The organism is Paenibacillus sp. N3.4 (assembly GCF_008017805.1).
Lineage (GTDB): Bacteria > Bacillota > Bacilli > Paenibacillales > NBRC-103111 > Paenibacillus_E.
Genome location: NZ_VRTT01000004.1, coordinates 57,672 through 158,708 on the forward strand (window position 1 = coordinate 57,672; position 101,037 = coordinate 158,708).

General features: G+C 44.3%; 94 protein-coding genes and 8 pseudogenes (1 of these 102 cut by a window edge). 77 read left to right on the top strand and 25 right to left on the bottom strand.

Going from position 1 to position 101,037, the window contains the following annotated elements; all coding sequences use genetic code 11:
- The 6 genes in view from FU659_RS03790 to pilO are tightly spaced (at most 41 nt apart) and all read left to right on the top strand, a layout consistent with a single transcriptional unit that may run on beyond the window.
- Nucleotides 1-46, top strand: partial view of a type IV pilus twitching motility protein PilT gene (locus tag FU659_RS03790; protein WP_147946332.1) — the final stretch only. It extends 1,007 nt beyond the left edge of the window; 46 of the gene's 1,053 nt are visible here — the last part of the coding sequence; its start codon lies beyond the left edge, outside the window; its stop codon occupies nt 44-46.
- Complete coding sequence (locus FU659_RS03795; RefSeq protein WP_147946333.1) at nt 46-1,254, top strand: type II secretion system F family protein; 1,209 nt, start codon at nt 46-48, stop codon at nt 1,252-1,254. The genes FU659_RS03790 and FU659_RS03795 overlap by 1 nt, the downstream gene beginning before the upstream one ends.
- A 41-nt stretch (nt 1,255-1,295) precedes the next feature.
- Nucleotides 1,296-1,793 (top strand): prepilin-type N-terminal cleavage/methylation domain-containing protein, encoded by a 498-nt coding sequence (locus tag FU659_RS03800; RefSeq protein ID WP_147946334.1) that lies wholly within the window; start codon nt 1,296-1,298, stop codon nt 1,791-1,793.
- A complete protein-coding gene (locus FU659_RS03805) occupies nt 1,765-2,622 on the top strand; it encodes a prepilin peptidase (RefSeq protein WP_483874501.1) in 858 nt (285 codons plus the stop codon). The genes FU659_RS03800 and FU659_RS03805 overlap by 29 nt, the downstream gene beginning before the upstream one ends.
- Before the next feature lie 12 nt (nt 2,623-2,634).
- Nucleotides 2,635-4,263 (top strand): pilus assembly protein PilM, encoded by a 1,629-nt coding sequence (gene pilM, locus FU659_RS03810; RefSeq protein WP_147946335.1) that lies wholly within the window; start codon nt 2,635-2,637, stop codon nt 4,261-4,263.
- A complete protein-coding gene (gene pilO, locus FU659_RS03815; protein WP_147946336.1) occupies nt 4,247-4,849 on the top strand; it encodes a type 4a pilus biogenesis protein PilO in 603 nt (200 codons plus the stop codon). The genes pilM and pilO overlap by 17 nt, the downstream gene beginning before the upstream one ends.
- A gap of 60 nt (nt 4,850-4,909) precedes the next feature.
- On the opposite strand, the gene FU659_RS03820 is transcribed toward pilO, so the two are convergent.
- Complete coding sequence (locus tag FU659_RS03820; RefSeq protein WP_147946337.1) at nt 4,910-5,512, bottom strand: nitroreductase family protein; 603 nt, start codon at nt 5,510-5,512, stop codon at nt 4,910-4,912.
- Between the two features lie 180 nt (nt 5,513-5,692).
- Between FU659_RS03820 and FU659_RS03825 the strand changes: the two genes are divergently transcribed.
- The 9 genes and pseudogenes from FU659_RS03825 to FU659_RS03865 all read left to right on the top strand — a co-directional run bounded on the left by FU659_RS03825 (nt 5,693) and on the right by FU659_RS03865 (nt 15,320).
- A complete protein-coding gene (locus FU659_RS03825; RefSeq protein ID WP_261807596.1) occupies nt 5,693-5,887 on the top strand; it encodes a hypothetical protein in 195 nt (64 codons plus the stop codon).
- A gap of 57 nt (nt 5,888-5,944) precedes the next feature.
- Nucleotides 5,945-8,232, top strand: a pseudogene (locus FU659_RS03830) (DEAD/DEAH box helicase).
- Nucleotides 8,229-9,515: a ribonuclease H-like domain-containing protein gene (locus FU659_RS03835; protein WP_147946339.1), complete on the top strand. Its 1,287-nt coding sequence runs from the start codon at nt 8,229-8,231 to the stop codon at nt 9,513-9,515. The pseudogene FU659_RS03830 and the gene FU659_RS03835 overlap by 4 nt, the downstream one beginning before the upstream one ends.
- A 162-nt stretch (nt 9,516-9,677) precedes the next feature.
- The gene (locus tag FU659_RS03840; protein ID WP_147946340.1) at nt 9,678-10,487 is read left to right on the top strand and encodes an Fpg/Nei family DNA glycosylase; all 810 of its coding nucleotides are present in this window, start codon (nt 9,678-9,680) and stop codon (nt 10,485-10,487) included.
- Between the two features lie 15 nt (nt 10,488-10,502).
- Nucleotides 10,503-11,336 carry a deoxyribonuclease IV gene (locus tag FU659_RS03845; protein WP_147946341.1) on the top strand — a complete coding sequence of 278 codons (834 nt, stop codon included), beginning with the start codon at nt 10,503-10,505 and terminating at the stop codon, nt 11,334-11,336.
- A gap of 20 nt (nt 11,337-11,356) precedes the next feature.
- Nucleotides 11,357-11,695 (top strand): cyclic-phosphate processing receiver domain-containing protein, encoded by a 339-nt coding sequence (locus tag FU659_RS03850; protein WP_147946342.1) that lies wholly within the window; start codon nt 11,357-11,359, stop codon nt 11,693-11,695.
- Between the two features lie 44 nt (nt 11,696-11,739).
- The gene (locus tag FU659_RS03855) at nt 11,740-12,516 is read left to right on the top strand and encodes an ABC transporter ATP-binding protein (RefSeq protein WP_147946420.1); all 777 of its coding nucleotides are present in this window, start codon (nt 11,740-11,742) and stop codon (nt 12,514-12,516) included.
- Entirely contained in the window at nt 12,486-13,574 is a 1,089-nt protein-coding gene (locus FU659_RS03860; RefSeq protein WP_315971268.1) for an SAM-dependent methyltransferase, read from the top strand. Before FU659_RS03855 ends, FU659_RS03860 begins: the two co-directional genes overlap by 31 nt.
- A gap of 84 nt (nt 13,575-13,658) precedes the next feature.
- Nucleotides 13,659-15,320, top strand: coding sequence for a serine/threonine-protein kinase (locus FU659_RS03865; RefSeq protein ID WP_187273883.1), 1,662 nt, complete (start codon nt 13,659-13,661; stop codon nt 15,318-15,320).
- Here the strand turns inward: FU659_RS03865 and FU659_RS03870 are convergent.
- On the bottom strand, nt 15,304-15,786 hold the full coding sequence (locus FU659_RS03870; protein ID WP_147946345.1) for a TspO/MBR family protein: 483 nt from the start codon (nt 15,784-15,786) through the stop codon (nt 15,304-15,306). The genes FU659_RS03865 and FU659_RS03870 overlap by 17 nt on opposite strands.
- 132 nt (nt 15,787-15,918) lie before the next feature.
- Here FU659_RS03870 and FU659_RS03875 point away from each other — a divergent pair, with 132 nt between their 5' ends.
- From FU659_RS03875 to FU659_RS03925, 11 genes are all read left to right on the top strand, one after another.
- Nucleotides 15,919-16,431 carry an acyl-CoA thioesterase gene (locus tag FU659_RS03875; RefSeq protein ID WP_147946346.1) on the top strand — a complete coding sequence of 171 codons (513 nt, stop codon included), beginning with the start codon at nt 15,919-15,921 and terminating at the stop codon, nt 16,429-16,431.
- A gap of 264 nt (nt 16,432-16,695) precedes the next feature.
- Nucleotides 16,696-17,814, top strand: a complete 1,119-nt coding sequence (locus FU659_RS03880; protein WP_147946347.1) for a nucleotide-binding protein — start codon at nt 16,696-16,698, stop codon at nt 17,812-17,814.
- The gene (locus FU659_RS03885; protein ID WP_147946348.1) at nt 17,811-19,073 is read left to right on the top strand and encodes a TadA family conjugal transfer-associated ATPase; all 1,263 of its coding nucleotides are present in this window, start codon (nt 17,811-17,813) and stop codon (nt 19,071-19,073) included. The genes FU659_RS03880 and FU659_RS03885 overlap by 4 nt, the downstream gene beginning before the upstream one ends.
- A gap of 11 nt (nt 19,074-19,084) precedes the next feature.
- Entirely contained in the window at nt 19,085-19,948 is an 864-nt protein-coding gene (locus FU659_RS03890; protein WP_147946349.1) for a type II secretion system F family protein, read from the top strand.
- Between the two features lie 2 nt (nt 19,949-19,950).
- Nucleotides 19,951-20,820 carry a type II secretion system F family protein gene (locus FU659_RS03895; protein ID WP_147946350.1) on the top strand — a complete coding sequence of 290 codons (870 nt, stop codon included), beginning with the start codon at nt 19,951-19,953 and terminating at the stop codon, nt 20,818-20,820.
- A 16-nt stretch (nt 20,821-20,836) separates the two neighbouring features.
- A complete protein-coding gene (locus FU659_RS03900; RefSeq protein ID WP_147946351.1) occupies nt 20,837-21,064 on the top strand; it encodes a Flp1 family type IVb pilin in 228 nt (75 codons plus the stop codon).
- The gene (locus tag FU659_RS03905) at nt 21,054-22,061 is read left to right on the top strand and encodes a TadE family protein (protein WP_222708474.1); all 1,008 of its coding nucleotides are present in this window, start codon (nt 21,054-21,056) and stop codon (nt 22,059-22,061) included. The genes FU659_RS03900 and FU659_RS03905 overlap by 11 nt, the downstream gene beginning before the upstream one ends.
- A 14-nt stretch (nt 22,062-22,075) precedes the next feature.
- The gene (locus tag FU659_RS03910; protein WP_147946353.1) at nt 22,076-24,343 is read left to right on the top strand and encodes a hypothetical protein; all 2,268 of its coding nucleotides are present in this window, start codon (nt 22,076-22,078) and stop codon (nt 24,341-24,343) included.
- 17 nt (nt 24,344-24,360) lie between these two features.
- Nucleotides 24,361-25,026, top strand: coding sequence for a TadE/TadG family type IV pilus assembly protein (locus FU659_RS03915; RefSeq protein ID WP_147946354.1), 666 nt, complete (start codon nt 24,361-24,363; stop codon nt 25,024-25,026).
- A 25-nt stretch (nt 25,027-25,051) separates the two neighbouring features.
- The gene (locus FU659_RS03920) at nt 25,052-25,564 is read left to right on the top strand and encodes an A24 family peptidase (protein ID WP_147946355.1); all 513 of its coding nucleotides are present in this window, start codon (nt 25,052-25,054) and stop codon (nt 25,562-25,564) included.
- A gap of 12 nt (nt 25,565-25,576) precedes the next feature.
- Nucleotides 25,577-27,064 carry a DUF6382 domain-containing protein gene (locus FU659_RS03925; protein WP_147946356.1) on the top strand — a complete coding sequence of 496 codons (1,488 nt, stop codon included), beginning with the start codon at nt 25,577-25,579 and terminating at the stop codon, nt 27,062-27,064.
- Between the two features lie 239 nt (nt 27,065-27,303).
- Here FU659_RS03925 and FU659_RS03930 read toward each other — a convergent pair whose 3' ends face one another.
- Both FU659_RS03930 and FU659_RS03935 read right to left on the bottom strand, forming a co-directional pair.
- Nucleotides 27,304-28,704: a sensor histidine kinase gene (locus FU659_RS03930; RefSeq protein WP_147946357.1), complete on the bottom strand. Its 1,401-nt coding sequence runs from the start codon at nt 28,702-28,704 to the stop codon at nt 27,304-27,306.
- On the bottom strand, nt 28,697-29,344 hold the full coding sequence (locus FU659_RS03935) for a response regulator transcription factor (protein ID WP_147946358.1): 648 nt from the start codon (nt 29,342-29,344) through the stop codon (nt 28,697-28,699). Before FU659_RS03935 ends, FU659_RS03930 begins: the two co-directional genes overlap by 8 nt.
- 205 nt (nt 29,345-29,549) lie before the next feature.
- Here FU659_RS03935 and FU659_RS38695 point away from each other — a divergent pair.
- From FU659_RS38695 to abc-f, 6 genes and pseudogenes are all read left to right on the top strand, one after another.
- A pseudogene (locus FU659_RS38695) lies at nt 29,550-31,888 on the top strand (glycoside hydrolase).
- A 332-nt stretch (nt 31,889-32,220) separates the two neighbouring features.
- Nucleotides 32,221-33,777: an ABC-F family ATP-binding cassette domain-containing protein gene (locus FU659_RS03945; protein ID WP_147946359.1), complete on the top strand. Its 1,557-nt coding sequence runs from the start codon at nt 32,221-32,223 to the stop codon at nt 33,775-33,777.
- A gap of 13 nt (nt 33,778-33,790) precedes the next feature.
- The gene (locus FU659_RS03950; RefSeq protein ID WP_147946360.1) at nt 33,791-34,081 is read left to right on the top strand and encodes a Dabb family protein; all 291 of its coding nucleotides are present in this window, start codon (nt 33,791-33,793) and stop codon (nt 34,079-34,081) included.
- A 151-nt stretch (nt 34,082-34,232) separates the two neighbouring features.
- Nucleotides 34,233-35,282, top strand: a complete 1,050-nt coding sequence (locus FU659_RS03955; RefSeq protein ID WP_261807597.1) for a M42 family metallopeptidase — start codon at nt 34,233-34,235, stop codon at nt 35,280-35,282.
- On the top strand, nt 35,279-37,264 hold the full coding sequence (locus FU659_RS03960; protein ID WP_147946361.1) for an ABC-F family ATP-binding cassette domain-containing protein: 1,986 nt from the start codon (nt 35,279-35,281) through the stop codon (nt 37,262-37,264). The genes FU659_RS03955 and FU659_RS03960 overlap by 4 nt, the downstream gene beginning before the upstream one ends.
- A 68-nt stretch (nt 37,265-37,332) precedes the next feature.
- Nucleotides 37,333-38,946 carry a ribosomal protection-like ABC-F family protein gene (abc-f, locus tag FU659_RS03965; RefSeq protein WP_147946362.1) on the top strand — a complete coding sequence of 538 codons (1,614 nt, stop codon included), beginning with the start codon at nt 37,333-37,335 and terminating at the stop codon, nt 38,944-38,946.
- A gap of 71 nt (nt 38,947-39,017) precedes the next feature.
- On the opposite strand, the gene FU659_RS03970 is transcribed toward abc-f, so the two are convergent.
- Nucleotides 39,018-39,230, bottom strand: coding sequence for a hypothetical protein (locus FU659_RS03970; RefSeq protein ID WP_147946363.1), 213 nt, complete (start codon nt 39,228-39,230; stop codon nt 39,018-39,020).
- A gap of 73 nt (nt 39,231-39,303) precedes the next feature.
- Here FU659_RS03970 and FU659_RS03975 point away from each other — a divergent pair, with 73 nt between their 5' ends.
- The 3 genes from FU659_RS03975 to kapB are packed head-to-tail and all read left to right on the top strand — an operon-like array spanning nt 39,304 to nt 40,561.
- Entirely contained in the window at nt 39,304-39,819 is a 516-nt protein-coding gene (locus FU659_RS03975) for a hypothetical protein (protein ID WP_147946364.1), read from the top strand.
- A 4-nt stretch (nt 39,820-39,823) separates the two neighbouring features.
- Nucleotides 39,824-40,144: a thioredoxin family protein gene (locus FU659_RS03980; protein ID WP_187273884.1), complete on the top strand. Its 321-nt coding sequence runs from the start codon at nt 39,824-39,826 to the stop codon at nt 40,142-40,144.
- A gap of 27 nt (nt 40,145-40,171) precedes the next feature.
- Nucleotides 40,172-40,561 carry a kinase-associated lipoprotein KapB gene (gene kapB / locus FU659_RS03985; protein WP_147946366.1) on the top strand — a complete coding sequence of 130 codons (390 nt, stop codon included), beginning with the start codon at nt 40,172-40,174 and terminating at the stop codon, nt 40,559-40,561.
- Here the strand turns inward: kapB and FU659_RS03990 are convergent.
- Nucleotides 40,558-40,779, bottom strand: coding sequence for a hypothetical protein (locus tag FU659_RS03990; RefSeq protein ID WP_147946367.1), 222 nt, complete (start codon nt 40,777-40,779; stop codon nt 40,558-40,560). The two genes, kapB and FU659_RS03990, sit on opposite strands and share 4 nt — an antisense overlap.
- Nucleotides 40,780-41,014: 235 nt before the next feature.
- On the opposite strand from FU659_RS03990, the pseudogene FU659_RS03995 reads away from it, so the two are divergent.
- The 11 genes and pseudogenes from FU659_RS03995 (at nt 41,015) to FU659_RS04035 (ending at nt 49,416) form a co-directional block, all read left to right on the top strand.
- Nucleotides 41,015-42,090 (top strand): annotated as a pseudogene (locus FU659_RS03995) (Gfo/Idh/MocA family protein).
- Between the two features lie 16 nt (nt 42,091-42,106).
- Nucleotides 42,107-42,742, top strand: a complete 636-nt coding sequence (locus FU659_RS04000) for a trimeric intracellular cation channel family protein (RefSeq protein ID WP_147946368.1) — start codon at nt 42,107-42,109, stop codon at nt 42,740-42,742.
- Nucleotides 42,743-42,810: 68 nt separating this feature from the next.
- A complete protein-coding gene (locus FU659_RS04005; RefSeq protein WP_147946369.1) occupies nt 42,811-43,293 on the top strand; it encodes a hypothetical protein in 483 nt (160 codons plus the stop codon).
- Between the two features lie 158 nt (nt 43,294-43,451).
- Entirely contained in the window at nt 43,452-43,622 is a 171-nt protein-coding gene (locus tag FU659_RS35100) for a hypothetical protein (protein ID WP_187273885.1), read from the top strand.
- Between the two features lie 24 nt (nt 43,623-43,646).
- Entirely contained in the window at nt 43,647-44,351 is a 705-nt protein-coding gene (locus FU659_RS04010) for a hypothetical protein (protein ID WP_147946370.1), read from the top strand.
- 152 nt (nt 44,352-44,503) lie between these two features.
- Nucleotides 44,504-44,713: a hypothetical protein gene (locus FU659_RS04015; RefSeq protein WP_187273886.1), complete on the top strand. Its 210-nt coding sequence runs from the start codon at nt 44,504-44,506 to the stop codon at nt 44,711-44,713.
- Between the two features lie 72 nt (nt 44,714-44,785).
- Nucleotides 44,786-45,670, top strand: a complete 885-nt coding sequence (locus tag FU659_RS04020) for an ATP-binding protein (RefSeq protein WP_147946372.1) — start codon at nt 44,786-44,788, stop codon at nt 45,668-45,670.
- A 4-nt stretch (nt 45,671-45,674) separates the two neighbouring features.
- A complete protein-coding gene (locus FU659_RS36805) occupies nt 45,675-46,262 on the top strand; it encodes a hypothetical protein (RefSeq protein ID WP_261807598.1) in 588 nt (195 codons plus the stop codon).
- A complete protein-coding gene (locus tag FU659_RS04025) occupies nt 46,246-47,589 on the top strand; it encodes a nitric oxide reductase activation protein NorD (RefSeq protein WP_261807599.1) in 1,344 nt (447 codons plus the stop codon). The genes FU659_RS36805 and FU659_RS04025 overlap by 17 nt, the downstream gene beginning before the upstream one ends.
- Before the next feature lie 137 nt (nt 47,590-47,726).
- Nucleotides 47,727-48,905: a formate-dependent phosphoribosylglycinamide formyltransferase gene (gene purT, locus FU659_RS04030; RefSeq protein ID WP_147946373.1), complete on the top strand. Its 1,179-nt coding sequence runs from the start codon at nt 47,727-47,729 to the stop codon at nt 48,903-48,905.
- A gap of 28 nt (nt 48,906-48,933) precedes the next feature.
- Nucleotides 48,934-49,416: an acyl-CoA thioesterase gene (locus tag FU659_RS04035; protein ID WP_147946374.1), complete on the top strand. Its 483-nt coding sequence runs from the start codon at nt 48,934-48,936 to the stop codon at nt 49,414-49,416.
- Nucleotides 49,417-49,485: 69 nt separating this feature from the next.
- On the opposite strand, the gene FU659_RS04040 is transcribed toward FU659_RS04035, so the two are convergent.
- The 5 genes from FU659_RS04040 to cysT are packed head-to-tail and all read right to left on the bottom strand — an operon-like array spanning nt 49,486 to nt 53,367.
- Complete coding sequence (locus tag FU659_RS04040) at nt 49,486-50,604, bottom strand: sulfate ABC transporter substrate-binding protein (protein ID WP_147946375.1); 1,119 nt, start codon at nt 50,602-50,604, stop codon at nt 49,486-49,488.
- 33 nt (nt 50,605-50,637) lie between these two features.
- Nucleotides 50,638-51,726 (bottom strand): ABC transporter ATP-binding protein, encoded by a 1,089-nt coding sequence (locus tag FU659_RS04045; RefSeq protein ID WP_147946376.1) that lies wholly within the window; start codon nt 51,724-51,726, stop codon nt 50,638-50,640.
- A gap of 35 nt (nt 51,727-51,761) precedes the next feature.
- Nucleotides 51,762-52,250 carry an ABC transporter permease subunit gene (locus tag FU659_RS38175; RefSeq protein WP_315971269.1) on the bottom strand — a complete coding sequence of 163 codons (489 nt, stop codon included), beginning with the start codon at nt 52,248-52,250 and terminating at the stop codon, nt 51,762-51,764.
- 5 nt (nt 52,251-52,255) lie between these two features.
- Nucleotides 52,256-52,564, bottom strand: coding sequence for a hypothetical protein (locus FU659_RS38180; RefSeq protein WP_315971270.1), 309 nt, complete (start codon nt 52,562-52,564; stop codon nt 52,256-52,258).
- Nucleotides 52,561-53,367 (bottom strand): sulfate ABC transporter permease subunit CysT, encoded by an 807-nt coding sequence (gene cysT / locus FU659_RS04055; RefSeq protein ID WP_261807600.1) that lies wholly within the window; start codon nt 53,365-53,367, stop codon nt 52,561-52,563. Before cysT ends, FU659_RS38180 begins: the two co-directional genes overlap by 4 nt.
- Nucleotides 53,368-53,920: 553 nt before the next feature.
- Here cysT and FU659_RS04060 point away from each other — a divergent pair.
- The 8 genes from FU659_RS04060 to FU659_RS04090 all read left to right on the top strand — a co-directional run bounded on the left by FU659_RS04060 (nt 53,921) and on the right by FU659_RS04090 (nt 59,502).
- Nucleotides 53,921-54,691: an ATP-binding cassette domain-containing protein gene (locus FU659_RS04060; protein WP_147946378.1), complete on the top strand. Its 771-nt coding sequence runs from the start codon at nt 53,921-53,923 to the stop codon at nt 54,689-54,691.
- Between the two features lie 38 nt (nt 54,692-54,729).
- Nucleotides 54,730-55,137 (top strand): DUF4395 domain-containing protein, encoded by a 408-nt coding sequence (locus FU659_RS04065; protein ID WP_147946379.1) that lies wholly within the window; start codon nt 54,730-54,732, stop codon nt 55,135-55,137.
- A gap of 64 nt (nt 55,138-55,201) precedes the next feature.
- On the top strand, nt 55,202-55,882 hold the full coding sequence (locus FU659_RS04070) for an HAD family hydrolase (RefSeq protein WP_147946380.1): 681 nt from the start codon (nt 55,202-55,204) through the stop codon (nt 55,880-55,882).
- A 294-nt stretch (nt 55,883-56,176) separates the two neighbouring features.
- Nucleotides 56,177-57,007, top strand: a complete 831-nt coding sequence (locus FU659_RS04075) for an alpha/beta hydrolase family protein (protein WP_147946381.1) — start codon at nt 56,177-56,179, stop codon at nt 57,005-57,007.
- An 18-nt stretch (nt 57,008-57,025) separates the two neighbouring features.
- The gene (locus FU659_RS04080; protein ID WP_147946382.1) at nt 57,026-57,235 is read left to right on the top strand and encodes a YezD family protein; all 210 of its coding nucleotides are present in this window, start codon (nt 57,026-57,028) and stop codon (nt 57,233-57,235) included.
- A gap of 130 nt (nt 57,236-57,365) precedes the next feature.
- A complete protein-coding gene (locus tag FU659_RS04085; protein WP_315971271.1) occupies nt 57,366-58,364 on the top strand; it encodes an alpha/beta hydrolase in 999 nt (332 codons plus the stop codon).
- Nucleotides 58,365-58,567: 203 nt separating this feature from the next.
- Complete coding sequence (locus FU659_RS35105; RefSeq protein ID WP_187273887.1) at nt 58,568-58,717, top strand: hypothetical protein; 150 nt, start codon at nt 58,568-58,570, stop codon at nt 58,715-58,717.
- Nucleotides 58,718-58,740: 23 nt separating this feature from the next.
- The gene (locus FU659_RS04090) at nt 58,741-59,502 is read left to right on the top strand and encodes a MerR family transcriptional regulator (protein ID WP_261807601.1); all 762 of its coding nucleotides are present in this window, start codon (nt 58,741-58,743) and stop codon (nt 59,500-59,502) included.
- A gap of 91 nt (nt 59,503-59,593) precedes the next feature.
- Here the strand turns inward: FU659_RS04090 and FU659_RS04095 are convergent, their stop codons facing one another.
- The 4 genes from FU659_RS04095 to FU659_RS04110 all read right to left on the bottom strand — a co-directional run bounded on the left by FU659_RS04095 (nt 59,594) and on the right by FU659_RS04110 (nt 62,629).
- Entirely contained in the window at nt 59,594-60,034 is a 441-nt protein-coding gene (locus tag FU659_RS04095) for an ester cyclase (protein ID WP_147946383.1), read from the bottom strand.
- Between the two features lie 204 nt (nt 60,035-60,238).
- A complete protein-coding gene (locus FU659_RS04100; protein ID WP_147946384.1) occupies nt 60,239-61,222 on the bottom strand; it encodes an electron transfer flavoprotein subunit alpha/FixB family protein in 984 nt (327 codons plus the stop codon).
- Between the two features lie 18 nt (nt 61,223-61,240).
- Complete coding sequence (locus tag FU659_RS04105; RefSeq protein WP_147946385.1) at nt 61,241-62,002, bottom strand: electron transfer flavoprotein subunit beta/FixA family protein; 762 nt, start codon at nt 62,000-62,002, stop codon at nt 61,241-61,243.
- A gap of 39 nt (nt 62,003-62,041) precedes the next feature.
- Complete coding sequence (locus tag FU659_RS04110) at nt 62,042-62,629, bottom strand: fatty acid metabolism transcriptional regulator FadR (RefSeq protein ID WP_261807602.1); 588 nt, start codon at nt 62,627-62,629, stop codon at nt 62,042-62,044.
- A gap of 273 nt (nt 62,630-62,902) precedes the next feature.
- Here FU659_RS04110 and FU659_RS04115 point away from each other — a divergent pair.
- From FU659_RS04115 to FU659_RS36815, 8 genes and pseudogenes are all read left to right on the top strand, one after another.
- Nucleotides 62,903-64,949 (top strand): annotated as a pseudogene (locus FU659_RS04115) ((Fe-S)-binding protein).
- Nucleotides 64,950-64,963: 14 nt separating this feature from the next.
- Complete coding sequence (locus tag FU659_RS04120) at nt 64,964-67,357, top strand: 3-hydroxyacyl-CoA dehydrogenase/enoyl-CoA hydratase family protein (RefSeq protein ID WP_147946386.1); 2,394 nt, start codon at nt 64,964-64,966, stop codon at nt 67,355-67,357.
- 21 nt (nt 67,358-67,378) lie between these two features.
- Entirely contained in the window at nt 67,379-68,563 is a 1,185-nt protein-coding gene (locus FU659_RS04125) for an acetyl-CoA C-acyltransferase (RefSeq protein ID WP_147946387.1), read from the top strand.
- A gap of 66 nt (nt 68,564-68,629) precedes the next feature.
- Nucleotides 68,630-70,402, top strand: a complete 1,773-nt coding sequence (locus tag FU659_RS04130; protein ID WP_147946388.1) for an acyl-CoA dehydrogenase family protein — start codon at nt 68,630-68,632, stop codon at nt 70,400-70,402.
- A gap of 34 nt (nt 70,403-70,436) precedes the next feature.
- Nucleotides 70,437-72,103 (top strand): annotated as a pseudogene (locus FU659_RS04135) (long-chain-fatty-acid--CoA ligase).
- A gap of 55 nt (nt 72,104-72,158) precedes the next feature.
- A complete protein-coding gene (locus FU659_RS04140; protein WP_315971272.1) occupies nt 72,159-72,584 on the top strand; it encodes a PaaI family thioesterase in 426 nt (141 codons plus the stop codon).
- Between the two features lie 255 nt (nt 72,585-72,839).
- Nucleotides 72,840-73,775 carry a PucR family transcriptional regulator ligand-binding domain-containing protein gene (locus FU659_RS36810; RefSeq protein WP_261807603.1) on the top strand — a complete coding sequence of 312 codons (936 nt, stop codon included), beginning with the start codon at nt 72,840-72,842 and terminating at the stop codon, nt 73,773-73,775.
- A 77-nt stretch (nt 73,776-73,852) separates the two neighbouring features.
- Nucleotides 73,853-74,512 (top strand): PucR family transcriptional regulator, encoded by a 660-nt coding sequence (locus FU659_RS36815; RefSeq protein WP_261807604.1) that lies wholly within the window; start codon nt 73,853-73,855, stop codon nt 74,510-74,512.
- On the opposite strand, the gene FU659_RS04150 is transcribed toward FU659_RS36815, so the two are convergent.
- The gene (locus FU659_RS04150) at nt 74,495-75,412 is read right to left on the bottom strand and encodes a metallophosphoesterase (RefSeq protein WP_147946389.1); all 918 of its coding nucleotides are present in this window, start codon (nt 75,410-75,412) and stop codon (nt 74,495-74,497) included. The genes FU659_RS36815 and FU659_RS04150 overlap by 18 nt on opposite strands.
- 140 nt (nt 75,413-75,552) lie before the next feature.
- Here FU659_RS04150 and ytxJ point away from each other — a divergent pair, with 140 nt between their 5' ends.
- On the top strand, nt 75,553-75,894 hold the full coding sequence (ytxJ, locus tag FU659_RS04155; RefSeq protein WP_147946390.1) for a bacillithiol system redox-active protein YtxJ: 342 nt from the start codon (nt 75,553-75,555) through the stop codon (nt 75,892-75,894).
- A gap of 60 nt (nt 75,895-75,954) precedes the next feature.
- Here the strand turns inward: ytxJ and FU659_RS04160 are convergent, their stop codons facing one another.
- Both FU659_RS04160 and FU659_RS04165 read right to left on the bottom strand, forming a co-directional pair.
- Nucleotides 75,955-77,241: a putative bifunctional diguanylate cyclase/phosphodiesterase gene (locus FU659_RS04160; RefSeq protein ID WP_147946391.1), complete on the bottom strand. Its 1,287-nt coding sequence runs from the start codon at nt 77,239-77,241 to the stop codon at nt 75,955-75,957.
- Between the two features lie 8 nt (nt 77,242-77,249).
- On the bottom strand, nt 77,250-78,029 hold the full coding sequence (locus FU659_RS04165) for a PAS domain-containing protein (protein ID WP_147946392.1): 780 nt from the start codon (nt 78,027-78,029) through the stop codon (nt 77,250-77,252).
- 228 nt (nt 78,030-78,257) lie between these two features.
- On the opposite strand from FU659_RS04165, the gene FU659_RS04170 reads away from it, so the two are divergent.
- On the top strand, nt 78,258-79,139 hold the full coding sequence (locus tag FU659_RS04170) for a DMT family transporter (RefSeq protein WP_147946393.1): 882 nt from the start codon (nt 78,258-78,260) through the stop codon (nt 79,137-79,139).
- A gap of 355 nt (nt 79,140-79,494) precedes the next feature.
- Here FU659_RS04170 and FU659_RS04175 read toward each other — a convergent pair.
- Nucleotides 79,495-80,660, bottom strand: a pseudogene (locus FU659_RS04175) (M20 family metallopeptidase).
- Between the two features lie 155 nt (nt 80,661-80,815).
- Here FU659_RS04175 and FU659_RS04180 point away from each other — a divergent pair.
- On the top strand, nt 80,816-81,097 hold the full coding sequence (locus tag FU659_RS04180) for a hypothetical protein (RefSeq protein ID WP_147946394.1): 282 nt from the start codon (nt 80,816-80,818) through the stop codon (nt 81,095-81,097).
- 92 nt (nt 81,098-81,189) lie between these two features.
- Nucleotides 81,190-81,858: a GDSL-type esterase/lipase family protein gene (locus FU659_RS04185; protein WP_187273888.1), complete on the top strand. Its 669-nt coding sequence runs from the start codon at nt 81,190-81,192 to the stop codon at nt 81,856-81,858.
- On the opposite strand, the pseudogene trhA reads toward FU659_RS04185, so the two are convergent.
- Nucleotides 81,845-82,478, bottom strand: a pseudogene (trhA, locus tag FU659_RS04190) (PAQR family membrane homeostasis protein TrhA). The gene FU659_RS04185 and the pseudogene trhA overlap by 14 nt on opposite strands.
- Before the next feature lie 193 nt (nt 82,479-82,671).
- Here trhA and FU659_RS04195 point away from each other — a divergent pair.
- Complete coding sequence (locus FU659_RS04195; RefSeq protein WP_147946396.1) at nt 82,672-83,514, top strand: DegV family protein; 843 nt, start codon at nt 82,672-82,674, stop codon at nt 83,512-83,514.
- A 59-nt stretch (nt 83,515-83,573) separates the two neighbouring features.
- Here the strand turns inward: FU659_RS04195 and FU659_RS04200 are convergent, their stop codons facing one another.
- Nucleotides 83,574-85,733 carry a HelD family protein gene (locus tag FU659_RS04200; protein WP_147946397.1) on the bottom strand — a complete coding sequence of 720 codons (2,160 nt, stop codon included), beginning with the start codon at nt 85,731-85,733 and terminating at the stop codon, nt 83,574-83,576.
- A 177-nt stretch (nt 85,734-85,910) separates the two neighbouring features.
- On the opposite strand from FU659_RS04200, the gene FU659_RS04205 reads away from it, so the two are divergent.
- From FU659_RS04205 to FU659_RS04215, 3 genes are all read left to right on the top strand, one after another.
- Nucleotides 85,911-86,390 carry a glutathione peroxidase gene (locus tag FU659_RS04205; RefSeq protein WP_147946398.1) on the top strand — a complete coding sequence of 160 codons (480 nt, stop codon included), beginning with the start codon at nt 85,911-85,913 and terminating at the stop codon, nt 86,388-86,390.
- 260 nt (nt 86,391-86,650) lie between these two features.
- The gene (locus FU659_RS04210) at nt 86,651-86,980 is read left to right on the top strand and encodes a His/Gly/Thr/Pro-type tRNA ligase C-terminal domain-containing protein (RefSeq protein WP_147946399.1); all 330 of its coding nucleotides are present in this window, start codon (nt 86,651-86,653) and stop codon (nt 86,978-86,980) included.
- A gap of 121 nt (nt 86,981-87,101) precedes the next feature.
- Nucleotides 87,102-87,800, top strand: coding sequence for a PIG-L deacetylase family protein (locus FU659_RS04215; protein ID WP_147946400.1), 699 nt, complete (start codon nt 87,102-87,104; stop codon nt 87,798-87,800).
- Nucleotides 87,801-88,245: 445 nt separating this feature from the next.
- On the opposite strand, the pseudogene FU659_RS04220 reads toward FU659_RS04215, so the two are convergent.
- Together FU659_RS04220 and FU659_RS04225 are read right to left on the bottom strand one after the other, a co-directional pair.
- A pseudogene (locus FU659_RS04220) lies at nt 88,246-89,954 on the bottom strand (vWA domain-containing protein).
- Between the two features lie 12 nt (nt 89,955-89,966).
- Nucleotides 89,967-91,268 (bottom strand): AAA family ATPase, encoded by a 1,302-nt coding sequence (locus tag FU659_RS04225; RefSeq protein ID WP_147946401.1) that lies wholly within the window; start codon nt 91,266-91,268, stop codon nt 89,967-89,969.
- Between the two features lie 118 nt (nt 91,269-91,386).
- On the opposite strand from FU659_RS04225, the gene FU659_RS04230 reads away from it, so the two are divergent.
- The 4 genes from FU659_RS04230 (at nt 91,387) to FU659_RS04245 (ending at nt 95,578) form a co-directional block, all read left to right on the top strand.
- Complete coding sequence (locus tag FU659_RS04230) at nt 91,387-91,884, top strand: metallophosphoesterase family protein (RefSeq protein WP_147946402.1); 498 nt, start codon at nt 91,387-91,389, stop codon at nt 91,882-91,884.
- Nucleotides 91,885-92,286: 402 nt separating this feature from the next.
- Nucleotides 92,287-94,536: a type IA DNA topoisomerase gene (locus FU659_RS04235; RefSeq protein ID WP_147946403.1), complete on the top strand. Its 2,250-nt coding sequence runs from the start codon at nt 92,287-92,289 to the stop codon at nt 94,534-94,536.
- A 12-nt stretch (nt 94,537-94,548) separates the two neighbouring features.
- Nucleotides 94,549-95,250: a uracil-DNA glycosylase gene (locus FU659_RS04240; protein WP_147946404.1), complete on the top strand. Its 702-nt coding sequence runs from the start codon at nt 94,549-94,551 to the stop codon at nt 95,248-95,250.
- Nucleotides 95,243-95,578 (top strand): YciI family protein, encoded by a 336-nt coding sequence (locus tag FU659_RS04245; protein ID WP_147946405.1) that lies wholly within the window; start codon nt 95,243-95,245, stop codon nt 95,576-95,578. The genes FU659_RS04240 and FU659_RS04245 overlap by 8 nt, the downstream gene beginning before the upstream one ends.
- A 239-nt stretch (nt 95,579-95,817) precedes the next feature.
- Here FU659_RS04245 and FU659_RS04250 read toward each other — a convergent pair whose 3' ends face one another.
- The gene (locus FU659_RS04250; protein ID WP_147946406.1) at nt 95,818-96,135 is read right to left on the bottom strand and encodes a hypothetical protein; all 318 of its coding nucleotides are present in this window, start codon (nt 96,133-96,135) and stop codon (nt 95,818-95,820) included.
- Nucleotides 96,136-96,355: 220 nt separating this feature from the next.
- Between FU659_RS04250 and FU659_RS04255 the strand changes: the two genes are divergently transcribed.
- Entirely contained in the window at nt 96,356-98,605 is a 2,250-nt protein-coding gene (locus tag FU659_RS04255; protein WP_147946407.1) for a PAS domain S-box protein, read from the top strand.
- Between the two features lie 59 nt (nt 98,606-98,664).
- On the opposite strand, the gene FU659_RS04260 is transcribed toward FU659_RS04255, so the two are convergent.
- Nucleotides 98,665-98,955 (bottom strand): hypothetical protein, encoded by a 291-nt coding sequence (locus FU659_RS04260; RefSeq protein WP_222708476.1) that lies wholly within the window; start codon nt 98,953-98,955, stop codon nt 98,665-98,667.
- A 112-nt stretch (nt 98,956-99,067) separates the two neighbouring features.
- Between FU659_RS04260 and FU659_RS04265 the strand changes: the two genes are divergently transcribed.
- Together FU659_RS04265 and FU659_RS04270 are read left to right on the top strand one after the other, a co-directional pair.
- The gene (locus FU659_RS04265; RefSeq protein ID WP_147946409.1) at nt 99,068-100,132 is read left to right on the top strand and encodes a DUF3900 domain-containing protein; all 1,065 of its coding nucleotides are present in this window, start codon (nt 99,068-99,070) and stop codon (nt 100,130-100,132) included.
- A 119-nt stretch (nt 100,133-100,251) separates the two neighbouring features.
- Nucleotides 100,252-100,911, top strand: a complete 660-nt coding sequence (locus tag FU659_RS04270) for a deoxynucleoside kinase (protein ID WP_147946410.1) — start codon at nt 100,252-100,254, stop codon at nt 100,909-100,911.
- The last annotated feature ends 126 nt before the right edge of the window (nt 100,912-101,037 follow it).

Below are 101,037 nucleotides of genomic sequence, written 5' to 3' on the forward strand. Positions count from 1 at the left end.
TCCTGTCGCAGCAAGAGCTTATCTTGCTGAAGGTGGTGGCCTGTAGTGGCTGAGTTTTTATATGAGGTTAGAGGAACTGCCGGTAAACAGATCAAGGGTAAAATATCCGCTTCAGATAAACCCACAGCCGTTGAGGAACTCCGGAAAAAAGGTTACGTTGTCCTTTCTGTTAAGGAAGAGCAGTTTAAAGCGCTAAAACAGGATATTTATATTGGGAATCCGGTAAAAACGATTCATTTTATCGTGTACTGTAGACAGTTTGCTACACTGATACGGGCTGGAGTCAATATTGTTGAGGCGACCAGTATTCTGGCTGCTCAAACAGAAAGCAAAGCTTTAAAAAAGGCTTTGATCCAAGTTGCTTCAAGCATATCGAAAGGTGTTTCCTTCTCTCAGTCGATTTCAGAGCATAAAAAGATATTTCCATCGATGTTTGTTAATATGGTTCGTGCTGGGGAAGAGACAGGGGATTTGGAAGGGACGCTTGATCAACTAGCTAATTTTTTTGAGAAAGAACATGTAACAACAGAGAAAATCAAGTCAGCAATGACTTATCCAACTGTAGTTGCTATCTTATCAGTAGCAGCGTGTGTTTTTTTGTTGAAATCAGTAGTTCCTCAGTTTGTACAAATTTTTGATTCTATGCATGCTGAATTACCACTAATAACAAGAATTGTTCTTAAATTGAGTGACAGCATCCAGAACCAGTGGTTGTTTTGGCTAATTGGTTTAATAGTATTGCTTTTGTTGTATTTTTTAGTAAAACGAACTGAGATCGGTGCTTATTATATTGACTATATTAATCTTAAAATACCTATTTTTGGTAAGTTGAAACAAAAAGGTGCGCTTGCGCAAATGACTAGGACGTTATCATCTTTATATTCAAGTGCAGTACCAATACTACAATCATTAACCATTGTAGAAGAAATTGTAAATAATAAAGTTATTGGGAGATTTATTAAAAGCGCGGCAGAATCATTAAGGCAAGGCAACCCATTGTCTGAACCATTGAAACAAGCTTGGGTTTTTCCACCGTTAGTAACACAAATGATTGCTATTGGTGAAGAAACTGGAGCACTAGATCAAATGCTTGAAAAGGTAGCTGATTTCTATGAAATGGATATAGAAAATACTGTTGATCGTCTTAAAGCATTGATTGAACCTCTATTGCTCGTATTTCTATCAGGATTAGTTGGTACCATAGTTGCAGCGATTATGATACCTATGTTTCAACTATATTCTAATTTTGGGTAAGTGGCGCTAGATCAATAGGATAAATTATAGGAGGAAAAAATATGCTTACTATTAAAAATTTAAAAAAACAAGAGGGATTTACTCTAATTGAATTATTGGCAGTTATTGTAATTATTGCAATTATTGCGGCGATTGCAATTCCATCGATCTTAGGTATTATCAACAAGTCAAGAAATAATGCCAATATTGCTACAGCTGTTACAGTTTATAAGGCTTCTCAATTATTTTTACAGGCAGAGAACGCAGGGGATTTCACATCCGAATTTGTTCCCGTTGTAGGTACAGGAACTGTTTATACACCAGAACGAACAACTGTTGCAACCGCCGGTGCTGGTTTAATGACAATGAATTATTTACCTAATACAACAATTATGCCAAGTAATCGTGCTCCTATTACAGGCGGACATGTTTTGTATGAGGCTGATGGTACATTACATGAAGTGGTGTTATCAAGTGCTGCTAATAGTTGGGTATTCTCTGCTGCTGTTATTAATACAGGGGCTGGTAACGTTGAAGCTGTTGCTAGAATTGCTGACTAAACTAACCAACAAAAAGGAATCGGTCCATTCCGATTCCTTTTTTAAAATCAAACGAAAGCGACCCTTACACATGACGATTCTAATCGCGGTTTATATCTTCATCATAGGTCTTGTTCTCGGTTCGTTCTTCAATGTCGTTGCGCTCCGAGTGCCGGAGAAGCAATCAATCATTCACCCTCCTTCGTCATGTCCAAAATGCGGAACGAGGCTCAAATCGAGAGATTTGATCCCTGTCCTTAGCTTCATTTTTACAAAAGGTCGTTGCCGTTATTGTAAAACTAAAGTTTCTGCTCTATATCCATTAGGAGAATTAGCAACTGGCTTACTTTTCGTTTGGATTTACTTGCATTTCGGTTTTACTTGGGAAACGATGATCGGACTTATGCTTGTTAGTCTTCTAGTAATTATTACGATTTCCGATCTATCTTATATGCTTATACCTGATAAAATCTTACTGTTTTTCTTTCCTTTTATTATCATGCTGCGTTTGGTTTTTCCCGGAGATCAGGCTTGGTGGAGTTATGTGCTGGGCGCTGTGATAGGTTATGGAATTGTCCTGTTGATTGCGATTGTATCCCGCGGCGGTATGGGAATGGGCGATGCCAAGCTCTTGTTAGTTTGCGGCTTTGCCGTAGGCTTGTCTCATATTGTTGTAGCATTTGTTTTAGCATGCTTGATTGGTAGTCTGATAGGCGGATTGCTGTTGCTGCTAAAAATCACCACAAGAAAACAACCGATACCATTTGGCCCGTATTTGGCTCTGGGCATTTTGATTTCTTATGCATATGGATCGGATATGATACATGCGTACCTGTCATTACTCGGATAGTAGGATGTGATTATGATGTTAGGAGTCATAGGTTCAAAGCGAATCGGGATTACGGTGGATCAATTAGGGGTCCGCTATGTAACAGTTAAGAAGAGAAAAACATGGGAAATCGGATCAAGCGGTTATTTGCCAATTCCATCGGGTATTATTGTTGAAGAACAAATAGTCAATGCGGAATCTTTGAGTTTGCAAGTTAAGCAGTGGGTGAAACAGCAGAACTTGAAGGGTGCCACGGCAACGATTGCTATTCCTACTTCTCAAATCATTATTCGTAAAATGAGAATCCCTAGTATAAAAACACAGGAGCTCCGGCAGCTTGTTGAATTAGAGGTGGAGACGGCACTTCGCCTGCCTTTTGAAGATCCAATTTATGATTTTATTCAAGTCAGTCATGACGATGAAAGTACCCAGGTTCTTGTATTTGCTGCTCCTAAGAAGCTGATCATGAGTTATGTCAGGGTATTTGAGGATGCGGGCGTCCATGTCCGAGCGGCAGAAATTTCAGCAACCGCTTTAACAAGGGCCATTGCTGCCCAGCAGGAAGAGTTTTTTGAAGAAACGATGCTCGTTTCCTTGGATCAAGGCGCTCTAGAAGTGTATATGTTGCAAAATGGAAATCCCATTTTTATGCGTACGATTACTTTATTTGAACATGATACCGATGATCATGAAGAGCTTACTTCGGATCAGGTTGGGGAAATTATAGCTGAAATTTCGAGAATGCTTAGTTTTTATCAATACAGTATTCAAGAGGGGACAAGCCGGATATCCCACATTGTTGTAACGGGAGCGAATAAAGGAAGAATCCAGCTGCATAAGGAGCTTCAACAGTCTTTGTCGGAGCTGAAGGTTGAAACGGTAGATTTCGACGTATTTTCGAAGGAACGTTCCAACGATTTTAATGCGAATGCCTATCGTGTGGCCGTCGGTGTGTCGATGTTTACGAAGAGAAATGCGCAAATTAATTTGCTTCCTCATCGGAAAACAGAGACAAAGGTTAAGTTATTCTTACTGATCCTATTTGTTTTTGCTTGGGTTGCAGGTATGGCACTTAGCGGAATGACATATGTCAATAATCAGAAAAGCATGACTCAAAATACGGCGAGAATCGCTCAACTGAATCAGACCAAGAAAGTCGCTGAAGCTAAAATAACTAAAAAACCGGAAAATCAAACAGATCCTGCTTCTTTTATTGCGGCGACAAGAGCGAATCGGAAAGATGTTGTTGCTATCGTGAACGAATTGAAAAAGCCATTGCCGATGGATGCGCAAATTAGTACAATGGCTTATTCAGCTGAATCTCAGATTACGTTAACTGTTCTTTTTGCCAAAATGGAGGATTCAGCTCGTTATTTATTTGATTTGCGCAGGCTGTCTTTTGGGGAGAACACCCTGCTTCAATCCATTACGGAGACTACAAGCGGGTCTTCGACCAATAATACGGGGACGAATAATAGCAATGCAGCTGCAGATCAAACAGGATCAACGAATTCAACGACTCCTACTAACAATTTGCAAACAACGAAGTACTATACGGTAAATTATACGATCTCGTTCAAAAAAGAAGCTGCCAAAGATACAAGTGCGAAGGCGAATACAGAAGTGAAAGGGGCGGATACGACGAATGTCCAGCAAAAATAATACGCAAACCTTACTTTTGTTCGTTGCTGTTCTTTTGTTTCTCGGTCTTTTCGCTTTTTATTACTTTTTGCAAATACCTTCAAGCAATAAAGTCAAGGCTCAGGAAAGTGAGATTGCGACATTAGACAAACAAGTGCAGCTTTTGAACAAAAAAATAAGCGACAAGCAGAAAGAGGACGTCGGTCCCTCGATTAAAGAAATTCAAGCTGCGCTTCCGCTTTGGGACAATACGGAGCAATTGACATTGGATTTAAATAAAATTAAAAATGATACCAAGGTTACGTTTAACTCCATCGCATATTCCGTAAGTGATAAAACAACCCAGCAAGGTGAAGCCAATAAAAAAAATGCTTATCCGAATGTCCGAGAAGTGAAAGTAACGACAGCGATAATGGGGACGTTCAAAGATATTACGGATGCTATCACGCAGCTCCAAGCTTTGCCTAGATTAGTCAATATAGATACAGTCAATTATGGTAATCTCCCTAAGGATTTAACACGAAGAATTACGGTTAATTTAACATTTACGGCTTATTTCGACCCCTCATACAAATCAAAAGTCGATAAAGTAGAGTTGCCCTATTAAAACAAAGACCACCTCAACAGCGATCCTATCGCAGTGAGGTGGTCTTTCTCAATACATTTATTACAGCTCTTTTCCAAATTCTCCACTAAATAAAGACTCGCTGATAGCGCGTCTGTCGGAAGGGATTTCGCGTGATTGGAATTTCTCAGCGAGAGCATCGAGAGGACCTTGATAACCGATAGCAATGACCGCATGCACGTCATAATCTTCAGGAACATGCAAATCCTTGCGAGCTTGTTCGCGGTCAAATCCGCCCATTGCGTGAGTAATGAGCCCTTGATTAGCTGCTTCTAATGCCAAGTAACCCCAAGCTGCACCAGCGTCAAATCCATGAGTAGGATTGTTGCCGCCATTTGCCGTTTTGGTATGTGAGATGATAAGTGCCAGTACAGGCGCTTTTTCACACCATTCTCTATTCATTGGGGCAATGAAATCATAGAACTTGGCCCGTTGTTCAGACGTGCGGGCGACTATAAAGCGCCAAGGCTGCAAGTTGCTTCCGGAGGGTGCCCATCTAGCTGCCTCAAAAAGACTGAACAATACATCTTCCGTCACTTCTTGTTCACTGAATGAACGTGGTGACCAGCGAGTTAGAAATTGAGGGTTGATTTCATAGTCAGGTTGACGACTGGCTTCGATTTCCGTGGGTAAAGATGCTGTCATTATGAATTCCTCCTTGATCTATTTTTGTTCATCTTAATTTTACCTGATTTTTCCTCATTATACGAATTTCTTAGAACAATCTAGTTTGTATGTTTCTACACATATTGGGTAAAACTAGTTTCTATGAAAGTAAAGTACCAAGAAAAGGTGCGGTGTGCTGTGAATTTTACTAGTCATGATGTGATAATCATTGAAAGAGCTTTAAAAACAGCGATGAAGCACGAGGGTGAAGAGCAGCGGACAAGGGATTATCAGGAAGTATTATACAAATTGCAGGAAAGTGCGAAGCAAGCCCTTTCTGTGAATCCTCAAATGGCAAAAGTAGATCATGATGGAATTCGTTATGATTATGATGATTCATCAGATCTTATGTAGACATGCGAACGTGTATTCTGTAAAATAGAAGAAACAACATGTGAGGAGATTCGGCTGATGAATCCTTTAACAGGTAAGGTTTCTTCCATTTTAGAGATGATAGACTGGTTGCGTAAATCATCAGAACTAATGTCGCAAGTGACATACTGGCATACGGTTCCCCCGCGTGACCCGAAGCTGGCTGAATTTCCAGATGGGTTGCACGAGGGTATTCGTACTGCTTTACAACATAAACACATTCAACGTTTATATACACACCAAGCGGAATCATTCCGTCATGTCACCTCAGGCCAACATGTGGTAACCGTAACGCCAACGGCTTCGGGTAAGACGTTATGTTACAATTTGCCCGTTCTCCAAAAGATTCTTGAGAATGATGCTTCTCGCGCCTTATATTTGTTTCCTACCAAGGCGCTTGCTCAAGATCAGGTCGCTGAATTGCAAGAAATGATTGATTTCATGGAAGTTGATATCAAAACGCACACCTATGACGGGGATACCCCGCCAACGGTGAGGCAAGCGATTCGCAATGCGGGGCACATTGTGGTGACCAATCCGGATATGCTGCATTCCGCTATTCTTCCGCATCATACGAAATGGGTCAAGCTTTTTGAAAACTTGAATTATATTGTCATTGACGAAGTGCATACGTATCGCGGTGTTTTTGGCAGTCATGTAGCGAATGTCATTCGCAGACTGAAGCGTATTTGTCGATTCTATGGCTCAAATCCCCAGTTTATTTGTGCGTCGGCAACAATTGATAATCCGAAGGAACACGCAGAACGGCTTATTGGCGAGAGCGTCACGCTGATCGACAATAACGGAGCGCCGGCAGGCGAGAAGCACTTTGTGTTTTATAATCCGCCGGTGGTAAACCAACAGCTGGGGATTCGTAAAAGCTCCGTCTTGGAGACGCGCAAGCTAGCAGGCTTGCTTCTGCGCAATGGCATCCAGACGATTGTTTTTGCTCGGAGCCGCGTGCGCGTGGAGATTTTGCTGACCTATCTGCAGGAGCTCGTGTCTCACGAGCTGGGCAGCAAATCGATCCGCGGCTACCGCGGAGGGTATCTCCCGAAGCTGCGCCGGGAGATTGAGAAAGGCTTACGCAGCGGAGAAATCCGCGGCGTAGTAAGCACGAACGCGCTGGAGCTGGGCATCGACATCGGCCAGCTGCAAGCGTGCGTGCTCAATGGCTATCCGGGTACGATTGCCAGTACTTGGCAGCAGTCCGGGCGTGCCGGACGGCGGCAGGAAACCTCGCTGACGATCCTCGTCGCAAGCAGTAATCCGCTGGATCAATATTTGATCCAGAACCCGCGGTATTTCTTCGAGCGACCGCCGGAGCAGGCGCGCATTCATCCTGACAATCTGATCATCCTCGTTGATCATGTGAAGTGTGCGGCCTATGAGCTGCCTTTCGAAGCGAATGAGAAATTCGGTGACGAATCGCTCACCGATATTCTTGAATACTTAACCGAAGAGCAGGTGCTCCATCAGGTGAAGGATCGTTGGTACTGGATGGAGCAGTCTTTTCCAGCGCATAACATTTCTTTGCGTTCTGCTGCGCAGGAAAATTTCATTATTATCGACATGACGAACGGACATAGAGTTATAGGAGAATGCGACAGATTCAGTGCGCCAACGCTAATTCATGAGGAAGCCATTTATATTCATGAAGGTATTCAATTTCAAGTGGAAAAGCTGGATTATGAAGAGAAGAAAGCTTTTGTCCGTCAAGTGAGTGTTGATTACTTTACGGATGCCAGTATGGCGGTTCAGCTTAAAGTCCTTCATGTTAACCGCGAAGGCCGTACAGGAGGGTTGCTTCGTCAACTTGGCGAAGTTACCGTTAACGCGCAGCCAACCATTTTCAAGAAAATCCGTTTACGAACACATGAAAATATAGGCTCCGGTCCGATCCGTTTGCCAGAAGAAGAGCTTCATACGAGCTCATATTGGTTTACTTTTGACGAGGAGATGTCGGCTGGCAAATCGGCTAATGACATGCAGCATGCGCTGCTTGGGATTGCCAACGTGCTGGCGCATCTTGCGCCGCTGTATTTGATGTGCGACCCGATGGATATTCGGTCGTTCCGCAGGTCCGCGCCGTGCATAACAAGCTGCCGACGGTGTTTTTCTACGACCGCTACCCGGGAGGCGTCGGTTTGAGTGATCGGCTGTACGAGGTACACGGACAGCTCATGGATCAGGCGCGCAGCCTGATTAAACATTGCACCTGTATCAGCGGCTGCCCGGCTTGCGTCGGACCGATCGAAGAGGTCGGCTTGCTTGGCAAGCAGCTCGCTCTGGAGCTGCTTGGGCAGCTCGAAGGCGGTGCCCGATGAGCGGGCTCCGCGAAAGACTCGGCCGCCTGAGAGGGCCTGCGGCGGCGCAGCCGATCGCGCAGCCTACTCCACGGGCGAGTGACGAGTGGGCGCAGCTCGGCGCCCATGTGGAAACAAGCCCGGCAGGCTCGTTTGTCATGCGGCGCCGGGTGTATGGCGCTGACAGCGTACACGGCTATTATCGGCTGCAAGATTTAGCAGATTTTGCGGAGAATCTTTCCTGCTTTCACGACCGTGCCGGCGCCGTGCAACTCGAAGAGCTGCTTTTCTTTGATACGGAAACGACCGGACTTGGTGTTGGTACTGGCAATGTACCGTTTATGGTCGGCATCGGCTTTTACACGGAGGAGAGTTTCACGGTAGAACAGTTATTTATTCGCAATCCGGCAGAAGAGCATGCTATGCTTATCTATTTGCAAGAGCTTATCATGCGCTTTACTCATATCGTATCGTATAATGGCCGCACCTTTGATTGGCCGATACTGAAAAATCGTTATGTGCTTAATAGACTTAAAATGGCAGATTCCAGGCTGCTTCATCTGGACCTTCTATACCCTTCAAGAAGCCTGTGGAGGAATAGTTTGCCTTCTTGTCGTTTAAGTAAGGTTGAAGAGAGCCGCCTAGGTTTTGAACGCGTAGATGATGTCCCCGGTTCTATGGCCCCTGTGCTCTATTTTCAATATTTGGCAGAGAAAAATCCTGCGATTCTTGAAGGTGTTTTCGTTCATAATGAACACGACATTGTCACCCTAGCTGCGCTCGCTATTCATTTTGGAAAGTTATTGCATGGAGAAGCTGCCGCACATACGTTAGAAATTGAACCGGAAGAAAAGTTTCGAACAGGCCTTTGGTTAGAGAAAATGGGACGTACGTCATTAGCCGAGGCTTATTTAGATGGCTTGTTTGAACAACTGACAAACGGAGAAATCAATGTATCCCAAGCCGAATTTGAATCCATTCTACTTCTAATGGCTGCTTTCTATAAGAAAAAATGCAGGTACCTTCGCGCTGTTGAGCTGTGGAAAAGATGGATTGCCGTTAAACCTGCGACTATAGCCCTTCAGCTAGATCCTTATTTAGAGTTAGCGATGTATTACGAGCATAAAGAGAAAAATTTGCATCAAGCGATATTTTACGCCGAGGAGGCATGGGCTAAGCTTTGGCGTCGCCGTGCCCTTCATCGTAATGACCGGAAGCAAACTGAAATTGAGGAAGCTCTGGAGAAGCGCATTCGTAGGCTGAAACAAAAGATGCAAAGAGTGAGACAGTTAACCGTCAACTGAACACAAGTGCCGCAAGTACAATCAAGCAGCCAAAGTTACGAAAAGTCAAACCTTCATATGTAAGTGAGGGGCTAATATAAGTGCATGGCGTTCTCACTACTCGTCGTTTATTTTTCCTTCCTTTTGGCTATACAAAGGATAAAATGGCAAGGAGTGAATGCGATGCCAGAACTTCCCGAGATTGAGACATATCGCCAGCAATTAGCACCACTAATTCAAGGAGTACCGATTACAGGGGCATTGGTCACCCGACCGAAATCATTGAATGTAGAACCGGAGCTGTTTATTCATCAACTAACCGGAAATCGCATTGTACGCATAGATCGAAAAGCCAAACATTTACTCTTTCATTTGGCATCTGGGGATGTTCTGCTGCTGCATTTGATGCTGGGAGGATGGCTGTTCTACGGTACCGAGGAAGAGAAACCAGATCGAACAACGCAAGTTGTGATTCATTTTGGAAATACGCATTTATATTTTATTGGACTGCGTTTAGGATATTTGCATGTGCATACGATGTCAGGAATTCATTCAAAGTTGAAGAATTTAGGTCCTGAACCTCTGGAACAGGCGTTTACTTTTTCACAATTTCAACAGGTTTTGCATCGCAAGCAAGGCAATCTTAAGGTTACACTCGTCGATCAAACGTTTCTGTCGGGTATCGGGAATTGTTATTCCGATGAAATCTGTTTTGTCGCAGGCATTCTTCCTACGCGTAAAATTCCTTCTCTTCACGAAGAAGAGCAATCTCGTTTGTATGTCTCGATCCGTACAGTTCTTCTTGAAGCGATTCAATTTGGCGGTTATATGGAATTTCCTCTATTCGTCGGTGACCGTCTAACGGGAGGATTCGATGCCAAGTGTCGGGTTTATGATCGAGAAGATGAGCCCTGTGTACGTTGCGGTCATCCGCTCATCAAGGTTGAACTTTCGAGTCGCAAATGTTTTTACTGCACGAATTGTCAAACGTGAGGGGGCAGATTCAGCATGTATATCGGTTCTCATGTGAGTACAAGAGGCAGCTATTTAAATGCGGCCAAAACAGCCTTTGCCATTGGAGCAAATGCTTTTCAATATTTTCCGATGAATCCTAGAAGCCTTCAGACCAAACCCGTCCATCAACGGGATACGGAGGCTTGTAAACAGTTTTGCAGTGAACAGGGCATTTTGTCGATCGGGCATGCTCCATACCCTCTGAATCCTGCAGCAGATGAAATGGATCGGGATGTGATGATCAAGCTTTTGAAAAATGGGCTATCCATTACGGACGCTTGCGGTTCAATGGGGCTTGTAGTTCATTTTGGGAAGTATATTGGAAAAGACCCGTTACAAGGCTACAAAAATATAATACAATGTTTAAATAGCGCAACTCGAGGCTATGAGGGGACATCCATTATTTTACTTGAAAATCAGGCGGGTGAAGGCTCTCAGCTTGGTTTAACGATGGAAGAAATGGTGCAGGTGCGCAAGCTTTGTGAATTTCCGGACAAAATCGGCTTTTGTTTTGATACGTGTCATGCTTTTGCCAGTGGCTTGTGGCACGGGGGTGATTGGCCGATGTTAGAGACCAGAGGTAAACAATTGGATTATCTTCCTCATCTAAAAGCAGTTCATTTGAATGATTCTGTACATCCGTATGGCTCTCGTAGAGACCGGCATGCCAATGTTGGGACAGGCCATATTGGACAGGCAAACATACAGATGTTGCTCGCTTCGCCTTTCGTGCAAAACATACCGATCGTTTTGGAAACACGAGCAGGCAAGGATGGCACACATCGTGAGGAAATTGCGCTAGTGAAATCGTTATCGCACTCATTGTAAATAGGGAAGGAAAGTCGACCATGATTCATGTATACTTGGATGATCTGCGTCCTTGTCCAAGAGGTTTTACACTAGCCAAAAATGTAACGGAATGCATTATGCTTCTTCAAGAATTTGAAATAGATACATTGTCTTTAGACCATGATCTTGGTTGGAATTCCAAGCAAACTGGCATGGATGTTGTCATCTGGCTAGTGCAGCAACAAAAATTTCCCAAAGCTATTTATATCCATACGTCCAGTCCTTCGGCTTGCACGGCCATGTATGAAATGCTCTATGCCGTTAAGCCTGATGAATTGCGTCTATATCCACATCCGATTCCTGACGATATTCTTGTACAGATTGCTCAAGGCCAGTAAACTAAATGGATGGTTTATGGTTGAATGAAAGGAAACGATACAGTATGATTCATTTATCCGGTATTCATTTTATAAGAGAAGAACGTCATATTTTACAAGATGTAAATTTGCATATTGAACAAGGCGAACACTGGGTGCTGCTCGGTCGTAATGGTTCCGGCAAGACAACGCTGCTCGAAATGATGAATGGTTATGAATTCCCAAGTCGGGGAACGGTAGATGTGCTTGGTAACCGGTACGGTCAATGTGATGTAAGGGAAGTTCGTAAGAAAATTGGCTACATCTCTCAGTCTTTATTTGAAAAATTAAATCTGAACGATCCTGTTTTAGAAGTTGTTGCTACTGGGGAATATGCATTCCTGCGGTTTTATCAAGAAATTCCGCAAGAGGTTAAGGATCGTGCATTTCAGATGCTGGAGCGAGTACGCCTTGCACATTTGGCACACCAACCTCTAGGAAAGCTTTCTCAAGGAGAACGCAAGAAGGTTATGCTGGCAAGATCACTCATGATGACGCCTTCTATCCTTGTCATGGATGAACCAGCGGCAGGCTTGGATTTATATGAGAGAGAACGTTTCTTGGCTGATGTCAATGATTTGAGTAAACAGGATATCACTGTTGTCTACGTCACGCATCATATTGAAGAAATTATCCCTTTATTTACACATGTGGCTATTATAGAGCAAGGGAAGTTAATTGCCTCCGGACGAAAGGAAGATGTCTTGACTCCTGAGCATATCTATCAAGCTTTTGGCATTGATATTACGTTAGAATGGTTTCAAGATCGTCCATGGATAAAAGTGATCGAAAACCGATCGTAGAAGACAAAAAGGATGCGGCTATGACTAATTTAAGAACTTATATTGGCACTTCTAATCATGGATTTGCCCAATACGCACAAGATGAAATTCGTAAATTGTTTCCTTTAACCAAATTTTGGTTATTGGTACCTACAGAAGTATTTATATTTGAGGTGCCTGAAGGAACTGAAAACCTGTTAACTACACTGAAAGAACAAGAGCCGATGTTTCTGAGACATATACAGCCTGTAGTGCAAGAATGGCAGCTAACCAGGTCGGAAACTGATTTGGATACGCTCAAGGCATGGTTGACAGATGCTCATAGAACAGGACTCATAGGCACAGGGGAGAAAGTCGCAGTTCAAGTACGCAAAGAAGATGGGGTAGATGTGCCTTACGCGCCTTTTGCGGTTAAAGCTGCTTTACAAGAGGTTATTGTGTCTGATCTGCTTTCTGAGCCCGTCGTTCGGTATGCGGACGTTACGATTTCCGTTTACATCAGTCCAGAAAAGCTGTATGTCGGGATTTCCAAGCCATCTGATAACTTATCGGATTGGTCTGGAGGAGCAATTCGCTTTATGAAGGAAGAAGATCAAATTTCACGCGCCAAATTCAAGCTGTTAGAGGCTGAACAGCGTTTTGGCATCGATTTTAGCGTAGCTCGCACAGCGCTTGATATTGGGGCGGCCCCTGGGGGCTGGACATCTTTATTGCTGGAACGTGGTTTGAAGGTGACTGCTATCGATCCTGCATCCATGAGCCCTAAGCTGCAAGGCAATCCGATGCTGAAGATTTACAAGAAGAATGCAAGCGATGTGAAGTTGAAACCCAATGAATTTGATTTGCTTGTATGTGATATGAGCTGGGATCCACGTCAGATGGGACGATTAGTGGCGGATTTACTGTACGCTTTACAAAGTGGAGGCACCGCAATTATTACAGTCAAATTAATGCACAAAAAACCATTCCAAACGGTGCGCGATCTGATGAAAATTCTTGAACCGTCTCTCTTCCTGATTAAAGCGAAGCAGTTGTTTCACAATCGCGAAGAACTGACCTTATATTTGCAAAAGACGTAGAATGTGGAAAAAAATGTAGATTTTTAAGGAATGTCCTCTTATAATCAAGGTAATTCATCCTTGAAAGGGGGCATTTTATTTATTGTGAGTAGTCAAAAGCGTTGGATTGGCACATGTATTGGGGGCAGATATCAGGTCGAGTCCCTGCTTGGGCAAGGCGGTATGGGAAATGTCTATTTGGCCGAAGATTTGAAGCTGAAAGGGAAAAAATGGGCAGTTAAGGAATGCCTGCCTTATGAGGATGACGTTGCGTCTTTTATGGAAGAAGCCGAGATGCTTGCCTGTTTGCAGCATCCTCAGCTGCCACAGCTTGTTGATTATTTTACGACTGATGAGGGAATTGGGTTCTTGGTCATGGATTACATCCACGGTCCCACACTTCAGGATATGTTTGATGCCCAACGTACTGTACTTTCTGTGAATGAAATTGTACATATTGCGCTTCAGCTGTGCGATTTGTTTCATTATCTACATACCTTCCAACCGCAACCGATCATATATCGGGATTTGAAGCCTTCCAATGTGATGATTAACGAGAATGATCAAGTCAGATTGATTGATTTTGGAGTCGCTCGACATTACACACAAGGCAAGCAGTCGGATACGATGCAAATGGGAACGATCGGCTTTGCCGCGCCTGAGCAGTTTCTGGGCTTCCAAACAGATGAACGATCTGACTTATATACGCTTGGTGCTAATCTATATTACCTGTTGTCAGGCGGTCAATATGCCTATATGACAAAAAAAACGCTTGATCAAATCTGTTCCAACCTCCCAGAGGGACTTACATCCACCGTAACCTTACTCCTGCAAGAGAATCCTCAAGATCGCTGCCAAACCGCTATGGAAGTGAAGCAGCGACTAAAAACACTCCTTCCAGACCTTTTACTCACCGATTCTTACAAACAGACAAAAAAACAAAACATGAATCATAAGCCGGACGTTCTCTCTTCCATCCCAGATCAGCTAATTATTGTTGGAGGGTTATATGCGGGGGTTGGGGCTACTTTCACGGCTATTTCATTGGCAAGAATTTTAAATGCGATGGAAATTCCAAACGCGCTAGTGGAGCATCCAACGATTGAACCTGACTTATATATGCTTTTATTCGGAGATCGTAAGGCCCCGCAGTCCTATTCTTTTGCCACCAAGAAATATACAGAACAGCAAGCAAGGTCTGATGAACCATGGACTAGCGGTCATACCACCTGGGTTCCTTTAGATCCCAATGGTTGGACTGGCGAGTGGCATTCTACGGATTCCTTCAAGCTTCTCTATACGATCAAAAAGCCGATCGTCCTCTGGGACGTATCGACTCGCTGGGAAGATCTTTCGGTTCGAGAGCTATGCCATAGCGCTGATCATATCCTTGTTGTTCTGGATACTTCGCCGGCCAAATGCAGCAGACCAAGTGCACGTGCATATTTGGAAATTTTAGATACCTACCGTAAAAGAGGAAAAAAAGTGCATTTTGTAGCTAATCGAAGTGATAGTGGGCAATTGCCAAAAGAATGGGTGAATGCACTTCCAGAAGCTCCTTTATGTACACTCCCTGAAATCCCTTACGAAGAAGTCATGCGCGCTGTTTGGAAAGGGGATTGTATTCAAGACCAAGCCAATCGGATGGAGCAGCTGTATATGTGCTTAACACCTTTGCTTAAAGCCATCTTACCCGAATCCATACATAAGAATAACCGAATTAAAACGAAAAAATCGTTGTTCTCAGGCTTTAGAAAGCACGGTTAAAATCTTTATTTAACTGATAAATCACCCAAGCAAGCAGTGTTGCAAAACAGGCCCATAACAAATAAGGCACTAGCAGCCAAGCAGCAAGCTTGGAATAAGGAATGGTTGCGTAGATCAATAGGTACGTCGTGATAGCAACAATGAGGGTGTCCAGAAACGCTAAACGTAAATTTTTCAGCTTAAATTCAAAAAATGTAAAGGCTTGATTAGCTACAAAATTAAGGAACAAAATAAGGACATAACCGGCAGAGGCTTCTTGAAACCCATCGGTTTGTGTGTACACAATGGCTACAGACGCCGAAATCAAGGCATACAAGATCCCCCATGCGATCCCAAATAATTGGGCAGGAGGATTCCAGGTCGGTTTTTTCAATTTCGCATAGAAAGAAAGATCTGTAGGAAACAAAACACCCGAAAGCGAAAATAAGGCAAACGTGACGAGAAATACAACAATAAAAGTTAGCATACAAACACCTCCGATTCTGATTGTCCACTTGCTATTACTATATTACACACGGCGGTCAAGTTATAACCAAAGAAGCAGGAAGTATGGTAAGATAGTTGCACAAAGTTGGTAAAGAAAGTAGGGTACAAGAACATGGAAGAACGATTTGCCAGAGAATCCCGATGTTTCAAAACGTCGCGCATTTTTCCTAGCGATGTAAATAATCACAACACACTTTTTGGTGGCAAATTGATGTCCTATATTGATGATATTGCTTCCATTGCCGCTCATAAGCATTGCCGGAAGTTGGTTGTGACAGCTTCAACAGATTCCGTCGATTTTCTGTACCCGATCCACACCTCAGATTCGGTCTGCCTGGAATCCTTCGTTACGTGGACAGGGAAGAGCTCGATGGAGGTTTTTGTAAAGGTAGTTACAGAAGATTTGAAAACAGGAGATAGAAAAATAGCTGCAACCTCTTTTCTGACTTTCGTGGCATTAGACGACAATAAAGTGCCGATTGAGGTGCCTCAAGTGATACCTGAGACTGAAGAAGAGATGAAGCTTCATGAATCAGCGCCGCAACGAGCCGAGATGCGCCGCATTCGGAGAGTGGAAAGCAAGAAGCTTGCAGGTTTTTTTACAATGAAATATCCATGGGAATAATTAAAGATTGATTTTTTGGTGAAATGTGGTATAATTTGGATAATTAAATCGGAAAAGCGGAAGCACCGCTGATCGTGGAGAATCATTCTTCACAATCGGCGCGTGCTTTTTTGTTTTTCTTTTGGGTAAGAAGGAGGTTGATGAGTGAACGAAGTAATGAAGGTCCGCATAGCCATTGTTCTGGCTGTCATCAGTTTGGTGTTAATCGGAAGCGGCATCTATATCCAATTATTTTGAGAAGAAAGTAAAGCAAAGGAGGATTTAATGGGTAAAATTCAGCTTTATGTATTAGACAATGATCTCGATTACTCGGAAAGGTTGGCTGCTTTCATTCGAACTTCTGAGTACGCGGAGAACATACAGGTAAGGCTTTTTTCAACATTGGAGCTTTTGCTGCAATTACTTGAAAGTAGTCCTTCAGAGGGCGTACTGCTGCTATCAGAGACCTATTTTCCAGAACTGATGAACCATAGATCAACCTTATGCAAGATGGTATTAAGTGAAACGATAGCCAATTCGAGAGAAATGGAGACGAAAATTCCATTTTTGTATCGGTTTCAATCGCTGCATCAATTGCTATCCCGCCTTCAAGCTTTTTACTTAGAAAAGCATCAATATCCGGTGTTTCCAACAACAGAGAATCGAACTCAGATTATTTCTGTCTACAGCAGTGTAGGAAATAGCGGCAAATCCATGACAGCCATTCATATGGCGAAGCAGCTATCCTTTCGCGGTAAGCGTGTATTTTATTTAAGCCTAGAATCTGTCAGCTCGGCATCGCTATGGCTGGAAGGAGATTCTGGTCGGTTTTCACAGCTTTTATATTATTTAAAAAGATCACCTGATTTACTCGGTCCGAAACTTCAACTCCTGAAGTCGCAGGATCTCAAGCTGCGATTGGATTATTTAACACCTAACGATCAAATTCGGGAAATGCAAGAGATGAATGGAGAAAATGTTCGTTTACTTATGGAATCGTTGTTATCACTTCAGATGTATGACTATATCATTGTCGATTTGGAGGCCTCCGTTCATCCCAGAATCGTGAAATCGCTTGAACTTAGCGACCATATCATTTGGATTGTTCTGGATGATTTGAATGATTTGTATAAAACGCAAGCTATGCGTAAACAAATGGGCTCCATGCAAAAAGTCCACTTCGTTTTGAATAAATATACAGGAAAACAAGCAAATGATTTTTCCACGCTTAATAATGAAATTGCATACAAGCTTCCATACATTCCTGAATGGAAAATAGTAAGCTCATCTGATCAGATTTGGCAATCCCTCCTATTTTCTGAACAAACGTATGACTTGTTCAAATTGTTAATTCAAGGGAAAGATTATCCCTCTGCCTTCACAGAAGGAGCTGCTGCTTCATGAATCAGCAATTGTTTCTTGAATTAAAGCAGCAAATTAAGGAGCGTCTAGATCTTTCTAGTACGGTTAGTGATAACCAGCTTATTGAACTGATCGAAGAGGTAGTCTTTCGTATATCCGCAGAGCAAAGTTGGGTATCTAGTGACATACAAGAAGCGGTTAAGCGAATTTTTAACTCCTTTCGAGGACTGGATGTGCTTCAACCGTTATTGGACGATCCAACAGTAACAGAGATTATGGTTAATGGTCATGACGTTATTTTTTATGAAAGAAAGGGAGCAATTGAACGTTATCCGTACACATTGGAGAGCGATGAGAAACTTGAAGATCTGATCCAGATGATCGTTTCAAAAGTAAATCGGATCGTGAATCAAGCAACGCCGATTGTTGATGCGCGCCTGCAGGATGGTTCAAGAGTGAATATTGTGCTCCCACCGGCCTCACTAAGCGGTCCAACATTGACGATTCGTAAATTTCCTGAAAAGCCTATATTGATGTCGGATTTGATTCAAATGGAGAGTATATCGGTGGAAGCTGCGGAACTGTTGAAGATTATGGTGGAATCAGGTTACAACGTTTTTATTGGCGGTGGAACAGGATCGGGAAAAACGACATTTCTGAATGCTTTAGGTGCATGGATACCCTCTCATGAGCGTGTAATTACGATTGAGGATTCTGCTGAGCTGCAAATTCAGACTGTACCCAACCTTGTTCGGATGGAGACGCGAAATGCGAATACAGAAGGGAAAGGCGAGATTACGATTCGGGATCTCATTCGTGCATCACTGCGTATGCGGCCTAATCGCATTATTGTTGGGGAAGTGCGCGGAGCTGAGGCTATTGATATGTTGGCTGCAATGAATACCGGACATGACGGAAGCCTCAGCACAGGGCATGCCAACACGTCGATAGACATGCTGAGCAGGCTAGAGACAATGGTTCTTGGTGCAGCTCCTTTGCCGGTAGAAGTAATTCGGAAGCAAATTGCATCCGCATTAGATATCATGGTCCACCTGAGCAGAATTCGTGATCGTACCCGCAAAGTAACGGAGATCCACGAAGTCATAGGCGTAAAGGATGGAGAGGTGCAGCTTCATCCATTATTCCTCTTTGAGGAAAGCGGTGAAACGGCAGCGTGCAAGGTTGTTGGGAAGCTGATATATACAGGGAATCGATTGCACAATATGCACAAAATTCAAATGGCCGGTAAGAAGCTGCCTGCTTGGTTTGCGAACACAAAGAAAGAACGTGAAGTCGGATGACGCTTTTCTTCATGCTTCTTTTTATCGGGGCATCCAGTTGGTTCTTACTCGTCTATGTAGAAAAAAGGAAAGGAAGTGGAGGTCATAAAGGTTCTAAACAAAAGATACAGAAACAGCCTTCTGTCATTAATCAACTCGTTGATTATGATGATTATCAGCTTACCTCCAAAGAAAAGATAACCGCAATTTGTATGCTGGCCTTACCTGCCTTCATCATTGGTTTCATTTTTTATAAAAGCTTCTTCCTTGCATTCATTTTCAGTATGATTGGCTTTTTATTCCCTCGAATTCGTCAGCAACAGCTTATCCAATTACGCAAAAATAAATTGCACATCCAGTTTAAACAAGCATTGAGCTGTTTATCTTCTTCTATGACAGCCGGAAAATCTATCGAAACAGCATTTAGAGAAGCTTTGGACGATTTGAAAGTGCTTTATCCTGATCCTGCTTGTTTAATTGTAGTCGAGTTTAGTGTGATTTGTCGAAAAATAGAGAACGGAGAACAGATCGAGTCTGCACTGAAAAATTTTGCCGACCGTTCCCATCTAGAGGATGTGAAAAGCTTTACGGATGTGTTCCTTACTTGTAAACGGACAGGCGGCAACCTCGTGGATGTCATGAAGCGGACCGCATCAGTCATTGGAGAAAAGCTTGAAATAACCCAAGATATTTCGGTCATGGTTGCGCAGAAACGTTTTGAATCCAGAGTGCTTTTGTTTGCTCCAATAATTATCGTGGCAGTGTTAGCCTTTTCTTCACCTGATTACATGGAACCGTTGTACTCAGGGCGAGGCATATTGATTATGACTGCGGCTTTGCTGCTGCTCGCAGCTTGCTATGCGCTCACTCAAAAAATCATGAATATCAAGGTGTAAACATGTGGATCACTATTGTATTTATTAGCGAAGTCCTTTCTTGTCTGATTATCTATTTCTATGGAAACAGAACGTATGCCACTTTGTTGAAGGATCATGACTATCCTTTTCAAATGAAACTGCTTCTGCCCTTCAGTTATGTTTTGGTAGATAAGCTGCAGCTTATGGATAAAATGCCTGATTTTACAGCAAGAATCCATTATAAACTGCTAACACTTTATGGAAGAAGCTTCGCGACATTTAATTCGAAAATGTTTTTCGCTGAATTACTTTCCGCTTCAACCTTTTGTTTACTAATTTGTACACTGCTATCCGTACTGGCAGGCGGAGATAGCACTCTTTTCGCACTTGGCATGCTCGCTATATTAGCGGTTCCTGCATTAATGGCTCGTGATCTGGACACGAAAATCCGTAAGAAACAACAGCTTATGATTCTTGAGTTACCAGAAGTACTGAGTACAATCGTGCTGCTCGTGAACGCAGGGGAAACAGTCAATCGTGCATGGGTACATTGTGTTAATGCCCGACCGCATAAAGCTCATACACCTCTTTACAAAGAGTTAGCTCAAGCCGTTCATGAGCTGGAGATGAACATTTCCTTTTCAAAAGTCATGGACGACTTCAGCAAACGATGTGCACTGCATGAGGTGTCGCTGTTTACTTCGACTCTCATGCTGAACTATAAGCGCGGGGGCAGCGATTTTGTAATCGCTCTGCAGTCTCTATCACTTGATCTCTGGCAAAGAAGAAAGTCAGTATCCCGAACACTAGGTGAAGAGGCATCTTCTAAGCTTGTCTTCCCTATGGTGCTTATATTCATTGTCGTTATGGTCATCGTCGCCGCGCCTGCCTTACTAATAATGAATCAATAAATGGAGGAATAATGCAATGAAGATGACGATAAACGGGCTTAAAAAATTCTGGCAGGATGAAGAAGGATTAGGAACATTGGAAATATTATTGATCGTCGCAGTATTGGTAGCTATAGCGATCATTTTCAGAAAGTGGATCGTGTCGTGGTTTCAAAAACTGATAGGTGATGCCAATTCAGATTTAAAAGACAACAGCGCTGTTGCTCCTTGTGCGCCTAGTCCGACTACAAGCTGTGCGCCGTAACCGCAGAGCGGCGGGCTTTCAATCGAATGAGCAGGGAAGTTTCACGCTTGAAGCCTCCCTTGTATTTCCAATGATCTTATTATGTACGATCACACTGCTTTTTGTAGGAATGTATGTGTATCAAAAAGCATATGTGCAGCACGTCGCCAGAACGATGGCAGAACGATTGGCTTTCACTTGGGACAACAGTCATAAAGACCTGGCAACTGGCAATTTCGATCCTAGCAAAACGGATGGTTTATATTGGCGGCTTACACACGATCATGTGACGGATTTGTTTGGATTGCTATTATCTGTTGGCACATCGGAAGTCGCTATCCCAACAGGTGTTGCCAAGGATCAAGTCGGGAGTAAACTGGCAAAAACGTCGTCTTATCTGCCCAAAGGAATGACGGGTACAGCTAAGTACTCCAACTTACTTTTGGATCACCGGGTTGAGGTTAAATTGAACAAGCCTTTTTTCTCTCCCCCCTGGCTACGAAAATGGTTTGATGCTGAGAAGTCGGATGGTCAAGCCATCTCACATGTGGTTGAACCTGTTGAAATGATACGTTTAACCGACATTACTCGAACGTATTTTAAGGCAATAAAAGATCGGATTTCTCCTCAAAAGGCTAAAGAAGCATTGATAGAACCCCTTCAAAATGATCTTTCCGGACCAAGTGTGACAATCAAATCGGAGCGACAAGCAGCTTCATATTTAAGATCACTTGTTGGGGGAAGGGAAGTCATCTTGAAAACACCTTCGGGGAAGAGCAGAACGATAGATGCGCTCGATGCGAATGGGATAGCCCACCAAGCCTATTATAGTATGACAGAATCACAGCTCAGGAAGGAGCAAATGCCAAAGGATATTGAACTACTCGAACAAGGTGTACAAGTGAAGGGAATTGTGTGGCATTTTTTTAAGAAGGATCCTAGCGGAAAAGGTGTGATTTCTGATTCATTTCGTAAAGAACTAGAGCGTAACGGTATTGTAGTTGTGATACATAATTAGAAAGGGGGAAGTTTTTGGGCAAGTTCATGTATTCGGAAAAAGGCGCTGTATCCGTGTATCTCATATTAATTATCGTTCCCATTTTTTTATTTCAAGCCGTGCTCATCGATTTCGCAAGAATCAAGTTTGCTGAGAAGGAAACCGAGTCAGCCGTGAAGGCAGCAACGCGTTCAGTTTTGTCTGCTTACGATAACGAACTCCAGGCAATGGGACTCTATGGGCTTGGTATATCACAGGATAAAGCTAAAGACATATTTCGTGACGTTTTTGGTAATAACTTATCTGCTCACGTATCAGCAGGCGGATTTCATTATGTAGATACCAAGGCGTTAAATGAAAGTATTCGCCTTACACCTGTATATTCATTAGCTAGTCATGTGGTATTTCAACAACAAATTCTTGAAGATATGAAAATCAAAGCACCAATTGAATATACACTTGAACTTACAGATAAGTTTCGTAAAAGTGGAACGAACGTTCCTTTTCAACAAGGTTCACAGTTTTCGAAAGAAGGAGCCGAGTTAGAGAAGCTGCTTGAGCAGAGAGAAGGTGCGTTAGATGAAGCATGGTCATATAGCGAGGAACTGCATTTGAAAATATCGACCTATCATTCTTATTATCAAGCACGCATCACTGAATTAGATCGATTGGCATCCGAAATTGGCATTCATACCATCGAAGAAGTGAGGAGCCAACTAACTGCAGTTAAGGATCAATTGAAATCGATTCATGAATCTTTAAAAAATCTGGATATGACCTTAGCAGCGTTAAGCCAAGCTGGTCCTGAAGCTGCTGCCAGCATGCAATCGATATTCGCATCCAAACAAGTAATGAACGAACAGGCTCAAGCGCTTGTACAAAAGCAAAATGAATTCGAAAGATTATTGACCTTGATTATCCAATATGCAGCTTTAATTGCTGAAACTAAAGTTGAAGTTCCATTAAATCAAAAAACCGTCCAGAAATTACAACAAACCATTGAATCCTCGCTTCGGATCGCAAAACAAAAAAATGAAGAGATTAGGATAAAGCTGAACGGGATTCATACAAGCATGACCAACTCTGCGCCAGAAGTATATGAGGTTTTTCAAAGTGTAAACGTGATAGGGGATGATTATTTCTACACGTATCAAACATCCGTTGCAAGTATAACGTCGTTGTTCACAGCGTATCAAGAAGTCATCGACTCTATATACCTTTTCACCCCGGATCAGACAAATCGGGCCAATTTGGCTAATAATGCGTATGGGTCCTTATCTGACGAGTTTTATGGGAAACAAGGTGCATTAGAGAAAACGAGAATGGATAAGCATGCACATATAACGGCGAACAAACAAGAACAGAAAAACAAAATTCAAACTATCCTGGATCAAGCCAAACAAGCTATAGGTGGTTGTCAAATCACCGGAGATTTGAATTTCTACAGTCAGCTGCAAGGTGTTGGGGGACAAGGATTAGGAAATAAAGGCTTTTATCAAAAATATCGGGAAGTAAATGCGCAGGAAGCCATGATAGGTAATGAAGTCAACTATGATCTGGAGAAAGCGGAACCTGTAAGCTTGAACGCAATGAGTATGCTGGAAGCCTTCAATCAAGCGGCTACCTCGCTGCGTAATGAGGTTTATGTGAACGAGTTCGCCTTATCGAAATTTAATTACCGTACATATGGGATGGAAAAAGATGCATCAGGTCAATCACGCAAATCAAATGAGCTAATAGACCCGGGAAACCATATGTTACTGAACCAAGAGGTTGAATATTTACTGTACGGATTTTCGTCTTGTGGGGCCAATATGTCATCGGCTTACGCGGAGATGTTTTCTTTTCGAATGGCTATCCGCACATTAGAAGCGTTGTTGGACCCCAAAAAAGAGCTGCTTAATTTGGGTTCACCGCTGCTTGTTCTTTTAACTGCTGCTGCAGAGGGTTCTATGAAAGCTTTTCAAGATATGAATAAATTAATAAAAGGAGAAGCCGTGGAATTATCTGCCAAAATTACAACCGCAGCTCTAAGCCTGACATACAAGGATTATTTGCGAATATTTTTGCTATTGCATAGTAATAATACGAAATTACTGGCTAGAATGCAGGCGCTGATAGAATTGCAAACAGGTAAAGATTTAGTTCTTGAAACGACCTATATCCAAGGGAATGCGACGAGTGACGTTAGATTATGGTTTATTCCTCAGATGATGAAGGTGATCGAAGGAACTGGTCTACTAGGCTGTAAAGTTTATGGCAACCGATGTCAGCTCAAGAGTACGGCAGCGTATGCCTATTGAAAGGCAGGAGGCTGTTTATGTTAAAGAAGTTTTACAGAGAGCAGAGAGGAAGTATGGTTATGGAGGCATCGTTGCTGCTGCCATTCTTTTTGGCTTTTGTTTTTGGTCTCATTATTTGTATTCGAATGGCTATTCTTGAAATGGCCTTGCAAGCGGGTGTATCTGAAGCAGCTAAAACCATTTCTGGTCAATTATACCCGATTCGACTTCTTATCCAGGAAGCTAAAACCAAATATGAACAGAGCAGCGCATCGGAAATGATGAATTCGGCCATCGAGCGTGTACAAGCTGCTAGGGAAAAGGTGACAACTTCCGAAGATTTGGCGGATGAATACGCGGCTTATATTCCAGACCCTTTACTTGAGCTCATAAAATGGGAGAAAGAAAAACGGGAATATGTGGAAGGAAAAGGTCAGGAAGAATGGGATTCCGTATACGAGCTGCAGGTAAAACCGCGCATAATGGCAGCTTTTACGCCAGTTGTATATGAGTTTTGTGATAAGGCTGCCATTGGGAAAAACACATTCAAAGTGATCGCGGTAACATTACCTAGTATGGAAAACGGAGGCAGTGCCTACTTTAGTGTGGAAGCTCAGATTTCTTACAAGCTACCTATTCCTTTTATGAGTCAAACTCTGATTTTAAAAAAGAAAGCTTTTGAAAGGGCTTGGGTAGGCGCATGATATTGAAAAGGAGTGAAGGAATGTATTGATTCATTTCGTTTTATTTATAGTTATAGGAATTGCATTCATAACAGATGCTCGTAAATCTATGATCCCTAATCGACTAACCGTTTGTGGAACACTGGTTGGAATCATGTTTCACTCCGTGAATGAAGGGTGGAGCGGTTTTCTGTTTGCCTTCACAGGTGCTGCTGTCGGTTTTATTGCACTATTGTTTCTCTATATGATTGGAGCGTTAGGTGCAGGCGATGTGAAACTATTTACTTCCATCGGAGCGATTATGGGTATGGCCTTTGTTATACAAGCTATGTTTTATGCATTAATATTTGCTGGTGTGATAGGTCTCATATTGCTTCTGGTTCGTAAGCAGATGATGACAACCGGTCATAGACTAACCAACTGGTTTATTTGCCTCCTTGCAAGCCGCGATCTGGACAGTTTCTTACATATAAAACAACAAAAGAATTTGAAATTCCCATTTATGTATGCCGTTTTACCAGGTGCATGTATGGCATGGTACTATTCGTTTCTAGGATGAGAGGTGACAACAATGAACCAGGAAGTTTTTGGACTTCGATATGATTTCATATACCGATATGGTCATTATATGGAGCTAACGAAATCAGAAGGTTTGACCATGAACGATCTATCCGCCTTGCAGCTGCGTATGCTCGAGGCCAATCAAGTTCATCATCTGCTTCCTTTAGAAATAAAAGAGGTTGATTTTCGTGTTAGCCTTTTGTATAACTTATCAGCCAAGCGGATGCTGTCGCATGTACTGAAAGTTGAGGGGCTGACGATTCTTCAATTTACAAAGCTTCTATATGCTATCGTATGTACTGTCGATGAAGGTAAAAATTACATGCTATATGAAACTGGCTACGTGTTGAAGGATAACTTTATTTTCCTAGGTCACGATTGGTCTGATGTTTATTTAACCTATGTGCCTCTGGATTGTTGCCAGAATGAGAATTCTGTTCTTGTATCCCTAGAGGCGCTTGTGAATTATCTTGCGCTCAAAGTAAAAGAGGATGATAGAAATAGGGCAAGTTCATGGCTTCAGTCATTGTTCCAATCGCAGAGTTTGCTTGACTACAAAGGAGCTCTGCTTGCTCAGTTGAATGATAGGGAACTTATAAAAGAACAGTCACTGGAAATAGTTTCACAATTAAATAAGCAAGAAGTGGAGCCAACGATTCCGAAAGAAGTCCAATCTACTTTGCCAAAGGCTGTATGGGGCAACAAAATCAAAAACAACTCTTTCCAAGTAACTGAGTCAGTGGAAGCTGTAACCGATCCTCCAGACATTTCTGACTGCATCGATGAAAACCAGTTTCGTTCATTGACTTTTGTGCCGATAAAACAGCGTTCAATAAACATCGCACTTGCTGTTACTTTTTTGTTGTCCGCCTTTGTATGGCAAAATTATTTCACTTATCCCTCAACCGCGACTCTCCGAATTACGTGTGGACTCACATTGCTGTTTATAGACAGTTGGTTTGTGATTCGCTTTCTTGGGCTACCTACGTGGCAAACAAAAAAGAGAGCGCTGCACCCTATCCTTATCCCCTCAAAGATCGAACGAGAAATAACAGAAGGGGAACCTTCCGAACCTTCCAATCATTCCTTGAATATCCAAGAGCATTATAAGAATTTGCACATGCATACAACCCTGCTCAGCCGTGAAAAGCCTAATGCGACCATATTCCTCGGAAATAGGAATCGGCCGCAACCTCTAGGTGCTCGCTTGGAAAGGAAGTTAGGGGATACGACTCAATTGATCGTCTTAGAGCATGATCCTTTTACGATAGGAAGAGGAGATGCGGAAACGGAAGTAGATTATAGGTTGGAGGAAGCGGGAGTTTCCCGTTTACATGCAGAAATCGTTAAGAATGATGACGGATATGGGATAAAAGATGTAGGTTCGATGAACGGAACTTTGCTGAATGGAGAGTCCATGGTTGCCTATCAGTCTTACCCATTGAAAGATGGAGATGAGATTACTATTGTTCGTATAGCATTGATATTTCGCCTATGAGATCAGTACAAGGGAGAGGCAAAAACTCGGTTTCTATCTTGTTTTCAACTCTGCAAATCGGACAATTACATCGAAATGCTGGAAATACATATCATTTGGATTTTCTAGTTTAGTCAACCTTTTCGTAGTTAGTGCCTGCAGTTTCTAGTGCAGAAGTAGCTGGAACTTATATCACGCATGTGAAAAATCCTAAAAAACTTTCCAATTGCTATAATTATCGCAACTACAGAAACCCTTGCTTATGTAATTGGTTCAATTGCACGGCGATGCAAGGGTATGGAAAAATAGAAAGTGACTGTCCCTTCCTGCACTGTAAGGCCGTAGGAAGCGTTGTGGTTTTCCAAAACAGTTCGGGCAATGGATAAGCCGAGACCTGTGCCACTGAATTTTTTACTGCGAGAGCTTTCCATTACGTAGAAGGGTTCCCAGATCTGTTCCCACTTAGAATCCTCTTCAATGTCTGTATCATTTTTGATGCAGAAATGAACGGAATCCTCTTTCGTTTCTGTCGTTATACTAACTTGCTTACCGGTCGTATACTTCATCGCATTGGTAACCCAATTATGCAGGACAGACTCCAGCTTTTGCCGATCTGCCATCACCCATGCTTCTGTGAGCCGCTCATTCGTATTTATTTCTAGGCCATGCTGTTGGAAGACAATTCGATAAGCGTCTAGCGTCTCCGTCATCAGCTGCCGAAAATCGATAGGTTCAAATTGATAGGATACAACTTGCAGCCGAGACAGCTCCAACAACCTGTCGATCATGTCGGCCATTTCTTCGCTCTTCTGCCGAATCACACTGGCATAGGTGCCGTCATCCAAACCATCTTGCAACCCGGATGCATATACTTGAATTAACGATAGAGGTGTCTTTAGCTCGTGTGAGATATCTGCGATAAACGTTCGCAGGTTAGCATTTTTCGATTCCAGCAACTGATGCGACTCCTCCAATTTTTCACTCATCCGGTTGATGCTGTGCGCCAAAGTCTCGATTTCATCACCTGTCCGTATGTCCACCTGAGTGAACGACAAATTGGAAATTGCCTTGGCCGTCTCATTCAGCTTAGCAAGCGGTTTGACAATCCGAATTGTATACAATGAGGACAATAGGATAAGCAGGATCAGCATGCCGATCCAAATATACGCATTGAAATGGTTGACGATTTGGATCGTTTCTGCTGAATGGGAGATGGATTCACCTACCACGAAGACTGATCCGTCGACTGCTAGGAAATTGGCTAGAAAGCTGGACTTCAGCTTGGACTGATCATAAATTTTATTAACTTTTCCTCCTTTGCGCAGTATCGCAATACTATCCTCGGTTAACCAAAATTTGCTGAGAGTAATCCCCTTGCGGTTTAGCTGCATCAGCAATTCTTGGTTCAGGTTATCGACCGTATCAGACAAGGAAGCGTGCGCAATCGTGACCTGGTATTGCTCTTCAATATGTTCAATTCGTCCCAATAAGGGACTATACTCCATGGGCGCAAGTTCAGAGACCAACTCAGTCAGCTTATGCTTTTTCTGATACAAAAAATATTTGGGGAGAAAGTATGTGTTCACCGCAAACGAGAGGACAAATACAACACACAGCGCGGCAGCGATTCTAACAATCAGCTTTCTAGTCAGTCTACTCATCAGAAACCTCGAGACAATAACCCATTCCCCGATACGTCTTGATTCGATGTTCTCCTATTTTTTCCCGAAGCCTGCGAATATGGGTATCAACCGTCCGTTCTTCACCAAAATAGTCGAATCCCCAAACCTGATCTAGCAGCATTTTACGCGTGACGATCTGCCCTTTGTTGACAACTAAATATTTCATCAATTGAAACTCTTTGTGTGTTGCAAGCACATCCTCCCCGCCGCGATAAACCTTTTGGCCTTCCAGATCAATTGTCAGATCGCCGATTGATATCTTCGCGGAAAGCTGCAGCAATTTTTTTGCACGAAGGATCAGAATACGAGGATCGAACGGTTTGCGAACGTAATCATCTGCACCTGACTTCAATGCAAGGAACTCGTCTTCTGGACTTCCCTTAGCCGTCAGCAGCAGAACCTTCGTCCTGCTGGTTTTCTTGATTTCTTGGCAAATCTCGACACCGCTGCGCTTCGGCATCATCCAATCCATAATCGCCAAATCTATATGATTGTTATAGAAGTGATCCAGCGCCTCCTCACCATCCTGTGCTAAGAGTGTCTGGAAACCTTCTTTTAAGAAATAGGCATTTAAAATTTGCAACATAAGCGGCTCATCGTCTGCCAGCAGCAGGTTCATATTCGCACCTCCTTTATGAGTAGTGTTGTAGTTTAATGACACAAGCCCATTCTAATATAATATCCTTTTGTTACACCAATATGAAAAGTCTGGTCGCATCTTCGGGTTTTTAAAAGCGCTAGGAGTTTCTTCGTTTTGGCACATTCCTGTAACAATACTTCCCTACAATGAGTGTTGTGTTTAAAAAAATGTTGGAGGAATACAAATGAACAAACGAATTGCTTGTATTTGCGCTGTCAGTCTTATAACCGTCGTATTAACCGGCTGTCGAGACGGCACAATGACTCAACCATTGACAACGAAGATGCAGCAAACAGAAGCGGCTGTACAATCTGTAGGTGAACCTTTTGATTTCGAAGTAGATCCAGAGACCTTTACCCTCATGATTATCAAAGACGGTGTTCGCGTACCAGCTTCAATTTCACTGCCTAAGACGCCAGTAACCAACTTGATCAAGAGCAAAGATTCGGTCCAATGGACATATCCGGGACAAGTTAGCGTCAGTATCGTAAAGAAAACCGATTATCTCGACATTCGCTTGAATTCTTTAGGTGCCGAGCAGTTCCAATGGCCATCCGTAAAAGCAGACAGCTACATGCTTCCCCTTGGCGAGGGGAAAGTAATTCCGGCTGGAGACGCGAACTGGCGAACATTCTTGAAGGATACGGACTACACCTGGAGCGAATCGTTCTCCATGGATTTCTTCGCTTTGCATGCCAATCCATTCTCTATCGTCTACGTGGTGACGAATAAGTTCAACGACGAGGTTCATTTCGATACGTCAGAGTCTGTGCAGTTTCAATTTACACATGCATTCCCTTCCATTAATACAGACAAAAGCTACGGTTTCCGCCTGTATGTAACCGGCAATGATCCGCAGGACGTCGTTCGACCCTACAAAAGTTATGTTAAGGAGAACGGGAATTACGTTACGCTGGAGGAGAAAGCTAAAGACAACCCGAATATCAGAAAACTGTATGGAGCGCCGCAGATCTATCTGTGGAGTGAGTCTATTCTTACGGACGCCGATGTAATTTGGCCAAAACTCCGAGCGTTACTGCCGAGCTCACTCGGCCCTTGGTTGGTTCAGCTTCTCTCTGGCACGGACGACGGTAGTGGCGAGTTCGCGCAGGTTCTAAAGCAAATCTCAAAGCAAGACTATATGGACAAGTATCAAAAAAAGGCCGTTCTCAATGCATTGAATCAGGGAATGAAGATGAAGGGCTTCTATTCTCCTTCTGTATTCCCAAATCCGGGCAATGAGGGGCAAAAGCTCATCGATCTGGGAATCGATAACCTAAGCGAGGAAAAGCTTTACGATTTGAATAAGTTACTGCTCAAAAGTGTGCTCCAAGACGTCGTAACTGCACTATCGGAGTGGGGACAATCGGATTCTACGGACCTAATTAAGGATATGAGCAGCTCCGGTATCAAGAACGCGTGGATTGGCCTTCCCAATTGGGCAGATGGATTGATGAATCCCCAAATGGTAAACAAAGCGAATCAAGTTGGCTATCTCATCGCCCCTTACGATTCCTATCACTCCATTCAGCAAACAGCGGACATCTCTTGGAACACGGCATTCTTCCCTGACTCTTCTCTATTTGAAAATTCGACGATCACACGTAAGGATGGAACTAAAGTTTCCGGATTTCTGCAGAGAGGACTTAAACTGAATCCTACCTTGGCGATGCCGAGCGTGGAAAAGCGTGTGGCGGGCATTCTTCAGGATGGAATTGGCTTCAACTCCTGGTTCGTGGATTGTGACGCGACAGGAGAAATTTATGACGACTACTCTCCGGCTCATCCTACGACGCAGCAGCAGGATCTGAAGGCCCGGATGGAACGGCTTAGCTATTTCGCCAAGGAAAAGAAGATGGTGGTAGGCTCGGAAGGAGGCAATGACTACGCAAGCGGCGTGATCGCCTTTGCTCATGGAATTGAGAGCCCGATTATTGCCTGGGGAGATCCTGATATGCGAAAAAATAAAGATAGCCAATATTATGTGGGCGGCTATTATTCTCCGAACGGTATTCCCGACAAATACAGCAAAGCAGTGCCCATCAAACCGCTGTATGAGAAGGTCTATAGCGATCCGACGTATTCGCTCCCTTTATACAAACTCGTCTACAACGACGCGATCATTACGACGAATCATTGGGAGTGGGGAAGCTATAAAATTAAAGGAGAAGAAGCTGACAGAATGCTTTACGGGCTTTTGTACAACGTTCCGCCTCTGTATCATTGAACCGTGAGACTTGGGAAAAAGAGAAAGCGAGTATCGTCGATTATTTGAAGGTATGGTCCCCCTTCAACCAGCAGGCCGTTTCTAGGCAGATGAGCCGATTCACCATTCTGACGGACGACAGGCTCGTTCAAAGTGCGAAGTATGGAGACGATCTAAAAGTCGTTGCTAATTTCTCCGATCATGAGGTGACGGTGGACGGCGAAGTTTTCCCAGCCAAATCGGCAGTCCTTTATGAAGGTAAGCAACGCCTGATTTTCGACGCAGCGGCCAACGTCAAGCTCCTTCCTAAGGAATGAATCAGCTATAAGCTACTTGTGATTGATGATTCATAAATCTATCAAAAGCAAATATTTTCACATGTAAGAACGATAGAAATAATGAAAAAACAACCTTAACTTTCTTCGGAAATTAAGGTTGTTTTTTGAGTTTCCAAGTGTGTTCATATAAATGTATAAACCACACCACATCGTTTTTGCCTGTTTGGGCAGGCTTATTTAGCAAGAAAAGTTAAATGAATGCGCTTACTACTGTATTTTAGCTATTTCCTGTCACGCATAAGCAGTGTTATAATAAGAAGTCGCGAAAAAGAGCGATTATCTTCTAACAGACAGGAGTTTGGGTTTACGATATGAGTCTTTTGACAGTTGAAGATTTAAGCCATAGCTTTGGGGATCGTACGTTATTTAAAAATGTGTCTTTCCGACTTCTCGCTGGTGAGCGTGTCGGTATTGTTGGAGCGAATGGCGTGGGTAAATCCACGATGATGAATATATTGACCGGAAAGCTTCTGAAGGATACGGGTAAAGTCGAATGGACGCCGCGCGTTCATTATGGTTATCTGGATCAGCATTCTGTCCTGACGCCAGGCAAAACAATTCGCGATATTCTTCGCGATGCTTTCTTGCCTTTATATGAAGAGGAAAAAGAAATGATGGCCATTACGGATAAAATGGCTGATGCAACACCTGAAGAGTTGGACGTATTGCTAGAACAAATGGGCGAGATTCAAGAGCGTTTGGAAATCGGCGGATTTTATATGTTGGACGTGAAAGTCGAAGAGATGGGGAACGGACTTGGTCTTAATGCGATAGGTTTGGACCGTGACGTGTCTTCCTTAAGCGGTGGGCAGCGGACGAAGGTTCTTCTGGCTAAGCTGCTTTTGGAGAAACCGACCGTACTGTTATTGGATGAGCCTACGAACTATTTGGACGTTGAGCATATCGAATGGCTGAAAATATATTTAAAAGACTATCCGTTTGCCTTCATGCTTATTTCCCATGATACGGAATTTATGAATGAAGTCGTTAACGTGGTCTATCACTTGGAATTTACGAAGCTTACTCGCTATACAGCAAACTATGAGAAGTTCCTGGACATGGCTGAGATGAATAAAACGCAGCATATTGATGCTTACGAGAAGCAGCAAGAATTTATTAAGCAGCAGGAGGATTTCATTCAGCGCAATAAAGCTCGCTATTCGACATCAGGGCGCGCGAAGAGTCGTCAGAAGCAGCTTGAGAAAATTGAGCGTATTGACCGTCCTGAAACGGCTATGAAACCTTCTTTCGTATTTAAAGAAAGCCGTTCTAGCGGAAGAATTGTGTTTGAAGCGGAAAATATGGAAATTGGTTATGACCGTCCGCTTCTTCCGACTATGAACGTGACGATCGAGCGTGGGGAGAAAATCGCGATTGTAGGTTGTAACGGTGTTGGTAAATCAACACTGCTCAAAACGATTCTTGGCAAGATCGAGGCCTACAGTGGCAAAACATATCGCGGTGATTTCTTGTTTCCAGCATATTTCGAACAAGAGGTCAAAGCACCTAATATGACGCCAATTGATGATGTTTGGAATGAATTCTCAAGCATGAATCAGAATGAGGTCAGAGGTGCATTGGCACGCTGTGGCTTGAAAAACGAGCATATCACTCGTTCCATGAATATGCTTAGCGGGGGCGAGCAGGCAAAAGTTCGTCTTTGCAAACTGTTGATGAGAGAAAGTAACTGGCTGCTGTTTGATGAGCCGACGAACCATTTGGACGTCGTAGCCAAAGAAGAATTGCAGAGAGCTTTAAAAGAGTACAAAGGAACTGTATTGCTCGTTTGTCACGAACCGGAATTTTATGAAGGTTGGGTCACGAGAGTTTGGGATGTTGAAGAATGGTCATCTAAAGTAGCCAAATAGGAGGAATTCATACATGTTAACTCATGTCGTATTTTTTAAACTTAAAGATCGCAGTCCTGAAGCTGTGCAGGTGACTAAAGCAGTATTAATCAATATGGAAGGTAAGATCCCGGTTTTACGGCATATTGAAGTAGGGACAGATATCTTACATCTCGAGCGTTCCTATGATATTGTTTTAATTACAAAGTTTGATTCACTAGACGATTTGAAGGTATATGACACTCATCCTTTGCATGAAGAAGTAAAGAAACATATGAAGACAGTCCTTGACGGAACATCGATCTGTGTAGATTTTGAAAGCTAATCTAGTTTGATAAACATTGTGAAACAGTGTAGTATCCTTAGGAGAGGCTAGGGGGTGAATTCGTCACCAGCTAGTCGATAGTTTTCCTAGGCTGCACTGTTTTTTGTGTGTTAGGAGTTAGTTATATCTTAAATAAAAGGGAGGAATCCCGTTGAAGAACAAGCTGAATCAAGCTTATATGACGGACATACTCGATTTACTGCTGCGGACTCCAAGCCCAACAGGGTACACCCATCACATTATGCAGAAGGTGCAGGCTGAAGTGGTCAAGCTTGGATATGAACTGGCTTTTACGAATAAAGGCTGCGGTATTGTCACGATACCGGGCGTTAAAAGCGATCGTGTCATAGGCATATCCGCACATGTGGATACGTTAGGCGCGATGGTTCGTTCGATCAAAGAGAATGGCACATTGAAAATCACCTCATTAGGCGGTTTTATGATGGGAGCCATTGAAAATGAATATGTGCAAATTCATACACGGGATGAGCGTATTTATGATGGCACGATTTTAACCTCACGGCCATCTGTGCATGTGTATGAAGATGCCAGAGAATTTAAACGTGATGAAGCCAACATGGAAGTGCGAATCGATGAGATTGTGAAGTCAAAAAAAGATGTTCAAGCGCTTGGTATACGGGTAGGCGATTATATCTCCTTTGATCCGCGTGTTCAAATCAAAGATAATGGCTTTGTGAAGTCGCGTCATTTGGATGATAAAGCAAGTGTGGCTTCCTTGTTCGGGCTTCTCCGGTTATTGAAAGATGTGAACTTGAAGCCATCCTATACGGTAAAAGTATTCTTTTCTAATTATGAAGAGGTGGGTCACGGTTCTTCATTCATTCCGGATGATATTACTGAGTTTATTGCCGTAGATATGGGCGCGCTTGGTGATGATTTGAGCGGGAGCGAACGTGATGTTTCGATTTGCGCAAAAGATTCCTCTGGACCTTACGATTATCAGATGACATCGAAAATGATAGAACTTGCTGAAAAACTAGAAATTGGATATGCGGTGGATATATTTCCGCGATACAGCTCGGATGCATCTGCTGCACTTAGAGGCGGGCGTGATATTCGCGCCGCATTGGTAGGTCCTGGCGTTCATGCGTCACATAGTATGGAGAGAACACATATGGATGCTGTTAGTCATACAGCAGCGCTTCTTGCCGCATATGTCATGGAGCCTGCTGAAGCATGAATATACTTAGCGCAGTCGGTGTAACCAAAACATATGGCGAGAAAATATTGTTCGATCAAATTTCGTTCACGGTGAACGAGAAGCAGCGCATCGGGCTTATTGGCGTGAACGGGACAGGGAAATCCACGCTGCTGAAGCTGCTGGCGGGGCTGGAAACAGCGGATAGCGGCAAGCTTGTGCATGCTAACCATTTCCGTGTGGAATACTTGCCGCAGAACCCGGAGTTCGATCCGAACTCCACGGTTCTGGAGCAAGTATTCCACGGCGACACGCCGCTCATGAAGGCGCTTCGCGACTATGAGCTTGCCCTTACCGAGTTGGAGTTAGATGCCTCCAACGAGAAGAAACAGACGCGACTCTACAATGCCCAGTCGCGAATGGATGAGCAGGGTGCTTGGGAAGCCAGCACCCTCGCCAAAACAGTGCTGACGAAGCTAGGCATCAGCGATTTCGACAAGCCCGTCGGCCAGCTATCCGGCGGTCAACGCAAACGCGTCGCAATGGCTCGCGTGCTCATACAATCCGCCGACCTGCTCATCCTGGATGAGCCGACGAACCATATTGATAACGAGACTGCGATATGGCTCGAGGAATTCCTAAGCAAATGGCGCGGAGCCTTGCTGCTCGTTACCCATGATCGATACTTCCTGGAGCGTGTAACGAACCGCATCCTGGAGCTGGATCGTGGAAAGATTTATAGCTACGAGGGCAACTATGAGGCGTTCCTCGAGAAGAAAGCGGAGCGGATGGATTCCGAAGCCGCCAGCGAAGACAAGCGGCAAAATTTACTTCGCCGCGAGCTTGCTTGGTTGCGTCGCGGCGCGAAAGCCCGAACGACCAAACAAAAGGCGCGCATTAATCGCGCCGAGGAGCTAAGGGATCGCAAGGTTGACGGTCCCGGGGATAAGCTTGACATGGCGCTGGCGGGAAGCCGTCTGGGCAAGAAGGTGATGGAGCTGGAAGCGATCTCCAAAGCTTACCCTGGCGGGAAGCCGCTTCTGAAGGACTTCAGCTACATTGTGATGCCGAATGATCGTCTTGGCATTATTGGCCCGAACGGCAGCGGCAAATCGACGCTGCTGAATATGCTCGCTGGGCGCTTGCAGCCCGACAGCGGGACCATCGAGACGGGCCAAACCGTGAAATTGGCCTACTATACGCAAGAAAATGTTGAGATGGATGAAAAAATGCGTGTCATTGACTATGTGAAAGAAGCCGCGGAGCAAATACGCACATCCGATGGGGAATTTATCTCGGCTTCGCAAATGCTGGAACGTTTTCTGTTCTCGCCAACGCTGCAATGGTCGCCAATCGGTAAGTTATCCGGTGGGGAAAGACGCAGACTTTATTTGCTTAGGACGCTAATGGGCGAACCCAATGTCCTGCTTCTTGATGAACCAACGAACGATTTGGACATCCAAACGTTGACGATATTGGAAGATTATTTGGATCAATTTCCGGGAGCCGTTATAACTGTTTCTCATGATCGGTACTTTTTGGATCGCACCGTAACCCATTTATTCGCTTTTACTGGGGAGGGTTTCATAGAACCATTCATCGGTAATTACTCTGATTATTTGGAAGAGAAACGAGAACAGGCTGACGCAGATCAAGCGCGTAAAGAAAGTTTACGCAGCGCGTCTGCGGCGAAGCCAAATACAAGTGCAGCATCCAGTATTTCGGCGCCAATGAATAACAATACCGGGACAGCAACCAGCTCCAATACTACGAATCGTCCCAAGAAGCTAACCTTCAAAGAGCAAAAAGAATGGGATGAAATCGAGAACACGATCGCCTCGCTGGAAGACAAAGCCGATAGCTTGAAAAAACAAATTGAAGTCGCAGGTAGTGACTTTGATAAAGTCAGAGATTTGTATGAAGAACAGCAGCAAACGGCAGCGGATTTGGAAGTGGCTATGGAAAGATGGACTTATTTATCGGAGTTGGTAGAAGAAATAGAGAGAAATAAGGAGAGACTTTAAACTTCGAATAAAGATCTCTATATGGTATGATAGACTCAAACTAAAACAAAGGCAGGTAAACATTCCACATGATTAATGTTAATAACGTGACGCTTCGTTACGGCAAAAGAGCCCTTTTCGAGGACGCTAATATTAAATTTACACCGGGAAATTGCTACGGACTAATTGGTGCAAACGGAGCCGGTAAATCAACTTTTATAAAAATTCTTGCCGGTGAGGTTGAACCTAATACAGGTGAAGTAAATATAACGCCAGGCGAAAGAATGGCTGTACTGAAACAAAATCATTATGAATTCGATGAAATTGAAGTACTGAAAACCGTTATGATGGGCCATGCGCGCTTATTTAAAATTATGGAAGAAAAAGACGCTTTGTATGCGAAGGCCGATTTCTCGGAAGAAGACGGCATGAGAGCGGCTGAACTTGAAGGAGAGTTTCAGGATCTGGATGGGTGGCAAGCGGAGTCCGATGCGGCTGAGCTATTGATTGGTCTTGGAATCCCAACGTCGCTCCATGATACGAAAATGAAAGATCTGGACGGAAATGAGAAAGTGCGCGTTCTCTTAGCTCAAGCATTATTCGGCAATCCGAATATCCTGCTGCTCGATGAGCCTACCAACCATTTGAACTTGGAATCCATTCGCTGGTTAGAAAATTTCCTTTCCCGATTCGAAGGAACTGTTATTGTAGTATCCCATGACCGTCACTTCCTGAATCAAGTGTGTACGCACATTGCGGATATCGATTTTGGTAAAATTCAAATGTATGTCGGTAACTATGATTGGTGGTATGAGTCCAGTCAGTTAGCTTTGCGACTTTCCCGTGATGCAAACAAGAAAACCGAAGAGAAACGCAAAGAATTGGAAGCCTTTATCGCTCGATTCAGTGCGAATGCCTCCAAATCCAAACAAGCTACGTCCCGGAAGAAACAACTCGAGAAGCTTACGCTTGAAGATATTCGACCTTCCAGTCGTAAATACCCGTTCATCCATTTCAAAGCCGAGCGTGAGGCTGGCAAGCAATTGCTTGCGGTTGAGAATCTTTCGAAAACGATTGATGGCGTAAAAGTATTGAATAACTTAACCTTTACGATAAATAAAGGTGATAAAATCGCCTTCGTAGGACCTGATGGAATTGCCAAAACGACGCTGTTCAAAATCCTGATGGGTGAAATGGAAGCGGATGAGGGAACATTTACATGGGGAATTACAACATCGCAAGCTTATTTCCCGAAAGATAGCCAAGATTATTTCGACTCTGACTTGACCTTGGTTGACTGGCTTCGTCAATATTCCAAAGATCAAGATGAATCTTTCCTTCGTGGTTTCTTGGGCCGTATGTTGTTCTCAGGCGAAGAAGCATTGAAAAAAGCAAGCGTCCTATCCGGTGGAGAGAAAGTGCGCTGTATGTTCTCTAAAATGATGCTCAGCGGATCCAACGTGCTCATTTTGGATGAGCCGACGAACCATCTCGATTTGGAATCCATTACTGCACTGAATAATGGGCTTGTAGATTTTGACGGCACCATTTTGTTCGTATCTCATGACCATCAGTTTATTCAAACCATTGCGACTCGCATTATGGAAATCACGCCTAAAGGCATGATCGACAAAATGTTTACGTATGATGAATACTTGGAAAGTGACGATGTGAAAAAACAACGCGAAATTCAGTACGCGTAAGCAGGTTCACAATAGCAAAGAGCCCTGACATTGAAACTCATCAGGGCTCTTTTGCCTATCAAAAATAGGATCTAGCTGCCGCCAGTACGACGACGTTGATTGTTTACTTTTTTGGTCATTTGGCTTTTACCGCTTTGGTTAAAGCCACCGCTTTGTTGAGGATTTGCTTTTTGAGCGGCTTGGTCTGCTTTCTTTTGGGCAAGTTTTTGTTTAATGGCATCAGCTAAACTTACTTTTTTGAGACCTTCTTGTTGAACCTGTTGATCTTCAGGCTTGTCTGACATAGGGAACACCTTCTTTACGTGATATAACTTTAGTATAATCGAATCAAAGGAAAGATGAAAGAAGGTATGGTAGATGTTTGATCCAACCATTTATGATAATGTAAAGGTCGTGCTCGAAGGAGCTGTCTACGACTTGGATTTGGATGGAGAAATCCTGATTACTCGTCGAGAGGATTTGGTGGATTTATCAGCGATGTCTCGGACCTATGCGATTGAATTTGTTCGCAAAGTTGATTTTCCAAGCAAGGCAGAAATTCACTTGTATGTGCATCTAAGCGATTTGGCAGCAGAAATATTGGAGAATCCATCAGCCAAACCCGGCTGTACGCTTTCTGTTAAGTTCTATACGGAAGTGAAGGAGCCTGAATTAGATTGCAAACGCATTGCGGAGGAGTTGAGCGTAATCTGGGAGTATCGTCCACTCATAACCCAGGTGCTCTCGTATGAATATGGTGTTACACCAATAACGTATCAGAATGTAATCACCATTTCCTTTGGACGTAAAATTGATGAAAGTCAAATCGATGATTTTCCTCATCTGATTGATTCTGCGCTAAAAAGCTTGGCTTGGTTAGATGAAAGGGGGTAGTCATATGCAGGAATTAACCCAACAAGAGCTGTTGACCCGAGCCAACGATTCATCATTAGCGCCATTTGCCTTATTTTTGTATACGCCTTTTTGTGGGACATGCAAAGTGACCGAACAAATGCTGGATGTGATCATGGAGATGCAGCCGACTATGCCACTGATAAAAAGTAATATAAATTTTCTGCCACAAATCAGTCGTGACTGGCAAATCACAAGTGTTCCGTGTATAGTCATCTTTGAGCAAGAAAAAGAGAAGCAATTTTTGTATCGCATGCAATCGGTAGGGGATTTATATCAACATTTGAAGCCACTGCTTCCGAAGTAAATTAAATAAGAGTGGAGTTGTTGTAAGATGAGTGATTTTCAAGTAGGAGATCGCGTTACGGCTGAATATAAAACTGGGGCTTACTATGGTGAAATTGTTGAATTGACCAGCTCAATGAAAGCAGCGGTTCGGATTTTGGCTGTTAAGGAGCATCCGACACAGGGGGATTTACATCATCCAATGGATCCGAGTGTGCCGTTCTTTCATCAACGACGAGCCTTATCGTTTCAAGAGATCGCATTAATGCCTGTTTCGACAATCCGTCCCTTTGGAGGGGTGATTCCCGAGTATCCCGATTCCCTGAAGAGAGCGCTATTGTCACAAATCAGTAAGTTGACGGAGATGGAAGCATGGGCTCGACGCTCTCTGCAGGAGCTAAATCAGCTTAATGTGGAATATTTTGGGGATTCCAATTAAGAAACTTCTAAATACAATTTTGTGCCATCATTATATTTAAAAATGGCTACATCGCCAATGATCTCGATCATCGAGATCATTTTTAATTTTTTGCGAAATTCAAAGTGAAGCTCAAGTTCCTTGAGCTTGCTCGAGAGTAAATCCATGTGTGAAAGTCTATGTGTGTAATTAAGGACGGGAATGGATTTATTTTTGAATTTAATGGTTATTGCTTGCATGTGAATCACTCCTTTGATTAAGGATACATTTCAAATGTTAGATATGTTTGAGTCAAATTATTAGAAAAGTTTTAGTATCTCATTATATGTAAAGAACTGCCCTTTGTGGGCTAGTTCCGTAAAGATTAATTACAGGAACTGGTTGCTCCTACTTTTCGTTCAGCTATTGCGAGGATGGTTTCTCACATTTATAATAAGAAAGATTGCAAGCCAACAACTTTCGGAGGTATGTAAAATGACAACGGGAAAACCCATTCGAATAGGCATCATAGGTTCCGGTAATATCGGGAATGTACATATGGAAGTTCTTAAGCAAATACCGGAGGCGCAGGTCGCGGCCGTTACTGACGCTTACTTGCCGCTAGCAGAAGCAAGGGCTAAAGAACATCAGATTGAACGCGTATATGAGACGACGGACAAGCTGTTAGCCGATCATTCCATTGATGCGGTTATCATCGCGGTATCCAATGAATGGCATGCGCCTATCGCTGTGCAGGCATTAAATGCCGGTAAGCATGTCATGTTAGAAAAGCCAATGGCGCTTAATTTGGAGTCTGCCAAAGAAATTGTCGCTGCAGAACGCAAAGCAGGAAAAGTATTAATGATTCCTCATCAGCTTCGATGGGAAGCCCTCTCGATGTCTGTGAAACAACAGGTAGAAAAAGGTGCACTAGGGCACATTTATCATGCAAAGCTGGCTGGCTGAGACGCAAAGGGATTCCTGGCTGGGGGACTTGGTTTACGCAAATGGGGAAATCAGGCGGGGGTCCGCTTATTGATCTTGGGGTTCACATGTTGGATTTATCGCTTTATTTGATGGGCAATCCAAAACCAGTGTCTGTTTATGGAGCTACGTATGCTGAATTCGGACCACGCAAGAAAGGGATAGGTACCTGGGGCGCTCCCAATTGGAATGGTCACTATGATGTGGAAGATCTGGCTACTGCTTTGATCAAGTTTGATAATGGAGCCACGCTTTCATTAGACGTAAGCTGGGCGGCCCTAATCGAAACGGATAACCAGCCCTACGTGCAGCTTCTAGGATCGGAAGGCGGAGCTTCCATCCGCGGGACAAAAGGGAAATTGTTCGCTGAAATGTTCGACCGTGAAGCGGATGTGGATATTACAATTCCTGAGTTTGATGAGGGGCCGCGCGTAAGAATGGCCAGACACTTTCTAGCCTGTATCGAAGGTGGCGTTCAGCCTATTACTTCAGTCATGACTGGCTATACGAATAATCTGATTCTGGACGCGATTTACCGTTCATCGCAAACAGGACATGAAGTTGAATTGAACTGGGACATCGAGTAGACAGGGGATGCCGTAAGTGAATTGGGAGTTATTTAGTATCATAGGAACGATTGCTTTCGCAGTGAGTGGAGCTATTGTTGCGATGGAAGAGGAATATGATATATTAGGCGTCTATGTGCTTGGGCTTGTGACGGCTTTCGGAGGCGGTATTATTCGAAATCTATTGATTGGGAAGCCGATCGTGCTGCTGTGGGAACAAGGCGTATACTTCCAAATCGCATTATTTGCGATGACACTTGTATTCTTTATGCCTGTTCGATTCATCCGGTTATGGAAAACGTGGGAAGCTTTCTTTGATGCCATTGGATTGGCCGCATTCTCCATTCAAGGTGCCCTTTACGCAACCAATATGGGACACCCGCTTAGTGCCATTATCGTAGCTGCCGTCTTAACAGGGATTGGCGGAGGGATGGTACGCGATGTCCTCGCTGGTCGCAAACCCCTTGTTCTCAAAGATGAAATTTATGCTGTCTGGGGCATGCTGGCAGGCGCTTTAATTGGGCTCGGTTGGACCCAAGGCGTTTGGCAGTTGGCTATTCTTTTTGCGCTTATCGTAGTACTAAGAATGCTATCTGTATTTTATAAATGGAAACTGCCTAAGCGATCCTTGCGAAATACAATTTCGGAAGCCTCGCATCGATCTGAACTTTAAACTGTCAAGCAGACATAGCATAAACGATGGAGACAGTCGCTTTGCAAACTCTAAGGAGGAGGATTAGGATGGAATCATCATTTTCTCAGCTACAAAAAATTTCTTCGGAGATGATCGCTTCGCGTATCCAATCTGTGAAGGAATTGCTGCAGACAGAAATGGATATGTATGAGGTATCCAAAGACGTTGAAACCGGTGAACATTACCTTCATTATGCGTATATGCATCGAGACTTCACGAATACAGGCGAGCCTGAATCGTTTCATTATTTGCTGCCGATAGACAGTGATGATGTATTAGGCTTTATTTTTGGGGAACAGGGATATGCTTATCCCGAGCATTGGCAAAAAGCCTTTCTTCGTAATGGTCCCGAAGGATTTTATATTTGGTTCGATCCCTCACACGAAGCTAGACAAATTGAGGATGAGGCGATCGCAGCCGATCTTTTGCAAAAGCTGAAAGCTTTCCGCGAAAATGGCTCAGTCGATCCTGAGCAAGTTCGCAAGCTGCTGGAAGAGTTGGATCAGACGGGGAAAAAAGAGGATCAATAAGGTTGCTTATGGATTTGTGTCAGGGCAACAGAATGAGTATTAGGTAAAGTAGGCAAAAGAGTTTTGGGAAGAATTACTTCTCAAGACTCTTTTTTTGTTTGGTAAAAATCAGGTTATTTGTCCATATTAACTCTAACGTAATTGGTACAGAGAGGGGGATGAAAGATGTGAAGAGTGCGGAGTCGTATCAATTCGCGAATTTGAGCCATCGGGAAGATTTGCTGAATGATTTGCGCAGTTTGGAATCCCGGATGAAAACGGAGTTAGGTCACGAAGTTGCTCTGATTGCTTATGCGCAAGGAGAACAAGAGGATAAGCAGGGGAAATAAATTGCTGGGAAAGAAGGCGAGATCATGATAAAAGGAATGGCAATATTAGGACTTTCCGTTATGATAGCGGGTGTAATGACAGCTTGTTCCATGTCAAGTCCAGGGAATCAAGCGGGGGCCAGCTCATCAAATCCTCGTGCAGGAAGCTGGGATGCCGGATTAAGAAATAATGAAAATCCATCGTTGGGTGTAAAGAGTGTTAACCAATCGCCACAGCCTACTGTGCTGCAACCTACCATCGACAATGTAAAGGCGCACGCAAACACGCATTTAACTTTAAATAGGGATTTGGCTGATCAAATCATTCAAACTGCTCACGTGGGTTCCACAGCTGTTGCAGTGACAGATCATAACATATATGTGGCTGTTGATTCAGGCGGGATACAAACGCTTGGAAAAGAGGATACCTTGACGATGTTGAGCAAGAATAACGATTCGGTCGCCGGTGCGGGTTTATTCGGTTCCGGTATCGGTGGGTCAATGGATTGGTTATCCGCCAAGCCCTTATCTCCGGAAAGCAGCCAAGCTGTTCGACATTTATTAACACGGGTTTATCCCGAGGCTAATATCTTCATTTCGACCAATCCGCATTATGTGAATCGGATGATGTATTATGATGGGCAGCAGCGTCAGAGTAAACCTATGGATACATTTTTGAATGAATTTAATACGATGGTCCAATATGCCTTTCCATCTTATTCGACGGGGCAAATAGGCAAGTTACCTTGATGTTGGCCGGTTGATCGATAGATGGCTTCAAATCCCTCAGTCTCTCCAGTGAGCTGGGGGTTTTACATGCTTTTTGTTGGCACTATTCGTAAAAGGGAGAATGACGATGAATGAGAGTCGTTTAAGAAATGCTCGGATCGTTTTCAGGAATCATGAGCCGATATAAAGTTCGTGCTTATTGTCAATCGCGCAGCTGCGCCTATGTCCATAAGGAAGATGTGATTGAAGCCATTAATCACGAAACCGCCTATGGATTAGCTTTATTGTATAATGAGTCTTCATCGAGGCCGCAGTGTCCGTTATGTGGAGAATCTATGGCATTTTATTCTCATTCGATCATCGATGAGCCGTGGCTGCCTTGAATGGCTTGACAAGCTAGGCTTCCTGATAAATAGTAAGATCATATGGGATCAGGAAAGGAATGCGATAGAGAAATGGGAGAGCAATTACCGGTTGACATACAAGCACATTTAAATCAGATTCATCAACATAGACAAACGGAATTAAACCCGGAGGATCGTAAACTGATTGGAACTGCTGAATTTGCAGCACCTAGTGAGGATCTGCTTTCTGATACAATTATAGCTTTATTCTTAGGCAAAAATGTGCTGCTGAAGGGTCCGACAGGCTCTGGGAAGACGAAGCTGGCTGAACATGTTTCTGCGCTGTTTGATCAGCCTATGCATGTGGTAAACTGTTCAACGGATCTTGATGCTGAGGCACTGCTCGGATTTAAGACGTTAACGCACAATGCTCAGGGAAGCGCGCAAATCGAATTCATTCCGGGGCCGATCATGAAGGCTATGACCAAAGGCCATTTTCTTTACATAGACGAAATTAACATGGCGAAACCGGAGACGCTGCCTTTAATTAATGGCGTGCTTGATCATCGCCGGTCGATCACGAATCCTTTTACAGGGGAAGTAATTACAGCCCACCCTAATTTTAGAGTTGTAGCCGCTATTAATGAAGGCTACATGGGAACAGTTCCTCTGAATGAGGCATTGAAAAATCGTTTCGTGACCATTGAGGTGCCTTACCTTCAGGGTGAAATGCTGTATCTGCTGCTTCATCGTAAATCGATTTTACGAAATGAATCCCTGTTGCGAACCTTTGTACAGCTATCTGCTGATTTGTTAGCACTTATAGAAATGGGGCAATTACCGGATGAGGCAGGTTCAATTCGAGCTTTGCTGGATGCTTGCGATTTGACGACGTATATCCCGCCGCTGCGAGCAGTCAAGCGAGCAATTGCCGATAAATTAGAGGATGAAAGGGAACGTGCAGCCGTTATCAATGCGGCCGAAACGTTGTTTTAAGACCATGTTCGTTGGCAAATTGAGTTTATTGGATGATAAAATCGATTCGATGCTGCACATGCAGCTTGTTGATTTGGCAAGGATGCTGACAAGAAATAAAAAGATGGAGGTTGAAGCTGCATTTCATGCTCACTATGAAGAAGCTGCAGGATTGATCGCTGTAAGTCAGTTCTGGTGGGACTATTCGCTGTTGGATAAGACAGCGGGGATGAAAAGCGATGTGTACTTGCGAGGGATTGGCAGTGCTTGGTATACGGACGCCGCGGCCGTTAATGCCTATTTACTTTTCTGTCAAACGGCTGTATTGCCGAAGTTGGCTAATTCGCTTTTTGCGCTTTGTGAGGAGAGGCGCTTAGAACGCATTTGCAGGAAACGCAGACCCGGAACTTCTCGCGTTTTTGCGCACAGGCATCGGTTGTATACCGCTTTTTTTAAGCACAAGCTGCGGGCGCATCTAACGAAAAATGAGTTTGCTGACGCTGCTCTTTTGTTGATATATGGTTGGTTTGTTGGGGGGGGATTGGAGCGGGGAAGAAAGGAAAACATTCATATTCCGTTTAGACGCTTTATACCCAATGCTGGAGCAAATTGAAGAGGCTGAGCATACGAGCGAAGTTGCAACTTTATGTGAATCCATGATAGAGATGTTATCCTTTTGGTTAGAAGGAGATGCGCAAGCTGCCTACTTCTGGACGCAGCCCGGCAGCGGAACTGCGGAGCCTCTGCCTGGGGGGTATAAGGGCGAGCTGAAACGGGCGAAGCGGCTCGCCAATGATGATGTGCTCCCCGAGCAAGAGGGGGAGCGTCAACTGCCGGGCCAGGAGCGTATGCCGACCTGGCACCGCGAGAGCAGCGACCGCAGCCCAGGGCTGCTGCGGTTCGAGCTTGAGCGCGGCTCGCGCACAGCCGCGCCTGGTTCTGCGCCGCGCGAGGGCGACGCGGCCGATCAGGCGCTCGCCATCGCCCAGGGGCGCTCACGGCGCGCCAAGCGCTCCGGCGCCGCCGCAAGCGAGCGGCGCCAGAACCTGGCCGTGCCCGCTGCCGCGGGGCACGGGGAGAGCGCCGTCAGCGCGTACGCGACGGCGACATGGCTGGCGCCTGCGCGTCCTACTGCTGCGCAGGAGGACGCCTACAGGCGCCTGAGCGAGCGCGCAGCGCCGCTCGCAAAGCCTTTGCAGCGCGCCATCAGGCGCACGCTGGAACAGAAGCGGATCGCCCCGCGCGGCGATCGGCTGTTCGGGCGGCTCGACAAGCGGCTGACGCGAGCCGTGACCCAAGAAGCGCCGCGCCTCTTCTACAAGAAGCGCGCGCCGGTGCCCGAACTCGATGCAGCGTTCGCGCTGCTCGTTGATTGCTCCGCATCTATGTATGATAAGATGGATGAAACGAAGCTTGGTCTTGTTTTGTTTCACGAGACTCTCCACCAGCTCCGAATCCCCCATGAAATCGTCGGATTCTGGGAGGACGCGGACCGTGTTACTGATCAGGAGGCACCTAACCTGTTTCAGGTTGCCGTAGATTTCAGAACTTCCTTAGCCGCTGGAAGCGGCGCAGCGCTGATGCAGCTGGAGCCGCAGCAAGATAACCGTGACGGCTTTGCGATCAGGCAGATGAGTGTTCGCTTACTGCGGCGTATGGAGCGACAGCGCATCCTGCTCGTGTTCTCGGATGGAGAACCATCCGCAGCCAATTACAACGATGTGGGCATCCTAGACACTTATGAAGCCGTTCTGCAGGCTCGCCGTCAAGGCATTGAGGTTATTAGCATCTTTCTAGCAAGCGGTACCGTGCACGAAACACAGCGAATTACGATGCGCAATATGTATGGACGCAGCAGCATCGTTGTACCGGATGTGAAGGAGCTTGCTGAGCATTTGGTTCCTATTTTACGCAAACTTTTGTTGAAATCTATCATTTAATGACGAAATCCTTTACAATAATACAGGGCATTTCTAACAAGTTGTTGGATGTACCTCCCGCTATCCCCTTATACATCCATTTTTTTACATAAAACAAACGAGAAAACTTGCGTAGACGTTTAGGAGGATATTCATTCATGTACGGAGCACCATTAACAAACAAGGCAAAAAAGATTATGCTGCTTGGATCCGGTGAGCTTGGCAAAGAGGTTGTAATTGAAGCACAGCGATTAGGAATTGAAACGATTGCCGTAGATCGTTATGCGAATGCGCCAGCCATGCAGGTTGCCCATCGCAGCCATGTGATTAATATGCTGGATGACCAAGAACTCAGAGCCTTGATCGAACAAGAGCGCCCGGATCTGATAGTCCCGGAAATTGAAGCGATTGCTACGCCGGTTCTTGTTGAGCTAGAGAAGGAAGGGTATCATGTCATACCTACCGCAACGGCATCTCGATTAACGATGGATCGGGAAGGCATTCGTCGTCTTGCATCAGAGACGCTGGAACTAAGGACAGCCAAGTATGCTTTTGCCAATAGCTTGGAAGAATTGCATGCGGCTGTCGGAGAAATTGGAACACCCTGCGTGATTAAACCGATCATGAGTTCTTCCGGTAAAGGTCAAAGCGTATGCCGCACACCGGAAGATGTAGAACAATCGTGGAACATGGCGATGGAAGGCGGACGCGCCAAAAACGCGCGTGTCATTGTTGAGGAGTTTATTCATTTTGAATCGGAAATTACGCTGCTAACCATCCGATCTGTTTCAGGGACGACGTATTGCCAACCGATTGGACATATTCAAAAGGATGGAGATTACATAGAGTCATGGCAGCCGCATGCAATGAGTGAGCAACAGATTAGCGATGCACAGCATATGGCTAAAAGGATCACGGATGCCCTAGGCGGTTACGGTCTTTATGGTGTGGAGCTATTCTTAACCAAAGATGGCGTTTATTTCAGTGAAGTGTCACCTCGACCTCATGACACAGGGATGGTCACGATGGCTACTCAGGATTTGAGCGAATTTGCCCTTCATGCCAGAGCGATACTTGGCTTGCCGATTACCGGTATCCGACTGTTGACACCGGGAGCGAGTTACACATTGAAAGCTGACCGAGAGCAAGTGGCTTACACAATTAGCGGATTGGAAGAAGCGTTAGCCGTACCGAATACACAGGTTCGCGTTTTTGGTAAACCAGAAACGAAAGTAGGACGTAGAATGGCTGTAGCGCTAAGCAGCGCTGATACGGTGGAAGAAGCGCGCAGTTTGGCGAAACAAGCAGCAAGCTTACTTAAGCTGAACTACGAATAACCCAAGTCAACATCAGGAGGCATACATAGTGGAAGATAAACCAGCAAGATTCTCCCGAACCATTTTGACAGAGATTATTTTACCGGCAGACACAAACTATCATCATACTGTTTTTGGCGGACGCGTGATGCAATACATTGATAAAGTCGCAACAATCGCCTCGATGCGGCATTCGCGCAGAGGGGTTGTGACGGCTTCCAGCGATAGCTTGGATTTTTTTGCTCCTGTTAAATTGGGAGAGGCAATTCAACTCGAGGCTTTCGTTACCTGGACGCACCGCAGCTCCATGGAGGTATTCGTGAAGGTGGAGTCCGAAAATCTCTTAACCGGCGAAAGAAAAAGGACAGCCTCGGCCTACCTCACTTTTGTTGCTTTAGATGAGCAGGGTCAACCCTGCCCGGTACCGGGCATTATTCCTGAAACAGAAGAAGAGAAACGGCTATTCGAAACAGCCGAGATTAGGTTTGCAGCGAGGAAGCTTCGGAAGGAAGAACGGAACGCTATGCTCTAGCCTAGGTAATGCTTTTACAATTGGAAAGCCCGGTCGCGAAGGGATTCGCACCGGGCTTTTCGTTTTAACTTATTTGCTTCCGCCTTCAGCGAGTACAGTCTCCCAAATAGCGCCCTTACCATACAACTCTTTGTTTACTTTATCCCAACCGCCTAAGTAGTCGATGTTGAAAATACCGGCAGGTGTTGTATAGTTTTTCTCGTATTGTTTGGCAATTTCCGGAACGACAGAACGAAAGCCTTTGTCAGCGAATACTTTTTGTGCTTCAGGCGTCCAAAGATAATCAAGGAACGCTTGAACCGCATCACGGTTACCATGTTTGTCAACGTATTTATCGATAAGAGCAACCGGATTTTCAATCGTTGTTGTGTATTGTGGAATCACTTCAACATATTTCTTACCACTTTGAATACGAGCAACAAGCTCATTCTCATAGGTTACGATGGCATCGCCAACGCCTTTGTCAAACGTAGTAAGGGAATCGGCACCGCTTTTATCAAGCACTTTAATGTTTTTGTATACTTTCGTTAAAAGATCCTTCGCTTGGGCTGGATCTTGTTTACCGGCGGCCTCGGATGCTTTCAAACCTGCGCCATAAATCGCATTAATATCCCATTTTGCTCCGCCTGACGTACTTGGGTTAGGGATCAGAACTTCAACGCCCGGTTTCGTCAAATCAGCGAAATCTTTGATCCCTTTGGGATTGCCTTCACGAACGCCGATAGCTGCGATGGAGGAGGTAATATTGCCTTTGTGCGGTTTGCTTTTCCAATCATTCGTGATTAAGCCTTTTTCGACGATTTTTTGAATATCCCCTTCTAAGGATAGAGGAGCAATATCGGCTTCAAAGCCTTGAATAATGGCAGTCGCTTGCGAACCGGATGCTTGATAGGATTCTTGGAACTCAACGGTTTTGCCGGTTTTCTTTTTGTATTCTTCTTTAAATTTCGGGAGAATCTGGTCGAAGGAATCTTTTAATATCGAGTAAGCTCCGATCGTAATCGTTACTTTACCCCCATCCGCTACTGGAGCCGCGCTTGCAGCAGTCGTAGCAGCAGGTTTTGCTGCCGTGGTAGCAACGGGTGCTGAGGTGCTGGCTGTTTTGGTGCCAGATCCGCAAGCTGTAAGTGCAAGGCTTGCTGTAAATAAGGTTACTGTAATGAGACCAAACGATTTGATGTTTTTCATTTTTCATAACTCCCCTTCATATGTGTATAGTTATTATATAAAAACAGGCATCGGGTCTTGTTTAGCCTGATTTTCTAAAATTTTATTTTCTGTTTGTGTGAAAACAGATATTTGATGGATGAGAATGTTGACTTCATCACCGGGCTGATAAATTTTGTTTTCTTTTACGGATTGGTAAGCAAAAAGTGTAAGAGAGCCGGTATCGATTTCCAAATACCAAGAATCGCCGCGGAAATGAACGTGAGTGACTTTGCCTTTTTCTCCGGCAGTAGCCAAATGGGCGACGTCCTTCGAACGCACTTCAATAGATTCTGGCCGTATGAGGACATGAACCTCAGGCAGCCATTTGCCATCTTGTTGAATTTCCCCCAAATAAGGATAGCCATTAAGCGGTGTATATTGTGAAATCACATTGGATTCCCCAATGAAGGAGGCCACGAAGGAGGAGGCAGGTTTCGTATATATTTCCCAAGGCGTGCCTTGCTGTTCAATCTTGCCTCCTTGGACTAAGATGATCTCGTCTGCAACCTCAATCGCTTCATCTTGATCATGAGTAACAAACAAGGTTGTGATTTTGAATTCATCGATGAGATTTCTTAGCCAAACACGCAGTTCTTTGCGAATCTTAGCATCAATCGCAGCAAAAGGTTCATCAAGCAAAAGCAGCTGGGGTGCAGGAGCTAATGCTCTGGCGAAAGCAACCCGTTGGCGCTGCCCACCTGAAAGTTGGTGGGGATATTTGCGTTCGCTGCCGGCAAGACCCATTAAACCAAGTAAATAAGTGACGCGGTCATGGATGAAGTCCTTTGGCTTTTTCAATACTTTTAAGCCGTAAGCGACATTATCGAACACTGTCATATGCTTGAACAGGGCGTAATTCTGAAAAACGAATCCAATCCCCCGTTCCTGAACGGAGAGATGCGTTGCTAATTTGCCATCGAAATAAATATCGCCTGAGCTCGGGCTTTCGAGTCCCGATAACATGCGGAGAATGGACGTTTTACCGCCGCCGCTCGGTCCGATCAGACCGACCAGGTGACCTTTGGTAATTGAAAAATTTACGTCTTTAATCGCATGGAATTGTCCAAAATGCTTATTTATATGTTTAACCTCAATATGCATGTAAGTGTGCCTCCTTTAATATCCTTTTTGGAAAACTAGTGGCGTAATTTTTCGCTTTTTCTTTTTAACCATTCCAACGCTAGTAAGATGGAGATCGATACAAGTCCAAGCACGAAAGCAAGACTGTTCGCGGCTACCATTTGGAACTGCTCGGCATCTTGATAAACAAGTGTTGTTGTCGTTTGTGTTTGATTAATAATGTTGCCTGAAACGACAAGAATGGAACCGAATTCTCCAAGTGCCCTCGCAATTGTCAGGATAAGACCATAGAGCACACCCCAGCGAATACCCGGCCAAGTGATTTGAATGAAAGTGCGCCATGCCCCGGCGCCAAGCGTTGATGAAGCCTCTTCAGATTGTGTTCCGATTTCTTCAAGAAGCGGAACAACTTCGCGAACCATAAGAGGAAATGTGATGAACATTGTAGCTAAGATCATACCTGGCAGGGCGTAAACGATTTTCATATTATGGGCTTCTAAAAAAGTACCTAATGCGGTATTCGGTCCAAAAATCAGAATGACCATTAAACCTACGATGATCGGCGATACGGCAATGGTAGATCGATAAGAGCATTAATGACAGGTTTTAACCAACGGGAAATCCAGGAGCCTCTAACAATTTCTAAGGAAACATAAATACCGATAATGGCATTAAGAATCGTTACGACAGCTACGATAATAAAGGAAATCTTCATTGCATGTATAGCTTCAGGACGAACAAGGGAAGCAAAGAAAGCATGCAATCCTCCTTCAAAAGCACCGAAGGCAATGCCTAGAAAAGGCAGTATAATTAGAAGGAATATAACGAGAAAGGAAATACCTATCAGTAATCTTCTCATGCAAGGCGCCCCTTTCCGCGTGTCAATACATTGATAATCCAGAGAATAAGGACTGACAATGTAAGAAGTACGATAGAGATGGCTGCTGCGCCTTCAGGATTGTAGTTTTGCGTTTCTCCATATATATAGACCGATGCGACCATCGTCTTTCCCGGTAAATTACCTGAAATTAAGGAGATAGCTCCAAATTCGGCTAACGATCGAGAAAAGGCGAGCATGCTGCCGGCAATAATGCCGGGAAAAATAGCAGGGAAAACAATTTTCCAGAAGGTGTAGAACCTTCCGGCGCCAAGCGTGAAGCTAGCTTGTTCTTCGGCTGGATCGAGCTGTTCTAGTAAGGGTTGAACGGTACGAATAACAAAAGGAAAGGTTACGAAGACGAGTCCAAGCACAATAGCAAACTGATTGTACAAGAGTTTAATCCCAAAATGCTCCAGCCAACTGCCTAGTGGGCTTGCCGGTCCTAGTAAGGTCAGGAACATCAGTCCTGCTACTGAGGTTGGAAGCGAGAAAGGAAGATCAACCATACTGTTCAATAGGCTTTTGCCACGAAATGTGTAACGTACAAGAACGTAAGCAATAATGGTGCCGACAATTGCTTCAACAACTGTAGAAATTATGCTGAGCTTGATTGTAAGCAAAATGGATTTCCAGGCTAATGGACCTGTAACTTCTTTCCAGAATGGATCCCATCCTAGCGAAAAACCTTTTAAATAGATGGAACCTATTGGCACAAGAAGCAGAACAATCAAATAGCCAATAAGCACAGATCGAACCGTAGCTTTGAATACTTTATTACCCACGTTACACCACCTAATTGTATTAATCATAGCACTTTACTCGGAATAATAAATTGAATATAACAGCGCAGGCCTATCTTTGTCAATCACCAAATCCCATTTTTATACTTGAATGTGGAAGAAATTTTTGAATTAAAAAAAGTTTCAACAAAGATCGGAGTTCTTTCTATTAAGCTCATTAATGAAGGCTTTTTAAGCATGACTTTACGTAGTTTGGAAATAGCTAGGGATTATAATGGGGATTGCATTACATGGGTTCGATCTTGTTTGAATCCCTGTCTGAGAGAATACTCAATATGGACGTCAGGCCGTTAGCGGCAGCTTTGAATGGTATATAGGCGAACATATTTCAAATAATGAATGAAAAAATCGTTGACGCATGGCTTATGTGGTGATAATATAAAATCATTAATTATTCCGACTAAATATATGTGAATTATAAGTTTAAGGATGAGGTGTCGACCAGATAGCTGGAGACTTCCCCGTATGGTGAGCAGGACTAATCATACGGGGAGGTCTTCTTGTTTTTATGGCGAATAATAAGGAGGAAGCTGTTATGAGTAAACATGATGGAGGCGTTCAGCTTCATATTCGAAACGTGAATAAGTCATTCGGAAGTACGATGGTGTTATCTGGGATCGACCTAAATATTAAACAAGGCGAATTCGTTGCCATCGTGGGGCGAAGCGGATGTGGCAAAAGTACACTTCTGCGCTTGATTGCCGGTCTTGACGAGGCTTCAAGCGGTGCTATTATTTTGGATGCGCAGTCTATTAACGGAATTCATGCGGACACCCGCGTGTTATTTCAAGAACATCGGTTGTTACCTTGGAAAAAGAACATTGACAACGTTCGCATTGGCGTGAAGTCTGGTGATAAAGAACTCGCTCGCAAAGCGCTGCAGCAAGTAGGTCTAGAGCATAAGCAGGATGACTGGCCTTCTGTGCTGTCTGGCGGACAGCGACAACGTGTCGCTTTGGCAAGAGCGTTAGCGGGCAACCCACGGTTGCTGCTGCTAGATGAACCGCTTGGGGCATTGGATGCCTTAACTCGCATAGAGATGCAGCAGTTGATTGAACAGTTGTGGTTAGAAAAGCAATTTACGGTACTCCTTGTCACTCATGATGTTAGTGAAGCTGTCGCTCTGGCAGATCGGGTTATCGTGATTGAAGATGGGAAGATCGGTTTGGATATCCGCATTTCGCTTCCTAGACCCAGAGAACATGATAGCGGATTTGCCTATTTCGAGAAAACGATTTTGGATCGATTGCTTGTGAAGCAGCCCTACGAACATGTTAAAAATACCGCAGATGCATTTTCCATATAAGGAAGAGTTTAGTATTAATTTAGAGAGGAGGGACTAGGTTGAAAGAAGTTCCTATTTCCTATGTGAAGGCAAATCAAGCCGGTATTGTAATTGTTGTGCTGCTTTCCTTTGCGTTACAGTTGCCATGGCTTATTGGTATATTATGGCTTATTCAAGTGGTTGGTTTGGTATTTGGCGGGAAATGGAATCTATTCGTAGCCATCACCAGAAGATTTATTCGTGTGAAAGCGGGTTATACGCAAGCCGCGGAGCTAACGCGTTTTAACAATGTTTTAGCTGTTCTTTTCCTGACATTATCGCTTCTTTCATTTGCAGTTGGGTGGCAAGTTCTGGGATATATATTCACAGTGTTTCTACTGGCGGCGGCAGGAGCAGCTTTACTTGGATATTGTATCGGATGCACCATTTATTATCAGTATAAACAGTTACGGATTAGACGTGGATGATCAGAAAGACTCCCCCTTTTTCATAGAGGCGGGAGTTTTCTGCTACATACTGGAGGTTAGTTGAATGGATTTACGTCAAATAACTTGGATTTTTTTCGATGTAGGGGATACCCTTGTCGATGAAACGAAACCAATGAACAGCACCTTTGAGCAATTTGTGCACTATGCATCGGAACTGGGTTATTCATTAGATACGCAAACTGTTCGTGAATCATTCATGACTGCGTATCGTACTTATCAAGATCGACCCATGCAGTACGTCACAGAAACGTTGGTTTCTAAAGAAGAAGATCGAGCTCTTATCCGCAGTAAAATGAAGTATGAGAAACAGCTGGAAGAACCATTTCCTGATGCTGAACGGGTCCTCGAACGTATTGCTGAGCGCTACAAAATTGGGATTATTGCTAATCAGAGTGTGGGCACCACAGCTCGTTTAGAGACGTATGGGCTGATGAAACATATCTCCATGGTTTGTGCCTCAGCAGAGGCGGGTTTGTCCAAACCCGATGTAAAATTTTATGAATTAGCTCTACATGAAGCTGGTTGTAGACCTGAAGAAGCGGTGATGGTCGGTGATCGTTTGGATAATGACATTGTTCCTGCGCAGTTTTTAGGAATGGGTACGATATGGGTCAGGCAAGGTCTTGCCCGTGAACAGCCTGTTCCTTATGCAGGGGTAACGCCAGATGCCATTATCGATCAGCTTGCTGATATCGTACATGTGTTGCTCAAAGACTTCACTTAATGATTGACATAGGATATAACATGAGCAGATGGATACATCTTAAGTAAATGTGTAGAATAATGGAGGTCTGCCTTGACCAAAGGAGGCTTCTTTATGTCTCGTTGCAGCAGGCTGAAAATTTCTCCGAAAATATGTTAATAACAGGATTGACACCAATTCTAGGTGATGCTAATATGGGTTTATGAATAAAACACACTAAGCACATCGGAATTATTTATTATCAATTACCGGATAACCGGACAACTAAGATAACACGTCGTATACGAATTAACAAGACGAAAGGAAGTCTGCATCATGGAGCACGCAATCACCATACAAAGCGACGACGCTGAATTGGCTGCAACGTTACATTACCCGACAAATCAAACTGGAGCCACGAAGGCAGATTGTCAGCGTTGGCCGCTCATTATCATCTGTCACGGCTTTATTGGAAGCCGTATCGGGGTAGATCGGCTATTTGTGAAGGCAGCTCGGGAATTTAGTTCACAAGGATTTTTGGTTCTTCGATTCGATTACGGAGGATGTGGCGAAAGCACCGGCAATTATGGAAAAGGTGGTCTTCATGTTCTTATCGAGCAGACGCGAAGCGTCATTGATTATGCCTTAACCATAGATTGTGTGGATTTGAGTCAAGTTATTTTAGTTGGACATAGCTTGGGCGGCGCTGCTGCGGTCTTAACAGCTGCTAGGGATAATCGTGTGAAAACATTGGTCCTATGGTCTGCCGTAGCCCATCCTCATAATGATATTGTGCGGATTGTAGGAAAGAGCGAATACGAGAAACTACCGCTTGGTGGTGCGATTGATCATCATGGATATTCACTTACTAGCGAATTTTTTGATTCCCTCTCCCGGCATCAACCGTTCGAACAATTGCGTAAATTCAATGGCGATGTACTCGTCATTCATGGTACGGCGGATGATATGGTTCCTGTCGACTATGCGCCCTTGTATCAGAAAATGTTTTGGATGCGAAAAGAAGGGCAATGTGATATTGAGCTTATTTATCAAGCGGATCATACGTATTCATCATCCAGCTCGACAACGGACTTGTTGGAAAAAACGGGGAACTGGCTCTCATTTATTCAGAAGCGCAAAAAGGATTGGAATGATTGGACGATATAATAGAGCGGAGGAATCGATATGGCGAAACCATTGGAATTAGATGATGTATGGGTGGATAGAATTAAACAGATGTTGAACGGCTTGGAATACGGTTCCGTACAAATCGTCGTGCATGATGGGAAAATAGCGCAAATTGATAAAACAGAAAGAAAACGTTTTGATACGAGCAATCAAGCGCCAGGACAATTGCAGGCTTTGAAATCCGTTAAACAATCGAGTAAAGCCTAGCTCGAATAGATATTAAAGTAGTAGAAGTTTGATAGTTATTAAATAATGTCTTATTCGCAGCCCTCTTTCTTCCGAAAGAGGGCTGTTTTCACGATTAATAAAACGTATACTAGAAGGAGTGAGTCATTCATTGGATCGCAAATGGGAAGTAATTATTGGGGGGGATTGTATGAAGCAGCAGCACTTCGTCTGGAAAGATGCCAAACAGATCGATCATTATGTTTATTCGTGGCTGCCTGATGAGTCAACGCCTATTGAAGGAATTGTACAAATCTCGCATGGCATGTCGGAAACGGCAGCCCGCTATGAAAGACTTGCCGCGCTGCTGACTCGCCATGGTTATGCTGTTTATGCGAATGATCATCTCGGACATGGACGAACAGCCGGAACACCGGACAAGGTGGGCAAGTTCGATAAGCATAGTTTTCTGCGAATGGTTCAAAATATGGGAGGGCTTACGACTCATATTCGTACGCTTTATCCGCAGTCAACGCCAATGTTTGTACTCGGGCATAGCATGGGGTCCTTTTTAACTCAGCATTACATGGTTTCCTATTTGAACGAACATCCAGAACACATCCAAGGCATCGTACTGTCGGGTTCGAATGGGAAAGAAGGCTTGGCCTTGCAAGCAGGCATCGCTGTCGCTACAATGGAAGCTGCTTTTCGCGGAGATCATCATCGCAGTAAACTATTAACCTCGTTGTCATTTGGAACTTTTAATAAAAAATATGCACCGAACAGAACCTCATTCGATTGGTTAAGTCGTGATACAACGGAAGTAGACGCATATATAGCTGATCCCTACTGTGGGGTTACCTTTACATCCGGTTATTTCCGGGATTTCTTTAAAGGTTTGAAAGATATTCACCGCCCTGAGCATGTGAAGCTTATCCGCAAAGAATTACCTATACTTGTATTATCAGGTGATGAAGATCCGGTCGGGGGTCACGGCAAAGGCATACGCAAGCTGTTAACGATGTACCAATCGTTAGGCATTCACAATGTGAGCAGCAAGCTTTACCCTGGAGGACGACATGAAATGCTGAACGAGCTGAATCGGGAAGAAGTGATGCAGGATATATGCCAATGGCTGGATCAACAAAAAAATCAGGTTAAGAGAGATTAAAGGCGACGAGAGGTCGTCTTTTTTTAGAATTTATATGTTTGGTTTGGGTTCAGTGGAAGTTTAATCCATATTTGATTTTTTGAAAAGTAGAGGGGGAAAATTTAATTAAGATGATGTTGTCTGATGAACGTTATCATGGGGATGCGTTTGTGAAAAATCATTAGGAACATATAAGGCCAAATGTTTGCAAGGTAGTATCAAAATTGAAGTCTGTGAAGGATGTCAGTGTTACAGCAGTCAGTCCAAGCGACAACTCTACATTAACGCGGAAAATCGTGCTTACAGAAGGATCGTCAGGATTTTCTGGCGGTTTTTCTTTCTATCCGATAGGTATTGACTCTCACGCCGCGTGATCCTTTAAAGTGGACTTTAGGAGGTGATAACACTGACTTACACGGTAAAAGAAGTTGCTCAACTAACAGGGATTAGCATTAGAACACTGCATTATTATGACGAAATCGGTCTTTTAAAGCCTGCGTTCTATGGGGGGAATGGATATCGGTATTATGAAAAAGCGCAAATGCTGCGGCTTCAGCAAATTCTATTTTACCGAGAGTTGGATTTTGGGTTGAATGATATTATCCGAGTTATGAATAGCGATACGTTCGATCAGCTAGAGGCACTTCAGACGCATAAAAAGCAGATTAGCCAACAAAGAAACCGAATGAGTCAATTGCTAGACACCATCGACAAAACCATCGAGCATTTGAAAGGAGAAGCAGCTATGAAGAGTGAAGATTTATATTTGGGGTTTGATTCGGAAAAGCAAGCGAAATATGAGAACGAAATTACCGAGAAATACGGCAGTGAAATCGTAGAAGAAAGTAAGCGCAGCACGAAGAACTGGAAAAAGGAAGATTACGCTGCCATAAAAGCCGGATTTGAGGATTTGAATAAGCAGCTTGCCGAAGAAATCGTTAAAGGAGCCCATGTTAGTGATCGTGCGGTGCAAGTCTTAATTGGGAAGCATTTTGCGCTGGTTAGTCAATCCTATAAACCGACTAAAGTGATTTATTCAGGGCTTGGACACATGTACGTCGAGCATCCTGAATTCAGAAGCATGTATGATGCTCATCAGCCAGCCTTGGCTGAGTTTCTGCGTGATGCCATGCAAGTTTATGCGGATGAACACTTATAACTGTTGGTGTGAATAGCCCTCCCTGGGAGAAATTCGGGGGAGGGCTTCATTCACTTGCGATTTACGGGAGAATTCCTCAAATGTGATGAAGCTAAGATGTTAATGAAGTCGCGTTTCTTTGCAACTGAAGACGGATACCTTCGCGGTCTATTTGAATCCAATACTCAACAATTCGGTTATGTTCCACTCGATAAACGGCGCTGGCGAGCTCGATGACAGTCTTCCCTATTGGGGCAAATCCGTCCACTTCGCCTATATGTATGCCAGTTTGCTTCCAACGGACATAGACGCGATCCTCCTGAGCAATGAGTTCTAGAATTTCCAACTGAAAATCTCCATAAGCTTGCTTCATTTCTCTCACGTGATCAGCATAATTGCTCGGTGTCCGATGAACCGTAGTTTCCATCTCTGCCGTTACTTGATGAGCAAGAACTTGATCAGACATCCAACTGTGAGCGGAATCAGGGTCGAGACCGGATCGAACTTGTTGGAAAAATTGCTGGACTATAGCAGTAGGCGTTAATGTCGTCATAGGTATGTAAGCTCCGATCAGGATGAAGGAAATCTGGCCTAGATAAGGGAATGTAGCCAGCGATTGTTCATAAGTTTTATAACTTATCATAAAGGATACATTAGTAATTAACAACGATCAAAATGTGTGGAAAAACAAACAACACCAGTTACTCAAGAAAACCACCCTTCCAAGTTGTTGAAGGAAGGGTGGTTACGTATGCTGTTAGTTCAGTATGCGGCGGAATTCCTCGGTCAGCAGCGGCACGACCTCGAACAGATCGCCCACAATGCCGTAGTCCGCGACTTTGAAGATCGGTGCCTCGACATCCTTGTTGATGGCGATGATGACGCGCGATGCGCTCATCCCCGCAAGATGCTGGATGGCTCCGCTAATGCCGCATGCGATGTAGATCTCTGGCGTTACGACCTTGCCGGTCTGACCGATTTGCATCGCGTATTCGCAGTAGCCCGCGTCGCAGGCTCCGCGGGAAGCCCCGACAGCTCCGCCAAGGACGGCAGCCAGCTCTTCGAGCGGCTGGAAGCCTTCGGCGCTGCGCACCCCCCGTCCGCCGGAGACGACGATCTTGGCTTCTGCCAAGTCGATCGCGCCGGACGTCTTCTTCACAACCTCCCGAATAACGCTGCGCAGGGAGGGAGAGGGATAAGCAACATCGATTACGTTAGCTTGACGCGAAGCGTCAGGCTCAGCGGCTGCGATGTTGTTAGGTCTAATGGTTACGATCCATGGATCGGCAGCATCTGTAAACGCTTTCTTTTCGATCGCTTTACCGGCGTAAAGCGGGCGCGTGAATAACAGCGTATCGCGCTCTGATTCGATAGCCGTGACATCCGAGATCTGCCCTGCCGAGAGTTGTGCTGCAATCTGCGGAGCCAAGTCTCGACCAATCGCGGTATGCCCAAAGTAGATGCCATTGGGTTTGACCGTTTCTATTACGGTCGTCAAAGCGTGTCTATAAGCTTCCGAGCTGTAGCTTTCTAGTGCGCTGTTTGCTACTGCATAGACGGGGTCCGCGCCATAAGCCGCGAGCAATCCGGCAAGTGCTCTACTTTCAGAGCCGCCTATTAACACAGCTGAGATCGTATCACCCTCTGTGGCAGACAGCTGCGCAGCGCGTAATGTTTCAAAGGATACTTGACGAAGCTTGCCGTCGCGAGCTTCTGCAACAACGAGAAATGTTTTCGACATGGCTGCAGCCTCCTTGGATTAAATCACTTTGGATTCGTTGCGTAAGGCTTGCACAAGCTCCGCGACTTGCTCTGAAAGCGTGCCTTTGAGCAGGCGACCTGCTTGACGTTCCGGAGGTAAAGCTAATTCAGCGCGTATGGTTTTGGGGACGATAGCCGAAACATTCAGATCGTCGAGAGATAGATGCTTAAAAGGCTTTTTCTTCGCTTTCATAATACCTGGCAAAGAAGGATAACGCGGCTCATTTAACCCTTGCTGTGCGGTGAACATGGCAGGGAGGGGAACCTCGATGATTTCCACATCGCCTTCCGCATCACGATGGGCAATGGCCTTGCCGTCGATCAGTTCCAGCTTTGTGACTGAAGCCACATGCGGAATATTCAGTAAAGCAGCTACACGAATGGCAACCTGGCCGGCCCCATGGTCAACGGAAAAATTACCGCCCAGCAGCAGGTCAAGGGGCTGTTCGCGCAAATAAGATGCCAGAATTTCGGCAACTTCGAACTCGTCGCCGTGAATGCGCTCATCGGAGATGAGTACGGCTTCATCTGCCCCCATGGCTAGTGCGGTGCGCAAAGCTTCGGCTGTCCGTTCCGGACCGACGGAAAGTAGTGTTATTTTGCCGCCAAACGCTTCGCGAATGAGAATGGCTTGCTCCACAGCATATTCATCGTAAGGATTGATAACAAATTTCACACCATCTTCTTGGACGGCATGGTCTAAGAGTGTAATTTTCTCCTCGGTATCAAACGTTTGCTTGACTAAAACAAAAATGTCCATAACCAAGCTCCTTTCTGAATATACATGCTACATAGGGATTTAAGCCTCAATGCCTCGGATGAAAAAATCAATGGTGGGGCCGGCCTGAGCGGCGAGGGAATACTTTTGTCCGGCGATAAGCCAAGAGGTTACCACTTCATCCATCGCCCCGAAAATAAGCAGTCTGACCAGTTTCACATCCAAGTCGGCACGGAAGCTGCCTTCTTGTTTGCCCTTTTCCAGTATATTTTCGATCAGGCTAATATATCTCTTTAGCGCCAGACCAATCTTTTTACGAATTTCAAAATCGCTTTGCCTGAGTTCAATTTGAGTGACATAAGCTAGAGGAATGTTTGCTTCCAACTCACTGAAATGAATGTCGCATACCTTCTGAAGAGCTTCTCTGGCGCTCATCCCTTCATGAAGTCCAAGTGTAAACTTCTCTACGAGTTGGCCTAATTTTTCCTCGAATAGACTGGTTAAAATATCCTCTTTCTTTTTAAAATACAGATAGATCGTCCCATCTGCGACGCCGGCTTCCTTGGCAATGCGAGATACTTGCGATTTATGGAAGCCATGCTCGGCAAATACGTGCAAAGCGCCTTCAAGAATAGCGTAATATTTGTCTGGTTTATTGCTACTTGTCAAGTGGATCACCTCGGTGTTAGAATACAACTATCGATGAATGAATCGTCATTCATTTTGTAATTTCATCATAAAATACATGATACGCCTTGTCAACGACTTATTCGACTTCAAGAAATAAGTCGTTGACAAGCTGATGCAGTCATCGAAGAAGCATGTTTCAACTCTGGGAATAGGGTTACAGAAAACTTGCTTTTTTACGAAACCAATTTGATAACGCTTTCATTTTGGCTTTGGATTCGATGTCCACTTACTTCATGCTAAGGAGGGCTTCCCATGACCCGTTCACTCGTACTATTTATTTTGTTTTTCGGGGTGACTGTATATGCCTTATATTTGTTTGGGAAGGTCGTATATGCCCGTTATTTGTACATCAGACTTGGCAAATCAGTGAATATGAAGAAGGAAATAAGAGCGCGCCTGAAGCTATTCGCTATTCAAGTGTTTGGGCAAACAAAGCTGTTAAAGGATAAAAAAAGCGGCATTATGCATATCATTATTTTTTATGGCTTTCTTATTTTGCAGCTTGGTGCGCTTGATCTTATAATAACCGGATTAATTGGCCATCGGTTATCCATACCGGGATATGCATATTTCACTTGGCTGCAAGAGGTCACAATTTTACTGATTGTTATGGCTATGGTCTACGCGACTTATCGACGTTACATTGAGAAATTAAAACGTTTGAAGCGAGGTTGGAAGCCAAGCATCGTCCTTTTCTTCATTTTTTTTCTTATGCTGTCTGTCGTGGTAAGCGGAGGTTTTGAACGTCTTCGTGAAGGAGGGGGTTGGTCAGCATTGGCCCCTTTGACTTCTTCGTTTGCAGTTGCATTCAATGACATATCGCCTGCCTCGGCTGCCGTTGGTTTTTATACAAGCTGGTGGGTACATCTACTTATTCTTTTGTCGTTTCTGGTCTGTGTGCCGCAATCGAAGCATTTTCATATTATTACAGCGCCGATCAACATTTTGCTTCGTCGTACGGGGCCAACCGGTAAACTAACGTCTTTAGATTTGGAAGATGAGGAAGCGGAGTCCTTTGGCGTCGGGAAAATTGAGGATTTTACGCAAAAGCAAATGCTTGATTTCTACTCCTGTGTGGAATGTGGCCGCTGCACCAGTATGTGCCCTGCTCATGTTACAGGGAAAATGCTGTCTCCCATGCACCTCATTACGAAGCTGCGCGATCATTTGACGGAAAAAGGTTCGGTTATTACGTCCAAATCACCTTGGGTACCGGCCTTTGCCTTCGCCAATCGATCGGGACAACATGCATTTGAGGTAGAACTTATTGGGGATGTCATCACCGAAGAAGAGCTTTGGGCGTGCACGACTTGCCGAAATTGTGAAGATCAATGTCCTGTTGGCAATGAGCATGTGGATAAAATTATCGATTTGCGTAGGCATCTCGTGTTGACGCAAGGAAGTATGCCTCACGATGGGCAGCGTGCCCTCCAAAATATTGAAAGACAAGGAAATCCATGGGGAATTAATCGGAATGAGCGAGCCAAATGGGTGAAAGAAATCGATCCTGAGGATAGGCTTCATATCCAAACGGTGAAAGAAAATCCCGCTTTTGAATATTTGTTTTTCGTTGGCTCAATGGGCTCTTACGATAACCGCAGCCGTAAAATTACGCATGCTTTTGTTAAATTGATGAACGAAGCCGGTATCTCCTTTGCCATATTAGGCAATGAGGAGAAAAACTCCGGTGATACGCCTCGGCGCATGGGGAATGAATTCCTATTCCAGCAGCTGTGTAACGACAATATCGCGACTTTTCAGAAGTACAAGGTTAAAAAAATAGTCACCGTGTGTCCGCATACGTATCATACCTTCAAAAATGAATACCCTGAACTTTGGTTTAGAAGCAGACGTGTATCACCACACAGAATTGTTGGATATATGGGTGAAGGAAGGAAGATTAAATCCCCAACATGAAGTTCGGGAGCGCATTACGTATCACGATTCGTGCTATCTAGGACGCTACAACGGCGTGTATGAAGAACCGCGCAATGTCCTAAGAGCTATTCCGGGTGTTGTCTTGGTTGAGCAGCCTCGCTCCCGTGAAAATAGCATGTGCTGTGGCGCAGGAGGAGGCCTGATGTGGATGGAAGAGACAGCAGGCACACGCGTGAATATCGCACGGACAGAGCAACTGATTAGGGTGAATCCGACGGTGATCAGCTCCGCATGTCCGTATTGTTTGACAATGGTAGAGGATGGCACGAAGCAGAAGGAGGTCGAGGAACACATTAAAGCTAGGGATATCGCTGAAATTCTTGCCTTGTCTGTCTTCGGAACGACTGAAAAACTTATGTAGGAGGAACTTTCTGTATGACAAAAATCCGCACAGCTGCCGTTATCGGATCTGGTATTATGGGCTCCGGAATCGCTGCTCATTTGGCCAATGCAGGCATTCCGGTTTTGTTGCTTGACGTAGTGCCTCGACAGTTATTGCCGCAAGAAGAAGCATCAGGATTAACGCTTAACCAACCGAGCGTAAGGAGTCGGCTCGCTATTGAAGCGATTGAGAAACTGAAGAAAACAAACCCGGCGCCCCTTTATTCCGAAGCCTTTGCGCAGCGTATTACGCCTGGAAATCTGGATGATGATTTGGCTAAACTTGCTCATGTCGATTGGATTATTGAAGTTGTTGTTGAAGATTTACACATCAAGCAGCAGCTGCTTAGTCGTATAGAGACTGTATGGAAACCTGGCATAATTGTATCTTCGAATACGTCGGGAATTTCGATTAATAAGATGGTCGAGAACAGCAGTCTTGCCTTTAAACAAAGCTTTCTAGGTACCCATTTTTTTAATCCTCCCCGATATATGAAATTGCTTGAAGTGATTCAGGGCGAGCAGACGGATCCCGCCATTGTCGCTTTTATGAAAGACTTTTGTGAAAAGAAGCTGGGAAAAGGCATTGTGGAAGCCAAAGATACGCCTAATTTTATCGGGAATCGAATTGGAACTTACGGTCTGCTCGTCACGTTACGTGAGATGGAGAAGAATGGCTATTCCGTGGAGGAAGTGGATGCTGTTACAGGTCCTGCGATGGGACGACCAAAGAGCGCAACCTTCCGCACTTTGGATTTGGTTGGTCTCGATACCTTCGTTCATGTGGCAAACAATGTATTCCATCACGTGATAGACCGAGCGGAAAAAGAAATATTCGAACCCCCAGCGATTTTACGCACGATGGTGGAAAAAGGCTGGATGGGAGAGAAGATGGGGCAAGGCTTTTATAAAAAAGTAAAGTCAGAGGCAGGGAGCGACATCCAAGCCTTAGATTTGCAAACCTTGACCTATCAGAGTAGTCGTAAAGTGAATTCTGCATCTTTGGAAGCTGCCAAACAAGCAAAAGGACCAGCTGGAAAATTAAAAGCCTTGTTAGGCACCAAAGATCGATATTCGGATATGGCATGGCAGATTCTTAAACCTGTGCTGCTGTATTCAGCCGAAAAACTGGGCGAAATAGCAGATTCCATTGTTGAAATCGATCGTGCTCTTCGTTGGGGGTTCAATTGGGAGCTAGGACCTTTCGAGACATGGGATGCAATCGGCTTAAGACCATCAATTGAACGAATGGAGGCAGAAGGTAGCGTCGTGCCTGCTTGGATCAAAGAATGGATTGCCGCAGGTCATGACCATTTCTACGAAAACATCGAGGGGCACACCTTTTATTATTTGAAAAATAACAATCAGCGGTTGGAGACGCGGCCGGAAATTATTTCTTTGCACGCTATGAAGCAGCAAAATAAAGTGATTCGCTCGAATAGCGGCGCTAGCTTATTCGATATCGGCGATGGGGTAGCTTGTCTGGAATTTCATTCCCCGAACAATGCAATTGGTTCAGACATCCTCACCATGATCGAGCAAAGCGTAGATGAGGTTCGCAGCAATTATCGCGGGCTGGTTATTGCTAATGAAGGCAAGAACTTCTGCGTCGGCGCTAATTTGATGCTGCTTCTGATGGAAGCGCAAGATGGAGAGTGGGATGAGGTAGACGGCATTATTCGCTTATTTCAAAATGCGATGATGAAGCTGAAAAGATTGGAACTTCCGGTTGTCGCTGCCCCGCATAAGATGACATTAGGCGGCGGGGTTGAAGCTTGTATGCCCGCTGATCAAATCGTATTTGCCGCTGAAACGTATTTCGGACTCGTAGAGGTTGGTGTAGGTCTCATACCGGCGGGTGGAGGATGCAAGGAATTAGCGCTTAGAGCAAGTGACCACATTCAGGATGCTGCTGTTGATCTCCAGCCATGGATCAATGCAATATTCGAGACTGTAGCGATGGCTAAAGTGTCAACTAGTGGACATGATGCGAAACGACTTGGGTATATGCGCGCTGCGGATTCCGTCATTATGAATCCAGATCATCGGATTTACGAAGCGAAGCAAGCGGTGCTGCGTCTAGATGCGGTTGGCAAAAAACCGCAGACAGATGGGAAGATCCGTGTCGTTGGTGAGAATGGCAAGGCTGTCATGCAAATAGCCGCATACTCGATGCGTCAAGGCGGTTACATCAGCGAGCATGATCACAAGATTGCGAATAAGCTTGCGCATGTCCTGGCAGGCGGTAATGTGCCTGCGGATTCATGGGTAACCGAACAATACATGCTTGATTTGGAACGTGAAGCTTTCTTAAGTCTTTGTGGGGAGCTGAAAACACAACAGCGAATGCAATATATGTTAGCCAAGGGAAAAGCGCTTAGGAATTGATCGAAGGGTGTGGTGAAAACGATGAAGGAAGCCGTAATTGTAGCTATAACACGCACGGCCGTCGGTCGCGCGAAGAAAGGCAGCTTCGCACAAACAAGGACCGAAGATTTGGGCAAGGCAGTCCTGGAGGAAGCGATCAGACGTGTTCCCGGACTGGATAAAGGCGAAGTCGAGGATATTATCATCGGATGTGCGATGCCTGAAGGCGAGCAGGGCTTGAACTTCGCCCGCACGATGTCGCTTTATGCGGGCTTTCCGGTGACCGTGCCGGCGATCACGGTCAACCGCTTCTGCTCCTCCGGGCTGCAAGCCATCGCATATGCGGCGGAGCGCATTATGCTGGGCCACGCGGAGGTGATCATCGCCGGAGGCGTAGAGAGCATGAGCCACGTCCCTATGACGGGCTTCAAGCTCTCGCCGCATCCGCAGCTTGTTGCTGACATGCCCGAGGTGTACATGGGCATGGGGCATACGGCCGAAGCCGTCGCGCAGCGATTCGGAATTACGCGCGAGGAGCAGGATGATTTCGCGACGCGCAGTCATCGGAAGGCGGCAGCAGCGATAGCGGCCGGCAAGTTCGTGGATGAGATCGTGCCGGTGAGCACGAGCGTGAAGGGATTCGACGAACGCGGCAAAGCGTTCGAGCGGAAGTTCGTGTTTGCCATGGATGAGGGCGTACGCCCCGATACATCCGTGGAAGGGCTTGCCAAGCTGAAGCCTGCATTCAGCTTGGGGGGTACTGTGACGGCCGGCAACGCGTCGCAGACGTCGGACGGCGCAGCGGCAGCGGTGCTGATGAGCCGTGAGCGTGCGGAAGCGCTAGGCCTGAATCCGCTCGCAACGTTCCGATCTTTTGCTCTGTCTGGCGTGGAGCCGGAGCTGATGGGCGTAGGGCCGGTCAAAGCCATTCCGAAGGCGCTGAAGCTGGCTGGTATTACTCAGGATCAAGTGAAGCTGTACGAGATCAACGAAGCTTTTGCCTCACAATGCGTGCATATCATTCGTGAGCTTGGATTAGACAACGAACGGGTGAATGTGAATGGCGGGGCTATTGCACTTGGTCATCCGCTTGGTTGCACAGGGGCCAAATTGACGACCAGTTTAATTCATGAGCTGCAGCGGCGAGGCGGAGGATACGGTGTGGTTTCGATGTGTATTGGAGGCGGAATGGGAGCTGCCGGTGTGTTTGAAGTTCATCCGGCATAAGTACTGCAGCGAAACGCAATGTGGATGTGCCCTCAACGGGTTAACTGAGATAAGGAGAGGTCAACGATGACGGATAAAGTAATTGGCGGAAGCTTTATTATTTCGGAATCAGATTTTCATCATATCGTGACACCTGAGGACTTTACGGAAGAGCACCGCATGATCGCGGAAACAACGAAGGACTTTGTAGCAGGAGAAGTGCTGCCCCATGACGAGCATTTGGAGAAACTTGATTATGATTTAACTGTAAAATTAATGCGCAGTGCGGGTGAATTAGGTCTGCTGGGTGCAGATGTGCCGGAGATCTACGGGGGATTAGGCTTGGATAAAATGAGCTCGACGGTCATTAGTGAAAACTTGGCTAGAGCTTCTTCATTTGCTTTATCAATTGGTGCGCATGTGGGGATTGGCACACTGCCGATTGTGTTCTTCGGTACGCCGGAACAGAAGAAAAAGTACTTGCCTGATCTGGCCTCGGGGAGCAAAATTGCAGCCTATTGCTTGACGGAGCCGTCTTCGGGATCGGATGCCTTGGGCGCCAAGACGACTGCTTTCTTGTCAGAAGATGGTCAGCATTATCTCTTAAATGGTTCTAAACTTTATATTACCAACGCTGGATTTGCAGATATTTTCATCGTCTATGCCAAGGTAAATGGGACTGATTTCAGCGCGTTTATTGTGGAGAAAGGGCACCCCGGCTTTACGCTGGGGCTGGAAGAGAAGAAAATGGGCATTAAAGGTTCTTCGACGCGTCCGCTCTTTTTTGACAATGTGCCAGTCCCCGTTGAGAACTTGCTTGGTGAAATTGGCAAAGGGCACCTGATTGCCTTTAACATCCTGAACATTGGACGCTTTAAACTGGCTACCGGTTGCGTTGGCGCCGCCAAAGAAACCATCGAGCTGTCCGTTAAATATGCGAACACGCGTCAACAATTTCAAAAGCCGATTTCTCATTTTCCATTAGTAGGCAAGAAATTGGCTGAGATGAACATTCAAACGTATGTATTAGAAAGCATGGTGTATAGAACGTCCGGACTGTTTGATCAGATTCTGAGTGATATTGATCATACGAGCACAGAGGCAGGCAAACATAGTGCCAAAGGAATTTCAGAGTATGCCTTGGAATGTTCCATTAATAAAGTGTTTGCTTCCGAGGTGCTGGATGCTGTAGCTGATGAAGGCGTGCAAATTCACGGCGGTTACGGTTACATTCAAGAATATAAAGTGGAACGTATTTATCGAGACTCGCGGATCAATCGTATTTTCGAAGGCACGAATGAAATCAACCGCCTGCTTATTCCAGGAACACTCGTTAAGAAGGCGATGAAGGGTGAACTGCCTTTATTGCAAAAAGCGCAAGCCTTGCAGTCGGAGCTGCTTTCATTTGTTCCGGGTCAAGTCTTTGAAGGCGCTCTTGGAGAAGAAAAGCATTTGGTATCGATGGCTAAAAATATATTTCTAATGGTGGGTGGGCTTGCAGTTCAGAAATATGGTGTGGCACTTGAGAAAAATCAAGAAGTTTTGAGCAATATGGCTGATATCATGATTCAAATTTTTGCCGCGGAAAGTGCACTTTTGCGGACATTGAAGCAGGTTGAGAAGATCGGCGAAGATAAGGCGAAAAATGCCATGCAAATAACGACGGTGTTCGTGTATGAAGCCTTTGCTAGCATTGAGGCCTACGCCAAGGAAGCGCTTAGTACAATGGAAGAAGGAGACGTTTTGCGGACACAGCTTTCCATTCTGAAGAAGCTCGCCAGACGCAGCTCAATTAACTCCGTTTATTTGAAAAGGGACATCGCCGCTCGGGTGATTCAGGGTGAAAAATACATCGTATAGCCATTGACGAAAGAACCTGAAGGGATGGTTTTGTATGAGTGAGACAAAGCCTTGGTTACGTCATTATCCGCGCGAAGTGGCACCGACTTACGAGTATCCCAAACATAATCTTGCGCGAATGTTGGTAGATTCAGCTCAGAAGTTTCCGAACAAACCTGCTTTGTATTTCTTGGGAAAAACGATTCGATACCATGAGCTTTTGGAGGCTTCTTACCGATTTGCCAATGCTCTCAAAAAGATGGGCGTGCATGCCGGTGACCGTGTTGCGATTATGCTTCCCAACTGTCCCTCGGCTGTTATTGCTTACTTTGGAACGCTGATGATGGGGGGCATTGTGGTTCAGACGAATCCGCTGTATATGGAACGAGAGCTGAAACACCAGCTCTCGGATGCGGAAGCTACAGTCATTGTGACCCTGGATTTATTGCTAAATCGTGTGCAAAAAGTAAAAGAGAAAACACACATTCGCTCCATTATTGTCACTTCGATCAAAGATTTTTTGCCATTTCCCAAAAATATCCTTTATCCCGTGAAAATGAAAAAAGAAGGCGTAAGTCTTAAAGTGAATTATGGGGATGGTGTATACAGGTTCAAAAAAATGCTGCAAACAGCCTCCGGAACTCCGATTTGTGTGGAAGTGAATGCAGACGAGGATATTGCCCTGTTGCAATATACGGGTGGAACTACAGGCATATCCAAGGGGGTTATGTTGACTCACAGCAATTTGATTGCTAATACTTATCAAACGAGTCACTGGTGTTACCAAATTCGAGAAGGGGAAGAGCGTTTTTAGGAGCAATTCCCTGTTTCCATGTATTCGGCATAACGGTGTTGTTGAATCAAACCATGTTTCGGGCTGGCATGCTAATCCTTATACCCAAGTTTGATATTGACTTGATTATAAGTTCTATTCAATCTTTGAAACCAACCGTATTTCCAGGTGCCCCAACGATGTATATTGCTTTAATTAATCATAAACGGACGAAAGATGTGAATATTTCTTCTATTAAAATTTGTGTAAGCGGTTCAGCGCCACTTCCCTTGGAGGTGCAAGAACGATTCGAGGCTTTGACCGGCGGCAAATTAATCGAAGGTTACGGCTTAACGGAATCCTCTCCCGTCACCCATGTGAATCCCATTTGGGGCTACCGCAAAATAGGTACAATTGGTATTCCTATTCCAGACACTGAGGCTAAAGTGGTCGATTCGGACGGGGAGGAGCTGCCGATTGGTCAAATTGGCGAAATTCTTGTTAAAGGACCACAAGTCATGAAGGGGTATTGGCGCCGTGATCTAGAAACAGATTCGACGATTAAAGATGGTTGGCTTTACACCGGGGATATGGGACGAATGGATGAAGATGGTTTTTTTGTTGTTGTAGATCGGAAGAAAGATTTGATTATCGCCGGTGGATTTAATATTTATCCGCGTGAAATCGAGGAAATTCTTTTTGAACATCCTGCCATACGGGAGGCGGTTGTTATTGGGGTTCCCGATGCATACCGCGGAGAAACGGTCAAAGCATTTGTCGTACGAAAAGAGGGGATGTCGCTTACCGAGAAAGAGTTGGAATTATGGTGCCGTGAACGACTGGCTGCATTCAAAGTGCCTCGAAAGGTTGAGTTTCGTGATTCTTTGCCAAAAACCATTGTTGGGAAAGTATTGCGTCGACAATTGCTGGAGGAAGAGAAAAAGGAGTAAGCGATCACCCCTGATGAGGGATGTTCGTTAACTATTACAAAGTGGAGGGAAACCTATGGATGATTCTAACGACCAAGCAAAAAGGAGGTTGCAACTGTTAGCTGCGGCGGCGGAGCCCACTTTCTGGGGCTTTCTTGGCTGTGAATTCGTAAGTTTGGCAGAAGATGGCGTTATTACGATTTCTCTGGATGCCAAATCACATCATTTGAATCTGATTGGGATCGTTCATGGCGGAGTACTTTCATCCTTACTGGATAATGCCATGGGAATCGTCGTTATGATGGCGCGGCCTGAAGAAAAAGCTGTGACGACCAATTTGAATGTTCATTTCGTATCGCCGCTACATGAGGGTCGATTGCAAGTGACTGCTGAAATTGTTCACCAATCCCGCAAAATGATAACTGCCCAGGGACGGATTACCGACAGCAACGGTGTTTTGGGTGACCATCGGAACAGGGACATTTCGGGTTATTTAGGCTAATAGTTGAATAGTATTTCGTAGTTTGAAGGTGAATAGGAGTGAGGAAGAGGTATGCGAAAGCATGTCTCTTTTTTTATTGGGGTTAATCCAAGGGGAGGAAATGACGTTAATGTTATATAATATAACATATGAATGAGGGATGAGACGTTAAGTATACATATTTCAAACTATTTGTTAATATATCTAACATAAAAACATTGACTTGATTGCACTTATCATCCTATAATCGTTTAAAAGGCATAAGGGGGAAGCGTTATGCATCTTACGATACGTGAGGCGTTATCGATTTATCCGTTAACTGAAGCAAAATTGGTGGCTGGTAAGCAAGGAGAATCTCGAATCGTCAAGTCCGTTAATGTGATGGACGCTCCTGATATTGCAGATTGGACGAAGTCGGGTGAAATGCTCTTTACCACTGCGTTCGCGATGAAGGATAGTCCACAGGAAACTGTTAACTTATTGCGAAAGTTAAATGAGCGCGGAGCTGCAGGATTGGGAATTAAACTTGGACGTTTCTGGACGGAATTACCGCAGGTGGTCATGGAAGAAGCGGATCGGCTCCATTTTCCTATTATCGAAATGCCCTTTCAATTTACGTTTTCTGATCAAATGAACGCACTTTTTAATGCTGAATATCGTAGAAATACGCAACTTCTGCAAGTCGTGCTGGAGAAACAGAAGAAGCTTATGCAATTCGGACTGAAGCAGGATAATATGTTATCCATGTTTCAATTAATACGCGATATTATAGGGTACCCGATTGCTGTCATAGGCGTTAAAGGTCAATTGTTATTTAATGCAAGCACTTGGAGCAGTGAACAGCTTGGGCAAAATTGGCCTGGCAAACGGAAGTCGGGCTGGGTTTATGCAGGTAAAGATCGTGCTTATCGCGTTAGTCTTTTTCAACAAGACGATGAACCGCTTGGCAGTTTGTTCATCATGCCGGATACTGTATTACTTGCCAATGTGGAAGAAGGTTTATTTCAACAAGCTGCGGACATCCTAACTTTCCATATGGGTTTCACGTTTCGTACGCATATGGAAGCTACCGCACAGCGTGATCTTCAGAACAGTCTTCTCCGTTACCTGGATAAAGGCAACACGCTGGAAGAGTTTCTAGAACACAGCGTGATCTTCAGAACAGTCTTCTCCGTTACCTGGATAAAGGCAACACGCTGGAAGAGTTTCTAGAACAGGCGCAATTAAGAGAGATTTCCATTTTCACGGGATTTTATCAATGTGTAATCAGTTCTTGCAGTACCGGGGCTTTGAAGGATGACCAACCAAACGGCAAGCTGAAGGAACTTAAGCAGTATATGGAGTCCCATCCCAAATCAAGCAGCTTGCGCGGGCATCATTTTATATTGAAAAACTTATTGTTTTCGATTTATTCTGCGAATCAAACAGAGGGATTTCCGGAAGAGGAGCTGTCACAATTACTGGCGAAGTATACAACTGATTCGGTTTGCAAGGAAGAGGCGGGAGAAGTGGTCTTTTATGTAAGTTCCATAAAAACGAAGCCTACCGCACTTAAAGAAGCCTATCTGGAATGCCTAGAAACAGAACGTTTGTCAGTCAGACTTGGCCTTCCGGAACGTGTGATGCACTTTGAATCCATTGAATTCGCTCATCTTTTTCAGAACGTGTCGTCCACAATGATGGAAGACTACTGTGCCAAAATATTACGGCCATTGCTTGAAAAGGATGCCGAATACTCGCAAGAAATGATTCGTACGTTAGAAGTATTCATTCGTAATGACGGTCAAGTCAATGAAGCGGCAAAGCAATTATTTATTCATCGCAATACGGTAACGTATCGGTTAGAGAAAATAAGCGATCTCTTACAGGTGGATTTTAAAAAAGTAAATGACTTGCTGAAACTGAAAGCAGTTTTCTTGTTTCGTCAGTTTTTACATGTCAGACCCTAGAAACGGAAACCCTGAAACGCTTCTTGAGCGCTTAGGGTTTCGTTTTTCTAAGGTGAAAACCGTAATCTCAGGCCTGCAAAGAAAACGAAAAGGAAGCGTCGTCGTACCAATGCCGCGATTCGTATAGATGAGCATTTTAGATTCCGTGACGGGATGAAGCCCTTCCACATAGTTGTCTCCGCCAGGTGGTGTAATGACTGCACCAAGAAAGGGTAAACGGATTTGACCGCCATGGGTATGTCCGGATAATTGCAAATCAACCGGATATTTAGCGGCTTGATCCGCGTAATTCGGGCAATGGGAAAGTAAGAGGGTGAATCGATGGGGGTTCGCGCCATCAAGCGCTTTAGAAATGTCAGGCTTGCCGGTTAACAAATCCTCAACACCGGCTAATTGAATGACTTGATTTAGGTAAGTAATGGCTTTAAAGCTATTTAAGAGAGTTTGGAATCCCCCTTTTTGTAAGATGGCAACCGTGCGGTTTTCTCCAATCCATTTATCATGGTTGCCAAGAACAGACCATTTTCCGAGTGGCGCTTCCAGACTGGCAAGCAGTTGGCTTGTCTGATCGGGGTCCGTTGTAATCTCGGCGTCGAATAAATCACCGGTAAAACAAAGGATGTCCGCTTTTTCCTTGCGAATGATGTTCACGACGTGTTCTAAATCTTTCAGATCAAAGTGGTATCCGATATGAAGATCGCTAAAGTGGACTACCTTGATTCCGTGGAATGCGTTGGGCAGCCGTTCAAAAATTAGGGTGTGACGCGTTATATCGTACCATTTGGGTTCTACGAAATTGGCATAGCTGCCAAGAGCGCCGGTGGCTGCTAAGAAGGAACCTGCAAGGACGGTGCCTTTCTTAAGAAAAGAACGTCTTGAGAGAGGGGGTGGTGATTGCATAAGATCCTCCTATTCTTACAAGGATATGACTATTGGATAAGTATATCAGTTTGAAAAGAAAGAAACGAATAGTCTGATTTGCATATAGGTTTTTATTACTTTATAATAATTCTTATTAATCTTGGAAGGGAGATGTTCAAATGTCCGCATGGAAAGAGTTAACAACACTGGAAGAGTGGCAGGAAGTATGGGATCGCTCCTCCGATAAACCGGCAGTTGTCTTGAAACACAGTACGACATGCCCAGTTAGTGCAAGTGCACTAGACGAATATGAGCAATACTTGTCAGGAAAACCAAACGAGGAAGTTGATTATTTCTTAGTTAAGGTGATCGAATCACGTCCTGTTTCCAACCAAATTGCAGAAGACCTTGGAATCAAGCATGCTTCACCGCAAATTCTTTATTTCAAGAATAAAGAATCGGTATGGAATACATCCCATTGGTCTGTTACGAACAAACATATTACGGCAGTTTTAGATTAAAATAATAAAGTGAAAGAAGCCCTTGTCTCCTGATAATCAGTGACGAGGCTTCTTTTTATGTTAATGAGCTTTTTTTTGAAGTAAAGCTAAACATACATCTGCAGGCAGGGGCTTGCTGAACAAATATCCTTGCATTTCGTTACAGCCTAGTTTAGGAAGTGCGTTCCTTTGAAGCTCAGTCTCAACGCCTTCTACAATCACACCTAGATTTAAATTTTGGGCAAGTCCGACAATAGAAGAAATAATCGCAGACTCGGAGTGATTCGAAATATTAGTAATAAAAGACCGATCAATTTTCAAACGATGAATAGGAAATTTACTTAAGTAACTTAACGAAGAGAAGCCTGTTCCAAAGTCATCGATCGAAATCTGAATGCCCAGAGCGACTAATTTATGTAATTGGCTGACTACAAAATCAGCGTTATGCATCGCGATACTTTCGGTTATTTCGAGTTCAAGTGATGCTGGGACGAGTTTGGTTTCTTGTAAAATGCGTTCAACCATCTGTACCAAATTCTCTTGTCTTAATTGAATTTGTGATAAATTCACTGCGATTCTTAAATTTGTGAAACCCATATTATGCCATTCCTTGCATTGTCGGCAGGCGATGTCCAGCACTTGAGAGCCGATAGGAACAATCAATCCGGTTTCTTCCGATATCGCGATGAAATCTGCAGGGTAGAGCAAACCGTGCGTAGGGTGATTCCAACGGACGAGGGCTTCCATTCCAATGATTGTGTCTGTTTGAACATCAATTTGGGGCTGATAGTGCACAACGAATTGGTTGCGCTCCAATGCTTTGTGCAGCTCACTTTCTAGCTGTTGTCGATGCACAGCTTCTTCGTTCATTGTAGGGGAATAAATCCGCAAATGATTTTTACCGTTTTCTTTGACCTTGTAAAGGGCTGTGTCCGCATGATGCATCAGCATTTCGGCGTGATGACCGTGCTCCGGATAGAAGGCTGCTCCGATACTTACAGTGAGGTAAAAGTCGTGACCTTGCACATGAAAAGGAAGCCTAAGCTCTTCCAATATGCGCTGTGCAATAGGCTCAATGTCAAGAGAGTTCTGAACCTGCGGAACACAAACGGTAAATTCATCTCCGCCCATACGTCCAATCGTATCTATTTCTCTAGTGCTGCGTTTAAGTCGATGGGCTACTTCTTTCAAAACTTGATCGCCGATGCCATGCCCGAGTGAGTCATTAATGAACTTGAAGCCATCCAGATCCAAAAATAAAATCGCAATCTTCGTCTGATGTTTGTCAGCATCATTAAGCTGCATCATCACTTTACGTTCGAACATACGACGGTTAGGCAAGTCGGTTAAGGCATCGTAGTAAGCCATGTATTGGATTAAATCCTCAGCCTGTTTGCGTTGTGTGATGTTTTGGCGATTGCATAAATACCTTGGTTATCTCCTTCATTCGCAATTGGAATAAGGGAGAGATGAAGATCAATTCTTGTGCCGTTTTTATGTGTAATGAATGTTTCGAAGTTTTGGGGTCTGCCTCGTAAAGCTCGTTCAAATTTTTTGGATAAGTGTTGATGCTGCTCTGGCGGGCAAATAGAGAGGAGTGAGACGAGAAGAAGTTCTTCTCGGTCATACCCACTCAGCAAGTAAGTAGTGGGATTCATCCCTGTCAATTGGCCTTCGGGATTAATGATGAGTACAGCATCAGGGTTATTGTCAAACAAGGATTGAAAGGGCTGTTTATTAGAAACGAGCTCCTGATTCAACCCTTCGTTATGTTCCTTCACTATATAAATGTAGCTCGTGATCTCGCCCTTATGATTACGAAGAGGGGATATGCTTTCTCGAACAACTCGTGTAAAGCCATCTCGGTGCCAGCGCTCACTTGTTTTCGTTGTGTATTCATAGAAGTGCTCTGTAACGAGATCATTGAAATCTGTTCGCTCGTTCCCGAGCACTGTAGGCAGAGGATAACCTAACAGCTCATTTGGGTGCCATCCAAACAGTTGTTCAAATTTATCATTACTATATAAGACCGCATGCTGCAAGCTGCAAATGACGAAGGCAACCTCTGCATGTTTTGTGATGACGGCAGCAATTTCGTCTGTATGTTGAAAATCACGTTTAGGTTTGTCCGTATAATCAAAATTGTTGAATGACATCACTCTTAGAACCCCCGATTGCGTCTGTCTAAGCTAGTTCCTGCTTTCAGTATATATGAATTTCAACTAATTTTGTATGGCATTTCTAATAAAATTTGACAATCGGAGAGAGAATCCGACAATTTCCTAAATGAATTGAACGTTGTTTAAAAAAGATTGGCAAGAATCCTATCCTCCTATATACTAAGACGGCAGCAATAAGCCCTATTTAATTAAGGAGTTTCATACATGAATGCTATGAATAAGACTAAAGTTCCAATCTCCGTTTTTCTCGTAATTGGCATCATTGCCATCTCATTTTCAGCAATTTTTGTCAGATGGTCATCTGCGCCCGCTTCTGTTACGGCCATGTACCGCCTGTGGTTAACGAATGTGTTAATGCTTCCTTTTGTTTGGAATTATAGGACGGAAATACGGCGGATTCATCTGAAAGATTGGCTGCGAACAGTCATTTCCGGCGTGGCACTGGGTCTGCATTTCCTATTTTGGATGGATTCCTTGTACTTTACGACAGTGGCAAGTTCAACGGCTATCTTGACCTTGGAGCCGATCTTTGTGTTGCTCGGAGCCTTTTTCTTATATAGACAACGAACAAATCGCACTGCACTTATTTCTATGTTTATCGCGATTATTGGCGCTATTTGTATTGGTTGGGGAGATTTCCGATTTTCCGGAAATGCGCTTAAAGGTGACTTCTTATCTTTAATCGGTACTGTAGCTGTTGCTTTACACATGCTGCTGGGCAAAAGCTTACGAGAGCGTATCTCTGCATTCGTATACAGTTTTTTTGTGTTTTTGTTTGCAGGCGCAGTACTGGCTGTCATGAATGTGTACTCAGGTATTTCTTTCACAGCCTATTCGTTGAAAGAATGGGAAATTTTCTTATTGCTCGCTATCGTCCCAACTGTGCTGGGTCATTATATATTTAATTGGCTGTTGAAATATATGAAGGCTTCTTCGGTCTCAATGACTGTGCTTGGAGAACCGCTGGGTGCTACACTTTTGGCTTATGTGCTGTTGAGTGAATCCATCACGATGATACAGATTGCTGCAGGTTGTTTATTGTTAGTTGGTGTAGCTCTATTTCTGCGCAGTGATGAAAAAGAATGATTGTTTAGTTGATCATGTATAAATGATAAAGCCCTCTGAATGTTGGCTCTGCAATCTAGATCGATGCGGAGCCAACTTAACTTTCAGAGGTTTTTTTGACGGGGACACCTAACGAACTCAGCAAGCCTTATTGGATCAAATGACAAAGAGTTATCTTTTTAACGAACTCCAGACGCTTTATTGCAAGTAAAAGCGCATTACTTTACTAATAATCGACTCCATAACGTCGCTTCAATTCGTTAGATGAAAAGAGAGGATCATTTCGCGCCTCTAAACAACCCTACGGTTCGTTAGCGTAAACAACACAAGTAAAGAGCTGATTCATTGTTCGAACAGCTCTCATTGTGCATTTATGTTACTTTTTTCTCGCATCAAACTCTGCTTTAATTTGACTCAAAAGTTCCGGTTGCGTTAACACGTCATAAGCAGTGTAGGCCAATGCCTTGGCTGTAAAAATCATGCTATTTAAAGCAGTTTCCTGCATAGCCAGATCTCTGAATTCTTTCGTATGCAGATGATGTCGCTCGTTGACGACTTCATGAAAGGATGGATCGTAGGGCATTGGATGGAAACATTGCCTAGATCAAGGGAGCCGTGATCTTGACCGACTTCAATCTCATCCTCCGTAATCCCCATCTGTAATAGGTTTCCAGTAAATACCTTAGACAACGTTTCGTTCGTGAGAAGCTCATCATACGAGTATTCATAGAAAGAGGTTTGCAAAGTACAGCCCGTTTGCAATGCCGCTCCTTCTGCACAATGTAGTACCTTCTGGACGAGCTCATTGGTGTAGGCGCGGGAAGCAGAGCGCACATAGAATTGAGCAACTGCATAGTCAGGAATGATATTAGGCGCTTTGCCGCCTTCTCGGATGATGCCATGGATACGTGCATCTGACTTAAGCTGCTGACGCAGGGCATTTATGGAGTTGAACAGCTGTAAGACAGCGTCTAAAGCATTTATTCCTGCATAAGGTTGTGCAGCAGCGTGAGCGGATCGTCCGAAAAATTCATACTGAATGGCGTCCATAGCCAAGGATTCACCCGATTTTTCGTACGTATAGTAAGGGTGAGCCATTAGAGCGATATCGACATCGCGGAACAGTCCGGCTGCTGCCATAGGCACTTTGGCGCCTTTCGTTTCCTCAGCAGGTGTCCCATATACACGAATGCTGCCGCCAGTTTCAGCGATAACAGATTTTAAACCGATTGCTGCGCCAATGCTCATCATGCAGATGAGATGATGTCCACAAGCATGGCCAAGCTCTGGCAATGCATCGTACTCAGCTAAGAAGGCTATGACTGGGCCTGACTTACCTGACTCATAGGTTGCGATAAATGAGGTCGGTATATCTAGGACACCCCGTTCCACTTGGAATCCATGATGCTCTAATTCTGCCGTTAAGCGTGCGGCTGCTTGGAATTCTTCATGACCGAGTTCAGGATTGGCGCCTATGAAGCTGGAAATTGCTTTGAATCTATCCTCGTGCGTATCGATCGTATGGGTGATGGTTGATTTCATAAGTAGTAAGACTCCTTTGTTGATTGGTTCTAAGCTTCATTGTAGTATAAAGAATCGTAAACTACCACTTTCCTGTTCTCTGAGTTACAATAATAATCACGTGCAGAATGGCTTCCAATAAGCGATTTTACGGTTAACAACTAGGGGGAATTACAATGATGAAATATGGTGCTGAGCACATCGAACACAAATTTACGTTATCTTTTACAGAATCGGAGATAAGAGGTCAATGGCGGGATGTTTTTCTTGCGATTCATCCAGAAGATGGAGAAGAGTTTCCGGCAGATCTGATTGAACCTTCGATTCTTGTCATCTGCAATTTGGAAGGTGAAATTGTCCAAGTTGTCCTTCACGATGAGGGATGCGATTGTGAATTCCAATTTACTTTTTCAGAAAAAGTGAAGATAGAAAGTTATGTTCAACAACTCAGGTACTAGAAAAATGTTTAGAAGATGAAATCGGATTTATTCCCAAAATGGGCGCTGAAGCATATATTACTCATATGTCGGGCTTTAGGGAGAGGATAGCAATGGAAAAAACGATCCGTTATCTGGCATTTGGTGATTCGTTAACTGTTGGTTTTGGAGCTCCGGAAGGTTATGGATTTGTGTCTCTATATCGGCAGAAGATGGAACAATTACTGAATGTACCTGTTGAATTGCATCAGGTTGGAAAGAATGGTGCGACCACCACACACCTGTTGCAAACGCTTGAATCGGAATCTCGGCTGCAAAAAGATGTTCAAGAAGCGGATATTATTACGATTACAGCTGGCGGCAACGATTTAATGCAAGCGGCTATTCCGTATTTTTACCAAAGCGACCCTAATTACTTAAAGTCTGCCCTTCATATGTTTGAAACAAACTACAAAAAACTGATTGCCCACATACAGGTTTTACGACAAGGCATCCGAGCGCCGTATGTTATTGCATTAATCGGTCTTTATAATCCTTTGCCGCAGGTACCGGATGCTGATTATTGGGTACAACGATTTAACCTTTTTTTACGCAAATTAGAACAACCGCATATCTATATCGTCCAAGTGTATGATGCTTTTATCGGTCAAGACCGACACTACTTGTCTGAAGATGCAATCCATCCTAACGAGCAAGGGTATGAAGTATTTGCCCGAGAGGTGGAAAGTGCTGTATCTTTGCAGGAACTTCAGCAGTTAGTTCAAATAACTAGGCAGGGATGACATACCAGAAGATGGAGAAAAAATGACAGGCGCTGCCAGCCAACACGAATATGTGCCAAATGGCATGGTGATACGGTATGCGCCGCCATACATAAAAGATGGTACCAAACGAATAAAAAAGTCCGCCTATGACTAGCCAAACGATGCCATCAAAAGGCAAATTCAGGTAAAGCTGTTTAAATGCCAGCACGATTAACCAACCCATAAGCAAATAACAAAGTGTTGAAATGAGCATGAATCTTTTGACGTAAAAAATTTTCAGACCCATGCCAATGAAGGCAAGTCCCCAAATGATACTCAAAAAGGTCCATCCAAATGGTCCTTTCAAGGTGATCAGCATGTATGGCGTGTAAGTTCCTGCAAATTAAGAGGTAAATGGCGGAATGATCCAAAATTTCAAAGATATCTTTCAATCGAGAAGGCTTGAAGCTGTGTAGCAAGGTAGAACATGAATATAGGACAACAAGTGCAACGCCAAAAATGGTGAAGCTGACAATGTCCAATGCAGTACCATACAAACTTGCATGAACAATAAGCAGTACGAGCGCTCCCAAGCTTAATAGGATGCCAAGTCCATGACTTAGAGCATTGGCTTTTTCTTCGCGAACAGAATAGTCCAAGGTTTGTACCTTCTTTCGATCTGAATTTTTTGAAAAAGTAGACTCCTAAGATTAGACGATGAAACGAAGTTCATACCTTCAGTTCAACCGTTGTTTAATTTTGTAGGATTGAGCTTTCTATCTGGTTCCCTTATACTAAAACAAAATTTACAACAATTTATTATTAAAATACTAGAAACGAGTGGAACTCAACATGACAACTATCCAGATCATCACAGACAGCAGTTGTGATCTTCCCAGACCGATTGTAGAGGAGTTAGGTATTGTCAGTGTTCCATTATCCGTGCATTTTGGCGATGAGTGCATGCCTTCTCAAATGAGCTTTGCTGATTTCTATGCAAGAATGAAGAGAGAAAGCGAGCTGCCCAAAACATCAAGCCCCTCACCTGTTCTTTTTCACACTACGTTTCAGGAAGCAGGTGAAGATCGGAATATTCTTGTGATCAGTCTTTCTTCAGCTCTTAGCAGCACTTACAACCATGCGGTTATGGCCAAAGAAATGTTGGAAGAAGAAGGGCATAAGGGACGGATCGAAGTCATTGATTCCAAGACTGCATCACTTGGACTTGGTCTGCTTGTCTACCAAGCAGCCAAAATGGCAGAAGCGAAAGTACCGTTCGGCGACATTGTGGAAGCGATTCAAAAATCCGTGAGAACCTCCCGTACATTTTTCTTCTTGGATACACTCGAAAATGTAATCAAAGGCGGCAGATTGGATCGATTGCGTGGTGCTGTGGCTTCCGTGCTTAATATCAAGCTATTGATGAAAGCAAGTGAGGAAGGGTCAGTCGAAGTGATCGACAAAATTCGCGGCACGCAGCAAGCGCTCAAACGTTTAATTGAGAAAGTCGGGGAAGCTGCACACGATTATGAAAAAGATACGATTGCGATTGCGCACTGCAACTGTGAAGATAGAGCGCAAGCTGTTCTCAAGCAATTGTTAGAAAAGTATCCGTTTCGCCATGTACTTTTCTCTAATATGGGTTCAGTGATCGGCACCTATGCAGGTGAGGGTGGCGTTTTAATCGCTTACTAGATAGAATGGATAACAAAAGACACGCGCTACCTGTCAGGTAGAGGCGTGTCTTTATTGGTTTAAGCAGGTAATTCAGTTGTTACATTGTCTGCATCTTGGCTATTTACCAGAGGTGACAACTCGCCCGGAGCGAGAAGCCACAATTCGTGCAAGGCCCGTGTACAGCCAACGTACAGCAGTTTGGCATCCATAAACGTCGCTTCATAATGTCCGGAAGTCACGTCCATAAGAATAACGGCATCAAACTCCAGCCCTTTGGTTAAGTAAATAGGAAGGACTGAAATGCCGCCCCGATAGGTCCGCTGCTTGGATGTTATTAGGTTGGTGACAAGGCCGGATTCAGTCATCACATCATGCAAGTCTTGCGCTTGTTTCTCCGTGCGAGCCACGATGGCGATCGTACTGGAACTGCCTTGCTGCAAGGTAGCGATCGCTTGCTTGAGAAGTGGTAAACGCCCCTTCATATCGGTTTGAATGATACGTACTTTATTTCCGCTTCGAAAGACAGGTACCGCGAGCAGAGGTTTTTCCACGCCGCGCTGCAAGACTTGATTGGCGAATTGGATAATTTCCATCGTTGACCGATAACTGCGATCAAGTTCGAAGTATCCGGTTTCTTCTTCCTTGAAAAGGCTGGAAAATTCATGCCAATCGGTAATACCTTGATAGGCGTGAATACCTTGGGATAAATCCCCAAGTATCGTAAATGAACGATTTCGCGTGTAAGCATCCAGGACAGCTACTTGAAAAGGGGAGAAATCCTGTGCTTCGTCAATAACCACATGATCAAAAAGGTGATCCGAAGGAATACCATGCAGACGTATATGAATATAAAGGAGTGGGGCCAGGTCTTCAAGCTGCACTTCCTTTTTCTTGAAAAGCTTCAGAGAAGCTGTGACTATGGACTCAGGTATTTGATTGGTTTCGCCAGACAAACCATTCGGAAGTTGTTGGTCTGTGAAAAGCAGTTTGTAATAGCTAAATGCTGAATGCTCCGGCCAACCTGTCAAATAGGTGCGTAAGCGTTGAGCGGCTTTCTTTTTCAACTCTTTCTTCCGACTTTGTTCCCAAATCTTGTCTAATTGTATCTCCATCCAGCGTTTGATCCTAGCGATAACGCGTTCGCGACGCTTCACAAGCGGATAATGCTTGTTTTCTACGAAAAACCATTCACGTATGGTGGCTATAGGCAGTTTGATGCCTTCCCATGGAATGAAATCAGTGGTCGGTACGTACGTACTTTCGAACTGAGTTAGACAAGTATCCAAATATTGTTTGAACCGGATTGAACCTTTGAAGCGTCCAGGCGCATGGTCATCGATGGGCGGTCGCTTGCTGCCTAGGGCAAACCATGTTTGTAAAGCTAGGGCTGGATCAACCAGCTTAACTTGCTGATCAAGCACATCAAGCGCCCAGTCCGTAAACGTATTCTGCTGAATATGACCTACACCGAGCTCTGGAAGAACACCGGAGATGTAGTCAAGAAACATGGAGTTTGGCGCGAAAATAACCATGCGTTCCGCGCGGATTTGCTCACGATATTGATAGAGTAAAAAGGCTAGACGGTGAAGAGCTACCGTCGTTTTTCCGCTTCCTGCAACCCCTTGAATAATTAGAGCTGTATTTTTGGAGGCCCGTATGATTTTGTCTTGTTCCGCTTGAATGGTGGATACAATATCTCGCAGCTTGTTATCCTTGTTTTCACCGAGTCGATACAGCAAGAACTCATCGCCAACCGCTAAGGAATCTTCAGTTCGATCGTAAGTATCAACGACGCGCTGAAGAATTTGTTTTCGTACGACAAGATTGCGTTTCAAATAAACGAGACCTTCAATGATTCCATCTGGTGAATCATAAGCAGCGGTATCAAGTCCGCCTGTAAAGGAATAGAATAGGCTTGCCACTGGAGCTCGCCAATCAATGACAAGCAGTTGGCCCGTACGCTCATCCTCAACGCCTGATTTTCCGATGTAGAGAGGAGCTTTAGCAGCTGTACCTGTCTCATGGAAATCCAGTCTTCCGAAATAAGCTTCATCTACGGCTTTTGCTAAATTGTTTCGTCCTTGCTCGCGAATAACTTCCAGCGCTTGTTCCGTTAAATCGGGTCCATAATAAACGGGTGTGCCCCTTAGGCGCTCGAGCTGCTTATCGATTTCCGCATTCGTTTGTTCGAGCCGCGCTAATTCCTCTTGATAGGCACTTTGAGTCTTTGTGTCCAAGATCAGTTACCTCCTAAGATCAAATGATGATATATTTTTTGGCATAAACAGGTTAACAATATATCATATTTGCCTGTATATGGGAAGTTGGATGAGGAGGCCACTGTATTAGGGCATCCCGGTAATCAATGATATACTGGACATGTATTAATTAAAAGCGCGAAGGAGAACGAACCTATGTCCATCTATGATATTGAGGTCCAAACCATCTCAGGAGAAACGCAATCACTTTCAGACTATAAAGGGAAGACATTACTTATTGTAAACACGGCGAGTGCATGTGGTCTTACACCGCACTACAAAGGACTGCAAAGCTTATATGAACAATATCAGGAAAAAGGTTTAGTCGTTCTGGGATTTCCTTGCAATCAGTTTGCCGGGCAAGAACCAGGTACTAACGAAGAAATCCAAAGCTTTTGTGAGCTCAACTATCAAGTCACTTTCCCATTATTTGCAAAAGTTGATGTGAAGGGCGAAAATGCTCATCCTTTGTATACATATTTACTCACCCATACACCAGAGGATTCACGTACAGGTGATATTGAATGGAATTTCGTGAAATTCCTCGTGAATGCCAATGGGGATATCGTTAAACAATATAGCGCTCGAACAGAGCCAGCAGACATTGCATCCGATATTGAAGCTGTATTGGCATAGAAAAAAGACTTGCATCTACAACGCTTGCTCGCTATAATCATAATAATTAATAGTTATGAAGGAGACGAATCTTATGAATACATGCATATCGGTTTCTAGGTTCGTTCATATGTATCATTTTTATCAGCGTTAGCACACACCTGTAAGCAATCAGGGTGGGCTAACGCATTTCGCGTTGGCCTCCCTGCGGGATAGCAATTCGCGCGGGACCAGGGGTCCGGCGCTTTTTTTATTCCGTTGAAGAGAGGGATGGGTGTTGGATGTATATAAATAGGGAGAAAAATGAAGAATACGGGGTTATGGTCATACCATTAGACAACGGCGCCATTGAGGAAGCTTCTATAGGAGTTCAACAACTGCAGATGGCTGGTATTCCCTCAAGGATGATGAATGAGCAATTAGCAGGAAGTATACTGACGGCCAGTGCACTCGAACTAGGGTTTCGCTTTCTGATTCTTATTGGCAAGGATGAGGTATCTATGAGCAAAGTGACGTTTAAGGATCTTTTTGAACAAAGTGAACTCTTAATACCTCTGGATAAAGCTATCTATTTAATAGAAAAAATCTATCCACCGGAAAATTTCACATAAATTGGCTAACCCTCCATTTGAAATGTGGTACAATTCAATCAATTATGGGTGAAGCGGGATTTTTCTTTGATCATAAGCATGCAGTAACCCTTACCCAAAAAATGGAGTGGAGTGAAGCTCGATGAGACACCAATTTGGATTTATATATGCCCATCCCGATGATGAAACATTTTTAAGCGGATGTATCATTCGGAGATTAGCCGATCTGGGACATAGTCCCGTACTTCTATTGGCGACACGCGGTGATGCGGGAAGACAAGGGACGCAGCGGGCCGTTAATAAAGATGAGCTAGCCGCGCTTAGAGAAATTGAAATGGAAAATGCCGCGCAAATTCTGGGACTTACAAAAGTGGAACACTTGGGCTGGCCGGATGGCGAGCTTGGCGTCATCGATTTTCAAGCGCTGGTTGATGGCGTGATCTCATTTATTCAGAAGTATGAAATTGAAGTTCTCTTTACCTTTCCAGAAGATGGCGGCAATGGTCACCCTGATCATGTAGCGATCTCCAAAGCTACGACTGCTGCTGTTCTTAGCGGCAAATGTCCAAGCGTTCGCAAATTGTACTATGCCGCAACAGGTTCGTTGCGCGCACAAGGTCATAAACCGTCCATAGAGCTGGATACCGAGTCGAATTGGTCTGTAAAAGCAGCCGCACTGCGGGCTCATGCCACCCAGTATGTAGCCATTGAGAAGTATTTTGGCGACTTGGAGGTTTTCCCTGCAGAGCGGAGATGGGAAGCATTTGTCCTTGGCTGGGAAGACGGGGAGTTATGGCCAAAGGAAAGCTCAACCACTATATTGGAAGATCAAAGTGAGTAGTGACGAGCGAGGTATATCGTTTAGATCTCAGCTACCCACCAAAACGGGGACAGGCTTTCGTATTCTATTTGTAACCGATAGGATGCCGTGGAAAAGAGGTGTGCCGAATTGTCGTTGTGTAACTGTGAAAAGTGCGGAAAAGTCATTATTAAGAAATTCGAAGCACGTTGCCAGAGCTGTTCCGAGCTGTTGTTGATGGAGTCGCGTAAAGTAAAGGATTTCGTCCGAATCCATCCGCGAGCAACTCTGCTTGAAGTTTACCATCAGACAGGCGTTTCTTTGAAAACGATAAAGGATATGCTAAGAGCCTAAAAAGATTAACCTACGGCGACAAAAGAAGCCTTTCAACGATTTACTAATCGATGAAAAGGCTTCTTTTGTTTCGCATCTACCTTGATAAACTCGCTCGTTCCTGAGGGACGAGAAGTTGTTTATCCTTGTCATCCTACCGCTTTGCAAAAACATCAAGCAGAAGTTCTTCTTTAATCGGGTCCTGGAAATCCCAGGCTGTAGCGTATCGGATTTGATGGGAAATACCTAATATATCATAGTGCTGGACCAAATGTTGACGCGCAGACCCAATGATGAGGGAATGCAGGCGAAGCTGCTTCTTCTGGCCTAGCTCACCAAGTCTTTGCTGCATAGCTTTGGAAATTTGGCCGATTCCATCCGTGATCATGACAAAGTCGGCATCTCGGAATTGTGCGCGTTGCTCCACGATATCCATTCCTCTGGCTAGGGGAGCATCGAAGTTGGTACCTCCACCGAATGCTAGCTGTGCCAGACCATAGAAGAGGTCCCAATCGGGACGCTTATAGGAAAGCACATGCTCGATCAGCTCACCCTTCGCTCCAAATAAGAGCAGGACAAAGTCGCGACGCTCTAAGAGGGAGAAGGAGGCGAAAGTGGCCGTGAAAAGCTGGGCAAGCCGCAGCTTGCTGCCTCGCATCGAATGGGAGGTATCGAGCATGCAGATGACAGGACCTTTCTGGGGCTCATCGATGGAGCCTGTGTAATTGTAGGTCATGAGCTTATTCTCCATCCATTTGACGAGGAAATAAGGCTCGAAGTCTTCATCCGCGAGCAAGCTTGCTTCGCTCGGCAGTAAATGAGCGATATCACCCGACTGGCGCAAGTCATCGTAGGTTTCAGGGACGAAGGTTGTGCGCAGCTTTTTCCGCTGAACACGGAGGTGATGAACGTTTCGCCCAACCTCTTGCAGGAAAGCTACGAGATCCTTACTCCGCTTTAACTTCTCGATCCACTGCACATAGTGCTCGAACGTCTGTCGTCGCAGCTTGCCAAGCTCGCTGCCCCAGCGCCGGTTCGCGAGTCGTTGACTCGCTTGCACAAGCTCGTGTACGTTAAAGCTATCCGCTTCTTCGAGGGACAACGTCTCCTTCAAAGCCCGACCGATCCAATCGCCCAATTCAGTTTCAATCTCCTGCATGGCTGCTAAATCCCGTGCTGTCATCCGGTCCAACTGCCGCGTGCGCGCTCCAGCTCTTCTTCAGCTTTGCGCAGCTTTGCCTTTAGCTTGTCGCGCTTCATGAACTCCGTGCGCATCTCGTCGCGCATCTCGGTGATTCGCCGCTTAAGGGCGTGGATCTCCGCGGCGATTAGAGGCCGAGAGTCCACGGCTTCTTGCTTGTCTTCAACGGTTCTTTTGCCCTGCTGCAGCGTATAGCCGACCAATCGCAGCTTCTCGATCTGCTTATCCGAGAGCCGTTCACTTACGTTCGGTGCTTCTTGTCCGCTTTGCTGCTGCTTCTTCTCCAAGCCGATGCCAAGCTGCTGCTGTTCCTTCTGGCGACGCTTGACTTCTTTCTCATACGACTCAGTCAACCACATCAGTGCCTTGAGTGAAGTTTTGAACGAAGCATTCACTTGCCCGATTGTGCGAGGATGGATGGTTACATAAAAGTATTGTTTGCGCAGTGTCAGCAGCATCCAACGGTGGAAGGGCGTTGCTTCCACCGTACCGTCCATATCAGGTTTGGGTAAATAGAAGCACATGAAGAAATCAGCAAATAGTTCAATTGTAAACCAAGGGGCTTGTCTTGCGGCTTCCCGCATCCATTCTTGTGCGACACGCGAAGAGTGGACGTATCCATCAAACACATACCGGTCGACACGCGTGCAGCGTATGATCATAGGTTCAACCTCTTATAGGGTATAGTCGTAGACAATTCCTGGTATCTCTCGATCGAATAAGGTGCGATACAAGCCTTGAATAGACTGTAAAATACGCTCGCCTTGAATGCGTAGATGAGTGAACTTCACCGCATACTGCTCAGGATGCTGCAGGAAGATGGACTGAGAAGCAATCCAATCCGGCAGTTTTTTCTCTTTCTCCTGCCAGGAAACAAGTCTGCCACGCAAGCTCCTCGCTGTTTCTTCCAATTCGTCCCGGCAGTCTTCCAGCGCCGTTTTTAAACGCTCTGCCGTTTCCTTGTTTAAAGACCCGCCAATCTCTTTCTTAAATTGGAAAGCATGCAGCTCGTCTTCCTTGTCCAACCACTTCTTCACAGTCAGATTGTAAGTCTGTAAAGGCAGCTCTTGCTCCATTTCTCGCTTTAGCATGTCTTGAAATAAAGTGTCGAAAACCCCTTTAAGTTCGTTCAAATCCTCGGGAAAATCCCACAGCATATGGGGGGTAAGTACAGTATCCCATACGTTAACGGAGCTGCGTCCATGAATCGCCGCGGATATTTTCCAAGTGTGACCGATTTTGTTCCAGCGGCGGTCAGAGAGGACGTACTCTTTATCCTGAAGCGCTGTTTTTAACTGAAAGAGCATATAGATCATGGAATCCGGCAATTCAACATCCGCGGCTTGAGATTTCAGCTGTTTAACTAAATCCGTGGACAGCAGGGCAGGGATCGGTGTCGTTGGCGCCTGAAACATGAGCTCAAAACTGGATATCTGCTTAACATATTCCACTTCGAATCGAAAAAGGAAGCGGTCATACAACGCAGCTAATTGATCATTATCTTCCGGCAGTTCATTGGATGCCGCTATGAGAAACAGGAGAGGCGAAGGTTGCTTTTGCCGACCATTAAAAAAGATACGTTCATTTAAAACGGAGAGAAGTGAATTCAGGATGGCGCTGTTTGCTTTGAATATTTCGTCCAAGAAAGCAAATCGTGCGCTAGGTAAATAACCGTGTGTGAGGCGTTCATATTCATCTAGTTTCAGTTTTTGTAAGGAGACAGGCCCGAACAGTTCATCAGGTGTCGTGAAGCGAGTCAATAAATAATCGTAAAAGGGTTCATCGCCGAATAGTTCAGCAGATGCCCTTGCTAATTGCGACTTAGCCGAGCCTGGAGGACCGACCAACAAAACATGTTCGCCGCTCATGACGGCCAGAAGCATGACGCGAATCAATTCTTCCCGCTCCATGAAGCGTTTCTCGAGATGCCCCATAGCTTCTCTTAATTTGTTTTGCACGACGATGGGTTCTTTCATTTGGTTGACCCCCTTGGCAATATCAAATGCGTAATCATTATTGTACCAAACTGCCGAGCAAACATCGAATATGTTACAATAAGAAAACGGTTTGACCAAATTGAAGGGATGATTAGCCATGCGGATTGGTGTGATTGCGGATACTCATTTATCTGAACGCGTTCAGAAGCTTCCGGACGCGCTTGTTGAAGGCTTGCAAGGGGTAGAACTCATTATTCACGCCGGTGACTGGATCAGTCCACACGTGATTGGCTTGGTTGAGCAGATAGCTCCGTGTGAATCTGTTATTGGGAACAATGATGGTCCAGATATCAGAAAGCGTTACGAATTAAAGAAGCTATTGACCTACGGTGGTTTTCGGATTGGTCTTATCCACGGCGACGGTTTCCGTAAAACAACCGAAGAAAGAGCGAGAGAAGCTTTCGAAGATGAACAGCCGGATATCATTATCTTTGGACATTCCCATATTCCGTTTGATCAAACGATTCATGGCATACGAATGTTCAACCCTGGTTCCCCAACGGATAAAAGAAGGCAGCCCCTATATTCCTACGGCATCCTTAGACTTGGAGAAAGCATCCATGCAGAACATTTTTTTTACGACAATAAATCATAGCAGGTTCCTCTACATACATGATCATCTGAGAAAACAGCTTATCTCGTTCAAGCAGTTTTTTTGACTTATCGTCAGAATCATTGCTTGACTTTAAACAATTAGGAAATAACTGCTCCAGTGTCCACTCATCGCTCCGACCTTCTTGCACCCTCTATCCTTTCATCAGGCACCGATTTCGATGTTGAGCCTCTTTTTGAGTTGTACAAATAAAGTTTATCTATCCTCTTTATTGTTGTGCCATAAGCAGTTGGCAGGCTGTTTATTTCAAATTTTAAGTTCAAGATCTATCTGTGAAGGGATTGACATTTTACTCGGGAAAGAGGATATTTGTAAATTCAGCACGAATATTAGAGTAGTTAATATGAAATACCGACAGCCAAATTCGACAAGAGGTCATCATTTGTGAAAACTTTAGTCATTGCAGAAAAACCGGATATGGGTCGCAATATTGCTTCAGCTATCGAGCCGAAGGCTGTTAACAAGCGTTCTCATCTCGAAGGGGAAACCTACATTATCACCTGGGCAATCGGCCACTTGATTGAGTTGGCTGAACCAGACCAATACGATGATAAATATAAAAAGTGGAGCATCGATCATTTGCCCATTATCCCGGACAATTTCAAGCTCGTTCCTAATCCGCGGACGTATGATCAATTGAAAGTCATTGCGGAGCTGGCCAAAAAATGCGATAAGCTGGTTAATGCTTGCGATGCTGGGCGTGAAGGTCAACATATCTTCTCGCTTATTCAGCGGCATCTTGGCCTTAAGCATCCTGTAAAGCGGTTGTGGATTTCTGATTTAACCTCAGAAACGATCCGCCATGGCTTCGCTACTTTAAAGGATGGCTCCGAATATGAGAATCTAACTCGCGCGGCGCGCTCCCGAAGTGAAGCCGACTGGCTGATTGGGATGAACGGATCTCGTGCCTTCACCACCAAACATAACGTACTACTTTCCGTTGGCCGTGTACAGACGCCTGTTTTGGCTCTCATCTATGATCGTCAGAAACAGATAGAAGCCTTTTCTTCCTTGAAGTTTTACGAGCTTGAAGGGTATTTTACACAAGGAATGACGACTTACAAAGGAATGTGGCAAGGGGAGCGCTTAACTGACCAGGCAAAGGTTGAAGCTCTTGCAGTTAAAGTGAAAGGCAAGCCAGCCCGCATCACATCCTATGAAGTCAAGGATACGAAGGAATACCCCTTTAAATTGTATGATTTAACGCTGCTGCAGCGTGAAGCTAACGGGAAATACGCCTTTTCAGCAAAGAAAACATTAGATACCGCGCAAGCGCTTTATGAGAAACATAAGGTTATTTCCTATCCAAGGACGAATTCAAATTATGTGACGGAGCAAAATATTCCCGAAATGCATAAATCGTTATCGGCTTTGCAAGGAACAGCCTATAATGATCTTGTGCAAGGGGCCAATCGGAATTTAGTGCATAAAAACAATAAGTTCATTTGCAATCCGAGCAAAGTAGAAGATCACCATGCGATTCTGCCAACGAATCGAAAAGCAAGCGGACTGACTCCCGATGAGCAGAAATTATATGATTTGATTGTGAGGCGTTTCTTATCGCAGTTTTATCCCCCAGCTGAGTATAAAGTGCATACCGTCATGACTGAGGTCGAGCAGGAATTGTTTAAAACGACGGTTAAGGAGCTGCTTCAACTAGGCTGGAAGGTCATTTATGCCGACCAGAAAAAAGAAAAGGTGAAAAGCGCGAAGGGGAAAGAGAAGGAAGAGGAAGACGAGGAAGAGGTTGAAGTAAGTGAACCCTTCTCCGTTGATCCGCAGCAGGAAGTCACTTGCAGCGATGCCATCGTGAAGGAGAAAGACACACAACCGCCTAAGCATTTTACCGAAGGAACCTTGCTTAAAGCGATGGAAAGCGCGGGCAAGCAGATTGAGGATGAGGAGCTCCGCGATGCGATGAAAGATTCCGGACTTGGCACCCCTGCGACGCGTGCAGCAACCATTGAGCGCTTGAAGAAAGTCGGTTACGTCGATATGCAGGGTAAAAAAATCCTCCTGACGCAGAAGGGCCGTACTGTTGTTGAACTGATTCGCGGAGCAGGAATCGAACTGCTCACCTCACCGGAAATGACCGGACAATGGGAGCGCAGATTGAATGAAATTTCTCGCGGTACAGCTTCGGATGAGCAATTTATGTTCAACGTGAAAAAGTTCGCGACGCTTATCGTGGATAAGGTGCGTGTGCAGCCCAGAGCCTTGAAGACGGCTTTTGAAGGAGAAACGCCTTCTGCTGGCCCTGCCAAACGAGGCACAACACGCTCGGCTGCAAAAACCGGTGAAACAAAGACAACTGCTGCCGTTAAAAAAGCAGCTCCAGCGAAACAAACGGACGGAGCTCCGGCTTTTTTGGCGACATGTCCAAGACCTGGCTGTGGGGGATCCTTATTTATGGGACGAAAAGGTTACGGCTGTTCGCATTATAAGGAAGGGTGCAAGTTTGTGATCTGGAAAGAAAGCTATGGTCGCAATTTAACGGACTCTCAGATCCAAGCACTTGTGACCAAAGGCAAAACAACGAAGCTTAAAATCGTTCTCGAAGACGGCACAGCCGCGGAGGGACGAATTGTCCTAAAAGATGTTCATACAGGAGAACTTAGCACGGAAACAGAATAAAGGGGAACTGGAATGAGTATTTTGAAAAACGATTGGTCATCTTTCCTAGCGGCGGAATTCGAAGCGCCCTACTATCAAGCATTGCAATTATTTCTAAGAGATGAATATGAGCGATATACCGTGTATCCAGAAGAAGCGGATATTTTTAACGCGCTGCATCTTACTTCCCATGCCGATACCAAAGTCGTTATCCTAGGACAAGATCCCTATCACGGAAAAGGCCAAGCGCATGGACTTAGTTTTTCCGTTAAACCGGGTATACAAGTACCGCCTTCTTTACAAAATATGTATAAAGAGCTAAAGACGGATCTAGGCTGTTACGTTCCGGATCACGGTAATTTGGTGAAATGGGCTGAACAAGGCGTACTGTTGTTAAATACGGCTCTTACTGTGCGAGCGGATACGCCTAATTCCCATAAAGGTAAAGGTTGGGAACGTTTCACCGATCAAGTGATTCGCGCATTAAATGAGCGGGAACAACCGGTTGTTTTTGTTCTGTGGGGTAGTCATGCTCAAGCGAAGCAAAGCCTCATTGATACGGAGAAACATGTTATTATTAAATCCGTACATCCTAGTCCACTCTCTTCATATCGTGGATTTTTTGACAGTAAGCCATTTTCAAAAGTTAATACGCATCTGAAGCAATTGGGGATGACTGAAATTAATTGGCAAATTCCAAATTTAGTTCAAACAGGGAGTGCAAAACATGAATGAAGAGACACAGTTTATTTATGTCTTACGTTTGCTTCCTGAGTTTCTAACGCGAAGTAACTGGACCGAACGAGAAGAGAAAGTGCTCGAAGAGCACTTCCAATATCTCCTTCAGCTTAAAGAAGATGGTGAGCTTATTTTGGCCGGAAAAACGCAAAACTTCGATGAAAGCACATTTGAAACCGTCATTCTCAGCGTAGATAATGCGGTAGAAGCAACTCTGATTATGGAGCAGGACCCGGCCGTTGCCAATCGGTTGATGTCGAGCGAGTTGTTTCCCTACCGAATTGCCGTAATGAAAAATGAAATCGATGATTTGCGCTTCAAATAATAGGATTGACATGGATGATTTCGAGCCCACTATCACAATCCTTGCCTGTCTCATATGAGCGATTCCCAAGTAGATGAGATAATGCTGAATCATGTTCAGGCAGGCCGCTTTGCAGCGCTTGAATCGCAGCTTGAAAACTTTTTTCCCATCCTCCATGGTGATATCCAACAACTCCCACACACTATAGGTATACGTTTCCTTCAGATCCGTAGGACAATTCCAAACCGCCTTAGCTTCGTTTAAATAATCAAGCTGGGGTGGTTTTTTGCCGTATAAGGAAAAGACTCTCCTACGTAAAGGTGTTTCCAGACAGGTGTTTTCCAGGTAGGAAGTCCGAGCTTTTGCTGAATGATCTTTGTATCCATAATCATTTCAAAACGTTGATGATCCCATTTCCTGAAACCGGATTTGTGAAAAACATAGGGATGCATGGTACGATCCAGGATGTGATGTGTAAGGAACCCAAGCACATAGACGACAGCCGGATTATATAATCCTCTACCTTTTACTTGGCGCAGCAAATCCATCAAAAAAGGCCCGCACGCTTCCTTATGCATGAGGCTTCCTAGCTCATTTAGCGTCTTGTCTTTTTTCCAGGGGAGGAAATTGTGATAGATATAGATTTAGAGTTGTTTTAACATAGTGCATAAGGCTGAGGGCACATTTCGCGGACTTTTTTTAATCCTAATCAGAATATGGCAGGAATCATCTTCCTGTCGTCGAATTCAAACCCGTGGTGATAACAGCTTCCAATTGTGTGATAAAGATGGGAGATAAATGAATATGGTCAATAATCCGCTGGATTTGAAAATCAGTGCAGATCCGGACAATATTCTAGATCTGCTTAGAAGAAAGGTGCCAACCTCTGACGCGGCTTTCGAGAACGCACCAATTGGTATGGCCTATATTTCGCTCAACGGGCTTTGGTTAAAGATCAACGACTATCTTAGCTCTATTCTTGGATATTCACAAGAGGATCTGCTGTACAGAGAGGTTAAGGAGATATCCTTGCTTGAGGAAGCTCATAAATATGAGGCTTTAAAGGAAAAATTGCTTACAGCGGAAATAAAGTCTTTTCAAATGGAACACCGAATTCGACACAAAGAAGGATATCTGATGTGGGTGGAGTGTGGGATATCGCTCATCCGTGATCGAGAGAATCAGCCTTTATATTTTATTTCCCACTTGAGAAACATGTCGCGTAAATCGGAGATCGAGCGTAAGCCTGATGAAAGCGAACAGCGCTATGAATCATTGATTGAACATAATCCTGCGGGCATTTTAACTTGCGATCTGAAGGGCATGATCATAAGTGTTAATCCTGCCATGGAACGGATCTTAGGGTTTGTGGAAATGGAGATGCTTGGCAGGCCTATTAACTTTTTTTTGGAAGGCAAGGAACATGAAGAACGTTCTCCTTATCGGATTATTTTTTCAGAGACAGATAATTACATGATTCGAGTTCGACATAAGAATGGGGATATGATCGAATTAGGTTTGAAGCATGTTCCCATTTATGTGAATGACATTATAGAAGGCATATATATTATTGCAAAAGATATTACACAGCATAACAAGGATCGTGAATCACTGAGAGCCGCTCAACAAGACCTTCATGATACCGTGCGCAGACAGCAAGGAATGACAATGAAATTTAGGCAAATGAAGGGGAAGTTTATACATACGTTGTGCGATGGTGAGCTGCTTTATAGATTGGGTTACAAACCATCTCATATCATCGGAAATGGGTTATACGAAATATGGCCATTTTATAAGGCTGCCAATATGGAGAAATATTATCGCCGCGCCTGGAATGGCGAACAAAATGTCATGTATGAGGCAACCTTCCGAGGCATTACCTATTTGACGTCGTTGCGACCGATTTTGGAAAATGGAAAAGTCATTGAAGTGATTGGATCTTGTGTAGACATTACTGAACGAAAGCATATGGAAACAGAGCTGAGAGAAACGAAGGAGCTTCTGGAATCCTTTATCAATAATACGACGGACGCCATCTGTGTGCTTGATTTGCGCTCCAGAGTGATTTCTGTGAATGCTGCGTATGAACATGTTTTTGGCTGGAATCAGGACGAACTTAAAGGTCAACCTTTACCTATATATCCGGATTTTTTGGAAGAACAGCGAAAAGAAATATACGAAATGCTGAAAGCCGGAAAGCAAATATCAGGTTTGGAAACGGTACGGAAACGCAAGGATGGCCTGATTGTGCACGTAAGTGTTACCAAGACACCCATTAAGAATGAAAAGGGTGAAATCATCGGTTTTGCAGGTATAACACGCGACATTACAGAGCGAAAACGAACGGAGGAATTGTTGCGTAAATCAGATAAGCTGTCCGTCGCTGGTCAATTGGCAGCAGGACTTGCTCATGAAATTAGAAACCCGCTCACTTCGCTTCGCGGATTTTTGCAGCTATTGCAAAACGATATGAGCGGGAAACAGCATTATTTTGACATTATGCTTTCTGAATTGGATCGTATTAACTTTATTGTCAGTGAGTTTCTAGTTATCGCTAAGCCTGAAGCCATTCATTATAAGCAAAGTAAGCTTAAAGATATTTTACAGACGGTTATTGCACTGCTGGATACACAAGCGTTGCTTTGCAATGTCGAGCTTATACTTGAATTTGAGTCTGAAATTCCGGAAATCGTCTGTTCAGAAATGCATTTGAAGCAATTATTTATTAATTTGGTCAAAAATGCCATCGAGGCCATTCCCAGAGATGGTCATATAAGAATGACCGTGTCCCAACAGGGAGACGATTTGATTCGAGTTAGGACCCAAGATAACGGTTGCGGTATCCCGGAAGAACGCCTCAAGCAGCTCGGCGAACCCTTCTACACCACGAAGGAAAAAGGAACCGGTCTCGGACTTATGATGTGTTTCAAAATTGTTGAGGCGCACAAAGGCACGATGTCGATTCAAAGCCATATGGGAGAAGGAACGATCATTGATGTGTATTTGCCGAAACAGCCGCCTGCGCGGTGTGCAATAGAGTTATCATAGGCTTTCTGAAACAAAATCGCCCGTACCTGTGATTGCAGCAGGTACGGGCGATTTTTGTTTCAGAAGCTGATGCTAAATTCGTTCATTTCTCTGGAATACCATTGTGTAAGCGGGAGGCCTAAGTCTTTCTCGGATTGTATTTGCACGGCATCAGGCGTATATTTCACGATTGAACCCGAAGTGACCTGATAATAAACGCCAAGAGAGTCTAATGACCAAACGTAAACAGGTGTTTGTGCAAGTGCTGCTATAAATATCTCCGTATCTGTTTCCAATAGTTTGGTTCCGTAAATCATCGTCACACCTCTGTCTTGTTTTTTGGATGAAATAGAGCTTATTAATAGAGACATCACGAAATGGGAATATATCACATGCGAAGATATATTTTTTGTGGCGTTCTTTTTTAGAGGAAGTACAATCAGAGATGTCTGTTTTTTATTATGATACCCAGGGAGAACCAACATGAAATTCGGAATTAAATATATATCTTTTTTTGTTATTCAGGGCGAGGGACCGGATGCTGCTTCCAAAAATTATCGTCATTATCAAACATTGGACGAAACGGATTATGAGGATAGCGACCTCCAGCTGTTTCTGGACGGTGAATTAGCCCGTATTGCCAAACGTAAAGTTGATCGTAATCCCAGAGCTGAGCAGGTACCAACAAAAATCGGTCGGTTTATCACGGAACCGGGCTTTGAGTTAGACAGTAACCCGAATTACAATGTGTTTGCTAGGCTGCGGTTTGCGGAGAATAAGCAAGATTTTCTGAATGTAAGTGATGAGCTGCTCAATGCCTACTTACATACCAGTGCAGTCAGAGGCGGAGCTTTTCTTGTGGCAAGCGCCAAGCTCAATCAATATTTCGATGATCCGTTTGTATTTATCCTCAAGTGTGACTTTGAGCCGAAAATAGCCCGTATCACAGATGAGAAGAGCTTGCTCAATCACGTTGAAATGGCGATTAATGCAAAAAATATGAAATCGATTCTCTACCCCTTTATGCCGGAGGAGGGCATGCTGGAACCTTCAGAGCTCAAAATACATCAAGCTTCACATGCTCGCTATTTTGAGGATTTCCTAAAATATGTAGAATATGAGCAATCCATGCCGGAAATTTTGCATCATCAGGTGCTTGGGTTGGTTCAACAACAATTAGAAAGAGATTATGAGCATAAACCGGAAGAAAGGGAACAAGAAGAAAAGGATTTAGAGATATGGGCGGCAAGTGAAAAGCGCGAGCTTCAAGAGAAATGGACCCCTACACAAGTCATGGAGGCCGCGAATTATTTGGTCGATCAGAAACCGGACTTGGAAATGCGCATTAAACTTGATCATATTACCGTGAAGGCGCAATTGGCTGATTACGGGCGTAAGGTACACATTGCCAGACAAGGTGAGCGATATGTGATTCTGATTGAAGGTGAATACCTGCATTTTGAAAAGGGGGTCTCTCCGGTGGAACTCTTGAAGCCTGATGATCTGCATGAGGTCATTGAGCGTATCGTACAGGGAGAGGGTAATTAGAGATACAGACTCAAAGTAAGGGTTCACACGATTCGGAATTCCTTGTATAATAGGAAGGCTTTAATGCTATTAACAATTTTTTAATAAAATAACGCAGAAGTAGAGGGGTAAAGGAGGCAATGGCAGTGATTGTGGTTGGGGGAATGATCGGACTTGGTAAAACATCTGTATCCACATTACTTGGACAGGAACTGAATTCGAATGTTTATTATGAAAGTGTGGATGATAATCCCATATTACCGTTGTTTTATACATCAACTCCAGAAGAAATTGAGAGGAAACGATATCCGTTTCTGCTTCAATTACACTTTTTGAATACCAGATTTAAGGCAATTAAGGAAGCGTTGGTACATAACAGAAATGTATTGGATAGAAGTATTTATGAAGATTGGTACTTTGCCAAGGTCAATTTAGAATTAGGACGCATCTCGCAATTAGAATTCGAAATCTATGAAGGTCTTGCCGATAATATGATGTCTGAGCTTGCTGAGCTTCCTAAGAAGGCGCCGGATTTAATGGTATATCTGAAGGCTTCATTTGAAACAGTCATTCATCGCATTGGGTTACGCGGCCGCAGTTTCGAGCAAGACCAATCACTCGTTGATTATTATCGGCAATTGTGGTCCGGTTATGATGACTGGGTTATGAATCATTACAACGCATCGGAAATCTTGATTGTTGATATGGATCGTATCGATGTCGTAAACCGTGAACAAGACTCGTTAACTTTAGTTAAAGAGGTACGAGCTAAGTTATCCGAGCTAGGCATCCATGAATAAAATTAACGAAAGACCCCCTCATAACTGAGAGGCCACTGAAAAAGTCCACAAAAAATAAACAGGTATCTTTTGCGCAATTTATTTGTGTGAAAGACGCCTGTTTTTTTGTATAATAAAGGTATCAAA

Bases quoted from the DNA above. Each gene is read 5' to 3' on its own strand.
- FU659_RS03800 (WP_147946334.1), top strand. From the start codon at position 1,296: ATGCTTACTATTAAAAATTTAAAAAAACAAGAGGGATTTACTCTAATT.
- pilM (WP_147946335.1), top strand. From the start codon at position 2,635: ATGATGTTAGGAGTCATAGGTTCAAAGCGAATCGGGATTACGGTGGAT.
- pilO (WP_147946336.1), top strand. From the start codon at position 4,247: ATGTCCAGCAAAAATAATACGCAAACCTTACTTTTGTTCGTTGCTGTT.
- FU659_RS03820 (WP_147946337.1), bottom strand. From the start codon at position 5,512: ATGACAGCATCTTTACCCACGGAAATCGAAGCCAGTCGTCAACCTGAC.
- FU659_RS03835 (WP_147946339.1), top strand. From the start codon at position 8,229: ATGAGCGGGCTCCGCGAAAGACTCGGCCGCCTGAGAGGGCCTGCGGCG.
- FU659_RS03840 (WP_147946340.1), top strand. From the start codon at position 9,678: ATGCCAGAACTTCCCGAGATTGAGACATATCGCCAGCAATTAGCACCA.
- FU659_RS03845 (WP_147946341.1), top strand. From the start codon at position 10,503: ATGTATATCGGTTCTCATGTGAGTACAAGAGGCAGCTATTTAAATGCG.
- FU659_RS03850 (WP_147946342.1), top strand. From the start codon at position 11,357: ATGATTCATGTATACTTGGATGATCTGCGTCCTTGTCCAAGAGGTTTT.
- FU659_RS03855 (WP_147946420.1), top strand. From the start codon at position 11,740: ATGATTCATTTATCCGGTATTCATTTTATAAGAGAAGAACGTCATATT.
- FU659_RS03860 (WP_315971268.1), top strand. From the start codon at position 12,486: ATGGATAAAAGTGATCGAAAACCGATCGTAGAAGACAAAAAGGATGCG.
- FU659_RS03870 (WP_147946345.1), bottom strand. From the start codon at position 15,786: ATGCTAACTTTTATTGTTGTATTTCTCGTCACGTTTGCCTTATTTTCG.
- FU659_RS03875 (WP_147946346.1), top strand. From the start codon at position 15,919: ATGGAAGAACGATTTGCCAGAGAATCCCGATGTTTCAAAACGTCGCGC.
- FU659_RS03880 (WP_147946347.1), top strand. From the start codon at position 16,696: ATGGGTAAAATTCAGCTTTATGTATTAGACAATGATCTCGATTACTCG.
- FU659_RS03885 (WP_147946348.1), top strand. From the start codon at position 17,811: ATGAATCAGCAATTGTTTCTTGAATTAAAGCAGCAAATTAAGGAGCGT.
- FU659_RS03890 (WP_147946349.1), top strand. From the start codon at position 19,085: ATGCTTCTTTTTATCGGGGCATCCAGTTGGTTCTTACTCGTCTATGTA.
- FU659_RS03895 (WP_147946350.1), top strand. From the start codon at position 19,951: ATGTGGATCACTATTGTATTTATTAGCGAAGTCCTTTCTTGTCTGATT.
- FU659_RS03900 (WP_147946351.1), top strand. From the start codon at position 20,837: ATGAAGATGACGATAAACGGGCTTAAAAAATTCTGGCAGGATGAAGAA.
- FU659_RS03915 (WP_147946354.1), top strand. From the start codon at position 24,361: ATGTTAAAGAAGTTTTACAGAGAGCAGAGAGGAAGTATGGTTATGGAG.
- FU659_RS03925 (WP_147946356.1), top strand. From the start codon at position 25,577: ATGAACCAGGAAGTTTTTGGACTTCGATATGATTTCATATACCGATAT.
- FU659_RS03930 (WP_147946357.1), bottom strand. From the start codon at position 28,704: ATGAGTAGACTGACTAGAAAGCTGATTGTTAGAATCGCTGCCGCGCTG.
- FU659_RS03935 (WP_147946358.1), bottom strand. From the start codon at position 29,344: ATGAACCTGCTGCTGGCAGACGATGAGCCGCTTATGTTGCAAATTTTA.
- FU659_RS03945 (WP_147946359.1), top strand. From the start codon at position 32,221: ATGAGTCTTTTGACAGTTGAAGATTTAAGCCATAGCTTTGGGGATCGT.
- FU659_RS03950 (WP_147946360.1), top strand. From the start codon at position 33,791: ATGTTAACTCATGTCGTATTTTTTAAACTTAAAGATCGCAGTCCTGAA.
- FU659_RS03960 (WP_147946361.1), top strand. From the start codon at position 35,279: ATGAATATACTTAGCGCAGTCGGTGTAACCAAAACATATGGCGAGAAA.
- abc-f (WP_147946362.1), top strand. From the start codon at position 37,333: ATGATTAATGTTAATAACGTGACGCTTCGTTACGGCAAAAGAGCCCTT.
- FU659_RS03970 (WP_147946363.1), bottom strand. From the start codon at position 39,230: ATGTCAGACAAGCCTGAAGATCAACAGGTTCAACAAGAAGGTCTCAAA.
- FU659_RS03975 (WP_147946364.1), top strand. From the start codon at position 39,304: ATGTTTGATCCAACCATTTATGATAATGTAAAGGTCGTGCTCGAAGGA.
- FU659_RS03980 (WP_187273884.1), top strand. From the start codon at position 39,824: ATGCAGGAATTAACCCAACAAGAGCTGTTGACCCGAGCCAACGATTCA.
- kapB (WP_147946366.1), top strand. From the start codon at position 40,172: ATGAGTGATTTTCAAGTAGGAGATCGCGTTACGGCTGAATATAAAACT.
- FU659_RS03990 (WP_147946367.1), bottom strand. From the start codon at position 40,779: ATGCAAGCAATAACCATTAAATTCAAAAATAAATCCATTCCCGTCCTT.
- FU659_RS04005 (WP_147946369.1), top strand. From the start codon at position 42,811: ATGGAATCATCATTTTCTCAGCTACAAAAAATTTCTTCGGAGATGATC.
- FU659_RS35100 (WP_187273885.1), top strand. From the start codon at position 43,452: ATGAAAGATGTGAAGAGTGCGGAGTCGTATCAATTCGCGAATTTGAGC.
- FU659_RS04010 (WP_147946370.1), top strand. From the start codon at position 43,647: ATGATAAAAGGAATGGCAATATTAGGACTTTCCGTTATGATAGCGGGT.
- FU659_RS04015 (WP_187273886.1), top strand. From the start codon at position 44,504: ATGAGCCGATATAAAGTTCGTGCTTATTGTCAATCGCGCAGCTGCGCC.
- FU659_RS04020 (WP_147946372.1), top strand. From the start codon at position 44,786: ATGGGAGAGCAATTACCGGTTGACATACAAGCACATTTAAATCAGATT.
- FU659_RS36805 (WP_261807598.1), top strand. From the start codon at position 45,675: ATGTTCGTTGGCAAATTGAGTTTATTGGATGATAAAATCGATTCGATG.
- FU659_RS04025 (WP_261807599.1), top strand. From the start codon at position 46,246: ATGCTGGAGCAAATTGAAGAGGCTGAGCATACGAGCGAAGTTGCAACT.
- purT (WP_147946373.1), top strand. From the start codon at position 47,727: ATGTACGGAGCACCATTAACAAACAAGGCAAAAAAGATTATGCTGCTT.
- FU659_RS04040 (WP_147946375.1), bottom strand. From the start codon at position 50,604: ATGAAAAACATCAAATCGTTTGGTCTCATTACAGTAACCTTATTTACA.
- FU659_RS04045 (WP_147946376.1), bottom strand. From the start codon at position 51,726: ATGCATATTGAGGTTAAACATATAAATAAGCATTTTGGACAATTCCAT.
- FU659_RS38175 (WP_315971269.1), bottom strand. From the start codon at position 52,250: ATGGTCATTCTGATTTTTGGACCGAATACCGCATTAGGTACTTTTTTA.
- FU659_RS38180 (WP_315971270.1), bottom strand. From the start codon at position 52,564: ATGAGAAGATTACTGATAGGTATTTCCTTTCTCGTTATATTCCTTCTA.
- FU659_RS04060 (WP_147946378.1), top strand. From the start codon at position 53,921: ATGAGTAAACATGATGGAGGCGTTCAGCTTCATATTCGAAACGTGAAT.
- FU659_RS04070 (WP_147946380.1), top strand. From the start codon at position 55,202: ATGGATTTACGTCAAATAACTTGGATTTTTTTCGATGTAGGGGATACC.
- FU659_RS04075 (WP_147946381.1), top strand. From the start codon at position 56,177: ATGGAGCACGCAATCACCATACAAAGCGACGACGCTGAATTGGCTGCA.
- FU659_RS04080 (WP_147946382.1), top strand. From the start codon at position 57,026: ATGGCGAAACCATTGGAATTAGATGATGTATGGGTGGATAGAATTAAA.
- FU659_RS04095 (WP_147946383.1), bottom strand. From the start codon at position 60,034: ATGACGACATTAACGCCTACTGCTATAGTCCAGCAATTTTTCCAACAA.
- FU659_RS04100 (WP_147946384.1), bottom strand. From the start codon at position 61,222: ATGTCGAAAACATTTCTCGTTGTTGCAGAAGCTCGCGACGGCAAGCTT.
- FU659_RS04105 (WP_147946385.1), bottom strand. From the start codon at position 62,002: ATGGACATTTTTGTTTTAGTCAAGCAAACGTTTGATACCGAGGAGAAA.
- FU659_RS04120 (WP_147946386.1), top strand. From the start codon at position 64,964: ATGACAAAAATCCGCACAGCTGCCGTTATCGGATCTGGTATTATGGGC.
- FU659_RS04125 (WP_147946387.1), top strand. From the start codon at position 67,379: ATGAAGGAAGCCGTAATTGTAGCTATAACACGCACGGCCGTCGGTCGC.
- FU659_RS04130 (WP_147946388.1), top strand. From the start codon at position 68,630: ATGACGGATAAAGTAATTGGCGGAAGCTTTATTATTTCGGAATCAGAT.
- FU659_RS04140 (WP_315971272.1), top strand. From the start codon at position 72,159: ATGGATGATTCTAACGACCAAGCAAAAAGGAGGTTGCAACTGTTAGCT.
- FU659_RS36810 (WP_261807603.1), top strand. From the start codon at position 72,840: ATGCATCTTACGATACGTGAGGCGTTATCGATTTATCCGTTAACTGAA.
- FU659_RS04150 (WP_147946389.1), bottom strand. From the start codon at position 75,412: ATGCAATCACCACCCCCTCTCTCAAGACGTTCTTTTCTTAAGAAAGGC.
- ytxJ (WP_147946390.1), top strand. From the start codon at position 75,553: ATGTCCGCATGGAAAGAGTTAACAACACTGGAAGAGTGGCAGGAAGTA.
- FU659_RS04160 (WP_147946391.1), bottom strand. From the start codon at position 77,241: ATGGCTTACTACGATGCCTTAACCGACTTGCCTAACCGTCGTATGTTC.
- FU659_RS04165 (WP_147946392.1), bottom strand. From the start codon at position 78,029: ATGTCATTCAACAATTTTGATTATACGGACAAACCTAAACGTGATTTT.
- FU659_RS04170 (WP_147946393.1), top strand. From the start codon at position 78,258: ATGAATGCTATGAATAAGACTAAAGTTCCAATCTCCGTTTTTCTCGTA.
- FU659_RS04180 (WP_147946394.1), top strand. From the start codon at position 80,816: ATGATGAAATATGGTGCTGAGCACATCGAACACAAATTTACGTTATCT.
- FU659_RS04185 (WP_187273888.1), top strand. From the start codon at position 81,190: ATGGAAAAAACGATCCGTTATCTGGCATTTGGTGATTCGTTAACTGTT.
- FU659_RS04195 (WP_147946396.1), top strand. From the start codon at position 82,672: ATGACAACTATCCAGATCATCACAGACAGCAGTTGTGATCTTCCCAGA.
- FU659_RS04205 (WP_147946398.1), top strand. From the start codon at position 85,911: ATGTCCATCTATGATATTGAGGTCCAAACCATCTCAGGAGAAACGCAA.
- FU659_RS04210 (WP_147946399.1), top strand. From the start codon at position 86,651: ATGTATATAAATAGGGAGAAAAATGAAGAATACGGGGTTATGGTCATA.
- FU659_RS04215 (WP_147946400.1), top strand. From the start codon at position 87,102: ATGAGACACCAATTTGGATTTATATATGCCCATCCCGATGATGAAACA.
- FU659_RS04225 (WP_147946401.1), bottom strand. From the start codon at position 91,268: ATGAAAGAACCCATCGTCGTGCAAAACAAATTAAGAGAAGCTATGGGG.
- FU659_RS04230 (WP_147946402.1), top strand. From the start codon at position 91,387: ATGCGGATTGGTGTGATTGCGGATACTCATTTATCTGAACGCGTTCAG.
- FU659_RS04240 (WP_147946404.1), top strand. From the start codon at position 94,549: ATGAGTATTTTGAAAAACGATTGGTCATCTTTCCTAGCGGCGGAATTC.
- FU659_RS04245 (WP_147946405.1), top strand. From the start codon at position 95,243: ATGAATGAAGAGACACAGTTTATTTATGTCTTACGTTTGCTTCCTGAG.
- FU659_RS04250 (WP_147946406.1), bottom strand. From the start codon at position 96,135: ATGCATAAGGAAGCGTGCGGGCCTTTTTTGATGGATTTGCTGCGCCAA.
- FU659_RS04255 (WP_147946407.1), top strand. From the start codon at position 96,356: ATGAATATGGTCAATAATCCGCTGGATTTGAAAATCAGTGCAGATCCG.
- FU659_RS04260 (WP_222708476.1), bottom strand. From the start codon at position 98,955: ATGTCTCTATTAATAAGCTCTATTTCATCCAAAAAACAAGACAGAGGT.
- FU659_RS04265 (WP_147946409.1), top strand. From the start codon at position 99,068: ATGAAATTCGGAATTAAATATATATCTTTTTTTGTTATTCAGGGCGAG.
- FU659_RS04270 (WP_147946410.1), top strand. From the start codon at position 100,252: ATGGCAGTGATTGTGGTTGGGGGAATGATCGGACTTGGTAAAACATCT.